At 48.9% G+C, this 115,343-nt stretch carries 79 protein-coding genes and 1 pseudogene (1 of these 80 only partly in view); 7 read left to right on the forward strand and 73 right to left on the reverse strand.

The annotated features are described in order from the left end of the window. The first annotated feature begins 497 nt into the window (after positions 1-497). Positions 498-2,048, forward strand: a complete 1,551-nt coding sequence (locus FHS16_RS20440; protein WP_183566963.1) for a GGDEF domain-containing protein — start codon at positions 498-500, stop codon at positions 2,046-2,048. A gap of 61 nt (positions 2,049-2,109) precedes the next feature. On the opposite strand, the gene FHS16_RS20445 is transcribed toward FHS16_RS20440, so the two are convergent. From FHS16_RS20445 to FHS16_RS20505, 13 genes are all read right to left on the reverse strand, one after another. Beyond that, on the reverse strand, positions 2,110-6,099 hold the full coding sequence (locus FHS16_RS20445) for a DUF5695 domain-containing protein (RefSeq protein ID WP_376769689.1): 3,990 nt from the start codon (positions 6,097-6,099) through the stop codon (positions 2,110-2,112). A gap of 318 nt (positions 6,100-6,417) precedes the next feature. Then, on the reverse strand, positions 6,418-8,388 hold the full coding sequence (locus FHS16_RS20450; protein ID WP_183566966.1) for a glycoside hydrolase family 127 protein: 1,971 nt from the start codon (positions 8,386-8,388) through the stop codon (positions 6,418-6,420). A 27-nt stretch (positions 8,389-8,415) separates the two neighbouring features. Next, complete coding sequence (locus FHS16_RS20455; protein ID WP_183566969.1) at positions 8,416-9,267, reverse strand: carbohydrate ABC transporter permease; 852 nt, start codon at positions 9,265-9,267, stop codon at positions 8,416-8,418. A gap of 4 nt (positions 9,268-9,271) precedes the next feature. Further along, a complete protein-coding gene (locus FHS16_RS20460) occupies positions 9,272-10,207 on the reverse strand; it encodes a carbohydrate ABC transporter permease (RefSeq protein ID WP_183566972.1) in 936 nt (311 codons plus the stop codon). Positions 10,208-10,317: 110 nt separating this feature from the next. Further along, a complete protein-coding gene (locus FHS16_RS20465; RefSeq protein WP_183566975.1) occupies positions 10,318-11,676 on the reverse strand; it encodes an ABC transporter substrate-binding protein in 1,359 nt (452 codons plus the stop codon). 117 nt (positions 11,677-11,793) lie between these two features. After that, positions 11,794-12,831: a LacI family DNA-binding transcriptional regulator gene (locus FHS16_RS20470; RefSeq protein WP_183566977.1), complete on the reverse strand. Its 1,038-nt coding sequence runs from the start codon at positions 12,829-12,831 to the stop codon at positions 11,794-11,796. A 141-nt stretch (positions 12,832-12,972) separates the two neighbouring features. Beyond that, on the reverse strand, positions 12,973-14,853 hold the full coding sequence (htpG, locus tag FHS16_RS20475; protein ID WP_183566980.1) for a molecular chaperone HtpG: 1,881 nt from the start codon (positions 14,851-14,853) through the stop codon (positions 12,973-12,975). A 304-nt stretch (positions 14,854-15,157) separates the two neighbouring features. Further along, positions 15,158-16,216 (reverse strand): polysaccharide pyruvyl transferase family protein, encoded by a 1,059-nt coding sequence (locus FHS16_RS20480; RefSeq protein ID WP_183566983.1) that lies wholly within the window; start codon positions 16,214-16,216, stop codon positions 15,158-15,160. A gap of 13 nt (positions 16,217-16,229) precedes the next feature. After that, positions 16,230-17,354, reverse strand: coding sequence for a glycosyltransferase (locus tag FHS16_RS20485; protein WP_183566985.1), 1,125 nt, complete (start codon positions 17,352-17,354; stop codon positions 16,230-16,232). A gap of 6 nt (positions 17,355-17,360) precedes the next feature. Then, positions 17,361-18,062, reverse strand: a complete 702-nt coding sequence (locus tag FHS16_RS20490; protein ID WP_183566988.1) for a glycosyltransferase family 2 protein — start codon at positions 18,060-18,062, stop codon at positions 17,361-17,363. After that, entirely contained in the window at positions 18,038-18,913 is an 876-nt protein-coding gene (locus tag FHS16_RS20495; protein ID WP_183566991.1) for a glycosyltransferase family 2 protein, read from the reverse strand. Before FHS16_RS20495 ends, FHS16_RS20490 begins: the two co-directional genes overlap by 25 nt. Further along, positions 18,897-19,097 carry a hypothetical protein gene (locus FHS16_RS20500; RefSeq protein ID WP_312890997.1) on the reverse strand — a complete coding sequence of 67 codons (201 nt, stop codon included), beginning with the start codon at positions 19,095-19,097 and terminating at the stop codon, positions 18,897-18,899. The genes FHS16_RS20495 and FHS16_RS20500 overlap by 17 nt, the downstream gene beginning before the upstream one ends. A 209-nt stretch (positions 19,098-19,306) precedes the next feature. Then, on the reverse strand, positions 19,307-26,818 hold the full coding sequence (locus FHS16_RS20505; protein ID WP_246431868.1) for a glycoside hydrolase family 3 N-terminal domain-containing protein: 7,512 nt from the start codon (positions 26,816-26,818) through the stop codon (positions 19,307-19,309). A 342-nt stretch (positions 26,819-27,160) separates the two neighbouring features. Here FHS16_RS20505 and FHS16_RS20510 point away from each other — a divergent pair, with 342 nt between their 5' ends. Next, complete coding sequence (locus tag FHS16_RS20510) at positions 27,161-27,607, forward strand: tellurite resistance TerB family protein (protein ID WP_183566997.1); 447 nt, start codon at positions 27,161-27,163, stop codon at positions 27,605-27,607. Positions 27,608-27,833: 226 nt separating this feature from the next. Here the strand turns inward: FHS16_RS20510 and FHS16_RS20515 are convergent, their stop codons facing one another. The 19 genes and pseudogenes from FHS16_RS20515 to FHS16_RS20600 all read right to left on the reverse strand — a co-directional run bounded on the left by FHS16_RS20515 (position 27,834) and on the right by FHS16_RS20600 (position 46,526). After that, positions 27,834-28,424: a thymidine kinase gene (locus FHS16_RS20515; RefSeq protein WP_183567231.1), complete on the reverse strand. Its 591-nt coding sequence runs from the start codon at positions 28,422-28,424 to the stop codon at positions 27,834-27,836. 53 nt (positions 28,425-28,477) lie between these two features. Further along, positions 28,478-29,047: a hypothetical protein gene (locus tag FHS16_RS20520; protein WP_183567000.1), complete on the reverse strand. Its 570-nt coding sequence runs from the start codon at positions 29,045-29,047 to the stop codon at positions 28,478-28,480. Between the two features lie 304 nt (positions 29,048-29,351). Continuing rightward, complete coding sequence (locus FHS16_RS20525) at positions 29,352-30,446, reverse strand: toxic anion resistance protein (protein WP_183567003.1); 1,095 nt, start codon at positions 30,444-30,446, stop codon at positions 29,352-29,354. 18 nt (positions 30,447-30,464) lie between these two features. Continuing rightward, the gene (locus FHS16_RS20530; RefSeq protein ID WP_183567006.1) at positions 30,465-31,157 is read right to left on the reverse strand and encodes a hypothetical protein; all 693 of its coding nucleotides are present in this window, start codon (positions 31,155-31,157) and stop codon (positions 30,465-30,467) included. A gap of 202 nt (positions 31,158-31,359) precedes the next feature. Beyond that, positions 31,360-31,827: an SRPBCC family protein gene (locus FHS16_RS20535; RefSeq protein ID WP_183567009.1), complete on the reverse strand. Its 468-nt coding sequence runs from the start codon at positions 31,825-31,827 to the stop codon at positions 31,360-31,362. 256 nt (positions 31,828-32,083) lie between these two features. Continuing rightward, on the reverse strand, positions 32,084-32,818 hold the full coding sequence (locus tag FHS16_RS20540) for a VanZ family protein (RefSeq protein ID WP_221226427.1): 735 nt from the start codon (positions 32,816-32,818) through the stop codon (positions 32,084-32,086). Further along, positions 32,815-33,141 (reverse strand): PadR family transcriptional regulator, encoded by a 327-nt coding sequence (locus tag FHS16_RS20545; RefSeq protein WP_183567015.1) that lies wholly within the window; start codon positions 33,139-33,141, stop codon positions 32,815-32,817. Before FHS16_RS20545 ends, FHS16_RS20540 begins: the two co-directional genes overlap by 4 nt. Positions 33,142-33,368: 227 nt before the next feature. Continuing rightward, entirely contained in the window at positions 33,369-35,726 is a 2,358-nt protein-coding gene (locus FHS16_RS20550) for a PAS domain-containing hybrid sensor histidine kinase/response regulator (RefSeq protein ID WP_183567018.1), read from the reverse strand. A 212-nt stretch (positions 35,727-35,938) separates the two neighbouring features. Then, positions 35,939-36,958, reverse strand: coding sequence for an ATP-grasp domain-containing protein (locus FHS16_RS20555; RefSeq protein ID WP_183567021.1), 1,020 nt, complete (start codon positions 36,956-36,958; stop codon positions 35,939-35,941). Between the two features lie 47 nt (positions 36,959-37,005). Further along, a complete protein-coding gene (locus tag FHS16_RS20560; RefSeq protein ID WP_183567024.1) occupies positions 37,006-37,803 on the reverse strand; it encodes an HAD family hydrolase in 798 nt (265 codons plus the stop codon). Then, positions 37,800-38,990, reverse strand: coding sequence for a cysteine protease StiP family protein (locus FHS16_RS31900; RefSeq protein ID WP_376769690.1), 1,191 nt, complete (start codon positions 38,988-38,990; stop codon positions 37,800-37,802). Before FHS16_RS31900 ends, FHS16_RS20560 begins: the two co-directional genes overlap by 4 nt. Then, positions 38,979-40,283, reverse strand: a pseudogene (locus tag FHS16_RS31905) (phosphoribosyltransferase family protein); the annotation flags it as partial. The gene FHS16_RS31900 and the pseudogene FHS16_RS31905, both read right to left, overlap by 12 nt. Continuing rightward, complete coding sequence (locus FHS16_RS20570) at positions 40,225-41,430, reverse strand: HpcH/HpaI aldolase/citrate lyase family protein (protein ID WP_183567030.1); 1,206 nt, start codon at positions 41,428-41,430, stop codon at positions 40,225-40,227. The gene FHS16_RS20570 and the pseudogene FHS16_RS31905, both read right to left, overlap by 59 nt. A 99-nt stretch (positions 41,431-41,529) precedes the next feature. Further along, on the reverse strand, positions 41,530-42,321 hold the full coding sequence (locus FHS16_RS20575) for a MeeY/MeeF family manganese export membrane protein (protein ID WP_183567033.1): 792 nt from the start codon (positions 42,319-42,321) through the stop codon (positions 41,530-41,532). 24 nt (positions 42,322-42,345) lie between these two features. Beyond that, positions 42,346-43,623, reverse strand: a complete 1,278-nt coding sequence (locus FHS16_RS20580) for a TerD family protein (protein WP_183567036.1) — start codon at positions 43,621-43,623, stop codon at positions 42,346-42,348. 73 nt (positions 43,624-43,696) lie between these two features. Beyond that, positions 43,697-44,275, reverse strand: a complete 579-nt coding sequence (locus tag FHS16_RS20585; RefSeq protein WP_183567039.1) for a TerD family protein — start codon at positions 44,273-44,275, stop codon at positions 43,697-43,699. Positions 44,276-44,385: 110 nt separating this feature from the next. Then, positions 44,386-44,967, reverse strand: coding sequence for a TerD family protein (locus FHS16_RS20590; RefSeq protein ID WP_183567042.1), 582 nt, complete (start codon positions 44,965-44,967; stop codon positions 44,386-44,388). Positions 44,968-44,994: 27 nt separating this feature from the next. Further along, complete coding sequence (locus FHS16_RS20595) at positions 44,995-45,588, reverse strand: TerD family protein (RefSeq protein ID WP_183567045.1); 594 nt, start codon at positions 45,586-45,588, stop codon at positions 44,995-44,997. A gap of 641 nt (positions 45,589-46,229) precedes the next feature. Further along, positions 46,230-46,526 carry a YjcN family protein gene (locus FHS16_RS20600; protein WP_183567048.1) on the reverse strand — a complete coding sequence of 99 codons (297 nt, stop codon included), beginning with the start codon at positions 46,524-46,526 and terminating at the stop codon, positions 46,230-46,232. 93 nt (positions 46,527-46,619) lie between these two features. Here FHS16_RS20600 and FHS16_RS20605 point away from each other — a divergent pair, with 93 nt between their 5' ends. Beyond that, positions 46,620-46,928 carry a thioredoxin family protein gene (locus tag FHS16_RS20605; RefSeq protein ID WP_183567051.1) on the forward strand — a complete coding sequence of 103 codons (309 nt, stop codon included), beginning with the start codon at positions 46,620-46,622 and terminating at the stop codon, positions 46,926-46,928. Positions 46,929-46,974: 46 nt separating this feature from the next. On the opposite strand, the gene FHS16_RS20610 is transcribed toward FHS16_RS20605, so the two are convergent. Then, positions 46,975-47,376 carry a DUF4362 domain-containing protein gene (locus tag FHS16_RS20610; protein ID WP_183567053.1) on the reverse strand — a complete coding sequence of 134 codons (402 nt, stop codon included), beginning with the start codon at positions 47,374-47,376 and terminating at the stop codon, positions 46,975-46,977. A 120-nt stretch (positions 47,377-47,496) separates the two neighbouring features. After that, the gene (gene abc-f, locus FHS16_RS20615) at positions 47,497-49,326 is read right to left on the reverse strand and encodes a ribosomal protection-like ABC-F family protein (protein ID WP_183567234.1); all 1,830 of its coding nucleotides are present in this window, start codon (positions 49,324-49,326) and stop codon (positions 47,497-47,499) included. A gap of 440 nt (positions 49,327-49,766) precedes the next feature. Here abc-f and FHS16_RS20620 point away from each other — a divergent pair, with 440 nt between their 5' ends. Next, positions 49,767-51,629, forward strand: a complete 1,863-nt coding sequence (locus tag FHS16_RS20620; protein ID WP_183567056.1) for a 3-oxoacyl-[acyl-carrier-protein] synthase III C-terminal domain-containing protein — start codon at positions 49,767-49,769, stop codon at positions 51,627-51,629. After that, positions 51,626-52,519 carry a DUF6999 family protein gene (locus FHS16_RS20625; protein WP_183567059.1) on the forward strand — a complete coding sequence of 298 codons (894 nt, stop codon included), beginning with the start codon at positions 51,626-51,628 and terminating at the stop codon, positions 52,517-52,519. Before FHS16_RS20620 ends, FHS16_RS20625 begins: the two co-directional genes overlap by 4 nt. 149 nt (positions 52,520-52,668) lie before the next feature. Here FHS16_RS20625 and FHS16_RS20630 read toward each other — a convergent pair whose 3' ends face one another. The 4 genes from FHS16_RS20630 to FHS16_RS20645 form a co-directional block, all read right to left on the reverse strand. Continuing rightward, complete coding sequence (locus FHS16_RS20630) at positions 52,669-53,907, reverse strand: TraB/GumN family protein (protein ID WP_183567062.1); 1,239 nt, start codon at positions 53,905-53,907, stop codon at positions 52,669-52,671. A gap of 169 nt (positions 53,908-54,076) precedes the next feature. After that, positions 54,077-55,690: an S-layer homology domain-containing protein gene (locus FHS16_RS20635; protein WP_183567065.1), complete on the reverse strand. Its 1,614-nt coding sequence runs from the start codon at positions 55,688-55,690 to the stop codon at positions 54,077-54,079. 348 nt (positions 55,691-56,038) lie between these two features. Further along, positions 56,039-57,016 carry a ring-cleaving dioxygenase gene (locus FHS16_RS20640; protein WP_183567068.1) on the reverse strand — a complete coding sequence of 326 codons (978 nt, stop codon included), beginning with the start codon at positions 57,014-57,016 and terminating at the stop codon, positions 56,039-56,041. Positions 57,017-57,069: 53 nt separating this feature from the next. After that, a complete protein-coding gene (locus FHS16_RS20645) occupies positions 57,070-57,486 on the reverse strand; it encodes a MarR family winged helix-turn-helix transcriptional regulator (RefSeq protein WP_183567237.1) in 417 nt (138 codons plus the stop codon). Between the two features lie 179 nt (positions 57,487-57,665). Between FHS16_RS20645 and FHS16_RS20650 the strand changes: the two genes are divergently transcribed. Continuing rightward, complete coding sequence (locus tag FHS16_RS20650) at positions 57,666-58,295, forward strand: M15 family metallopeptidase (protein ID WP_183567071.1); 630 nt, start codon at positions 57,666-57,668, stop codon at positions 58,293-58,295. Positions 58,296-58,405: 110 nt separating this feature from the next. Here FHS16_RS20650 and FHS16_RS20655 read toward each other — a convergent pair whose 3' ends face one another. The 7 genes from FHS16_RS20655 to FHS16_RS20685 all read right to left on the reverse strand — a co-directional run bounded on the left by FHS16_RS20655 (position 58,406) and on the right by FHS16_RS20685 (position 64,254). Next, positions 58,406-59,422, reverse strand: coding sequence for an LLM class flavin-dependent oxidoreductase (locus FHS16_RS20655; protein ID WP_246431869.1), 1,017 nt, complete (start codon positions 59,420-59,422; stop codon positions 58,406-58,408). Positions 59,423-59,595: 173 nt separating this feature from the next. Next, complete coding sequence (locus FHS16_RS20660; RefSeq protein WP_183567077.1) at positions 59,596-60,039, reverse strand: RrF2 family transcriptional regulator; 444 nt, start codon at positions 60,037-60,039, stop codon at positions 59,596-59,598. A 129-nt stretch (positions 60,040-60,168) separates the two neighbouring features. Beyond that, on the reverse strand, positions 60,169-61,077 hold the full coding sequence (locus tag FHS16_RS20665; RefSeq protein ID WP_183567081.1) for an aldo/keto reductase: 909 nt from the start codon (positions 61,075-61,077) through the stop codon (positions 60,169-60,171). A 29-nt stretch (positions 61,078-61,106) separates the two neighbouring features. Further along, positions 61,107-61,799, reverse strand: coding sequence for a type 1 glutamine amidotransferase (locus FHS16_RS20670; RefSeq protein WP_183567084.1), 693 nt, complete (start codon positions 61,797-61,799; stop codon positions 61,107-61,109). Between the two features lie 113 nt (positions 61,800-61,912). Next, the gene (locus tag FHS16_RS20675) at positions 61,913-62,683 is read right to left on the reverse strand and encodes an IclR family transcriptional regulator (protein ID WP_183567087.1); all 771 of its coding nucleotides are present in this window, start codon (positions 62,681-62,683) and stop codon (positions 61,913-61,915) included. Positions 62,684-62,791: 108 nt separating this feature from the next. Continuing rightward, a complete protein-coding gene (locus FHS16_RS20680) occupies positions 62,792-63,205 on the reverse strand; it encodes a DUF2203 domain-containing protein (RefSeq protein WP_183567090.1) in 414 nt (137 codons plus the stop codon). Between the two features lie 89 nt (positions 63,206-63,294). Further along, positions 63,295-64,254: a hypothetical protein gene (locus tag FHS16_RS20685; RefSeq protein WP_183567093.1), complete on the reverse strand. Its 960-nt coding sequence runs from the start codon at positions 64,252-64,254 to the stop codon at positions 63,295-63,297. Between the two features lie 175 nt (positions 64,255-64,429). On the opposite strand from FHS16_RS20685, the gene FHS16_RS20690 reads away from it, so the two are divergent. Beyond that, a complete protein-coding gene (locus FHS16_RS20690; RefSeq protein ID WP_183567096.1) occupies positions 64,430-65,209 on the forward strand; it encodes an RNA ligase family protein in 780 nt (259 codons plus the stop codon). Positions 65,210-65,222: 13 nt separating this feature from the next. Here FHS16_RS20690 and FHS16_RS20695 read toward each other — a convergent pair whose 3' ends face one another. From FHS16_RS20695 to FHS16_RS20830, 28 genes are all read right to left on the reverse strand, one after another. Continuing rightward, positions 65,223-65,807 (reverse strand): GNAT family N-acetyltransferase, encoded by a 585-nt coding sequence (locus tag FHS16_RS20695; RefSeq protein ID WP_246431870.1) that lies wholly within the window; start codon positions 65,805-65,807, stop codon positions 65,223-65,225. A 1-nt stretch (position 65,808) separates the two neighbouring features. After that, the gene (locus FHS16_RS20700) at positions 65,809-66,306 is read right to left on the reverse strand and encodes a GNAT family N-acetyltransferase (RefSeq protein ID WP_183567243.1); all 498 of its coding nucleotides are present in this window, start codon (positions 66,304-66,306) and stop codon (positions 65,809-65,811) included. 211 nt (positions 66,307-66,517) lie between these two features. Continuing rightward, positions 66,518-67,648 carry an efflux RND transporter periplasmic adaptor subunit gene (locus tag FHS16_RS20705; protein WP_183567099.1) on the reverse strand — a complete coding sequence of 377 codons (1,131 nt, stop codon included), beginning with the start codon at positions 67,646-67,648 and terminating at the stop codon, positions 66,518-66,520. Positions 67,649-67,669: 21 nt separating this feature from the next. Next, positions 67,670-68,539 (reverse strand): carbohydrate ABC transporter permease, encoded by an 870-nt coding sequence (locus FHS16_RS20710; RefSeq protein ID WP_376769688.1) that lies wholly within the window; start codon positions 68,537-68,539, stop codon positions 67,670-67,672. Between the two features lie 17 nt (positions 68,540-68,556). Then, the gene (locus FHS16_RS20715) at positions 68,557-69,432 is read right to left on the reverse strand and encodes a carbohydrate ABC transporter permease (RefSeq protein WP_183567105.1); all 876 of its coding nucleotides are present in this window, start codon (positions 69,430-69,432) and stop codon (positions 68,557-68,559) included. Further along, on the reverse strand, positions 69,425-70,870 hold the full coding sequence (locus tag FHS16_RS20720) for an ABC transporter substrate-binding protein (RefSeq protein ID WP_221226432.1): 1,446 nt from the start codon (positions 70,868-70,870) through the stop codon (positions 69,425-69,427). The genes FHS16_RS20715 and FHS16_RS20720 overlap by 8 nt, the downstream gene beginning before the upstream one ends. 259 nt (positions 70,871-71,129) lie before the next feature. Beyond that, the gene (locus FHS16_RS20725) at positions 71,130-71,876 is read right to left on the reverse strand and encodes a hypothetical protein (RefSeq protein ID WP_183567111.1); all 747 of its coding nucleotides are present in this window, start codon (positions 71,874-71,876) and stop codon (positions 71,130-71,132) included. Further along, complete coding sequence (locus FHS16_RS20730) at positions 71,873-73,309, reverse strand: sensor histidine kinase (RefSeq protein WP_183567114.1); 1,437 nt, start codon at positions 73,307-73,309, stop codon at positions 71,873-71,875. Before FHS16_RS20730 ends, FHS16_RS20725 begins: the two co-directional genes overlap by 4 nt. A 3-nt stretch (positions 73,310-73,312) precedes the next feature. After that, positions 73,313-73,969, reverse strand: coding sequence for a response regulator transcription factor (locus FHS16_RS20735; RefSeq protein WP_183567117.1), 657 nt, complete (start codon positions 73,967-73,969; stop codon positions 73,313-73,315). Between the two features lie 412 nt (positions 73,970-74,381). After that, on the reverse strand, positions 74,382-81,047 hold the full coding sequence (locus FHS16_RS20740; RefSeq protein WP_183567120.1) for an S-layer homology domain-containing protein: 6,666 nt from the start codon (positions 81,045-81,047) through the stop codon (positions 74,382-74,384). Between the two features lie 344 nt (positions 81,048-81,391). Beyond that, positions 81,392-82,933: a glycoside hydrolase family 32 protein gene (locus tag FHS16_RS20745; RefSeq protein ID WP_183567123.1), complete on the reverse strand. Its 1,542-nt coding sequence runs from the start codon at positions 82,931-82,933 to the stop codon at positions 81,392-81,394. Between the two features lie 17 nt (positions 82,934-82,950). Continuing rightward, positions 82,951-85,335, reverse strand: coding sequence for a GH32 C-terminal domain-containing protein (locus FHS16_RS20750; RefSeq protein WP_183567126.1), 2,385 nt, complete (start codon positions 85,333-85,335; stop codon positions 82,951-82,953). A 74-nt stretch (positions 85,336-85,409) separates the two neighbouring features. Then, positions 85,410-86,717: a hypothetical protein gene (locus FHS16_RS20755; RefSeq protein ID WP_183567129.1), complete on the reverse strand. Its 1,308-nt coding sequence runs from the start codon at positions 86,715-86,717 to the stop codon at positions 85,410-85,412. Between the two features lie 116 nt (positions 86,718-86,833). Then, positions 86,834-87,709, reverse strand: a complete 876-nt coding sequence (locus FHS16_RS20760) for a carbohydrate ABC transporter permease (protein WP_221226429.1) — start codon at positions 87,707-87,709, stop codon at positions 86,834-86,836. Between the two features lie 4 nt (positions 87,710-87,713). Further along, positions 87,714-88,682: a carbohydrate ABC transporter permease gene (locus FHS16_RS20765; protein ID WP_183567132.1), complete on the reverse strand. Its 969-nt coding sequence runs from the start codon at positions 88,680-88,682 to the stop codon at positions 87,714-87,716. A gap of 17 nt (positions 88,683-88,699) precedes the next feature. Beyond that, positions 88,700-90,037 (reverse strand): ABC transporter substrate-binding protein, encoded by a 1,338-nt coding sequence (locus FHS16_RS20770; RefSeq protein WP_183567135.1) that lies wholly within the window; start codon positions 90,035-90,037, stop codon positions 88,700-88,702. Positions 90,038-90,320: 283 nt separating this feature from the next. Then, positions 90,321-91,289 (reverse strand): LacI family DNA-binding transcriptional regulator, encoded by a 969-nt coding sequence (locus FHS16_RS20775; protein WP_183567138.1) that lies wholly within the window; start codon positions 91,287-91,289, stop codon positions 90,321-90,323. A gap of 86 nt (positions 91,290-91,375) precedes the next feature. Next, complete coding sequence (locus FHS16_RS20780) at positions 91,376-92,071, reverse strand: 4'-phosphopantetheinyl transferase family protein (protein ID WP_183567141.1); 696 nt, start codon at positions 92,069-92,071, stop codon at positions 91,376-91,378. 29 nt (positions 92,072-92,100) lie between these two features. Continuing rightward, positions 92,101-92,817, reverse strand: coding sequence for a thioesterase II family protein (locus tag FHS16_RS20785; RefSeq protein ID WP_183567144.1), 717 nt, complete (start codon positions 92,815-92,817; stop codon positions 92,101-92,103). Continuing rightward, positions 92,804-98,137, reverse strand: coding sequence for a hybrid non-ribosomal peptide synthetase/type I polyketide synthase (locus tag FHS16_RS20790; protein ID WP_246431883.1), 5,334 nt, complete (start codon positions 98,135-98,137; stop codon positions 92,804-92,806). Before FHS16_RS20790 ends, FHS16_RS20785 begins: the two co-directional genes overlap by 14 nt. Then, positions 98,127-98,948 (reverse strand): CPBP family intramembrane glutamic endopeptidase, encoded by an 822-nt coding sequence (locus FHS16_RS20795; protein WP_183567149.1) that lies wholly within the window; start codon positions 98,946-98,948, stop codon positions 98,127-98,129. The genes FHS16_RS20790 and FHS16_RS20795 overlap by 11 nt, the downstream gene beginning before the upstream one ends. Beyond that, a complete protein-coding gene (locus FHS16_RS20800) occupies positions 98,945-99,763 on the reverse strand; it encodes a CPBP family intramembrane glutamic endopeptidase (RefSeq protein ID WP_183567150.1) in 819 nt (272 codons plus the stop codon). Before FHS16_RS20800 ends, FHS16_RS20795 begins: the two co-directional genes overlap by 4 nt. A gap of 42 nt (positions 99,764-99,805) precedes the next feature. Further along, positions 99,806-108,709, reverse strand: a complete 8,904-nt coding sequence (locus tag FHS16_RS20805; protein WP_183567152.1) for a non-ribosomal peptide synthetase — start codon at positions 108,707-108,709, stop codon at positions 99,806-99,808. Next, a complete protein-coding gene (gene fabD, locus FHS16_RS20810; protein WP_312891001.1) occupies positions 108,706-109,938 on the reverse strand; it encodes an ACP S-malonyltransferase in 1,233 nt (410 codons plus the stop codon). Before fabD ends, FHS16_RS20805 begins: the two co-directional genes overlap by 4 nt. 15 nt (positions 109,939-109,953) lie before the next feature. Beyond that, positions 109,954-110,541 carry a beta-sandwich domain-containing protein gene (locus FHS16_RS20815; protein ID WP_183567156.1) on the reverse strand — a complete coding sequence of 196 codons (588 nt, stop codon included), beginning with the start codon at positions 110,539-110,541 and terminating at the stop codon, positions 109,954-109,956. Between the two features lie 11 nt (positions 110,542-110,552). Further along, the gene (locus FHS16_RS20820; RefSeq protein ID WP_183567158.1) at positions 110,553-111,524 is read right to left on the reverse strand and encodes a hypothetical protein; all 972 of its coding nucleotides are present in this window, start codon (positions 111,522-111,524) and stop codon (positions 110,553-110,555) included. Positions 111,525-111,795: 271 nt separating this feature from the next. After that, positions 111,796-114,267 (reverse strand): PfkB family carbohydrate kinase, encoded by a 2,472-nt coding sequence (locus tag FHS16_RS20825; protein WP_183567159.1) that lies wholly within the window; start codon positions 114,265-114,267, stop codon positions 111,796-111,798. A 47-nt stretch (positions 114,268-114,314) separates the two neighbouring features. Further along, positions 114,315-115,343, reverse strand: partial view of a LamG-like jellyroll fold domain-containing protein gene (locus tag FHS16_RS20830; RefSeq protein ID WP_183567162.1) — the 3' portion only. It continues 1,236 nt past the right edge of the window; only the last 1,029 of its 2,265 coding nucleotides appear in the window; its start codon lies off the right edge, out of view; its stop codon occupies positions 114,315-114,317.

Below are 115,343 nucleotides of genomic sequence, written 5' to 3' on the forward strand. Positions count from 1 at the left end.
CTCAGGGATTCCTTTGAATCAACTTGGAAAGGTTGGAATCCCTTCACAAAAACGAACGCTAACGCTTCTCCAGAATCATTTACATGCTCCGTATACTTTCATTTGCTGATGAAGCAGCAAGAAACCGAAATCAAAAATAGGGGCTGTCTCAAAAGTCGTAGATGACTGAGAGATGCCCCTTCTTCTTTTTGTAAAACGAAAATAAACCGTATCCCTCCGCCACCTCGTTCGTGTTGTCAACGAGGCGGTTATTTGAACGACCAGATTTTTAGGGATGCTTATCCTGGTAGAGAGCCGGATTTTGTACCAAACCTCCCTGCAAATGCCCCTATGCCAGCTACTATTTTCCAACATTTAATTCACTTAACGGTTAGGTTAACCGATATATAACTTAGGTAAATAGACCTAGCACCGTAGCACAGCGAAGCCCTTCAACAAGGCTGAAACGGCTGCTTCTCATGGAGACCATCCATGTACATTCTAGAGGAGGAAGACTCGTGCACCTTAGCTTCAAAGCTAAATTGATGACCATTATGGGCATTTTCAGTATTTTGCTGACTCTCAGCGTGTCTCTAGTGAACCAACATCGGTTAAAAAACAATTTGATAGCAAGCTATGCCACAGAATCAGCCCTAGTCGAAGATACCGTCGTCACCGCCGTATCGGCAGCCGATAAAGCGTTCCAGCTCTCTGACAAAGACATAGAAGCTGAAATGAGAGCCCATTCCGATAAACTGCTGCGCAAATACCGCGAGCAGCCCGACGTCTCCGCCTGGAATTACCAAGCGCTCAAAGAAGACGCAGCTGGCATGGATATTTATATGATTGACCGCACCTTGACCGTTCGCTACAGCAGCTTCCCGCTGGATGTGGGGATGAATTTCAGGGATACGGGGGGCACACAATCCTCCTTCGCGCAGCTGCTGATGGATAGGCTGAACGGCAACCACTTCTCGGCAGACGGAATCGACCAGGAATCCAATACGGGCATGCTCCGCAAGTACAGCTATATGCCTACCCCCGATCATAAATATTTAATCGAGCTGGGCCTTTATCTGGATGACAATCCTGTTTTCCAAAGCTTTAATTTCCTTGAAATCAGCAATGCCCTTATCAAAAAATACAGCTATATCAACGATATTACCGTGTATACGACAACCGGAAAATCAGTGGGCAAAAGAGGCGAGAACGGCAAATCCCTCCTAGTATCCAACCAAAATATACCTGCCTTTAATTTGGCGCTAAAAGAAAGCGCTGTACGGGACATTAAAGGGGATCGAGACGGCAATCCCGTTACCTACCGCTATGTTCCTTATACCGTTCAATTCGACACCGGGGTCAGCCGCTTCACCGATCAACGGATGATTGAAATTGTTTATAACGATTTCGAGCTCCAAAACAAACTGCAGCAAAATAATCAAATTTTTCTGCTGCAGCTGATAGCTACCATCGTCATTGCGCTTATGATTTCTTACTTTATTACCAAGTTAGTAGCCAAACCGATGTACCTCGCTTCGCATGACTTATTAACGGGCCTCTCCAACCGAGCAGCTTTCGAGAATGCGCTTGATTCAACCATCGCCAGAAGCAAGAGAAAGCAGCATAAAGCTGCCCTCCTCCATATCGATCTCGATAACTTCAAACGGGTTAATGATACGCTTGGGCATGACGCGGGCGACTCCTTCCTCATCGAGGTCGGCAGGCGGATTCGCTCGGCCGTCATCGACTCCAATCATGTTACCGCCCGACTTGGCGGTGATGAGTTTGTCGTTATTCTCAATCAGGTTGATGATAGGCAGAGCGCTTTGGATGTTGCGAGCCATATCATTCAGGAGCTCAAGCGCCCGATTGAAATTAAAGGGATTAATGTCATTAATGATTTAAGCACAACTGTTTCTATCGGCATTGCCATTGCGCCTGAGCACGCTCAGGACTCCGAAGAGCTCTATGCCTGCGCCGACAGGGCGCTTTACCATGCCAAACGCAGCGGCAAAAACACCTTCAGCGTTTACGATGAGACAACGATGCTGGAAGCTATAGCGCAGTAAATCTTCGTACATAAGAAAGCGCGGCCCTCGATCATACACCGAGGGCCGCGCTTATTTCTTTTTAGCTGCCGGTCACTTTCCAGGAAGAGATGCCCGTTGAGGCCGTCGCCTTCGCCGTGACGTTAAGCCGCAGCTTGTTGGTTGAGACTGGCGTGAACGTAGTCGTGTTGTATTGATTGGCGAGCACGCCAAGACCGGACGGACTTGCGACATTCACCCAAGCGGTGCCGTTCCAATATTGAACCGTGTAGGACGCAGGCAAATCCAGGCCTCCGCCATCCGTGAACCAATATACATCTATGCTGGAAATCGTATAGTTTTGCGCAAAGTCGTATTGCACCCATTGTGTTGTGTTTGGATTATTCCAATTCCCGTAGATGGGATGGCCGCGGTCCGTTGAGCTAGTTGGCGTGTAGCCGTCATTGAGGCCAGTCAAGCTTTCCCAAGCAGACACAAAGGAAGTGGAAGCCGTGCCGAGCGGCGCTATATTGCCAGAGCTAGTCGATCCATTGAACAGCGCTGCCAATTCCGTTACACTCAGTGCTCTGCTGTAAATCCGGAAATCATCTACCGCTCCATCCAAGTAAGGATCGGAGAATTGTGATTTGCCGATATAGTTCTGTGTTGTACTTCCTAGGCTGGACGGCTTCAGCGTCATAGCCGTATTGCTTGCTACCTGAACGCCGTCAACATATAGCCTTCCCGTCGTGCCGGAGAGCGTAACGGCAACATGCTTCCATACGCCAGTCGGCAGAACAGGCGCATTCAACTGCTGCTCCGATGCGTTCCCACCTGTCGTAATGCTGAATCGCATACCGGATCCGCCGACCTGAGGCGCCAGGAACATATAGCTGCTCGTACCTGTACCAAAGTCGAAGATGCGTCCCCAATCGCTTAACGTGTCGATCTTCACCCACGTAGCGATCGTGAAATCATTAACCCCGCTAACGATGCCCGTCGGCAGGCTTGCATACGCGTTCGTGCCATTCAAGTTCAGCGCGTTTCCTGCTTTTCCAGCCGCCCATGTCGTTCCCCCGGTAAGCGTAGCGTGCTTGCCGTTGCCTGAAGCATCGCTAGCGGACGTTCCACTCGTTTCATTAAACAAATAATTGGCAATGACCTCCGGTACCGGAGCAGCCGGATTGACCGTGTGGGTAACCGTGTCATTAGCGGTCAAGACTCCGTCGCTCGCCGTCAGACGGAATACGTAAGTACCCGAAGCAGATACGGTAGCCGTCGTATTGATAGCCCCCGCGTTAGCAAATGAAGCGGTTCCCGGACCGCTTACGAGCGTCCATGTTTGGGTAAGCGTGCCGCTCGGCAATCCGTCATCCGTTACCGTACCTGTCAGCGCTACTGCTGCAGGAAGCGTAAATGTAGCATTTGCACCCGCATCAACGACTGGCGCCGTATTCGGAAGCGGAGTGCCTTGCTGCAGGCTGATTTCATAAGTAGCAGCCGTGCCAATGCTCAAGCTGATTGTCGCAGCTCCGTTAGCCGCAACATTGACAGAACCTGCGGCAACGTTATTGACTAGAATATTATACGAGCCGGCAGCAAGTCCTCTGAACGTCGCTTTTGTCGTGTGCGCCGTTCCTGGCGTCGAGCTTTTCAATGTGAAATTCAGTGCATTTTTCGCTTTGTTAACCGAAGCAGTCGTATATTTATCCCGCTCCAGCTCCATGCCGAATTTCTCCGTAATCAGGTTCAAGCGCTGGAACACGCCATCTTTCGGTACGACTGTGTAGCTTGTGCTGCTGTCCGTAACTTCGCAGCCGTAGCAGTATACGCCGAATATGGGGTCAACGGATACGTCGGCGCTCAATATTTTGATCGCTCCGAACAAACCGAGATCAGCTTCGCCTGACATGCCTCTCCAACCATTCTGAAGCGGACCTCCGCCATGGCCAAGTGCTGGATAATTGCCTTTCTCTGCTTGATACGTCCACGCAACCGCGCCAATGTCAGCAGGATCGGAGCTGATTTGGCCGGAGTTGATTGCGCCTACGTTTGCGATCTTGGCTGCATAGGACAACCGCTGCTCGACTTCCGGATTCGTGGAATTGTTGCGAATCCAGTCATCCATCGCATAACCGGCCAAGGAAACGGTGTACTGGAAGTTCCACCAGTTCTCGCCGGTAATTGTTACCGGATCGGTATAGTAATACCAGATGGGCATATGGCCGCGCGCGGCGCGGGTTTTCGTATTGATCTTGCTTTTCATTGTATTGTTGTTGTTCATCTTAGCGAGCGTGTAAACTGCTTCCTCGCCCGTATTGTCATAGTTATATTCAGAACCGTAAGGATAGGTTGTATTCGCAAAGTTGTTGTATTTGGTCGCCATTTTGGCAATGAGATTATTGGCTTGGGTTGTATAGCCTTCGTCCTGCAGCGCTTTAATAATCTCAGGAGTCGTAAGCTCGCCCATTAGCCCTGTGTTCCAGTTGTAAGCCACGCCGGATCCGTATAGCGCATTGAAAATATTGTAGGCCCGGAGCAAGTACGTATTTTTCGGATTGTCATACGTAATCAGATTCGGGTAAAGCTTAGCAATCTTATACATGCTGAAGTAAGTATTGTAAATGTGGGGGTACGCGTAGCCACGGTATGTCGGCGTATCATTTGGAGCAGGCATCAAGAAGTCATGGATCAAGTAATCGGTCTGATGCTCGCCCATCAGATTCGTCCATATCGCAACGGTTAAATAATCGTCGACTGCCTGCACCTCGGAAGCTACGGGAGTCTGTACGTTTTTCTCCGCCAGGAACTGGCCATGCGTTAAGCCCCAATCATCTCCCCAGCCCCAGTAGCCGTTGAATACGTTCCGCTTCGAGTTGGAATCCATCATCCAATCGTCGAACACTTTGTCGCGGAGATCTCCCGGCACGTTCCACTGCGTGCTGTTCACCATGAACGTGGAATGCCGCTGCAGCGCAGCGCCGACTGGTTCTATCGCATAAAATTGCAGAACCGTTTTCTCGCCGTTGCCATAGCTCACCGTCACGTTATTCGGTCCGAGCTTGTTCATTTTAATCGAGTAAATTTTATGGTTCGTTCCCGTTGTGCCAAGCGACACGATCGTCGTATCGGACGGGAATTGCGCAAGTACGGAATTGATTGTTTTGGTCGTGTGAAGATCGAACTTCGCCGTCTGGTCCGTCGGCACGATCATGCCGGGAACGACCGTTACGTCGATATGGCCTTCGTTGTAAAGGCGATCCTTAACTTCGTTCTCGCCCGTCACCTTAAAAAACTTAAAGGCGTACGTTTTGCTTGCGCCTGGAGCAAGCGTCAAGCTCGTATTCGGCAGGTACCCGCGATTCGTGCTTTTGATGACATTGGAGTGGATGTAGAATACGTTCAAGCCTTCGATCCATCCGCCTTGATCCATTGCCCATTTGCTGCCCGGATGCTCTTCGACTCTCCAGCGATCCTGGTATTCGAAGCCTGCGCCCGTGCTCGCGTCCGGCACCATCAATAGGGAAGGGCCGATTCCGCTTGGGCGGCCAGCCGTAATATAAGAACTGTTATTGCCGACGAAGGAGTGGGTAAGCACCCGTGTCTCGTAGATTTGCTCGTTGCTCCCGCCTGACCAGAATTCATTGAAAGGAAGCGGCAAGCCGACATCCCCGAATTCAATCGTTTGGGCACTTGTGTTGGTCAGTTCGATCTGCCAGAGGAAATAATCGCTTACGAGGGAATACGTATTCACTAGCTTGAAGTTTTTCACGCCGTTCGCGTTCGTTGAGTTCTGATACGTAACCGTCACGGTATTGCCGCTTTGCGATTGCGTCCTGCCATCCGTTGAGCTCTGCGTCATCGCGGTTTGCCATGCGCCAGTGCCAAAGCGGTATTTGAACATAAGCTCCCCGAGCCACTGGTGATCGGCCGTATTTTGGTTAGGCGTTACCGTCGGATTCATGACATACTGCGTATTGAACGTGTCTCCGACCAGCCTGAGCGAGTTGATCTCGCCATTCGTACCAGTAGTAATATTGAAATTGCTGTTAGATAACGTATATGCGAAAGCCAATTGCGGGTAAAAAACCATAAATAAAGCGGTTACAAAAAAAGATGCGACAAGCATAAACATTTTTTTATTAAAAGGTATAGCTTGAATCCTCATTAATGATGCCTCCTATAATGGATTGTAAGCAGCCTTTTTGTCTACAACATGATGACCAGCCCTTTGTTTCAACTCGGCGATGCTCCGCGCATTGCCGCCCCTATCACCCTCCTTAGCGAGAATATGGCATGCAGCCTCACCTCCCCTCATTATGATCAATCAACAAAAACCCCTATCCTGCAGAGCGATGCTTTTCTAAAAGCTGCTGCTAAAATAGGGGCCTGAACATGGTGTTCTTCACGTCTAATTCATGCTGTTAATCCACACAGACATTTCGCCTGGCTCCCGATTAGCCCAAGCAAAGTAAGGAATGAACCTTAGCTCCGTTTGTTCCGTCGTCCAATCGGCATCCCGCCGGTACAGCTCATCCTGCCAATGCTTTGAATCAAAGCGTACGCCGTTACCCGTAATGACCTGCATGCCGCCAAGCAGTCCGGTATCAAAAGCGCTCGATAACTCGCTGGTCGCAGGCAGGCTGAGATGGAACAGCTGTCCTCCATTGTCTGCTTCTTCCAGGCAGTAGACGAAAGGTCCGCGCTGCAGCGCGACTTTGCCCGCGGTCTGGCGGATAAGGGGATGGCCCTGCATGCGAAGGATAGGCATCTCGAATGCAATGGACACCGTATCGCCCGTTTGCCATGCTCTCTTGAGCCGAATATAACCGTTATGGATATCCGCCTCGCTTACCTTGTATTCAGCTCCGTTTACTTGTATCGCAGCTGCGCCGCTCCAATCCGGAAGCCGCAGCGCGAGCGTGAACACCGTTTCCTGCGGAACCGAAATGCGAAAGCTTGCCTCTCCATCCCACGCATATTTCGATTGCTGTTCCAGCTTAACTGCCGTTCCGTTCAGATCGAGCTCGGCTGTACCTCCGATATACAGATGGGCATAGATTTCTTCGCCCTTGACGGTATAGATATATTGACCAAGCGAGGCGAGCAGCCTTGCAATATTCGGCGGACAGCAGGCACATCCGAACCAGCCCTGCCGCTGCGGCTTAACATGGTCGTAATTTTTGTTCTTTCCAAGTACCGGCGGGTACACCTCGAGCGGATTGACATAGAAGAACTGCTTGCCATCACGCGACATTCCGCTCACTACCGTATTGTACAGCGCCCGCTCCAGCACATTGGCATATTCGCTGTCGGGCTCGATCTGCAGCATGCGCTGCGCAAAAAAGATAAGGCCGATGGAGGCGCAGGTTTCGGCATACACCGTGTCATTTGGCAGATCGTAATCCTGTGTGAAGGATTCTCCATGCGCCATCGAGCCGATTGCACCCGTCAGATACATTCGCTTGGATACGATGCTGCCCCAAAGCCTCCTGCAAGCAGCCAGCAGCGCTTCGTCGCCTGTCTCGGCCGCAATGTCCGCCATCGCGGTGCACATATATACGACCCTCACGGCATGTCCGACTGCCTGGTCTTGCTCCCGTACGGGAAGATGTGCTTGGCTGTATTCCAAATCCGTGGCGATGGACAATTGCGGGAAATGAATGGTTTCTCCTCGTTTTTCCCATTCCTGCTCGTAGAAATTAGGTTTCGCTCCCCTTTGGTTCAAGAAATAATGGCTGAGCTCCACATACCTCCGCTCACCGGTGGCCTGATAGAGCTTCACGAGCGCAAGCTCGATTTCCTGATGGCCGTCATAGCCCTGAAGCTTGCCCGGCTCCGTTCCGAAGACACGGTCGATATAGTCCGCGAACCGGCAGGCGACGTCGAGAATCGCGTTTTTGCCCGTTGCTTTGGAATAGGCTACTGCCGCTTCTATTAGATGGCCGGCGCAGTATAGCTCATGGCACTCGGCCAGGTTCGTCCAGCGCTGATCCTTTTCTTTAATGGTGAAATAGGTGTTGACGTAGCCATCAGGCTGCTGAGCTTTAGCGATTAGGGCTACAACCTCATCCGCCACTTTCTCAAGTTCCGGATCGGGCTCCGTCTCCAGCAAATACCCTACCGCCTCCAGCCACTTTGCCACGTCGCTGTCTTGGAATACCATGCCGTAGAATGAACCCTGCTCCACGCCCGCGGCAATCTTGAAGTTCTGGATGGCGTGACTTGGCTCAGCCTCCTCGACGCGGTCATTCAGCACCTCCCATTGGTATGGCACAACAACTTCGCGAACCAATCGGATATATTCGGACCAGAAATCGTCGCTTATGCTCACCTTCCCAACGGCTGATGGCCCTGTTCGTGAATGGTTTTGTTTGATCATGCCTCTCTCTCCCTCTTCTTTCTATCGTTATCCCTTTACGCCGCCTACTGTCAGCCCTTCGATAAAGAAACGCTGGAAGAACAGGAACAGCAGCAGTATGGGCAAAATGGTCAGTATGGAGCCTGCTAGCAGCACCTCGTAATTGTTGCTGGTTGGCGAGAGCAAGCCTGCAAGGCCGATCGGCAGCGTAAACTTCTCCGTCGATCGCAATACGATGACAGGCCATAAAAAATTATTCCAGCTGAACAACGCTTGCAGGATCGTCATCGCTCCGTAAGCGGGAAGCATGAGCGGAACCATGATCCGCAGGAAAATGCCCATTTCCGTACAGCCGTCGATTCTGCCTGCATCCATAAAGTCTTTGGGCAGGCCCATGGCGAACTGGCGGAAGAAAAAGATCGGCAGCGGCGCCACGACAAAGGGCAGAATAACGCCCCAAATCGAATCAATAATGAATAAATCGATGGATAGCTTGTATAACGGCAAAATAATAATTTCAACCGGAATCATCATAACGGCCAGCACGAGCGTAAATACAAGCGTTCTTCCCTTGAAGCGATACATAGCTAATCCATATCCAACCATCGAGGACAAGAACAGGCATAAAAATGTGAATACGGCCGTAATGACCAAACTATTGCGATACCAGTCAAAAAAGTTTTGCGAGCCTCCTTTGCCGGAGAAAATCGCCTTGTAATTCGCCCAAGTCATCACATCAAAGTCGAGGCGAACATTCAGACCAAAACGGAACAGCTCCGACGCTGGCTTGACCGAAGCCAGGAATAAAGCAAATAACGGGAACAGTGCAATTACGGACAAAGCCGCAAATAAAATGATTAGCAATAAGGAGGGTAATTTCCCGGGCCGCTTCTCTACCATCTCGCTAGTCCTCCTTCTTAAAAAATCCGAGCACGTTCAGCTGCAGCATGCTGACAAGCAGCGTAATGCCGAGCAGCGTAATTCCAATCGTTGAGCCGAAGCCCAAATCGAAATATTGGAACCCTTGCTGATAAATGTAACCGACCATCGTCAAACCGATATTTTGCGGTGACCCCCTGCTCCCCCACAGCATAAAGCTCTCGGTAAACATCGCATAGCCGCCATAGATCGTAATCGTGAATACGTATATTGTGATCGGACGCAATAACGGGATCGTAATTTTCCAAAACTTCCCGATTGTGCCTGCCCCATCTATGTCTGCTGATTCATAAAGCTCGCGCGGAATGCTCTGCAGCGCTGAAAGGAAATACAGAATGTTAATGCCAGCCCATCGCCAAGTAGCGAGTACGACTAGCGCAAGCATGCTTAGAGAGGGGCTCAGCAGCCATTTCTGGCTGTCGAAGCCAAACCAGCTAATGAAGGAATTCATGATGGCGCCATCCAGCTCACTGAAGATTAAACGGAATATAATGCCCGCGACGACAATAGAGGTGAGCGCCGGGATAAAGAGACTTGCCCTGAAGAAATTCCGTGCGCGCATAAGCTTCGCATTCAGAAATACGGCAAGCAGCAGTGGCAGCGGAATAAGCACGAGCAGTGTCCAAAAGGTATATCTTGTGCTATTAAGCAAAGCCTTGTAGAAATCGGGGTTAAGCAGTCTTTTGTAATTATCGAGTCCGATAAAGGCAACATCACCGGGCAATACCCGTTGGAAGCTCATCAGGACCGCATTCACCAATGGATAAGAGAAGAATATGAGAAACGATAAAATGAAAGGCAAAATAAAGAGATATGGCGCCAGCTTTTGCCCGTTTAATGTTCTAGTCTTGACGGTGCCTCCGCCTCGCTGCCCGTTCGGGACCTGTTTACCGGCATTCATAATGACCTCACTCCTACGCGATCTCTTGCAACGGGCAGCCAGCATGGCGGCTTCTTCTCAAAGGCAAGCCATACTGGCTATCGCTGCGCGATCTGTTTAGCTGAATAAGTTTATTGACCTGTATCCTTGCGGAGCGCTTCCGCCGCTTTCTTGATAACCGTCTCTGGGTCTTCGCCGAATTGAAAGATTTTAGGTACGATTTCGTTGCGAACCGCGTCGAATACTTTTGGCGATGTTTCGCGAATGTTAACCGGATAAATCTCATCCTTGATTTCGGTCAGCGTTGCAAAGATATCCGTACCGAAATAATCCGTGAATTTATTAGACTCTGCCATTGCCGGATCGCTCCATACCTCTGTGCGGATCGGATCCATGCCAAGCTGCTTCCATACTTGAATATTGCCTTCTTTGGAGAGCTTCGCGTAGGCTAGGAATTTCTTCGAGATTTCCAACGATTTGGTTTGGTTCGTAATCGAAAGCCCTGTGCCGCCCATGCCTGCGGAACGGTTGCCGCCTGTTTCCCATGCCGGCATTGGACGAATAATCATCTTGCCCTTCAGGTCAGGCATTTCGTCCGTGAAGCGGTTCATGAACCAGAACGGCATGAATACCGCTGCGGCGCCACCTGCGTTCATAAATGCTTTGTATTCCGGTGTGTCATGGCCTACGCCTGGCGATACAGCAGCGATCTTCTCGTCAACCAGCTTCTTGAAGAAGCTCATCGCTTGAATGTTGCGTGGATCGTCCACGGTGATTTCTCCGTTTGGACCTACTTGATCGGATTTCATTTGATTGATGGCCGGCCACCATGACCAGTTGCCCGCGCCTTCGAACGTAATGAACGGTACGCCTGTTTTTTCTGCAACGGTTTTGCCTAAAGTCTCGACATCGCTCCACAGCTTGATATCATCCGGGTTAACGCCTGCTTTGTCCATCAGCTCTTTGTTGTAATACATGACCGTTGCCCCTACATGAAGGTCAACGCCGTAATATTTGCCGTCTTTGCTATAAATGTCAACGCGCGATTTCACGATGTTCGGAATTTCCGGCTCTACGATGTCATTCAGCTCAACGAGCTGTACATTGCCCTTCATATAGTTCGGGAACTTGCTTTGCTCGATATCTACCAAATCCGGTGCGCCTTCACCTGATTGGAGAGCAAGCAGCAAGCGCGTGTGCATATCATCGTATGGAATATTCTGCGCATCCAGCACGATCTGCTGGTCAGGGTTTCCCTTGTTCCATTCGGCAGCCATAAAGTTGTAGAAGTCGGCATGCTGCTGAACGAAGGTCCATAACGTGAGCTTCGTCGGCTCCGCTGCCGGCGCCTCTGACGTTGCGGCCTCCGTATCGGCAGGCGCTGCTGTTGAGCTTGCGTTCGTCCCGTTATTGTTGTTGCCCCCGCATGCTGTCAATGCCGTAGTTAGAAATAAAGTCAGTGCCGTTAATGCGATTCCTGTCTTGCGCATTCCATCATCCCCCGAATCGGTTTTATATGCTCAATCCTATTGGATTATAGCCTTGAGTAATGCAAGCGATTCCAACATAAATCTAAACGTTTAGATTCACTCTTAAAAAAAAGGTTTTCACCTTTTGGGCGGAGCCACTGAATCTCTCTCAATTAACCTGCACATCGGTTTTGGGCTAATGCCGGCTTCTTCGCCTTGCAGAATGCGAGATAAGGCTTCCATTGCTTGATAGCCAATCTCGTGAAGCGGCAAATCCATCGTCGTAATTCTCGGCATTAAATACTCACTGAATTCTCGATTGTCAAAGCCGATCAAGGACAGCTGCTCCGGAATCGATACACTCATTTCCGATGCCGCCCGCAGAACGCCTACCGCCATTACGTCATTCATGGATAGGATCGCTGTTGGCGGTTCGGGCAACGACAGTAATTCCTTCGTTAGACGATAACCGGATTCCGCCTCCCAATCGCCCATCTTAATTAACAATGGATCGAAAGGCAGTTGAAACTCCGTGACTGCTTTATAGAATCCGTTAAACCGCAGCCGTGACGGAATGGAATCCATAACTCCGCTAATGATTGCGATACGGGAATGCCCATGATCGATCAAATACCTCATAGCCTCATAAGACGCTTGCTCATCATCATATTGGATGGATGGATCATTCTCCGTGTAGCTGTACGTGTACACAATCGGCTTTCCATCCGTATCACACAGTCCCGTTAGATCACGGGGATGAACGCCGATGTAGATAATGCCCTCCACTTGCTTGCTCAGCAGCTCGGAAACCGCGTTCTCCGCATACTGCCGATAGGTGTCCATGTCGTCGAAGCTTCGCCCAATTCGCTTGTCCAGCCTCAGATTCGTAAGCAAAATATGCATATCAAGCCTGTCGGCACAATCGTTAATGCCGTCAATAATTTCCGGCACATTGAACACGGTTACGTCTTCCGCGATAACGCCAATCGTATTCGTTCGTCTGCGTTTCAAGCTTTGAGCCGCATTATTCGGCTTGTAATTCATTTCTTCAATGACCTGAAGCACTCGTTCACGTGTGACTTGCTTCACATTTCGTGTACCGTTTAATACGTAGGATACTGTCGCTGTGGATACCTGAGCCTTGGCGGCGATGTCTTTAATGCTTATGTTGGACAAGCGAGCACCCCTTTTATTTAAACGTTTAGATTTCTTATAATTTGGTTATATCACATGATGCCTATTTCTTGCAAGCGCTTTTTTTCTAACCCCTATAAATACAGAAAAACCCGGAGGATGATCCTCCGGGCCAGCTTGCAACTAAACCATTACTTTACAGATATCATTCGTGAAGGATACCGGGTCTTGGATCGGTAAGCCTTCAATGAGCAACGCTTGATTGTAAAGCAAGCTCGTATAAAGGCTAAGCTTCGCCTGATCTTTTCCTTGGGCATCCTTAAGCGCTGCGAAAATTTCATGGTTCACGTTAATTTCGAGCACCTTATCCGCTTTTACATCCTGGCTGTTCGGCATCGCCTTCAAGATTTTTTCCATCTCGATCGTAACCTCGCCCTCGGTGGAGAGGCAAACCGGATGCGATTTCAGGCGTTTTGACGCTTTTACCGCTTTTACTTTATCCTGTAGAATGTCCTTCATTTGCTCGAAGAGCTCCTTGTGCAGCTCCTGCTCTTCGGCTGTTTCCTTGTCCTTCTCGTCAGCTTCAATGCCTAGATCGCCGCTTGAAACGGACTTGAATTCTTTATCCTTGTATTTGGCGACGACCTTGATCGCGAACTCATCGATATCGTCCGTGAAATAAAGAATCTCGAAGCCTTTGTCGGAGACCATCTCCGTCTGCGGCAAACGCTCAATACGCTCGATCGACTCGCCTGACGCATAATAGATATACTTTTGATCCTCGCTCATTCTCGACACGTATTCATCAAGCGTAACAAGCTTCTTCTCTTTGGAGGAATGGAACAGCAGCAGATCCTGCAGCACGTCTTTGTTAGCGCCGTAATCATTGTACACGCCGAACTTCAGCTGTCTGCCGAAGCCTTTGTAGAACGTCTCGTATTTCTCGCGCTCATCCTTGAGAATGCCGAGCAGCGCGCTTTTGATTTTGCTGTTGATGTTTTTGGCGATAAGCTTCAGCTGGCGGTCATGCTGCAGCATCTCGCGCGAGATGTTGAGCGATAGATCCTCGGAATCTACCATCCCTTTGACGAAGCTGAAATAATCCGGGAGCAGGTCCGAGCATTTATCCATAATGAGCACGCCATTCGAATAAAGCTCCAGCCCTTTCTCATATTCCTTCGTATAATAATCGAACGGTGTATTCTCAGGGATATAGAGGATCGCGTTGTATACAACCGCTCCATCCGCGCTAATATGCAGATGCTTGACCGGTTTATCGAAGCCATAGCGCTTCTCGAAGTAGAACTGATCGTAGTCCTCCTGCGTCAGCTCGTTTTTGTTTTTGCGCCAGATCGGTACCATGCTGTTGACGGTTTGCTCTTCCTGGTACTCCTCGAACTCATTGTCAGCGCCCTCTTTTGGACGTTGGCCTTTCACATCCATTTTAATCGGATAACGGATGAAATCGGAATATTTCTTAATAATCGATCTCAGGCGGTATTCTTCCAAGTATTCGTCATATTGGTCGTCTTCGGTGTTTTCCTTGATGTTCAATACGATTTCGGTACCTGCTGTTGCTTTCTCAGCCGGCTCAATCGTATAGCCGTCTGCACCTGTCGATTCCCATTTGAACGCCTCGTCGCTTCCGAAAGCCTTTGTCGTAACGGTAACAACATCTGCTACCATGAACGCGGAGTAGAAGCCTACGCCGAACTGGCCGATAATGTTGTGGCCGTCCTTCAGTTCATTTTCCTTCTTGAATGCAAACGAGCCGCTCTTCGCGATAACGCCGAGGTTATTCTCGAGCTCCTCCTTTGACATCCCGATGCCTGTATCTGTAATCGTCAACGTCCGGCTTTCTTTGTCAGCCACCACTTTGACGTAATAGTCCTCTTTGTTGAATACTAGTTGCTCATCTGTAAGTGCTTTGTAATACAGCTTGTCGATCGCGTCGCTTGCATTCGAGATCAGCTCTCTCAGGAAGATTTCGCGCTGCGTATAAATGGAGTTAATCATCATTTCCAGCAATCGTTTCGATTCTGCTTTGAACTGTTTTTTGGACATGGATAGATCCCCTTCCCATTCGTTGGTTATGTAATCAATAAGGATACGTGACAGGCAGGCCTCATTGGCCTTCTGCTGTTAACCGTCACCCTCTATATTAGCACTCAAACTCTCTGAGTGCTAATCCCTCTTTGTATATATCACAAACTATTTTTCCATGTCAACCTGCTTGGGCAAAAATCACGATAAAAAAAGGCCGCCTGCAGGCCGTTTGAATTGTAACCCCTAAGAAGGACACTTTTAAAAAAGTGACCCTCTTAGGGGTCACAGTTCAGTTTAGCCGCAGGCAGCTCCTATTTCATGCTTAGAGCAGCCCTTCCTCGAAAGGCCTTTTCAGCTGCTCGCGATACCGGCTTTGATAGGCATAGAACCGCTCGCGGATCGTATTCCTTTCTTTCTCGATTCGACCTGCAAGGCTCATGATGCTCGCACACAGCTGCGCATCTCCTGTTGAGAGTACGTAATCGGAAAGATCAACGGATAAACCAAAATCCACGCACTTGAAGCGATAACCGAGACAGATAAACGGAACGCCCGCAGCTGCCGATATATAACTCGCGTGCAGCTTGAAGTTGATAGTGAACGCGTACCCCTTCAATTTCTCAAGCAGGTCCTCGTGATGATGCAGCTCAAGGTCAAGCTCGACGTTCTGGGGATCTCCAAGCTTCGCATACAGCCGCTTGCATGCCTCTCGATCCGGTCCCCACACCGAGAAAATGTTAACTCGGTAGCCCTGTGCTATCAACAGCCGCAAAGATTCAATCATATGCTGCTCGACCTTCACCTCGCTTCCGCCAAAAATCCGGTTATAGGCCGTTCCCCAGTTTACGCCGATCGTTCGGCTTCTCTTCGATGCGCTGAGCGGGGAAGGAGCCGGAAGCAGAAACGCCGGATCTCCGCTTATGACAGCATGTTTAGGCGAGACGCCGGAATCTTCAAGAAACTGATAGGAAAGCGGGCCGCGAACTCCAAAGAAATCGGATAATTTTGCCAGCTCCTTCAGCTTTTCATTCGTTTCGGCATGCTCAGCGGTGTAGGCTAGGTTAGCCTCTACCTTGCCGCTGGTGTCCAGCACGGGAAATTCTTGGCGGTCGTGCCCGCTGCCCCAGACGATTACTTTCTTTTTTTTCAGCGCCGCCTGGTAGGCTACATCGATATAGCCTGGAATAAGCAGCGATCCTCCGCCCAGCACGACCGTATCGTAGGGCCCGGGATTGCGTATGTCTACGCCTGGGATCGAAGGTATCACATCGTATTTCTTATCCGGCAAATACGCTCTGCACAAATCGCGGAACAAGAGCCACATCAGCTCATCACCCACGTTGTTGAATCCAATCCATCCTACATACAATATCCTTTTCATAGCGTACCGCCCTTCACTGTGTTTTGCCGATCGCCGCACGATATACGTCTGCCACTTGTTGAATATTGGAATCGATATGGAATTCCCTCTCAACCCAGCGCCGCCCTTCCGAGCCTAGGGAATGCAGCCAAGCAAGGTCCCGGCAGCCCCGCCCAATCTCGCTGGCAAACAAATAGCGGGAATAGGCTGCATTTGAACCGTGGTCTCCAAAATAATGCGCCCATGCCTGTTCGTAGCTGCCTGGCTCGACCCATCCGAAATAACCGTGGTTGCCGATAGCGAGCACCGGCTTGCCGCATGCCATCGCCTCCAGCGCGACACGCCCCGTTCCGACTACAATATCCGCTGCGTGATAATACTTGCCCATGTGTGCTTGCTTGCCAAGGACATGGATAAACTTACGGCCGCTCTCCTCCTCGATGAACGAGGCTAGCGCTTTTATCGCTTTAAGCTTGGGTCCGTCACCGACGACAACAAGCTCCAGCTGTTGCCAGCCGTAACGATGAAGATCCTTCATCGCCCGCAGAAGCGTTTCGCATGCGGTTCCTTTTCCCCATGCCAGCCTGCTTGCGTAGACAAGGACGACCGCCTCCTCTGATATGCCCAGCTCTAAGCGCAGGTTCGAGTTTTGGACGGGATAAAACTCTGACAAATCGATGCCGTTCGGCACAACTGTCGAGGGGAAGCCGAGCCGCTGCGTATAGCTTTGAACAGGCGCGCTGACGCTAATAACCGCTTGCGAGAGCTTCATCAGCAATCTTGCGCTGCTCTGCGGGTAATACGTTCCGTGCGCTGTGAACACGGTAGCGATTCCCAGCTCGCTGGCTGCTTGGGCTGCGAGCAAGCCGGAAGGTGTCTGATGGACATGCACGCAATTCACCTCGCGCACTCGCAGCACCTCCTGCAGCCCGGCTATCCGCTGTGCCTGCCCGGATATGCCAAGCGGCTCGAAGTCAAAAAGAAAGACGGGACAGCCTGCCTCCTCGAACTGAGGACGCATAAGCCCGTCTGCCGAGATCAGCGTTACGCGCTGACCCATTCGAATCAAAGCTTTGGCCAAACTTAATACATGCGTTTCTGTGCCGCCGGCATCCATACTGTCTAGAGCCATCAACACGGATAACCGCGAGCTCTCCATTTCGCTTCACTCCTTATGGGGATAATAGGCCAGCGAGCGCTGGCTCGCATGCTGCCTGTAGTAGTAGAGAATTTCAGGAATGTTCGCAATCTGATCCTTGTTATGCAGAAATTTGACGATGAATTCGTAATCCTCAGCGCCGACAATCCGGCGGCTTAACCCCCCTATCAGGTCAAAGGCAGCGCCTTTGAACATAATCGTGCCGTGGCACACGCAGTGTCCGCCATTTTGGTATACTTTGCGAATATCCTCCCCATAGCGAAGCCATTTCGCCTGCTCGAATACGCGTTTATTCTCATCTTCCGCATCCTCAAACGTCGCATAGCTCGCTCCAACCAACGCAATCTCAGGGTGATTCCTCAAATAAGAGACCTGCTTCTCCAGACGCTGCGGATGAGAGAAGTCGTCAGCATCCTGCACCGCAATAAACTCGCCTCGTGCGACGAATAGACCCGTCGTTACCGCTCCGGAGAAGCCCACGTTTCTCGGCATCCGAACGAGGACGAATGCTTCGGTACCCGCTAGTCCATTTTCCTCGCACCAAGCCTGTACGATATCTACTGACCGATCCGTCGAAGCATCGTCGACGAATACAATTTCCGTATTTACATAGGACTGCTGCTTCAGACTGTTTAAACATTCAATTAAATAGGCTGCTCGATTATAGTTGGTTATTACAATGCTCACTTTGCCTGGTTCGCGCTGCATCCTATCTCTCCTTCCACTTGCCTCCTGCTATGAATAGCATGCAGTGCCTCCAGATGATCGCCGATAATTTGCATCGCCGCATGCGACTGCTCCTCTCCTGCCTTGCTGTGCTTATGGGGACGGTAGCGATTTAGCCGATCCACCTCAACCGTATGCACCGGCTTAATGCTTAGCCCCGCAAGCATACCGAGCGCATAAGCCTTCGGCGGGCATAACAGCGTCGACCAATGAATCGCTTCAAGCGCCTTCCTGTTCATGGCGAACGGAACCGGCACCAGCGATGCATTCATCAAATCGCTTCGGCCAAGCGCTGTATTGAGCGCCGCCTTCAACGCCGTCACCGCATGCCAGGGCATCCGCATGCCGAGGTGGTGATCAAGCCGGTTCACGGCCAAATCACAAGCCTCCAGCACCGCGTCGCAAAAAGGGACGAGCTCTCTCCAAGGGATACAGAAGTCGCTGTCCAGAAACAGCAGCGTATCGCCGGCAGCCGCATTAGCCCCGATCGCACGGCCGACATCCGTACCGAGCGCCTCTTGGTAGACGATTGTCGCTGCGCCGAGCTGCTTGGCTATTACTTCCGTCTGGTCCGTGCTGCCGTTCACAATTACGATAATTTCAATCGGAGACAGCTGCTTGGCTTCCAGAATAACGCGCCCGATAGTCCTCTCCTCGTTCCGAGCCGGAATAATAACGGACAAGCGCTGCCGGCTGCCGATTCTTTTGCCGCTTTGAGAGAAATCCATACCCTGCCCGATTGCCGGCAATGCGGCCGGCGTCTTTATCAGCAGCTCGACTAGATCGCGTCTGCGGCCATCATCCGTGCACCCCTGCCTATAAAACACGCACATAAACAATAACTCTGGAACGGATTAATACGTCTTCGGTTCCGCCGTATCCCGGTACGCTTAACGCTTGAACGACAACATAGGAGAAGCCCACTGAAAGGAGAACTCCTGCAATGACTTCGCCATTTGCGAGGACAACCTCTACGTCTCTGCCTTGGTACGAGAGCAACTTAAAATAAAAGGACACATGATCAACTCCTATCATTTGATACCTCATCGTATTCGAGAGATTGATAGAGTGAACGGCTGACGACTATTTTGAAAAACTTTTCATAGAATAAGCGCGTGACAGGCCATGCATCCTCTGCTGCTGCAACGCCTGATCATACGAAAAAATAAGCTGTCACCGCCTGGCATCATGCCTGCGGGACAGCTTATTTCCGTAAGTCGCTTGCGTTATTTGTTGTAAATCGCGTACATCATGACGGCTGCTTCCGCACGTGTCGTCAAGCCCCGCGGGTTAAGCTTCGAGCCGGCGCCTTTCACGATGCCGTTCGCCGCAAGCAGCGCGGCGCTTTCTTTGGCATATGGTGCGAGCTGCTGCAAATCGGTGAAGCCGCTCAGCTCCTGCGAGCTGCCAGCTTTCAGCTTTTTGCCGGAAACCTGCAGCGCTCTCGCTGTCATCGCCATCATTTCCTGCCTTGTAATCGCCGCATTCGGATCAAACGAGCCATCCGAGCGGCCTGCTGCGATGCCGAGCTTCTTCGCGGCGGCAACCGCCTCATAGTAATAGGCGCCTTCCGCGACATCGGTAAAGCTGCCTTGAGCGGCCGCTTGCAAATTCAGCGTTCTGACAAGCAGCGTAATGAAGTCCGCGCGTTTCACCTTCTCGGAAGGCGCGTATGCTTTGGACGAAACGCCGTTTATGACGCCCTTCGAGGCCATAACCTCGATTGCTTGCTTCGCCCATGCATGCTTGCCTAAATCATCGAAGGATTGTTGTACAAATACGACACCATACGTGCTGAAATGGTTCGTCGCAAACGTTACAGCCTCCTTCGCCCTGTCATATTTGCCGCTTGGCACTGCGATAACCCGGCCGTCCGGGGCAAAATAACGCACGGTCATATGCTCGCTGCTTTGCAGCTCCTCAGCCGTTGGCGTATAGCTTACCGCCACGTTTACAGGCGCCTCCGGATTATTCCACTCCGTTTTGATACCATCTACATAAAGGTTCAGCTCAACGGCTGGCCGGTCGACAATCGCACTGCGCGCTTCCTCGCTAAGCTTGGACTTATCGACGCTTGCGATTACGATGGTTACGCTTTTGGCGTCCTCAGGCAGCGAATTCAACATATGGCTTGGGACAATGAGCGTGCCGGAGGCTGTTCTCACTTCGTATTGAACCGACAGCTTGGCCGTGCTGATCGAAGCCTTCGGCAGCCCAATCTCGTAGCCGTTTGCGCCGCTCGCGCTTGGAACCGTTATGATGATCGTTTCTACGGCATCGCTGGCGCTCTGGCCAGGCTTCCATACGCTATCGAGCATCGCTTGGCTGATTTCGGTTTTCCCTACCCGACTGCCGGCATCCACAACCGGAATCGGAGCTGTAAGGTGCTTCCCTCCCGTTCCGCTGCCCGGATTTGTCGTTCCAATAGGTCCCGGTGTCACATCAGGTCCTTGTGTCGGTGTTGGTGTTGGTGTTGGACTAGGCTGATCCTCGCCAGGCGTAATGATATACGTGAATGGCGCGATATAGCTATCCTTCATACCTTCTTTTACTGCAATAGCACGAATGACTGCTAGCTGGTTCCATTTCAGCTTTCCTGTAAAAAGCTTTCCATTCACGCTGCTTGGAACCGAACCGTCCGTGGTGTAGTATATCGCCGCTCCTTCGGTAGCCGATGTCAGCGACAGCTCCTTCGGTCCCTGATAAGCGCCCGGCTTGAGCGATGCTGTGGGAAGCGAAACAGTACCCGTAATAGGAGCAGCCTCCTCCGTCTCTTCCAGCACGATCCAATCCAAGTTCGCGCCATCGTTGTTGCTCGTGAACTGCAGGCTTTGCACGCCTTCATCCAGCTTAACAATGCCGGATGTTTCCACATAGGCATTCCAGCCCCCGCTTGCGCCCAGCGGCGTGGTCGACAGCTTGCTGCCGCTCACAGACAGCGTTCCGCTTACACCAGCCTGCGGCGTCGCATAGCGGTAGGTAACTTTATAGAAGCCCGTTCTAGCCACATTCACGTCAAAATAAAGCGAGCCTGACGCGGCGATAAAGCCTACGTTTTTGAACAGCAGCGTCTCCCCGTCCAGATTGCTTTGAACGGCTGCCGCATCCGCGCGGCTGTAGCTTTCCGCTTCGATCTTCATGGAGCCGCTCTCGTCCATCGTCTGCGCCCCATGCGGCTCGATAGCGATGCCTCGCAGCTCGTAGCCTGACGCTCCAGCCGCGATCCGCAGCTTCTGATCCCCTTCAGCCAAGTCCATAACAACCCGCATTTCCACGACTTGGTTGTAGAGATTCGGTACGGTCAGTACCTTGCGGACTGCGCCGTTCTGCGCCTCAAGCACGATGCCGTTTACGACTTGGCTGTTCGACGTCACCTTAAAGGTAACCGCATACGGACCAGCTGCCGGTACGTTGACCAAATAATCGGCATAATCGCCTGCATCGATTTGCGACAGCTTCGCTTCGCTGCCCGTTCCGGTAACTGCGAATCCTTTCAGACGATTGAATTGATCAAGCGCATGAAAGCTTAACAAACCAATCGGAGCTGTCACGTTTTCTGTTCCGAGCAGGGCTGCGTTCGCCGTGAGCGCCTTACCGCTGCTGGAATCGTTATATGCTTGGACAGGAACATTAACCTGAAGCTCCAATTCATTGTAATAAACCTTTTCGTTCCAGTTCAGTATAAGCTTCGCTTGAGACTTGTTTATCAGCTCAGCAGCGCCAAGCGACACGCCTCCTTCTGTCAGCGCTGTGCCGGACAACGTAATCGCATCAAGCTCCGATGCTATGAAATTGCCGCCGGCAAGCGTCAGAATGAGTTCCTTGCCATTTACGCCGTAAGCAACCTCATTGTCAGACAAGGATAACGATTCGTCGTCATTAATGGCCTTAAATACTGCCTGCGTACTCATCATACCGCCCATGCTGCCGGTTTCCGCCTCGTAAGCACTCGCCGTAACGGTAACGATTCGATCCGTATCATAGTCACGAACAGCTGACCCGCTTACTTTCAGGTTGACGATGTTATCGGCTGTTCGGTAAACACTGTCAGCCACAGTCCCCTCATAACCTTCAATCGACCAATTTCCCGAGGTCAGCTCTTGCTTGTAAATGTCATTAAGCAAATGTACGGTAATCGCTTGGCCATCCTCCGCTCCTTCCGTAACAGCCGATGCATCGGCTATTATAGCTGGACCTATTGCGAGCGCATTGAGATTAAAGCTCTGGCCTTGTATACGTACACGCAGCGTATGGATACCCGCAGTCAGTATGACCGAATCAGCTGCCGTCTCCCAAGCATCCCATGCTGCGGTTTGCGGAAGCTCCGTCGTCGCAAGCACTTCCGCACCAATCGCCAGCTCTGCTCGCGCTCCTACATTCATCGTCGCGTACTGATACGTGATGCCGTATCTGCCATCCGCAGGCACTTGCACCTTGTAATCCATCCAGTCGCCTGGATCGGCGTAACTTACTGCTGCACCGTCAATCAATACTTGATGAGCCGTTTCGAACCGGCTCGCCTCGATAAGGGCTGGAAGCTGAACAGCCTCCCCCGCAGCCTTCGAGAATGCGATGCTCTTGATGTTGTAGTCGTTCTTGCTGGCGGACATCGTTAATTTATGCGTGCCCGCCGGCAACTCGACTCTCACCCGCTGGCTTGCAAAATCCCCCCACTGGTTCGTCGTCTGTTTAACCGGAAGCGTCACAAACGGCACTCCATTCAGCTCAAAGCTTACCGAGCCATCCGTCTGGTAACCCGCCAGCGCCAAATCCAAATCGTACTCGCCTGCCTCCGCGACGCCAATAGCGTAATCAAACGAAGCGGTTCCGTCTGCCGCAAAGGAACCTAAGTACCCGCTCGGATCAACGGCAAAGCTGCCTTCAGCCGTTGTATAGCGAGTCGCGTCAATCACTGCCGGAACGTCCGCAATTTGTGTACGGTTCCAGCGATAGGTCGCGGTAGATTTGGCCGGAATAACCGCGTTTATCTGCAAGCCGTCGACTAGGAACTTGAACGGCTGGGCGTCATTTGTTTGGTTCGTCACAACCGCTACGATCTCCTTGCCGTCTGGGCTTGCGAACGCAACGTTCGTCACGGTCGAAGCCGAACCGTAATTACTGTCAATCCTTACGTAACCCGACTTTACGAATTTCGTGTACTGCCCCATCAGGTAATATTCAGGCAGCAGCCAATAATGGTCCGGATTCGAGGAATCCTGCACAACCGGCGTTGGATCAGGAACGCCTACCCATTGATGCGAGGAAATATCGCTGTCCAGCATCGTGACCCAGCTGTTATAGCTTTTGGCATAATTGCGGAAGTATTGCGCGATACGGTCAGCGCCTGCAGTACCCCATACGGCACGTTCCGTCAAGTAAACGCTTTTCTCCGGGAACAACTTATGCAGCTCCGTCATCATCGACAGCTCGCCGCCGTAATCATGGAACGCCGTTCCTTCGATTGCGTCATACGCGCCATCAATCGGATTGCCGAGAATTTGAGCGGGGTATGCCATCGTGTCACCTGGATTATGGTCAAACATCCACAGCTTCACGCGTTTGATCTTGGCATCGCTGTGTTGATCCAGCTTCGCGCGCAGCAGCTTGGCAAGCCTTGCTGCCTGCTGCCAGGACATTGCCGTACTCGGATAATCAATCTCGAGCAGCGGTTCATTCTGCAAGGTCATGCCTTCGAAGAAGATCCCTTGCTCCGCATACGCTTCGAGAAACTTCACGTAATAGGAAGCAAGCACCGGAAGGTACTCTTCCTTCACTTGGCCCCTGACCATGCTGTCGGTCGTTTTCATCCAGCCCGGAGGGCTCCATGGCGATGCGAAAAACTGAAGCTCCGGGTTAATCGCTTGCATTTTTTTGACCGTGCCGATAATGCCGAAATCGATATCCTTCTGAATCGAGAATTTCTTGAGCTCGACATCGGTTTCGCCTGCCGGCAAGTCGTCGTAAGAATAAAATTTTTGCGCGGTGAAATCGGAAGTACCGATCGTGAGCCGAACCAGGCTCATCCCGATGCCGTTATCCTTGTCGATAAGCTTGCGTAGCAATTCATTCTGCTTCTCCGGTGACATCTTAATCAGATTATGAATCGTTGCTTCTTCCATTGACGAGCCGATGCCGAGCATCGTTTGATATTTTTTGTCCGGATCAATCGTAATAGCAGTCGCGGTGTTGCCGCTCGGCAGCGCCAGATCGAGATTGTCCTGCTGCTCCAGCTTCTTATCCCCCGCCAAGTACCGATCCGCGTAATACCATTTGCGGTCTCCCGCGTCACGCTCGCTAGAGATCCATGCTTCGACAGCTCCATCAATAAATGCGGACTCGCTGCCGCCATTGCCTGGATCTGTTGTGCCGCCACCGCCGTTGCCAGCTGGCACATCTCCCGTCCGCGTAAATTCGACCCAATTGAAATTCATATCCCCTGCGATAAATTCCAGTCTGAGCGTTTGCAGTCCGGCTTTGGTCAATACGATGTTCTCGGCCGCAGCCGTCTGCCAGTTTTGCCATCCGCCGGTTGAGCCTGCGTTCAGCGTGCCTGCCGTCGCTCCGTCCTCCGTCTTCACCTTAATGCCTGTCGCGCCGCCGTTGCCCGCATAGCGGAATTCCGCTTTGTAAGTCCCCGGCTCGGCAATCTTGACATGATAGTCCAGCCACGCGCCAGCAGCGGTCCAGCCGATATTTTTTCCGCCTCCCGAATCTTGCGTATCCTCCGTATTCAGGCCGCTGCTCTTCGCCGTGAAAGCCTCTGCTTCAATCTTGCCCGGTACCGGCAAAGAAGGCAGCTCCGGCTGTACAGGCTTATCCGGCAATGCAGGCGTTGCTTGCCCGCTTGTCAGCCCGTAGCCGATTGCAAACAGCAGGTTCGGGCTCGAATCCGTCATAATGGGATAATTCGTCAAGTAAAAAGGCCACTTTATCGGGTTTTTCCCTTTGAATTCCTTAGCGCCAAGGAGCACGTCCGCGACCCCTTGCCCTTCTGTACCGGGCAGCCATGCCGCTATCAAGGCATCCCAATCGTCCATTTGATCCGCAATGGTCATCGGACGCCCGGATACAAGCACGACGATGATCGGAATATTCGGATCAGCCGCGCGAATGTTCGCTATTGTCGCCAAATCCTCCTCGTCCAGATTAAGGCTCGTGCGATCTCCCGTCGTTTCTGCATACGGCGTTTCTCCTACTACCGCGATAGCCGCGTCATAACCAGCCGCACCCCGTCCGTGCTTGTTGTAGGTTACCGTCTTGCTCGCTCCAGCAGCCTCCTTCAGCCCTTCATAGATCGTCGTTCCAGCCGTGATTGCTCCGGAAGCGCCTTGCCATGTTATTGACCAGCCGCCCGACTGATTGCCGATGTCATTGGCGTTTTTGCCGGCCACAAAGATTTTGTCCATATCCTTCAGCTGAGACATGATCGGCGAACCGTTTACGACATCGTTTTTGAGCAGCACAAGCGACTCCGCTGCCGCTTGTCGAGCAAGCTGCCGGTGCTCGCCCGCTCCCATGTATGTCGTCATCGCTTCGTCTGTTTTCGGAAATTCGAATAAACCGGACGACAGCTTCACTTTCAAAATTCGCAGCACGGCATCATTCAATCGCTCCTCTGTGAGGCTGCCATCCTTCACGAGACTGATCAAGTGGTTCAGACTCGCTTTCCAATCTCCCGTCAGCATGAACATATCCACGCCAGCGTTCACGGATGCAAGCAGCTGATTTTTCAAACCGCTCACGGGCGCCCCGTCTTGATCACGCGTAATTTGCTGAATGGCGTTATAATCCGAAATGACAAAGCCTTTAAATCCAAGCTCACCCTTCAGCACGTCGGTTAGAAGCCGTTTGTTCGCATGCATTTTGAGACCCTGTATGCTGTGGTAGGAAGCCATTACCGTCTGTACGCCAGCCTCTACCGCCGCGCGGTACATGTCCAAATCCGAAGCAAGCAGCTCATCCTCCGTATACTTCGTCACGTTTCCTTGGTTCGCTCCATTGTCCGTATAGCCTTCGCCAATGAAATGCTTAGCAGCGCCTACCACCCGGCTCGTCTGGCTGCGCTCAGCCGCAGTCTCGCCCTGCAAGCCTTTGATATAGGCCGCACCCAGTGCCTTTGAGATCGCTTGGCTGCCGCTGTAGCCTTCATACGTGCGGCCCCAGCGAATATCCTGCGGCGCCGCAATCGTTGGCGCGAAATCCCAGTTCGCGCCGGTCGAGCGAATTTCCTTCGCCGTTGCCGCGCCGATTCTCTTCACGAGCTCGGCATTATTCGCAGCACCTAGGCCGATATTATGGGGGAACAAAGTCGCCCCCTTCACATTGTTATGGCCATGCACGCCGTCTACGCCGTACAGCAGCGGTATACCCAGCCTCGTAGAGAGCGCTCCGTCTTGGTAGCCGTCAATCAGCGTCTGCCAATTCTCACGCGTGCTGTCCTGCTGCTTGCCATTCGGGAAGGAGCCTCCGCCGCTCAGTACCGAGCCGATAAAATATTGCTTAACCTCCTCCGGTGTAATATTTCCCTTCTCAGGCTGTATCATTTGACCCGCGCGTTCCTCAATTGTCATTCTTGCAAGCAAATCCGCCGCCCGGGCCTCTACGCTTTTGGACGGATCCAAGTAAGCTGGAAGTCCTCCCGCGGTCTGCGCCAATGGCGCCGCGCCAACCGAAAAAAGGCTAGTCATTAGCGATACGACCAATAGCATTGCCGTCATCATCGACATCTTTCTGTTCAAGCCAAACCCTCCTCGAAACTTTAATAGCCGTCTCCCGCAAGTGCTATTCCATTTTCACAGAACCGCAACAGACGAGATTACCTACAAGTATAAAATTGAAAAGGGTTTGAAAATATGGCGCATTCTTGCGATTATGTGCGTTGTTTTTCTGCATTTTGCAATCGATTTCAAAATGAACGCCATTCCCTTCAGCCACTATGCAGCGAACGTCCGTCACAGCGGATCGGCAGCTCAATAACCTGCGCAAAAACAGACTTTTTTCCTCAAAATTTGCTAATTACCCCCAAATAAAACTACAATAGAGATACAACCTAAAAAATCCGCTCAGGGAGGCTGAACAAAATGAGTTCATTTACATCTTGGCTGTCAAATACGAAACAGGGCTTGAATGACCAAGTCAAAAAGTTTAAAAACAAAGAATTTCTGGATGCAGTCGTTGCAGGCTGTGCTATCGTAGCTGGTGCAGACGGCTCCATTGATTCGAACGAGAAGCAAAAAATGACCGGCTACATCAGCCGCAGCGAAGAGCTTAAAGTGTTTAACATGACCGATGTCATCAACCGCTTCAACCATTACGTAGGCAATATTGAGTTTGACGGCATGATCGGCAAGCAGGAAGCGCTTAAAGCGATTGAGAAATTCCGCAGCAAGCCTGAAGTCGGCCGTGTAATCGTCGGTGTATGCAGTGCCATTGGGGCTGCTGACGGCGATTTCGATCCTAGCGAGCAGGCAGCTGTCCGTGATATCTGTAATACGCTGGGACTTAATCCTAGCGAATTCAGCCTGTAACAGCGCCAGTGGATTGTCCCATAAGGGCAGAACAATCCCATAAAATAAAAATAACCTTCAGCAGCACTTTAAAAGTGGAGCTGAAGGTTATTTTTTCACGCTATGCTGCGTAACAAGCGGGAACTGCATTTTCCGGAAATGATATTAAAACAGACCTTATCGTTTACTGTTTCTTTGTGTACTGTTTCTGTTTCTTTTCCAGATTTGCGCCTCGCTGCTGCTCCTGCTAAGCCTTACGGAATGCCTCATTGTAGCAGCGCCTGCACACAGGCTTGTAGTCCTCATTTCCGCCGATTAGAATCTGCTCGCCCGCATTCATCGGCTGCCCGTCATGAAAACGAATAACCATGGTAGCCTTGCGGTCGCAGAACCAGCAGATCGTCTTAATCTCCTCGATCTTGTCTGCCTGTACGAGCAGGTTATAGCTGCCCTCGAACAGCTGGTTTTGGAAATCATTTTTGAGTCCGAACGCCATAACCGGTATGTTCAGCTCATCCACGACTGCTGTCAGCTCCAGAATGTGATGCTTCTTCAGAAATTGCGCCTCGTCAATCAGCACGCAATAAATCTTGGAAGGCGCTGCGGCTGCGACAAACGCCTTCACGCTCTCATAAAGATTAGTGTCCTCCTGAACCGGGATCGCATCCCGTTCAAAGCCGACGCGGGAGCCGACGCGGTCAACGCCTCCTCTTGCACTGACGGAGGGCGAATAAATAAGCACTTGCTTGCCCTGTTCCTCATAATTATGGGCTACCTTAATGATTTCAAATGATTTGCCGCTGTTCATCGTACCGTATTTGTAATAAAGCTGTGCCAATCCAATCTCCTCCACAAACAGTCAATGCTCCTATTATACAGGAAGCGGCACCGTTATTGTATCGCGAGAAGTCTTGACTTCGCTTCACCGTAGGTTTTGACGATTTGCTGAATTTTCTGGAACTCGGGATCGGTTGGCCCTAAATCTGCCATGAACATCCGATGCAAAATTTGATTATACATATTTTGACGCGACTCTATCAGCTTGACCTCCATGCTGATCAAGTCTTCCAGATCATTGTCCTCAATTAATCGATCAATATCGATAGTTTCATTGCCGGAGGAAGAAGGCTGCTCGTCAAAAATCCGATCGGAGCCCCTGCTGATCCGGGGAAGCTGCTCGTATTCCGCTTCCGGCTCCGGCTGCTGGCCAAGCGGAATGGACGTATTCAATTCGGAGATCATAATGCCCTCTTTGGCAAGCATCACTTGGAACGGACGATGCTGAATGAGATCGGCAATCACGAGCCTGCTCATATCCTTGTTGCGGATCAGCGATGAATCGAATGGATGCAGCACCCACTGCTCGTCGCGATTGAACAGATTGAAGGTAAACCATTCTCCCCCGTATATAAATCTTAAATTGATATTCGATTCCGATATAATTTCATAGGTAAACTCCATGTGGCATACCTCCGATCCATCAGTATAATTTTTTCCATTATACCAAATCAGAGATAGGCGTAACCAGTCGTTACCGCATATCCTGCAAAATCGCTTCCGTTCTCTCCGAGCTTGCGACGACAATCAAGACGATAAGAAGCGTTGCCAAAGCAATACCGCTAATCATAACAGGATCACCTCATTTTTTCTTTAAAGCTATGCAGCCGATTTCCAATATATGCACGTACCGCGCGGGAAAAGCCCTCCAAAAACAAAATAAACGAGCCCCGTGAGGGCCCGTCCAATTTACTATCATAGGCGATGCTTATTCCAAAAAACCTTTGGCCGCATTAGTCGGAAGCTCGCGCTGACCCGCTCCTGCACCCGCTTGAATGCCTAGGCGCTGGCCAACCTTCTGATTGATTTGGGTCATCTTTTCCGTTTGCTGCGAAACGGTTTGAATAATTTGTCGGTTGGAATTTTCGTATTTGTCCATTGCGGAGAATAAATCCGTCATCGCCCGTTCCACGAGCTCCATGCTCATAGCCGGCTTGGTCAACGCTTGATTCGCTCGCTCACTCGTTTCGTTCAGCAAGCGCGCATTCTCGGCAAATTGATTGCCCAGCATCTCGTTCGTTGAATTAACCGCTTCAATCGCTTTCATTTGATCGTCAATCGCGCTGGCTATAAGCACGGATACCGACATCAAATGCTGTGTTTTATCAATCGAGCTGTCGAGCGCATCCATCAGCTTGTCATTCGTATCATTAATAATATCCGTAGCGGCAATAGCCTGCTGATAAAGCATGATCATTTCCGTATATGTCTGAAGCTTCGTTACAACCTTGCGAAGTCCGCGCTCCAGATGCGATTTCCGATGGTCATTCTCCGGCTTTGCAATTTCATCCTCGAACATTTTCTTAAGACGGTTGCCGTATTCGACCAGCAGCTGCAGGTCATACACATTGTCCAAGCTGCTGCGCTTCAAGTTGCGCATATGCACAACGTTTTCCTCCAGATTATCGCGTCCGTCCCGCAATGATTTGACGATGACCTGCACATTGGACTTCGCCGATTGATATTTATATATATAGTTTTTCATAGGTGCCTTGCGCATGAGCTTCTGTACAAGCGTTAGCTGTTTGCTGCGGCTTAAATCCTCTACTTCGCTGCGCAGCTTAAGCATATTGCTTGCAACCTCGGAGCGCTTGCCCGACATGAGGTCGGACAACGGACGCTCCAGCATCGTTAAGGTCTGTCCAGAACGCTCCAGCGTCTTCTGGCCTTTTTTCGTGATTTCATCCATGAGCGAGTCCAGATGCATCGCATCCGTAGTTGCGACCTTTTGCATCGTGACCTGAACTTCCTGTTCCAGCTTCTGGAGATCTTCATTTCTTAATTGGACGAGTTGTTGTGACATGGCTTGTTTCCCCCTTCATTAATCGGAAAGTCGATAACGTTGTTGAATCAATTCAGCCTTCGTGCGCAGCTCCATAAGATCCTTCTGCTCTATCGTTTTCGTGTAAAAGGTCAGCTTCGAATCTACATCCTTAATCCCATCGAGCAGAAGCCGCCTATTCTGGCGCTTCGCTTCGCCGCTCAGCCTAAGGAACGGATTGATCGTCGAGTTCAGATCCCTTCGAACCAGACGAACGATATTATGATTGATGCTGGCGTCCCCAAGCGCGACCAGATCCGGAATCAGGCGGTTTAAGCGCGCCAGCAGAGCGAGCGTCTTCTGTACGATTTCATCGTCCAAATTGTTCTGCTTGCCTTCGAGTAGAATCATATCTTCGATAATGCCAATGTACTCCAAGGCTGAAGCTAGCTCGGGATCAGTAATAACCGGCGCAGCGTCTACTGCTGGAGCAGCCGGTGCCGCTTGCGGAGCCGGAGCTCCCGTTCCTGCAATCGTCTGCTGCAGCGGCGGGTTCTGCTGTCCCTGCTGGAGCTCCGGCCCTTGTGTCCGCTGATCGATTTCTTTCCTGCTGCGCTGTCTCAACGACAAGGCGACAAGCAATCCGACCGCGGGTACGGCAATCGCTATATAAGGAGAAGTAACCCAATAAACAACAAGTCCCACGGCATAGCTGCCGGCTGCGATGCCTAAGGTTTTTTTCAAACCGCTCATTGCTGCACCTCCATTCAAACTTGCTTCCATTTAACTCTATACGTTCGTTATGCTTAATTATCTCGTTTTTCTATCCTAGAAGTCAATTTTCAAGAAACAAGCTCTGTTAATGAATATTCGACTAAAGAGATCTGGAGGAAGAACCGGCTAAAAATAAACGGCAGCCCCGATCCATCGGTGAACTGCCGCATAATTCCTATATTTAACGTTGAACGTTGGCATCAGGAGCTTTGTCCGATACGAGATTCAATATAATGCCATGCTCAAGCAGCGCTTTTAGCCCGCAAAGCACGATCATATATCCGCCCATGCCGTCAATGGCTTGATTAACGACATCATCCCCATCTCCCGTGAAACCCGAATTCGTAATCGTGACAAAGGCTTCGCTATCTGTCCTTCGAGTAAACTGCCACTCAGTCAACGTATGATCCGACCATTCGAGCAAAATACGTTTGTTTTGTTCGAATTCTTTTACAAAAACATTATCCGAGACCCCGTACATTTCCCAATCCCAGCGAATATGTACGCCCTTTTCCAGTCTTCCACTGCTCTTCGTAAACCAAAACTTTGTCGTGATGGCCGGATTAACAAACGCCTCGAATACTTCCTCAACTGGCTTGCGGATAAGCATGTCCGCTTTCACAATCGGTTCGTGATTTAGGATGATCATCAATGTATCTCCTTTTCGCAAAAGATTTCTTTCATTATAACATAAGCAGACAGATGCTATTCTTACTCCTTCCTGCTATACTTGCGCTGTAATCATAGCGGTCCGAATGGCCATGAATAACAGGCCGTTTCCAGCCTCTAATTTTCCTTTTGGATTTATCGTACAAGATCATCACTCCCAAACCAGCCTTTGCTTTGCATTCGAACAACATTTCCTCCGAAAATAAAAATCTTCTTTTTTGGTTTATCCGCCTCTCCTATGCTATAACCTGTCTACTCCGCTTGCTCTGCAACTTTCCAATGCAAAAGTACATGAACCATCCAAAAAAGGCACCGCTGGCGTAATAGATCATATCATTAACATTTAACATGCCTGTATGCGTTAAGTATTGAAACCATTCTACGGTCGCGCCGATTATACAAGAATAAATAACGATTCGATGCGGCGCCGAAACCTTAAATAGCAAGGGGAAGAAAAAACCCAACGGAATAAATAATAAGCCGACACCTATCGCCGTACTGAAAAATGTAATGTCAAAAGCATTCCTTGTCGCAACCCAAAATACCGATTGGTAAATTTCACGGTCCATTTGTTTAAACGGAATTAAATGATGATAAAAATGATTTCCCCAATCGAAGCTTAACGTCACGCCTTCATCGAAACCTTCATGCATGATACGACTATATTTTCCGATAAATAAAACCAAAACTCCGATCCCTATATAGCCGATGAATGAAAACCATAAAAATAATTGGTACACCTTTTTGAAAGGATGCAAGCTTTTCTCCATGCCTTTATGTATGACAACAGCATCCCCAAAATCATATACGGCACACTTTTCTGCGTCGTTTTCCTGGAGGCCCTTATCTATGTATTCCATTTTCAACGAGATTAAATGGTCTTGAAATTCCTCGAGCAGTTCCTTCTTTGTTATAGGTTCACATTCGAGCTTCAAAGAAATCTGAATTAAATATCGTTGGATAGGACTCATGTGGCACCCTCCGTAACGTTGATAATCATCCTATTGATATCCTTCCAATCCTTTAGCTTGCGCGATAATTCCGTCTTGCCGCTTTCGGTTATGCGATAATATTTGCGCCTTCCGCCATCGCTCGTTTCTCCCCAATACGATTCTACAAATGCCTTATTTTCCAAACGTTTTAGCGCAGGATACAGGGTTCCCTCACTCATATCATACAAGTCATTGCTTCTTAGCTTTAAGCTCTTCACAATCTCATAGCCGTACGAATCGCACCGTTTCAATTCGGATAACAATAATAGATCAATGCTGCCCTTCATCATTTCTTTATCCAACTAAGACACCTCCAAAATCATTCATTTAAATTGTAAAGCAATGTACATCGTAATACAAGGTATATTGAAACCATTAGCCTAACCGTATCCTCTCCATTCAAATGAAAAGAGGTTCAGCCAAGTAGCTCAGGCTGAACCTCTCTTATGAAAGGGCAGATTGTTATCGTGGTTAAACACTAGATCGTATGCAGCACATTTCCCCCCATACACTACCAAGCTTTCTTCCATCACGCCCAATGCTTTAACACACGTTTTACTTCATTCGCTCCCAATGGTTTGCAGATGTAATCGTCCATGCCGGAAGCCAGGCAAAGGTCTCGGTCTTCCTTCCGAGCCAATGCCGTTACTGCCACTATAACTGGACGCTTCGTTTTCCCTTGCAGCTGCCGAATGGTAGCCGCAGCTTCCAATCCGTTCTTTCCAGGCATTTGCAAGTCCATAAACACGATATCGAAATCCTCCAGTGTGACGGCCTTTACAGTTTCGTCACCATCCTGAGCCCACTTCGGCTCATACCCTAATTTGCGCAGCAGAGTGGTCAGCAAGAAACGGTTGACTGCATCATCATCTGCGATCAGGATGTTCAACGGCCCCTCATTCACCTTAGAAAGAATGGCCGGCTTATTGCTGGTCTCGATTCCGTTCAGAGGTGACAATGGCTCCTGAACCGTTTCTTTTTGAATTGTCCGGAATGGCAGCGTGAAGCAGAAGGTAGAACCCTCATTTTCGCGGCTTTTCACTCCGATTGCACCGCCCATCAGCTCCACCAGCTTCTTCGATATCGCAAGGCCTAGCCCGGTTCCCCCGTATTTTCGGTTCATCGCGGGATGCAGCTGAGAAAAGGACTGGAAGAGAAGGTCGAGCTTGTCATCTGGAATTCCAATGCCCGTATCCGTTACAAGGAACTGCAATAAGCACTCGTTCGGATTTCGGGTCGATAGCATCTCTACGGAGAGTGATACCTTTCCTTGATTTGTGAATTTAACCGCGTTACCGATGAGGTTCACCAGAATCTGACGCAGCCTGCTCCCATCGCCGATCAGGGTGGACGGGATATGCTCCTCCAGCCGGAATGACAGCTTAATGCCTTGACTCGATGCACGGGGCGAGAAAAGCTCTATGGCACTTTGAAGCAGCGGCGCCAATTGGATGTCCTCCTGATGTAGATCCAGCTTGCCCGCTTCAATCTGGCTGAAGTCAAGCATTTCGTTCAGTATCCGGAGCAGGGCGTAGCCGCTCTCTTTAATCGTTGCTGCATATACGCGCTGCTCTTCCAATAGCTCTGTTTCGATTAGAAGCTCCGTCATTCCGATAATTCCGTTCATCGGAGTACGTATCTCATGGCTCATCATGGCTAGAAATTCTGATTTCGCCCGATCCGCTTTTTCCGCAGACTCCTTGGCACGCAGGATTTCCTTCTCCCCCGTAATGTCGCGGAAAACAACGACCGATCCTTTCAGCTCGCCTTTGTCCCACAGCGGTGCCGCATGATATTCCGCCAAAAATGTTGAGCCATCATTGCGCCAGAATATCGCTTCCGAATTGTAATGCGGCCTCCCTTCCCGAATGGCCTGAACCAACGGATGATCATCGGTCGGCAGAGAGCGGCCTGCATGTTCGTTCTCTTCCTCCTTGAATCCCAGCATCTCTTCACCGGCGGGATTCAGAAACATCGCTTTTCCAAAAGAGTCCGTGCCGAGAATGCCTTCGGAAACGGAGTCTAATATCAGCTTGTTTTGACCGCTGAGATTCTCGATATGTTCCAGATAACGCTGACGTTCCGTAATGTCAACCGTAATGCCATACACGCCGACGATCTCACCGTTCACAATAATAGGCACATTCGTAGAATTGATTTCTACAAGGTGACCGCTTTTGTGGATGATGGTGAGATCGTAGCTTTGCGGCTCGCCCTGTTTGGCCAAATTAAAATGGTAAAGGGTCTTATGCAAATCTTTCGGATGCACGATTGGACCCCAGTACATGCCTATCAATTCCTCCAGCTTGTATCCGGTAATCTTCTCTAGATTCGCATTAGCCGTAAGGTAATCGCCGTCCAAATTCATCGAATATACGGCAGCCGGGTTGTGGTCGAACAAAGATTTGTACCGCTGCTCGCTCTCCTGAACAAGCTTATCTGCGTGGATCGTATCCGTAATGTCCCGCGAAATAGCGATTATTTCTCCCGGATTGCCTTGATCATCAAACAAATACCGGATAGAAAATTCCACCCACTTATATTGTCCGTCCTTATGGAGGCAGCGAGATTTCAAGATACGCCCTTCAGTATCCTTATCGAACAAGAATTCCCGGACGTTGTCTCGGTCTTCTGGATGCATAAGAGACATGCAGTTCATTCCGATCATCTCTTCGGGTTCATAACCCAGCAGGCTCCGACAGCTTGGAGATGAATAGTTTATAGTGGTGTTCTCACCAGGCTTGATGAGGGCAATCCAATTCGGAGATACCTCTGTCAACATACGGTGCCGTCGCTCGCTTCGCTTAAGTTCTTCTATCTGGGAACGCAAAGCGGCGATTTCATAGGCCTGTTGGGTAATGAAGGAATCGCGGGGGTCATCCGCCATGCTTTTGCAGCTCCTCGCAGCTAGGTAAGTTTCCTAAGCTATATCAATTTATATTCTATATAGTACACGTTACGGTGACGCTTTAAAACAGTTCGCAAGTATATAACCATATGAGTCCGCCTGTATTTCCTATAGTCGAATAGTCCATCCTATATACTCAACGCATACCTGTCATAAAAAAAGAAGGGACGGCTGCCCCTTCTTCTTATACGTTATTTATTTGGCATCAACAAAGGCTGCTCGACATAACCGGCCTGTATGCCGAATTGAGGCGTCGGTGGAACGATTGTTTTGCCTTGCAGCGTTTGAACCGCCAAGTATGGCATGTTTACGCCTGACAAGCAGGTGATGTACAGCCCGCCTGACATGCGCGGGTTAATCTCCAGCAGCTTTGGAACGTCGTTGTTGTATTTCACTTGAATATTGAACGCATAAGGAATGCGCAGGCTTGCCGCAATCCGATTCGCGATATCCAGCAGCTCAGGCGATTCCTCAAGCAGATAGGTACGTCCGGTCGATTTGCGGCGCGGAATCGCTGCCAGCAGCTCTCCCTCCGCAGTTGCCACGCAATCAATGCTGTATTCCGTTCCTTCCAGCAGCTCCATCACCATGATCGGCTCGAAACGGTCCGTCAACGAGAAAGTGTCATACGCTTGTTCGAAAGTCGTCGACAAGGTCACGTAGCCGTAAATATCCTGAAGGGGGTCGCGCTCATTGTCAATAATCCGAAAGCCCATTCCCCCCTCTGATTTCGTCGGCTTGAAGCATACCTTGTGGCCTGCAGCGGTAAGCTCCTCATAGGCCAGCTTAAACTCTTCCGCAGTTGTAGCTACACGGTAGTCGGGAATCGTCACCAAATCCTTGCCGTGCAGCGCCTCAAAAAACTTATCCTTCTCGATCATTGCATCCAGCAGTTCAATATCGCGGCATACCATTACCTTCGTGCCAATCTCATCAAATAGATGCGCATATCGCGATATTTCTTCCATGTGCAAGCGCGGGATAAATATATCGATTTCATTGCTTCTGCAAAAATTTACGCAAAAGTCGACATACTCTCGCCCGAAAACTTCCGGCTCTGTTCCCATGTGGTCCGAAGCTAGCAAAGACATATGATTAATATCAGGATGGGTGCCGTAAAACTCAAAAGCCTCCCCGTCCGGATTGTCCCGAATCATATTAATATAGTGGTATGCGACCGAAAACCAACGATTCATATACACGCGTGTCATCTCATCATTCCTTCTTCCGATTCATTAAGTACTTGCCGCTTCTATGTTTATGACCGTCTCGCATGCTCAAGGATCGCTGCAAGCAGCTCCTCGGAGGCAAGCGCGCCTCTCGCTTCTGTAAACCGGATATGTGGATGCTCCGAATAGAAGCGGCCGAGCTCCCCATGCACAGGAGATAGAGCGTAGTCCGCCGCAAGCAGCAAGCTTTCATCCAACAGGCTGTCTCCGGCCGCATATACGTAGGTAGCCCCCAGCTTTTCCTTTACGTACTGAATGGCTGCTCCCTTGCTCACTTTCTCGGGCACCAAATAAATTTTCCGTCCCTGGAGCGAATAACTCCAGCCGAGCGGTGCCAGCTGCCGTCTCAGAGATTCCAGCTCTTCATGCGGCAAGCGGTCCCTTTCCACCACGATAGAATAAAACAGCTCATCGCATAGATCATTTGATTTCACCCAATGAGATGAGGAGATTTTGGCAAAAAGTTCAGCTATCTCCGTATGACCTGCACAATGCTGCTTCACGGCGCCGCGTACGACGCTCTGCCATTCCTGGTCAACTTCACCGTCTTTGAGCACCGTACCGCCATTGCTCACAATCACAAAGGGAGGATTAAATGTCTCCCTGATGCCGAATATACGGTTGTATTGTTCCGGTATGCGCGTTGTCACGGGAACGAAAGCCATCATCCCCGCGAGCTCCGTGAGCTTTTGCAATGCGGGCTTTGTCATATATGAAATGTATCTGCCTTCATACAGCTCTACGGGAAGCATGTCCTCAAGCTCGATTTCACCTTTGGATCTTACCGAATAGATTAACGTTTGATCCAAGTCGCTTGCAAAGATCATTCCGCATCCCCCTTGAGCGCTTTAATAATGCCGCAGCACGAGTAGGTCATATGCGGGTATTCTTCAACCGGCACACCGCGATCCTTAGCAAGCAATAAGATATGCTCTACATTAGGGTTGTCCAGTCGGTCAACAAGAATTTTCCAAGGCACTCTGCGCAGAAGAACGCGTGTCGTCTCGCCTACGCCAGGCTTGATGAAATTAATATCGCTGACCGCAAACTCGCTCTGGATACGAGTAATATCCTGCACTCCCTGCCAATTGACTTCATGAAGCGCCGGACTTGCTTCCATTCTCAGCGCTTCGGCTTTGGATATATCAACCGTTTGATCGAAATACGCGGATACTGTATCTACGAACGCATGGGATAAATCAGCTTTGTCCCATTCCTTGTAGTACTTCGCTCCATGGAAATCATTAGCTCCGATCAGATCGCTCCGCAGGACGGTTCGACTGATTAAGCCGGATACGGTTGCGTTCAGGCATGCACTTGGGATAAGGAAATCATCCCTCGTACCGAACAGTGCTGCGCAATGCCCTGGATCCGCAAGCACGGCAAGATCAGCGCTAAGATCAATGCCATATTTGCGTTTCATTTGGCTGCAAGCTGCAATGAGTACCTTCGTAATAGCGCCCTTCCCTGTCCAGCCGTCTACGAATTGCACACGCTGACTAGGATGATTCTGATTCATGTATAGCAGCGCATTCTCGTCGATACCTTTGCCTCTTATAATCGATAGGCTGTAATGCGGAATATCTCTGCCATACACCTGCTTGATATAGCGTTTTATTAATACGCCTATCGGGGTTCCGCCTCTAGCCAAGGACGCAAGGACGACGTCGAAGCCGCGCCTTTGTATAATCCGCTCGGATACGATTCCTATCGCTTCGGCGATCCGGCTCGCAGAACCGCTCAGCGCATCGTGAAACAGCTGAATATATGCGGCACTTGGCTGATATTCGATCGGCAGGCTCTCTGAATAATGACCGCCGGACTGCATAGCGGCTTCCCGGTCCTCCGTCCGCTGCTCCAAAGCTATATCACTCAGATCCTTTAACAGAAAGGTAACGTCCTCTTTGTTATAGCTGCCAATTGGGGCAGGAGATTCTAGGCATTTCCGGCTAAAATAAACGATATGAACGCGAGGTATCCCAAGGGAGATCAGTACCTGCTGAAGCTCTGCCATTTGCTCAGACGCAATCTCTCGTTCCATGAATAGAAACATCTCATCATACGAACCATGCGGAATATTGTACATGAAATTCATGACATCAGCATGCTCAGGCGAGGCAAAACGGTATGCGGATCGAACCGCATAGCTGCTATTGGAACTCGGGTGAATTGGGCTGCGCGTACTGGATTGGTACCATGTGTTCCCGCCAAGCTCGGCAGCTATCCGCATCGGAATGTACATGAACTCACCGGTTCCCATGCAGAGCGTCTTGCCGCCAGTGTGATACTCGCGCAGGAAAGCGGCTGCTTCCTCCACCTCACGGTCAAGCAGGCAGCTCTCCTCTGATGTTAAACCGAATCTTCCCGTGTGCTGCACATAGGAAACCTCGCCATTTCTCGAAGCCAGGGCTGCGAAACGGTGATTTGCGTACAGCACGTTAATATCCGGAGCCTGAATGGATTTAAGCAGTCCTTCAGCCTCTCCCGCGCTCTCGATAGGCGTTCCGGATACAACGATTTGTCCCGTTATCAAAGAAAGGCAATGAACCTCCACGCCAAGCTCGTCCTCCAGCTCACTGAAGCGCTGAATGTCTTCATCTGAACGCCAGTCCAGCAGGCTTGCAACGATATAATCTTTTTTCCCGTATCTTGCATGCAGATCATGAATAATATTGACCGCCGTTTTGCCCGTTGTCATCTCATCATCTACTAATACAATCGTTTCGGCTTCTTGAAAGATGGCAGGATCAAGCGCATAACAACGATGGGTTGTCGCATGTGAGTGTTCTTCCTCGAAATCGATGCAGGAGTTCATATAAGCGATGCTCTCACGAGTAGTATGCAAGAATGAGGCTTCTCCTTCAAACATATCGAACATACTGTGGCCAAGCGCCGTTGCCGTTTCTGCAAAGCCGATAAACAACGTTTTCTCGTTTACCGCCATTTTGCGCTTCTTCATGCGCCCATAAATATCTCCCGCGGTCTCAGGTGCCTCGAACGCTTCCAGAAGCTCTTCAATTCGTACAGGCAGATCTCTTCCCTTAAACTGCTGATACAACAGTCCGAGCGCTGCTCCCGACAGCAGGGAGACATGAGGCCTTACCGGAATATGCTTGCCAAGCACCTTGCTTACGAACAGAAAGCTTCGTTTTTTGTTAATACGGGCTGCCATCTGGAAGAGCTGCTCCAGCGGAATATCAAAGGCGTTGCCCGTCACCTGGATCGTAACCTCTAAATCTCCAATAATATTAAACGATTGCGGTTTCCCGTTCTTCTGCGAGTAGGCAGGTGAAATTCTGGTTTTCATTTAGCACCCCATATATGTTCGATCTGATCAATATGCGCTTGGCCCATGTCATATGCGGCTTAAACTCATTCATTTTATTCGAATAGCGGCTTTTCATAACACCTAAGTCGCCTTGGCCGTTCTCCATAATATGCAGGGCGTCCATGTATTCCTCATGTGTAACGACCAACATCGATTGTACAGGCTTAATATGCGTAGGATGGATGATCGTTTTCCCAATAATGCCATTTTCCTTATCCATTGCAACTTCACGTATAAGTCCGTCTACATATTTATTAATATAATCCATGCGTAAAATGCGGCCATGCTTGCCCATGCTTTCTTCGAACGGCGTTTGCCTTAGCTGCGGTTTAAACACGCGGTCGCTCTTGAAATATTCCCATACTGGACCGGATATAACATAGTGGTTATCCATCCGACCGAACACGTTGACAATATCCGCGATGCAATCACGAATAACTGCGATGTCGTAGATGGTATGGTCGGGACTTCTGCGAAGCCCAAAAAGGCTGGAGAAATCAGTAGCTCCAATCCTAACGTTGAGCACATATTCCTTATATTCATTCAGCAGCGCCGATATCTCCATCAGCGTCTCGATCCGCTTCTCGCGGTAGATCACATCGGAACTCTCTAGAATAGGCATGCCGTACAGCGTGGAGCTAGTCATTAGATTGCGTCTATTGTACTCTGCGAGCAAGCTTAAATAACCTCTGCCTGATTCGATATTAAATTTCGGAAATACGATGCCTGTAACATGTTGAATTTCCTCGCCAAAACAAGGCAACAGGTGCTTTAGCTGGTCTACGGAGCGAACTCTGATAAAAATAAGCGGAATTTCATTTACGCGCAGCAGCCCTATCGATAGATATCTTCCGATCGTCAATAGCGTTGCTTTCAGATTCTCTTCAGCATATTCGAGTTGATTATCGCCTACTGCATCTTCAAGGTCTATCACCATAGACACGAGTCCCTCGTGTTTATCGGCTACCAAATCATCTGCTATATTAACCTTGGTCGCTGGCATATAAAGAGCCGCGCCAATCGCGTGAGCAATAATTTCTTTGTCAGCATCATTATTGAAATGAGTAGGGAGGGAATAAAAGAAACTCTGCTCTTCTTCATTGGTAAGATAGTTGAAATACCTCAAAGTGATCCCTCCTAAAATTTTGGTAAAATAAGCTGAGAGTGAAAAAATATCCCTCGCGTTCCATTGAGGGATATTTCGATAATCTGTATATTTGCTTTACTAGACGGCTTTCGAGCCTCTTTTGTTACGTACTGCGCTGAAAATAAGCGTACCGCCAAATACTGCAATAATGACACCGAAGAACAGCGCATGCGGCACATGGAAATCGTATGCTCCTGCGATCATCTTAGCAGCGATCAAAATAATCAGGATGAAGGCTGCTTTCTCCAGCTCGGGAAACTTATCGATAAGCTTGAGAAATACTTGAGCCACGCCGCGCATCATAAGTACGCCTAGAATACCTCCGAGGAACAATACCCAAACCTCTTCGCTTACGCCAAATGCAGCAAGCACGCTATCGATACTGAACGCGATGTCCATGATTTCAACGGCAAGTACGGTACGCCAGAAGCCGTACCCTTTGTTCTGAACCGTTTCTTCTTCTTCATTTCCTTTTTTGCCGATGTAGGGAATAAGTTTAATTCCGCCAACGCGAGCAAGCTTGAATTCAAGATGGAATAGGTTGCTAAGCGCAATCCACAATAAATACAATCCGCCCGCGACTTTAATCCACGTAATTTGCACGAGATAAACACCGACGCCAATCGCGATGAACCGGAAGATGTACGCTCCGATAATCCCGTAGAACAACGCACGCTTCTGCTGCTCCTTAGGCAAATGCTTAACCATAACTGCCAGCACCAATGCATTATCCGCCGAGAGCAATCCTTCTAGAAGGACCAGCGTCGCAATGATTCCCCAGTTCGTCGGGTTGGTGAATACGACCGATAAATTGTCCCAGTGAAAAAATTCACCAAAATTTTGTATGATGCTCTGAAAAAAATCAACCATTCTAAAAAACCTCCGGCATTAGCATTATTTGCTTCCTTGTACCCATCTTAGACCCCAGTTAAACGCCTCATCGAGATCCTTATGTCCCGAGAAATACTGTACGAGCCGCTGAATACTAAAGGTTTGGTCATTTACATTCTCGACCATCGCAATCGCACACATACCCTTGCGATTGTTATGCTCGTCCATTCTCACCTCGATTTCAGGACCGCCTGCTTGGCTGATGGTAACAACGCCTGCTGCTTCCGCCCAGTTGGTAGCACCTTCGTAAATATATGCGTAGATGACAATCCTTTTAATTTCTGATATTTTATTGCCATTTATTCTAAGATTTTCACCTGTTTGGATTGAGCCTGTCCGATCATCCCCATCAAGTGAAACGTATGGCGCCCTAGAAAGGTCTCCAAAACTATTGCCTAACGCCTGTACGGAGCCCTTCATGCCATTTTTCAGCTCGTACAAGCAGCCCACATCCAGATCGACGCCGCTTGATCTTCCGAAAAATCCGGTAGAGGCTTTCTTTTGATTCCAATTCAAATTAACAACGATCTCACCAAGGGAGCCGGCGCCTTTCTGTAAATTAATGACGTCGCCGCGCTTCGTTAATGAAATCTTGCTAAGGCTAATTGGAGCCGCCTTCGGCTCGGACACGATTGGCTCCGGCGGTTTAGGCGGAATAATCGGCGGCTTGACTGGCTCTGGCGATTTCACCTGCGCAGGCGAAGGCGTCTCAGCCTTCACTTCAATCCCGAAGCTGCTGCAAAGTGCAGCCAGTCCGCCGGAATATCCGGATCCAATCGCATTAAACTTCCATTCGCCATTATATCTATATAAATCTCCTACGACAATCGCAGTTTCGATAGAGAAGTTTTTTCCAAGTTCATACCGCAATATTTCGCGTCCTGTTCCTTCGTCAATTATGCGAATATACGCATCATTTATGCTAGAAAAACTTTGTTTTTTTGCTTCCCCATCGTAGAGGGTTAGCGTAAAGGAAATACGTTCAATCGCTTGAGGTACATCATTAATGCGTATCATCACTTGTTCCTGATCAATCTTCCCTGCCAAGCTGCGTTTGTTATCGCCTGCGAGTACGATTGAACCGGTTGTTTCCTTTGGGTTTCCGTAAAATATCAAATCCTGGTCTCCAGCTGCTTTTCCGTCTGCACGCAGCAAAAAAGCAGAGAAGTCAACATCCACGCCTGCCGCGCTATTCCATCCCATTCCAACGATAAGGTTTTTAAAAGATGGGTTGTTTTTGGTAATATCTGCTTTCTGGCCTTTCATTAGTGACAGCTCCATGCGCTGACCGCCTTCCAGTAATAATAGAATAGGGTGACCACTGCTCACCCTGCCACCCTAAGCTTCATTCTTATTAGACCGATAGTCCGTAATTGCGGCAAAGCGCAGCGAGTCCACCCGAGAATCCCGATCCAATCGCTTGGAATTTCCAATCCAATCCATGGCGATACAATTCGCAGAAGACGATTGCCGTCTCCACGGAGAAATCTTCTCCCAAATCATAACGCAGCACTTCTCTTCCCGTAGCCTCGTCTACTAAGCGAACAAAAGCATTCGAGATCTGACCAAAATTTTGGTGCTTGGTTTCAGCATCATGAATCGTAACCGTAATTCCGATCCGATCAATCTGAGAAGGAACTTTGGCGAAATCAATTTTAATTTGCTCGTCATCCCCGTCGCCTTCGCCGGTCCGGTTGTCGCCTGTATGCTCAACGGCACCATTATAGGCAATCAAGGCATTGTAGAAAACAAAATCCTTTTCATCCCTGGCCTTGCCATCCTGGTGCAGTAGAAATGCACTTGCATCCAGATCAATTTCACCGCCGCCAGTATACTTATTCGTATCCCAGCCGAGACCGAGAATAACCTTTGTAAGCCCTGGATTGGTTTTGGTAAGGTCAATCCGTTGTCCCTTGGAAAGATTAATGGACATCGTTTACTCCTCCTTGAATATAGCTAGGTTCGAATGGCTGATACGGACAATTGTCATTTCAAAAAAGGGCCGCCACAGGCGACCCTTTACGGGTTGTTGCTAAAAGCACATTAGTTAGTCGAAAGACCGTAGTTGCGTGCAAGGCCAGCTAGTCCATCTTGGAAGCCGCTTCCTACCGCGCTGAACTTCCACTCGCCGGAATGACGGTAAAGCTCGCCTACGATAACCGCTGTTTCAACGGAAAAATCTTCGCCCAAATCATAACGGATAAGCTCTGTTCCACTTTGCTCGTCCACGATACGAACGAATGCATTGGAAACCTGTCCGAAATTTTGGCTGCGCGCTTGTGCATCATGAATGGTGATACCAAAAGCAATTTTATCTGTCTCAGCTGGAACTGCGCCAAGTTCAACGCTTACTTGCTCATCGTCGCCATCGCCCGCTCCAGTACGGTTATCGCCAGTGTGAACGACTGAACCGTTGCTGTTTTTAGGGTTGTTGTAGAAAATGAAATCCGAATCGGATCCTACTTTGCCTTCTGCATTCAAGCAAAATACCGATGCATCAAGGTCGAAGTCTTTCCCGCCGTCATATTTATTAGTATCCCAGCCTAGACCAACCGTAATTTTCGATAGACCCGGGTTTGTTTTCGTAAGATCGATTTTTTGACCTTTGGATAAGCTGATTGCCATTTTAAATGCCCTCTTTTCTCAATATAATTATTGGTATTGACGAGCAAGAATATCAACATGAGGAGCATGAGTGCCTTCCCCAATTGCGCTAAACTTCCATTCACCGCTGTTCCGGTAAAGCTCACCCACAACCAAAGCTGTTTTGCCCGAGTAATTATCCGTCAAGTTAAAGCGAATAAGCTCTTGGTTGTTAACAGGGTTAACGATACGAATGAACGCTGATTTAATCATTCCAAAATCCTGACGTCTGGATTCGCATTCGTAGATGTTTACCACGCAAAGAATCTTGTGGATATGCGCAGGTACCTTGTCCAGCTGTACGATAATTTGCTCATCATCGCCATCGCCTTCGCCTGTGATGTTGTCGCCCGTGTGAACGACCGAGCCATCACCGCTCTGCTTGTTGTAGAAGCATACGAGATTACGCTCGCCGCTAAGCTTTCCTTTTTCGTCCAACAAAAGCGCTGAAGCGTCACAGTCAACGTTCGCAGCTTTCTTCATTCCGAAAAATCCGCCCTTTACCTCGGCAGGGTCCCAGCCTAAACCTACGATCACCTTGCTAAGTCCAGCATTTCCTTTGGTTAAATCTATCTTCTGGCCTTTTACGAGAGAGATTGCCATTGTCTTTGCACCCCCTTTCCAAATGGTTCACTACTTAATCATGATTCGATAGCATATCTAAACTCAAGTACTCTACAGTTGCTATACGCCCATTCGACAAGCAAGTTCCAAAAAAAAAAGTGTGAACGTTACATTATTCTACAAAAGCTGAATAATCCCTTTTCTTTGTGGCAACGATGCTTGAAATAAACGGAGCAGCCTTGCTGGTTGCCTGCAGGTACATGCTAATTTAATTTTATAACAATTGCCTGCCCAATTACAAATTCCTACAAATAAAGAAACAAAATGATGTGAATGCCGCGTTGTTTGTGTCTAAATCAAGTAAGCATAATGAATGATACGGTTGCAGAACACTTTTTTTACAAAAAAAAGGTGGAAAAATGAGCCCATTAACGAGATAATTAAAGAAGTAAATACGAAGACGCGGGGTGTTCGAATGGAATTCATAAAAAAGAATAAAACCAGTCTCATTTTTGCTGCCTTGCTGCTCATCAATGGCTTATTTTTATTATCGATCGTCCTATCGAAAAACTAGACTCAACGATACATAACCGCCAGCTCATTCCGAAATTTTTCCGCTGCGCCGTTTCACAGAAACAGCCTTCTCCAGCGTTTTGATTCCCCCTTCATGCATGCAGTCGTCACGGACCCGTCCCTTTGCTCGACACAACCCAGATTGCTCCTCGCTTCTTAACATAAACGACACCTAGCTCGTCTCCAGTCGCCCTATTCATATATCCCTCTACAGCATAGAGATTTCCATATTTCGCATCAACGACTTCCGTTTTCACTATGTTCGCTTTCAAGCTGTTAATCGGCTGGAGACTCTCCAGTATCGTGCGGCGAATCGTCCATTCAGCTGAAGTAAAAGTGAGGCACCACAGGCAAACGATCAGCGCTGCGATACCCCAGACAATCAATCTTCTCGCAATTTTCACTGCATTCACCTTCCATTCCGAGTATCTATTTTCCTTGTGCAGGAGACGCGAATCGAGTAAATTACTTTTATACCGTTATGAAGGAGCATTACGATGGCAATCCGTGAAATCAATGAAGCATCCTTGTTGGACCTCCTGCAATCCGATAGCCGTAGAACGGCCATTTATTTCTTCACACCGCTGTGCGGAACCTGTGCGATTGGAGAGCGCATGCTTGAAATTGCTGAATTGACTGGCATATCGGTGCCGCTATATAAGCTTAATATCAATTACGCCCCGCATCTAAGGGACAAATGGAAAATAACCAGCGTACCCTGCTTGGCATTGCTTGAGGAAGGCGAACCCATTCGCTTGGAATATGCCATGCATGCTGTCGACCATCTTTATTTCATGCTGAAGTAAAGGGGCCTTGAACCTTCTTTCCCTTTACTTCCGCATAAACCCTCAATTAATTACGGATTTCAAGGAGCGTAATTCTTTTGCCTACTCCCCCGCATCCAATCATCTCAAAAGCATAACCATTGTTCGCTTGTTTTTTCTGCAGAGAATCACAGGTATAAGTCTTTACCGTCGACGATCCAAATTTATCCTGCGAAGTGTCATAACGGACTTCAATCCCTGCCTCCAGCTTCGAGAGTGCATAGAAGAGCGGGTCGCCCTCCGTCGTGTAACGGACTACACGAACCTGAACCCTATCCCCATCTACAAAATCGTCCAGCAACTCGCCATTCCTCACATCCCCGTGCTTGTCTATTACATCCTCCGTTTCATTGACTGCAGCTTGCTGGTTTTTACCCCGCTCTTGTCCCCCGCAGCCAACCAACGTAAGCAGCAATATAAATACGACCAATGCCGTTTTTCCAGTTGTGTGTTGCAGATTACCACGTCCTTCAAAGATTCCCATAAATGTTAAAACGTTCATTTGTCTGCATTAGTTTCAATTTTCACTGTGTTATTTTTTCGTATGCAGTTAGGCCTCATTCGAAAGATTGGCTATTTGCAGGCGAATTCCGCGTAATTCTCGCAAAAGCGTCTCTTGCTCCTCCTGCCCTTCCGGCTGCGCGCTGCCCATTAGCTGCGATAATCTCAACATTAGTATCTCCTTCTCATTTTGGATCGTCTGCTCCTCCGGAGACATGATGCGGCTGCGATCCTTAGACAAATATTCCTCATAAGTTCCCGGGAAGCATCTAGGCGCTTGATCGCCGCTCAGGATCAGCAGGCGATTTGCCGCTTGCCGAATCAAGTAGCGGTCATGCGTCACGAGCAGCACGGCCCCGTGATATTGCAAAAGCGCCTCCTCTACCTGCTCTCGCGTTTCGATATCCAAATAGTTCGTGGGCTCATCGAGTACAAGCAAGTTAGCTTTGCTGAAGTACAGCTTAAGGAACGCTACTCTGCACTTCTCGCCCATGCTCAAATCTCCAATGCATTTAAATACATCATCCTTCGAGAACAAAAAACAGCCTAAGATCGTTCTTGCATAGGTTTGCGTCATATCCGGCAGCTGCAGCAAGCTCTCCAAAATCGTCATCTTGTGGTCAAGCTGCTCAAGCTCCTGCTCGAAATAACCGATCTTGGCCTGCGGGTTAAGAATGACCTCGCCCGTGTCCGGCTTCAGCTTGCCTGTCGCGAGCTTCAGCAGCGTTGATTTGCCTGCTCCGTTCGACCCTAGCACGGCTAGACGGTCGCCCTTATTGACAGAAAGGCTTAGCTGCCTGAACAAAGGATTCTGCCCTTCGTAAGCAAAGCCTACAGCATCCATTCGAAGAAGCGTCGCAGCTGAGAATTCATCCGAATCAAGCTGCATGCGAAGCTGAGTCTCCCCACGGCTTACCTGCACTTTGTTGCTGCCCAGGCGTTCGAGCGCGGATTCCTTCGCATGCAATCGAGATACGTTTTTCTTTGATTTCGACCGAAGAAAATCATTTTGCCCGGCTGCCTTATGAGCCTGCTGAAACCATTCCGCATACATCCGAATGCTCTCGACAAGCTTCTCCCGCTCCTGCTCCTGTTTCTTTTGCAGCGCTTCCTGCGTCTTCAGCTCCAATTCCTTCTGTTTCTTGTAATCGGCGTATCCTCCTGGATAACGTCTGCAGGCATGCTGCCCAAGCTCTAAGACAGACGTAGCCGTTCGGTCGATAAACGTCCGATCATGCGAAACATAGACGATCGTTCCCCCGTAGCTCATCACCCATTGTTCGAGTGCATCCAGTGCTTCTGCATCCAAATGATTCGTCGGTTCATCCAGCAGGACAAGCTTTGGCTCCCTGACCATGAGCGCTGCCAGCTGGGCTTTCGTTTTCTGGCCTCCGCTTAACTGCTGGAACGTTTGGCCCCATAACGCACGCTCGAAGCTTAAGCGGGTTAAACATCTCTCGACCTTTATCTCCCAGCTGTAACCGTCAAGCTGTACATACCTCTCGAACAACTCACTATAGCGGCCAAGCTGCAGCTCGCTGTTATCACCGCCTTGCATCTGGATCGTAAGCTCCTCCATCGCTTGCTTTAATCCGAACAGCTCATCCGATCCCGCTTGCACGAATTCCTGCAGTGTGAGCGCCGAATCGTGCTGTGCCTGCTGATCCAACCAACCCCATTCCTCTAGCGGAAGAAGCCGCTGCACTTCGCCCCCATCGAACTTAAGCCTGCCCGTCAACCCCTTCAGCAGCGTCGTCTTTCCAGCGCCGTTTCGTCCGAACAGCGCAAGCCGCTCATTCTCCTTCACTTCAAAGCTTATATTCTCGAACAACAAATGGCCGTTCCATTCTTTATTTATCTGTTTAACTTTTAATAGCATCAATTTACATTCCCCGTTTCGAAAGACATATTAAAAAACCGTGGCCAGCGGCACACGGTCGAATACGCAGGGGAATATCAGGTAAACGGAAATAAGGATGTGTCACGCCGCTTTATCACGGGTAAACATCTCTTATGTATCGCTGCTGATTGCTATATCGCAAGTCCCCAAATCGACGCACGTATCCCTGACCGGTTCTCGCTAATCGAGAACGCCGCTTGTACTTTAGACAAGTTGTTTACAGGAATCGTGTACTTACTTCATCGGCTGGGTTACCTCCGTCAGTCATCAGTTTTGATATGCGTCTATTATATCGGATGGCCGAATATCTATTCAAGTCCAACTTTTTAAGCGGTACCAAATAAAGTTAGTACTAGGCCTATATTGATGGATCAACGATCATAAGAGTTACAAATACATCTTTTTTTCGGAGGTGCCTTATGAACCCTGTTTACATGACCAGCATCGGGAAGTTCCTCCCCGGCGATCCGGTCGCCAATGATGAAATCGAAGACTATCTCGGTCAAATAAACGGCAAAAGCTCCAAGTCCATGCGCCGTATTCTCGAGCAGAACAAAATTCAGTATCGCCACTATGCATTAAACAAGGAGCAAAAAAGCCTCTATTCCAATGCGGAAATGGCGAGCCTTGCCATTAACGACGCCCTCGCGCGAAACAAGGCTGAGCTTGGCGGCAAAGTAGATTTCCTTGCAGTCGGGACGACGCAAGGCGACCTGCTGGTTCCCGGCTTTGCCAGCATGGTGCATGCTGAGCTTGGACTGCCCGTTATGGAGGTAGCCACGCATCACGGCGTATGCGCAAGCGGCATGCAGGCGATGAAAAACGCCTATCTGCATGTGCAATCTGGCGAACAGCAAACCGCGATCTCCTGCGCCAGCGAATTCCCAAGTCGCGTGTTCAAGCATACGCGGTTCGAGGCCCAGGACGGGCTTATTGACCGTCCAGTGCCGTTCGACACCGACTTCCTCCGCTTCATGCTGTCCGACGGGGCTGGAGCCGCTATTCTCCAGCATCAGCCTGCCGCGAGCGGCTTATCGCTGCGAATTGAATGGATCGATAACAAATCCTATGCGAATCTATATGATGTCTGCATGTATGCCGGCGCAAACAAAGAACATGCCGAACATGCAAGCTGGCTCGACTACCCTTCCGTTCATGATGCTGCAAGCGACGGTGCCGTCAATCTCAAGCAGGACATCCGTCTCGTGAACGAAATGCCTAAGGTCGGCGTGAACCGCTTCTTCGAGCTCGTGGATGAAGGAAAGATTGATCCTGCAGCCATCGATTGGATGGTCTGCCATTACTCCTCGCATTTCTTCCGTGAAGAGATATTCAGGCTGCTCCAACTGGGCGGGCTTACAATTCCCGAGGAGAAGTGGTTCACGAATCTGTACACGAAAGGCAACACTGGCGCGGCATCCATCTACATTATGCTGGAGGAGCTGCTGAACGAGGGACATCTGAAGCCAGGCGAGCAGGTGCTCTGCATGGTTCCAGAGAGCGGCAGGTTCCAAACCTCCTACATGCTGCTGACCGTGGTTGGCTCTTCAAGCGAAAGCGCTGCAGCGTTTGAAGAACGCGAGCCCGAGGCTCCGCATCTCGAATACAATGAAGCGGACGATGTGCAAGCCCATCTCGTAAGGCAGCTTGTGCAGATATGGATCGATTTCGAGCAGAAGCTCGCCCATGTACCAGTTATCCAGAAGCTGTATAATCAAAAATTTACGATAGACGATTATAAGGCGCTTATGGAGAACATTCGCCAGCAGGTCATCGACGGCTCCCAGTGGATAGCCCGCGCTGCCTCCTATATCGCAATCGAGCATATTGATCTTCGCTCTACGTTCATTGCCCATGCGCGCGACGAGCATCGCGACTTTCAAATTCTTGAGCGCAACTATGTAGCGGTCGGAGGCGATTTAAGCACCATTCAAGCCGGCGAGAAAAATATTGGAAGTGAAGCGCTGTCTGCCTATCTATTCCAACGCGCAAGCCGCGAGAATCCCATTGATCTCATTGGGGCGATGTGGATTATCGAGGGTCTTGGCTGCCGGATGGCCCGCTACTGGGGCGAGATGATTCGCGATCAGCTCGGTCTCGGCGATGATGAGGTCTCCTTCTTGCTCTATCATAGCGATTCCGACGAGAAGCATTTCGAGCGGCTGGAAACGGTTGTTCAGCATCCAATGCTGACAGCAGATATTGCGGCGCATATCGTGAAAACAGCCAAAACAACGGCCCGGCTGTACCTGCTGCAATTAGAGGAGCTGGGCAATGTATGAGTGACGCCGATTATTTCAAAAACATGCCGCATGACAAAAATGATCCCAATCCATTTCTCGCTATATACATGGATCAGAGCATTCCGTTCAACGAGGAGGCAAAAGCCGCTTACCTGAAGGACTGCTCCAGCAGGTCCAGACAGTTTCTGCTGCCTGTTCTGCGGCCCTTCGCTAGACTGATGATTATCGTGCTGCAGCTCTACAAAATCATCGTGCCCAAAGCGCTCACCTCATCCCGACTGCTGCACCGCGTGCTGCATTTCGGCATGAAAACGTTCGTCAGCCCGAGCGCCAATTTTATGATCCTGCGCCATTTCTATCTCGGCTCCGAGGTGCTCGGCTTCATCCGCGACAACGTGCCTGGCGTCCACATTGAGATGAATCCGCTCAAGCCAACCAAGCTGGAGCCCGTGAAGGATGATCTCTTTCTCATTCATGACCTGAATCTATACAATTTCGTCATTAACCTTAACCGAGAGCTGCGCGAGAAAGGAACGGAAGTGACGGCGCAGAAGCAGCTCAATTTCAGTTCGATTACCTCCTCGCGCATCCCCATTGAGCAAATGCCGAGGCGTTGGACGAATTTCATGGACTTAACGACCGCAATCGAATGCTTTACGCCTGTCTATCAGCTATTCCTAACGGACAATGATTTCTGGCGTGCGACCAACTCGCTCCAGCTTGACGAGACCATCGGCATACTCGCCTCCAAAATCATCGGAAGCAACGATCGGCTGGCCCTCATTAACAATAAGCATCCCATGGTGCCGCTCACGACGCTCAAGGCAGGTTTCCGGCTTGTCCTGCACGGTCTTGCAACCGAGCAGCTCCACGCGCTGCTTGTGGAGCTTAAGCTCAAACAACAGAAGGAGGCTGCGATCAGCAGTTAGTTTCGCCTGAATGAACGAACGAATGAATGAATGAATGAATGAATAAATAAATGAAAGAAAGAAAGAAAGAAAGAATGAATGAATGAATGAACGAAAGAAGGCAGCCTCCTCATTCGGAGACTGCCTTCCTCTTGTTCTCATCTTTTTTTCTATTGCCGCGTAACCGTAAACCCCTTCTTCTCCAGCAGCGGAACGATGCCGTTCTCGCCCAGCATATGGGCAGCGCCTACAACGACGAAGTAGCTTTTAGTTGCACTCTCATTCAAATAACCGGTTATTTTATCAACCATCGGCGCATTGCGGTCCGTGAGGAGCGCTTTGTTCAGCTCCTCGTTCGAGGATGTTGATTCCGTCAGCTTCAGCAGCTCCTCCTCATTGCCCGTTGCCCACATCTCTGTGAGGTCGTCTATGCCGGAATCCTCCGTGTAGTAATTCGCAATGGAGGCAACGAGCATCTCCTCCTGCAGCTTGTCGGAGAACCTATCGAACATTTGCAGCTGATATTCGATCGATTCGAGCTCCAATATCGGCTTTTTGCTTGTGATCGATTGTTCAAGGAAATGAGCGTCAATGCCGATCTCTGCATCATAGCCGGAATGGGAGGATGACAGATAATCAATCGACGAGGATACGCTCCAAGGCTTATAGGTATCGAGCGCATTCGCCTCAAGACCGTTCTCCTTCAGAATCTCGCCAAGCTTCTTGTACGCATCTGCAGAAATATGATCCTTGAGCGTCGTTTGATCCTTATAGACGCTTAGATCGAGGACTAGCTTCTGCACATCCTGATTATTCATTTGGGTAATATCAGCCTCTACCACCAAATAATCGGATAAGTCATACGCCTTCTGAATTTCTGGACGCAACGGATACATCGCTTTATTCGCAATATGTATCGAGCCTAGCAAATAAACGGTATTGCCTGCTTTCTCTACCTTCCATAGGAAGCCTTGACTCGGCTCCCTGACCTGGAGGATTATGGTCCGCTGCTCCTTATTCCATATGATCTCGTAGCCTGCGGCTTCGCTCACGGTACGAAGCGGAATATAGGCAGTACCCTTCACAAGCTTAGGCGCCGCGAGCAGCTCTTGCTCCGTATCGTTAACCGTCGCCCCTAGCTGATCGATTTGGAATAAAAGGACGAGGCCGTCCTTTTTGCCCGTAATGGTCTTGCTCTTCTGGTCCCACGCGACTTGAAAATTCAGCTTCTGCAGCACAAGCTTCGCCGGTACGAGCGTAGTCCCTTTCTCCATAATCGGCTGTAGGCTGCCGAGCTGCACCTGTTCGTCCCCTATCCAAACGGAAAGGGCTTTGCCTTCAGCTTGAGTAGGCGACACGAATGAAAATAATAATGCCAATGCTAGTAATAATGCCGAAAGCTTTCTCATAAACGGATCCTCTCCCCTTCTTGAACCGAATTAATCTATCACGCTCTCTCCCTATTTATTTTACCTATTCATGCCGCGCAATTGCCAGTTCGGAAAATACGAATCTCGTTTTCGTTGTCATTCAGCTGGTAGATCACCTATAATACCGACGCTCGCACAGCCCTGCCCGTTATTCGAATCGATAGCCCAGAAAACGGTCGGCGTTGCGCATGCTGGCCCAAATGTCCGGACTCTCCCCTCCGATGTACCAATAAGCCAGCCCCGCCAAACCCGCTTCTGCCGCTAGCTTGTATTTTGCCGTAAGGGAACGGCCCTCTTCTACCCATATTTCATGTTTTACTCCATCTTTCAAATAAGTCGCGGTATACTGGCCCGATTGCTCGTCCCATTTTGGTTTAATCGCATATTTGCTCAAAATGGCATTCTGTTCATTCAGTGTAATAAACGCGGACGATTCCACCGAGCCGTCCTTTCTCAAATCCCAATCACGGTTGTAGAACGGAAGCGCTAAGATCACCTTAGAGCTGGGAACCGCTTTAATCAGCTTGGCTATTCCTTCCTTGTCAAATCCGAGCGAAGCATTAGAACCCGCGCCAGAGCCCGCTCCCCAGTGCTCGTCATAACCCATGAGTACCATATAATCCGCCTGTTTGCCAAGCGCCGCGAAATCAAAGGCTTCCGTCCAGTCCGTCCCGCGGTCAGGGGATACATCCATGGAAAGCGTGACGTTCATCGACTTCAGCTTTTTCGCCAGCTCCGTGACGAACGCGGTTAACGCGGCACGATCCTGCGGAGCCACATTTTCAAAATCGAGGTTGAGTCCATCTATTTCATATTTCGCAGCATAGGCGGCAAGCTTTGTCACTAGACCGCTGCGTAAGCTCGTGCTCGACAGCAGCTTATGCGTTGCGGCTTGATCGGATCGATTGCCTACCATCGGCCATATTTTTTTATTGTATTTTTTAGCCCAAACAGCCAGTGACGGATCCGATACATCCGTTATCTCTCCGGATGCTTCTGCGAAAAACCATCGCGGCGACAGTGTATTCACGTTTGAAGCGAGTACATTGCTCTGGTATTGCTTCGTCGTTTGGCCGTATTGCCAGCCGAGCTTGATCGTATCTGCAGTCTTGGCTGCCAGCATGGCTGCCCACTTCTCATTCTGGAGCACGCGGTGCACCATAACAACCGTTTCCTGCCTTGTAATCGGATCGGTTGGACGGAAATAACCGTTGATATCGCCTTGCATGAGACCCAGCTTCTGCACCTCAGCCGCAGAGGAATTGGCCCATGACGCAATGCGTCCGTCGTCTGCGAAGCTTGTCCTTGCTCCCGTGCCGCCCGTTTGCTTCTTCAGTGCCCGAGCGAGCAACACGGCCGCTTCTTGACGCGTTACCGGCTTGTCCGGCGCAAAACGGCTGGCGCTCACGCCATCTGCCAAGCCCAGCTGAACCGCGGCTTGAATCCACCCGTAATGCCAAGCTTTCGCTGCGACATCCGAGAATGGCGTGACCTTGCTTGCTGCCGGCTCAAGCCCTAGCAGTCGGTCAAGCACGGTAACGAACTCCGCTCTCGTAATGGATGCAGACGGCGAGAAGCTCGTTTCGGACGTGCCCGTTATTATTTTTTTCTGATACAAATCAATGATTTCCTGCTTTGCGTAGCTCCCGGATATGTCGTTGAAAGGCAGCTTGGTTTCAGCATGAACCGTATGTATGGAAGGGGCAAGCAGTCCCAGTACAACACTAGCAGTTACATACCATCTATTAAAAAGATGCTTCATAGGTTCCCTCCTAAAGAGATTAATCCCCGAAGCATATCAAACTTTCTATCATTACTCATTGCTCAATTATTGGTAGAATGCAAGGTGAAACGGCTTCTCCGTCCTTTGGCGGCGCGGCGCGGGAGTTTCATTCCGAGAAATATAGAGAATGTATCGCCTTAGAATATACTTTCCAATATTTCAAGCGTAAACGGCTGGCACCGTCCTCTGTGGCAAAAGCAGTCGTTTCGCGGAAATAGATACGTACATTTAGATGTGAAAACATATACATTCTTATATATCTAGAAAAGACGGCCATCCCTTGTTTATTAGGAATGGCCGCCTTTATAAGAAATCGATCTGAGGGCATTACGCGTCTGCTTTGGTTTGGAGCGGTTTCAGTCTGGATTCGATTTGCGCACGCTGCGGCTCAAGGAATGGCGGAAGCGCCAGCGATTCGCCCAAATGGTTGATATCCTCATCGGTATCGAAGCCGGGACCGTCGGTAGCCAGCTCGAACAATATGCCGTTTGGCTCGCGGAAGTAGAGCGAGCGGAAGTAGAAGCGGTCGACGAAGCCGGAGTTCGGGATTCGCACGCCGCGAATATGCTCGATCCATTCACGCAGCTCCTCATCATTGTCTACACGGAAGGCTACGTGATGCACGCCGCCATATCCCTGCTGCTCGCGCGGCAGATCATGTCTTTCCTCGATATGCACCTCAGCGCCGCTGCCGCCCTCGCCCGTCTCGAATACAACGATATCCGGCTGGCCCGCGATTGTCGACGGGTAGCTGCCTTTTTCCTTGAAGCCCATAAGCTGAGTGAGGACGAGAACGGTCGGCTCCGGGTTTTTGACCGTGAGCTGTACGGGACCAAGCCCTAGAATGCCGAATTCAACTGGCACTGGGCTTTTCTCCCAAGGCACTCCGCCTTTCACGCCTTCATTATGCTCATCGGAAACGAGTACGAGCCGCTGTCCTTCAAAGTCACGGAACGCGATCGTCTGGCGGCCGGCTCTGTCCACGATGTCATCGTGATCAACGCTATGCTGTTCGAAGCGTGCTTTCCAATATGCGATCGCCGCATCGTTAGCTACACGCAGAGACAGCGACGAAATGCTGCTTGTACCTGCCCGGTTTTGCGCCGTCATCGGGAACTCGAAAAAGGTCAGCTCCGTGCCTGGGTTTCCTTTCTCGTCTCCGTAGAACAAATGGTATACCGACGTTTCGTCTTGGTTAACGGTTTTTTTGACCAAACGAAGGCCTAACAGCTGCGTATAAAATTCGAAATTTCCAGAAGCCGTGCCTGTAATGGCGGATACGTGGTGAATGCCTTTGAGTTGCATATGAACAACCTCCTAATGGTTTAATGGATCATGCGTTTCGTTTATGACGTTTATTATTCATGCTGTATTTTCTTAAGCAGCTCAAGCAGCTGCTTCTTCTCATCGCGGCTCAGCGCATTGTACTGCGAGGCTTGGAACTGCTCCTGCACCGGAACGACATCGTCAAACAGCGCTTTGCCCTTGTCGGTGAGCGACACATATTTGGTCTTCCATTCCTGCTCGCGTTCGATGAAGCCCAGCTCCTCCAGCTTGCCGAGCAGCTGCGTAATATTCCCTTTGGTGACGAACAGCTTATCCGCCAGCTGCTGCTGGGTAAGGCGGTCATGTGCGCCAACCTGGGCCAGCATATCGAACTGCGCGGCAGTAAGGCCCCATTTCTTCAAGTGATGATGCGTTTCCCGCAAGCTATGGTTATAAACCCGCGATAAGCGAAACCATATCAATAAGCCCAAGCGCTCATCGCGCTTCAATAAGAATGCTTCCGAATCCTCTTGATTCATATAACCGCCTCCTGCGCTGCTTCTTGTTATCAGTTTAGTTCTAAACTGATAATTTGTCAATACACCGCATGAATCCCCTACCTCGGACTAGGGCATCGCCATCTTCAATATGATAAGATGAACGAATATAAAGCATAAGGAGATCGTACATGCTCGAACGCAATCAGTTCTCTCATCAACCGCTGCCTGTCGGGCGTGCTCAGCTGGACCTCGCAGCCAAAAATAGACGCAAGCGAAATCGATTGCTTCTGTTCATCATTTTGGCCATTACAGCCGCATTATTGTGGAAAGCGATACTCACGTTCGAACCGGCTGCCCCTTATATCGACAACACACCCGTCCCTCCTGTAACGGAGCTGCATCCCATCGTATTCGCCAAGCAGACCGAGCTCATAGCCGAAACGAGCAAAGCCGGCATCACCATCCTCATTACGGATGGATTCCGCTCCAGCGAAGAGCAGGATGCCATATATGCAAAAGGGCGCACTACGGAAGGCAAGGTCGTCACGCAGGTCCAAGGCGGGCACTCTTACCATAATTATGGCCTCGCCATTGATTTCGCCCTGCGTACCAAACAAGGCGAGGTCGTGTGGGATATGAAATATGACGGCAACAAAAACGGGAAAGCCGACTGGATGGAGGTCGTTGCAATCGCCAAGCGTCTAGGCTTTACTTGGGGCGGGGATTGGGACAATTTCCCGGACTATCCGCATCTCCAGATGGACTTCGGCTTCTCGATACGCGAGCTGCGAAAAGGCCTTCGGCCACCGTTGGAATAGCTGCTGCTAGCGTCGTCATTTACAAACAAAGGGCAGCCTCCCAAGGTCAATTGACTTTGGGAGGCTGCCCTCTCTCATTCATTAAGCTGCATTCATCCTGCTTTTGCTTATTAAAGCCCAGCTATAATCTCATAGGAACGCAAGCGCGCCTTATGGTCGAAAATATGGGCTGCAACCATAATCTCGTCGGCTTTCGTCGCTTCAATATATTGTTTCAGCTTGCTTCGTACCGTGTCCGGACCGCCGACAATCGAGGAACCGAGCTGCTGCTGCAAAGCTATTTTCTCCTGCGGCGTCCACACCGTATCCATGTCCCGAACAGGAGCAGGCAGAGCCCCGCGCGTATTGCGGATAAAGGACAGGAACAGCTGCTGCATGGATGTAGCCAAATACGCAGCCTCCTCGTCCGTATCCGCCGCAACGACATTGACAGCAACCATGCCCTTAGGCTTATCAAGCACCTCGGACGGCTTGAAGCTGCTTCGGTAGAGATTCATTGCAGGTACGGTAAAGGTTGGGGAGAAATGGCCGGCAAAGGCAAATGGAAGGCCAAGCTCAGCGGCAAGCATCGCACTGAAATCGCTGGACCCGAGCAGCCAAATTGGAATATCCAGCCCTTCGCCCGGAATGGCGCGAACCGGCATGCCGAGCTCAGTGCGGGTTGGATCCAGGAAAGCGCGAAGCTCAGCAAGCTTCTCGGGAAAATCATGCCCATTGCCGCCTCTGTTGCCGCGAAGCGCGGTTGCAGTCAATCCGTCGGTGCCTGGTGCGCGGCCAAGCCCCAGGTCAATCCGGCCTGGAAACAAAGATTCGAGCGTACCGAATTGTTCGGCAATAACGAGCGGAGCATGGTTAGGCAGCATGATGCCCCCTGACCCTACGCGGATCTTGGAGGTCCCTGACGCGACATGCCCGATAACGATAGACGTGGCGGAGCTTGCGATGCTTGGCGCATTATGATGCTCGGCAAGCCAGTAGCGGTTGTAGCCCCACTTCTCCGCATGCTGCGCCAAGTCTAACGTGTTGCTGAGAGATTCCGATACAGAGCCTCCTTCAACGATTGGCGATACATCTAGAACCGATAGCGGGATATTAAAAGAAGAATTGGTTATGATATGATCTGACATGACATTCACCCTTTTCATTGTAGTTGCTGCTTCCATGCAGACTGACGTATATCCAATCAACTGTATAAATATTTCATACATATATCATATGAAAAAGGCCCGCCCAACAAGCGGTAACGCGCGGCATGCCGCAACGTTACCGGCGCTGTTGTAACCAGCCTCTTCATGAGTGATTACATTTGCTGATTCTTTTGCTGAAGCTGGCATTTTCGGATTTTGTCGAGCGCGGTCTGCAGCGTATTTTGCTCCAGATAAGCCACATAATGCTGTTCGGCTTCATAAAAGAAATGATCCATCACACCTTGAATATTCGCGGAAACCAAACAATCCTCATCTGGATTGCCTGAGCACCAATGCGGCTTCAGCGTTCCTCCGGAAATCGCTCTGTAGATCTGGGCAAGCGTCACTCCGCTCGGCTCGCAATTCAGAATATAGCCCCCGCCGATGCCTTCCTTCGTTGTGACGAACCCATGCTTGCGCAGCGTACTCATAATTTTCCGAATCCGCGTTGGATTCGTCGACACGTTTCTTGCTATCGTCTCGCTGCTAGCCATATGATCAGGCAAATAGGCTAACAGCACCAAGCTGTGAACCGCTACCGTAAATTCACTATTCATCGTTGCAACTCCCTCTCAAGAAGGATACTGTAATTTTATTGCATACAGTTGTTAAAGTCAAACCTTCCTCCCTTAGAATAGCATAGAGAGCTGAATCGGTATAGGCTTTGTCTGCAAGATGGAGCTGCTTTAGCGGTGCTGCTCATAGCGGTTTGCCTCGCTTAAGCTGCGAATTGCCGTCCATTCCTCCTGCGTCAGCTCTGCCGCAGCACCTGCAGCGATGTTATGAAGCAGCTGCTCGGCCGAGCTTGCGCCGGGTATCACTGTCGCAACCGCCGGATCGGCTAACGCATATCTAATCGCCGCATGCGCGATATCGCGAGAAGGATCGATAGCTTTAAGCAAGGAAGCATGCAAGGCTATCAGCTCATCCTTTCCATAGCTCAAATAACCCTTCTTTGCCTTCTCTGCACCAGCACCGGTCAGTATCCCCTTTGCAACTGGCCCCCGCGCTATTAAGCTGATCTCCTTCTCTGCAAGAAGCGGAAGCACTTGCTCCTCTGGTCTTCGATCCAGCATGCTATATTGGCTCATGACACTGACGATATTCGCGCGATCCGCATATTCTCTAATGACATTGGGACGTATGGAAGAAATGCCATAATAACGAATAAGCCCTTCCTGCTTCAGCTCCTCGAAAGCCTCGATGGTCTCAGATATCGGATCGTCCAGCGTGCCGCCGTGAAGCTGATAGAGGTCAATATATTCCGTTTGGAGTCTCCGCAGACTTGCTTTTACAGCCGACTTGATATACGACTTAGAAGGGTCCCATGACCAGCCTTCCTTTCCCGGCTCCCATCTGTTCCCTACCTTTGTCGCAATAATGACGTCTGAGCGCCTGCCCCGAACAGCTTGGCCCACGATCTCTTCGTTCAGCCCTTCATCATAGAGATCTGCCGTGTCGAGGAAGTTAACTCCGTTATCCATCGCTTTATGAATAAGCGAAATGGCTTTATTCTTCTCCTGGCCAAGGGACATACAGCCCAGGCCAATCTCGCTCACATAAAGCTCTGATGTACCAAGGCGATTGCGTTTCATATCCTATCATCCCCTTCATTTTTTCTTACTCATTTGCTGTTCAGGCTTATCTGATCCAATATGCGGTGCAGCGCTTCATGAGAGTGCTTGCTCTGCTCGTAACGCAGGCGAATCTGCTCAGCGGATTGAATATAAGGCGCCGGGACAAGCTCGGCAGACCAATTCGCGAACATGGCTTCCATACACGCCGACGTCGTTTCCAAATGAAATTGCAGTGCGAGCACATGGTCCAGGTATGCGAATGCCTGTACCTTGCAAGCAGCCGAGTAGGCAAGCAGCCGTGTATCCTTCGGAAGCTCGAACGTATCGCCATGCCACTGGAAGGAAAGGAAGGACTCTTCCAATCCAGACAGCCACGGGTGCTGCCCGCTTGTCCGATTGACAGGATGCCAGCCTATTTCCTTATGTTCGTTCCTAAACACGGGGCTTCCAAGAAGCTCAGCTATCATCTGGGCTCCAAAACAGATGCCAAGCACCTTTTTGCCTAATTGAATCGCTTGCTTTACGAACTGTTTTTCTTGAACGAGCCATGGGTAACGTTCCTCTTCGTATACGCTCATTGGGCCTCCGCATATAATCAGCAGGTCAAGCTCCTCCATCCAGTCCGCGTCGACGCCAAGGGAAGGCTCGCGCATCATTAGATGATGTCCCTTCCGATTAGCCCATGTACGAAACGCTTCCTCATCATCAAAGTCGAAATGTTTGAATGCCACGATATTCATCGGATCATGCTCCTTCAATGTGCGTCTGCAACGCTTATTGAGGTCAATTATAATTCCAATATCCGATATAGTTAAGATTCGTTTCCCGAATAGTGGGATACTTAACATAAAAACTATTTATTAGGCCTATGACGATAGCCCAGCTCATCCGATATGGCATCAGCGTATTTTTTCACGAGCAGACTGTATTTCCGTATGGTTTCCTCTGTGAAACGAAGCGTTGGTCCGGCTGCGTTCAAGGAGCCAATCACTCGATTCTCATATGAAAATATGGGAGCTGCTATGCCGGTCGTCCCTTCCGTCGCTTCGCCTTCGGTAACGGCATAGCCTTGTCTATAAATCGTTGAAATATCTTCCTCGATATAAGCTTTTGTCAACGGCTTAAGGGACTGAACGCTCCCCCAGTCCACCTCATTCAGAATGGATTCCTGCGCTTTCCTTGGCAGATAGGCAAGAATGACCCGATTTGAGGCTCCAATAAAAAGAGGGAGCTTTAGCCCAATCGGCTCGGATATTTTGAGTATTTGCGGAGAATCTACCGAATCGATATAGACCCCTTCCGCGTTTTCCCTCGTGGCCAAATAAACCGTTTCCTTCGTCTTCTGGGAAAGCTCCTCCATGAACGGCCTCGCTACCGTGCGCAGCATGAGGCTGTCCCACATGAGGAAGCCGTATTTCATGATAGACAGGCCTAGCTTGTACTTCTTCGTTCTCGCATTCTGGGCGACAAATCCATGCTCCATTAAGGAACCCAATATGCGGTGTACGCTTTGCACAGGCATTCCCAGCTCCCTGCTCATTTCGGTAACGCTTAATTCCTTCTCCTTCCCTTGCGGCAGCAGAAGGTCAAGCAGCTGTATCGCCTTTGAAATAACGCCTGACATCGTAAGCTTCCTCTCTCTTCTTCGAACGGTTTGCCCCTACAGCAAAAAGTCCCGCTCGCTATATGTTCGGGACTCTGGCTCTTCTTGCTCGATGTAGTTAATCGGCCTTTATTCCGCCGGGTATGGCTTCCTGCCGGCGAAGCCGTCATGCAGGCCATGGTAATGGCTGACCCGCTCTTCGCCCTCTTTCCAGCAGATGAGGATGTCCTCCCCGTCCAGTACCGATGGGAAATCCATCAAGCCGGGATTGATCATTTTCAGCTGTACCCCTTTGCGGGCAAAATTATCAATGAGCAGGTCTGCCTCCATTTTCATAAATTCAAGCTGGCTTTCCTGCTCAAAAAATGGATCCCTGCTGCCATGGCCGGAAGCTGAGGCATGCTCCAAAGCGGCTCTTTCCTTCTGATAGTCCACATATTTGTCCTCGAATTGCGCCGTCAGCTGCTGAAGTTGCCGCAAGGCCGCTAGAAGTTCTGGCAACAGCTCGTTAGCCTCGCTTAGTGTAAAGGTTCTGTTCCCCATCCATCACTCACTCCTCATCCGCTAACCGCTCAGTATCTTATCCATCTTAAGTATGATACTTGTTCCAGCTTATTGATTAAGTGTAACCATTATAGGCTTGTGCGTGCAAGCTCAGGCACCAGACGGTCTAAACCGATCGCGCTAATCAGCAGCCGTTCCCTGCGCCGACTGAGCAGCCGATTAGGCCAATCGACAAAGCCGCCGTCACCGATCGTATAGTTATTGCCGTTAATGACTGTTTTTATCGTGAATTGAAGCCCCTTGTAATATTCATTGTTTTCCTCAGAGGGGGACACGGATAACGTTGCCTGTATCCCATGCTCTCTGCCGTATTCCACAATCCGCTCAATGAGCCCATCGGAGTCCTTATATCCCTGCCTAGCGCAGAGCACAATCTCAATATCGGACCGGAACAGCTTGCGGAAAAGGGCTTGATACACGATTGCCTGCTCCAAGAACGCTTGTTTCTCAAAGGAATACGATCCGTTATCCTTGCCTGAGGTGACTAGACAAAAGACATGGAAATGCGGCAGCATGCCAGGAGCATTGCCGAGGCTTTGGGCTCTAATATGCCTGTGGGTCGTGCTGAATCTTAAAAAGCTGCTCTCGTTGTCCGCTTTTCCCGATTTCAGCAAATGGGCAACATGCAGCGCCAGCAGATTGGTTGCATCGGCAACGATCTCCGTGCCCCTTAATGCCGATATCACTTTATTCTGGTCAACCGTAGCGATTACCGAGCAGGAACCGAGAGGAGCGGCAGGCGATAGCTGTACGGCGGAAAAGGATTGCTCACTCGCAATTCGCAGCGTATCGAGCTCCAGCTGTTTCAGCGTCAAGGGGTCGGCCTCTGCTGGGTGAACGAATCGATTGGATTCGTATTTCTTCAACAATTCCTTTGGCGTTGTCTGCTTCGTTTTCTCCCTGAAAACCTCCATCAGCAGACCATTCAGATCCGATGCCGGTATGCGTTCCGCCAACATCTCAATCACTTTATCATGGCCCAGTTCGCGCATAATGCGGTGAAGGTTAGGCGAATCTTCCTTTTTCATACAATATCTCCTTTGGATGGCCTTCTATTTTGTTCTCTCCGCCTGCGCAGCTCATTCATTAGTTCAACTTATATAGGTTAAAGAGGACTTGTTCCGTTTATAACGAACTGTACAATAACTGTCTTTTCAAATAAAGTGTGGGTGGAATGGATAAATCACTTAGGAGCTGAACGCTATGGATATAAAAAAACTAAACTCATTAACCAAGTATCCCAGTATTCTAACCTACCATCGCCTTGGCGAGAAAGGGCGACTAACTGAGACATTAACGGAAGAAAACGGGCATCTGCATGAATCGGAACTAGTTTACTTGTATGAGAAAGTTGACGGAGAGAACGCTAGAATCATTTTTTTCAAAACGGACAAAGGGGATAGCGATTATTTAATTGGATCAAGGGAAGAGCTCTTGTATGCAAAAGGTGATCGCATCGGCAACCCGTACGGCAATATCGCAGACTTTCTCAAACCGATAGCCGAGAAGCTGCTGAACAGCATCTTCTCGGGCAATGATTGGGCGCTGACCGTCATTTATCAAGAATCGTACGGCGGGAAAACAAAGGCTGCCAAAAATTATACGGCTAGCAAAACGCAGCATTATCGATTTTTTGATGTTTTCTCCATAAACAAAGCTGAGCTGGATCATCTCCTAGCCTTGCCTCAGGAAAAAATCGCCGAATGGCGCGATCACGGCCACCAGCCCTTCTACAAGGAAGAAGAGAAAACAGCGTTTGTGCAGCGCCTGGAATTAGACGCCGCACCGTTGTTGTCAGAGAAGCCTGGCCTAGACTTTCCGCGGACGATCGCGGACACTTATGCCTATTTGAAGGAATTCGAGCATACGCGGGTCGGCATGGATGCCGCTGGCCGGTCAGAAGGCATCATCGCCCGCTCCTCCGATCGGAAGCATATTCGCAAAATTAGATTCGAAGATTATGAAAGAACGCTTAGAACATAGTAGTCGGATTGAACTAAAATTCGAATCCCCTAACCTTTGCAAAAACCATCGTGTCCCGGAGAGAGCCGTCGACAGCCGCTTTCTCCTTGCGAAGAATACCTTCGCGTGTATATCCGCTACGCTCCGCAACCTTCGCGCTTCGAATATTTCGCGCATCGCATCTAATTTCGATTCGGTTTGCTGCAAGCTCTTGAATGGCAAAGCCGGTTATCGCTTCAACCGCTTCCGATATATACCCCATCCCGCTGCATGAGGTTCGAACCCAGTAGCCGATTTCAAACTTTCGCGCCTCCCAATCTATTCGATGAAGACCGCTGCTCCCAACCAATTCGCCCGTATCCTTGAGAAACAGCAGCAGCATGAGATCCGTTCGCTCCAAGTATCTTAATCTGGCCTTTCTAATGACGAGCTCGGAATCCTCCATAGTCGGGATATGCTCTGCCCATGGCATCCAAGGCAGTAAGGCAGTCCGGCTTTCAATTACGGCATTGTTTAATGGAGCGCCGTCTCCCCATAAAGGTGCACGAATGAGCAGACGGCTGCTTTCAAAGCTCTCAGGAACCGGCAGAAGCAAAGGGTTCATGTTAATTCCGCTCATTCTACTCCTCCTTTTTAGGCTGTTGATTTAACAGCTTATAATAATAAACCGTGTCATGAAGCTCTCCATTCGCCGACATCGCATATTGAGGAATTCTTCCTGCTTCCATGTAGCCAATGGAGCGATAAAGCAGATTAGAGGGATCCTCAGCACGAGTATCCAGCACTATCAGAATGCGGCTTTCGGCTATCGCGCGCGCTTCCGCTTCCGCCATCAGCAATTGTCCAATCCCTCTCCGGCGGGCGCTCGGGTGAACCATAAGCTTGGCAATCTCAGCACGATGCATGCCATTCGGCTTTGAACATAGATGCAGCTGTATGGACCCGACAGTCTCGCCGTTCCGCTCCACAATCCACAGCACGACATCGTCATTCATCACATCCGACCAATAGGACAGCGCATCTTTATGGCTTAACGGCGGTAAAAAACCGATGGACGCACCTTCATTCACAACTGCTATCAACATTTCTGCCAGCTTCTTCAGTCCACTCTCTGTCATTTCAGATAGTTCACTTACGGTATGCTCAGTCAATGGCCCATTCCCTCCCGGAAAATATAGGATAATTGATATATGAAACGCCTGTTTTATTAATATAAACCATATAATACCACACGAATGGGTAGACCATAAACGCTTATCAAAAATGCCCTTAAGATCACATAGATCCTAAGGGCTGGTGTTTATCCATTATTGCCGCCGAGTGCAATCTTTAAGAAGGCTGCATGCGAATCTTATCCCCTTCCTGCAAAGGCTCGCTGCTCTCCATAATGATTTGCTCCTCCTCGAACATCTCTCCTGTAATGGCAGATTGCGATTCATTGCTATCCACGACTGTGATGTACATTTTCCGGACATAAAAGGCATTGCCTAAAGGCCCTGCCTTCTGCTCCAAGCCAAACACATACTTTTTGCCGTTTTCGTCGTGGATTGCGGAAGGGGAGATGAGAAGCATATCCTCCACACTTTGCGTCAAAATAACCTTTGCTTTCATGCCTTCCTTTACGCTATGATCCTCAATCGAAATCTGAAGCCTTTTCATTGGTATTCTTGCAGTCACGCCATCGCCATCCCCATTGCTCGGCACGCCTGCCTCATCATCCTGAATCGTTGCTACCCGACCTATGATTTGCCTAGCTTTCTCCTCGTCCACTAGCAGGTCCATCTCATCTCCTGCCTTCAATGAAGCAACGGCGGGATCAGGAAGATACAGCTCTAGCTCCAAACCAAGGCTTTGACTCGCTACGAGCACATCCGGCTCTCCTGTTGATGGGAAGCCTTCCATGGCGTTTACCTTTGTGACGACACCGTCAAAAGGAGCGATCAGCTTAGCGTTCTCCAGCAAGCTATCCTGCAATTTCTGGATTCTGCGCTGCTGGATATCGATATCAATCTCATAGCTCTTATAAGCATTTGTTGCGTCATTAATCGCTTTTGTATCCTCGCCTTGCTTAGCCTCTATGACGGCATACTGCAAGCTATCTTTGGTCAGCTTCAGCTTGGACAGAATGGCTTGTTCATCTAGGAGCTGCTGTTCCATTTCCTTCCCATCATAGGCGATAAGCTCCTGTCCCTTTTGGACAACATCACCTTGCTTGACGGCAACCTTCTCCACTTTCCAGCCGGATTGGCTGCTCAATGCCTTTTCTACCTTCCATTTCAATACACCGGTGCTTTCATATTCATGGTTGAGATTTCCCCGAATCACAGAGGCCAAAGTGACCTTAGGCAATGTTAATGACATTAATGTTTGACTGAATAAGGTGAAACCGATCAATATCAAGGTAAACACGCCTGAGACGACAGCGATTGTTTTCTTGCGTTTGTTAAGCTGTATTTCCACGATCATCACCCCGTGATTGGACTACCCTTTGATGCCCGACATTTGAATCCCTTCAATAAAGTAGGACTCTGCGTATAGAAACAGCAAGATCATAGGCGTCATGTACAATACCGAAGCAGCAAACGCGACGCCGCGTGCTCCCTCGTTAATTCTAGACAAATACAAGGACAAAGGCTGCTTGAAGGCATCCTCTAGAAAAATGAGCGGCTGCTCCACCATATTCCAATGGTCAACGAACAACAGTACGGTCAATGCTGCCATTCCTGGCTTAATCAGGGGAAGCATAATGGAATAAAAAATCCGCAATGGACCAGCGCCGTCAATCTTGGCAGCCTCCAAATAAGCGTAAGGAATATGAAGCATGAACTGCCGGAGCATAAACACGCCAAACGCGCCAAATATGCCGGGCAAAATAATGGCAGAAGAGCTGTTCATGAGCCCCAGCCTGCCCGCAATAATATAATTAGGCACGAGCGTCACTTGAAACGGCATCAGCATCGTCATGACATACACGATAAACAGCTTTTCCCGCCCCCAGAACTTGAGCTTCGCAAACGCAAAGGCCGCCAACGCAGCTACGGCAACTTGTCCTATAATAATCGGCAGCACGATACATACAGAATTCCAAAACATATGCAGAAACATCGGCTTATGAATCAGCACTTCGGCATATTGATCCAATGATACCCAGTCAGGAATCAGCTTCAAGTTGATAAATTCGTTTTTCTCACCCGCTGCAACGTCAACCATCTTGCCAATCAAATGATAATTATAGTCGATCTCGCTTTCTGCCATGAAAGAGTTCGAGAAGGTGATTATCATCGGAAACAACATAATCAAAGCAAAAGCTCCCATTATAACCGTTAGCATCGTCTTGCGTAACAAAGCCATTACATCCATGCTCCTCCCTATTCCATATAGCTGCGGAAGCGGCGTTCCAGCATCAGCATCGCGCTCACAAGCAGAAGAATCGCGCACACCATAAGAGCAGCGGCAGCCGTCAGCTTCTGCACATCCAGCGATAAGAACATATTGTTCATATAATGCTGAAGCATATAGATGCGGTCATGCGGGTAATCGCCTGCAATGAGATAGGTTTCGCGGAACACCTTGAAGGATTGGATAATCGACATGAGTACAACGAAAACCGTCGTCGGCGTCAAATACACCCATGTAATATGCCGCCACTTATGAAGCTCACCCGCGCCTTCAATATCCGCCGTTTCATAATAATCCTTCGGAATGCTTTGTAAACCTGCAAGAAACAAAATAATGTTGTAGCCGACGTTCTTCCATATATAGATCATGATCAACACAAGGATGGAGCCATCCGATTTCATCCAGTCGATTCGCCCCGCCTGCAAATGCTGCATCCATGCATTCAAGGTCCCGTTCCAATCGAACAGTATTTGCCACATCATCACTATCGAAGCTGCAGGCACGACAAGCGGCATAACAAATGCCGTCTGCAGCCAACCCCGAATAAACAATTTCTTATTCAGCAAATGTGCAAAGAGCAGCGACAGCATAATGATAAGCGGCACGCTCACACCTGTAAAAAGCAAAGTATTGGAGGCTGCTTTGCGGAACGAGCCGCTGGATAGGACTGCCTGATAATTGTCCAAGCCTACAAAAGAACCATCTATTGTCGTATCCTGAACGGAATACAATAAACCAGTCGCAAACGGAAAGAGATAAAAGATAGAAAATCCGATCATGCTGGGCGCGAGAAAGAGGACTGCGGCGAGCCATTCCTTGCGCAGATGCCTCGCAAAACTATTCATTTAAATAGGTTGTGACTCTATTCTGAATGAGCTTCGCTACATCTTTCGCCGATTTCTGTCCTGTGAAAAAGGCCTTCGTCTCTACCGCTATAATTTCATCGATTTGGGAGGGCTTGAACTGCAGCGGATAGGCTGCTCCGATTAGAAAATGATCCAAATCATCAATATCCTGCTGCGTAATCTCAAAGCTCTTGCCTTTCATCGGGCCAATCGGCTGATCGGACTCAACGCTCCCTTTCTCTACAATTCCTTTCGCTTGCTTCGCATAAGCGGCTTTGTTCAGCGGGAACCCTGCACCACTCTGCTTTGCCTGCATTTCTTCTGAGAGCAGAAACTTCAGAAAGTCCCACGCCTCAGGTTTAACCGCAGAGCGTTCATTCAACCCAATCGTCTGATAGGTTCTGAAGGAGCCTCCCGGATGCTGCTGATCTGTACTAGGACTCGAATAAAGCTTAGAACCGTAAGCATTGCCTCCCGAAAGAAACTCGCTTTGACGCAATTCCCGAATGTAATCGCCCGGAGAATTGATCTGCACGGTACGGAACAACGGGAACCGTGCCTCTGGGCCAACTACTTTTTCATCGAACAACACTTTGACCTGTTTGAGCAGATCGGTAAAGCTGCTTGATTCAAAGCTTGCTTTACCTTGTTCCTGATTGATAAATGTCGCAAAACGCTCATTTACAAATTGTGTGGTCATGTATTCAGGCAAGCTCCCGCCAAGCGCATACTGATGGTCCTTATCCATGCTTTTCGTCATCTCTTTGGCTGTCGCTATGAATTGAGCCCAGTTCCAGTTGCTGTCGTCGAACGGAACGCCACTCTTTGTAATTGCATCCTCATTGCCAATCATCCCATAAATAAAAAATCCGACTGGCAAGCCATACATGCCTCCATTCACCTGCATCCCATTTAATATATTTGTGAAGTAGTTATCTTTTTTGAAATCAGGATCACGATCGATGATCTCCCCAAGGTTCGCCAGCATTTTTTTCTTCACGTAACTGTCTGACGGCAGCTGGTCCATCTCGATCAGGTCGGGGCCTTTTCCCGAGAGCATTTCTGTTCCCGTTGTCTTCACGAATTTCTCAAGGTTTTCTTCCAACTGCGCATTATCCGAATCGATATATTGCAAGTCGATCGTAATATTCGGATGCTTGGCTTCGTAAAGCTTCTTGGCCTCTTTGAAGTAATTGCTTGGGAAAAAGGTAGAGAAAACGACGGTTTTCTTCTCTGTCGTGGATGGCCTTCCGAGGCCTGCTTGCTGGCCTGACGGGGAGCCGGGCTTATCGTTGCTATTCGATTGCTCCTCGCCTTTTCCGATATTGCTCATATTTCCGTTTCCGCCTGCGACACCGTTCTCGCCATGATTCCCGGTGCCAGTACTACATGCAGCGATAGCCCATGCAAATACCGTTGCAAGCACGATTAGCAGCATTTTTTTCACGATACATTCTTCCTCTCGGATTTTGATTTGATTTACGATTCATGGTACCCTGCAGTCTCCACCCGTATGCCGAATCTCTTGCTGGCACTCTCACAGTATACAAAGCGGATATATCATAAGTGAGATAGACTTATATTGAAGTTGTAAAGTTTGGATAGCAAACCATGCCACGCAAAAAAGGCTGACTCTGAGCCCTGTCAAGCGGCTTGGAATCAACCTTATAGCAGGCAATATGGAATAGGCTCTGTGCCTACAGCTTCGAATAATAGCTGAGCAAGGCCATTACATCTTTACTGAACCCCACTACCTCATGGCTGCCGAAATCAATCATGACACAATACTTCAAATCCTTGCCTTCTTTGCTAGTATAATATACCTCTACAGCTTGCCCCCATCTGGTCAAATCAACCTGACCGGTTAATTCAGACAATGGGTAACTTCCGTATTCTTCGATGAAACGATCCGCATAATCAAATACTTTTCCATCCGATTCTCCAGGCATGGCCATGCTTTCTCTATAGGAGCGAAGGATTTTCAGGATATCCCCGTCTTTGGCATTTAATACGATATCATAGACTACGGCTGGAGCATCCGAAGAAGTTAAGGTCACATTGAATAGACCGCCGGAAATACCCGAGAGTTCGCTGGTGAACGGCATCTGCTTCTGCTGAGTACGCCTCTGCATGGGCTGGGGAGCAATCGCTGCCTCATTCAACAGCTCCTTCAGTTTGTTCTGATCAATCGCCATGATTTCAAACTGTACGAGATCGATGACCAGCTTTTTTTTGAAATAAGTATTGACTGCCTGTATGCTCAGTGTCTTTACAGCATCCTGAGACAATACGCCTTCATACTCCAATTCATTGTTCTGATGCTCTTGAGGTATATTTTTGACCATTACAGTGTCCTTAGGAATACTGTTGAACCAGCCTTGGCATCCTGTCAGCATCGTTATGAACACTGTAAACAGCACGGTTATTCCAAATTTTTTCATCATCGTGACCCGCTTTCCGTATCGGTAGGCGCAAAGATAACTTCTACGATTGTTCCGTGCGGCATACGGCTGCTTATATGAATAGACGCATTGTGTATGTCTGCAACATTTTGGCAGATCGCAAGCCCGAGGCCTGCCCCGCTGCCGCTTCCCGTTCTCGATTTATCTGCCATGTAGAATGGCTCGAATATTTTGTCCTGATGCTCCTTTGCAATCCCAATGCCTTGATCCATAACAGCGAGAACGCAGCCATCCTCGCGCCAGAAATTGCGAAGCGCTACCGTCTGCCCCGCAGACGAAGCCTTCAGCGCGTTATCCACCAGATTAAAAATCAATACTTTGATCAAATCAGTCTCCAAAAGCAGATTCGCATCCTGGCAATCCAGTACCACCTGTACACCTTTATCCTTAACCATAATGTCCAGCGCCGGCTTCATCTCGGCAATAATCTTATGCAAGCTTTGCTGCTCCAGCTGAAAATGTCCCTTCTTCAGCAGAATCAAATCCATCAGCTTTAAGGAGAGCGATTCCAAACGTTTCCCTTCCGAGTAAATAACATTCAGTCCATCGACGAATAGTTCTTCCTTATATTTAGTCGTACGCAAAAAATTGGCATATCCGATAATCGAAGTCAGCGGTGTTTTAAGCTCATGTGTAAAATTATTAATGAACCGCTGCTTCTCCTCATTAATCCGCTCCAGCTCGATAATTTTATCTTCGACAACCCCAGCCATCTCATTGAAGCTGGCGCCTAGCACGCCGATCTCATCACGTGATTTCAATTGGACGCGCTCTGAAAAGTTACCTTGCGCTATCACTTTAGCTGTACGGTTCAGCCTGTCAATGGATCTCGTTAAGCTCTTGCTTACAATCAGCATGATCATCATGAATACGAGACAGGCAGCCAAATCCACTTGTGCAAAAAACTTGTACTGGTCAACGCGTTCCTGATAGACAGACGTAACATCCTTCATATACGTAAATACATAAGCTTTATGATTAATATCGGTAATGTTCGCAGTAAAAAGGATCGTCTTGGAGCCCATATCTCTAAGAATATAATGAATGCGATTATTAATCAGATTGCCCAGCTCACTTCGTTCTGCAGGCATTGGGAAACCCGAATTATTGAAAACCGTACGATTCGAATCGTCGGTAATGTCTAGATATATCTTCTGATCGCTGTTCTTATCCACGAATTCGTTGGCAATCCTCGTTAAAACCGTTTTCTCGTAATCGATCGAGTCATAGATTCGCAATATGGGTACGATTGCATCCACACTCGAATGAATGCTCATATTCTGGCTTAGAGCCACGTCAATAGCCTGCCCTAGCATTTTATTATGACTGCGTTCTATAACCATTATAGAAGCCGCGTTGAAGATAACGACAAACACTAGGATCGAGAATAGATAAATTTTCAGCCATAATTTCATCGATCACTCCTCCAGCCGGTACCCGATTTTGTAGATGGTTTTGATCTGCTCATGCAGGTTCAATTTCTTGCGGAGTGATTTAATATGCATATCTACTGTTCTAGTTTCCCCGTAGTAATCAACGCCCCATACTTTTTCTAGAAACTGTTCCCGTGTCAATGCAATGTTTTTGTTTTTGAGCAAAACGACTAACAGATTATACTCCTTGGGAGTCATATCCACAGGTTCGCCTTGGATCACGACTTCCCTTTTATCTAGATCCACTTGGACATGCTGAAAAGTTATGACCTTATCTTCCGTTCCGTATCTGCGCAGCACAGTTTCGATACGAGCCAATAGCTCAATGGCTTCGAAAGGTTTAACCATGTAATCCTCAGCGCCCAGCTTCAGTCCTTTCACTTTATCGTACACCGAGTTTTTTGCCGTTAAAAAAATAACAGGCGTGCCGTATGCCTTAATCCTCTCCATCAGCTCGAACCCGTCAAGGGAGGGAATCATGACGTCTAATAAAATGAGATTAAACTTTTCCTGTTTGAGTACGTCTAGCGCTGCCAAACCATCATAAACCTCGACCGTTTCATAGTGAACCAGGTTAAGATTCATTTTAATGATATTGGAAATGTGGATTTCATCTTCAACGATTAGTATCCGTTTGGTCATCTGTTCATTCTCCTGAGGACTCGTATTGTCAACATTCATCTTGATTATATATGCTGCGGAACGGATAGACAAAGTTACGGCTATGGTCTAGGCACTCGGAGCACCGGCGCGCTAAAACTAATTTCTATGCTTAGAAATGTGCTGGATAAAATAAAAAAGCCCACTGGAGAAGTCCCAATGAGCTTTAATATTACATTTTTGGTGCCGATAAGAGGACTTGAACCTCCACGTTTACCCCACTTTCACTAAATCAAAAATATAAGGCCATCTGTTATAAACCCCAGGGTATGCCTGAAAGCAGGCATACCCTGGGACTTAATAATTAAAATACTTCTGTCCAACCACGTTTTTGGAGAAACTACCTAGTGCTTAGAAAAAGATCGTTCTTCGCTGCGCCTATTTTATAGATGCTCTAAAATACAGCAAGCAGCTTTGACACAACCTGTACGCTTTCGGCACGGTTTGCATGCCCATTCGGTACAAACTGCTTGTTGCCTCTACCTTGGATCAGACCGAGTTCAGCCGCTGCATTTACTGCATCTTTAGCCCATGGGCTAATATTTGCGCCATCCATAAATGTAGCATCAGCCGAAGAAGCGACTTGCTTCCCTGATTTGTACTCGTACGCTCTTACAATAATCATCGCCATTTCTTGACGAGTGATGGTATTGTTCGGCGCAAATTCATCCGCGCTATGTCCGGTTACGATGCCCGCTTCGTAGGCTGCTGCTATGACTTTTGCATACCACATGGTACTGTCTACATCTTTAAAGCTGGTTTGTGAGCTTGCCTCCAGTTCGAGAGCGCGTGCGATGAATGCTGTAAATTCAGCACGGGTTACTTCTCGTTTTGGCCCAAACTCGGCTTCGCTTATACCCTGAACAATATGTTTTGCAGTCAACTTCTTAATTACATCATGGGCCCAATATTGTTCGCTTACATCCTCGAACGATTTGTCATATTCTAATGCAGCATATTTACTAAAATGCTGCACGGCTGCGGCCAACTGCCCATTCTCATATCTACCGCCAACATATTCGAGGCTGCCGTCATCCGCGATGTTATAGACCCCGGCTAAATCTAGATTCGCTTCATCGCTCGCACTCAGCTTGATTCTGATAGGCTTCGAGAACTTCGTTAGCTTTTTGGTTATTCCATCTTTCGTAACGATGGCTAAGTTGAACTCATAGACCTCACCGGCTGTTTTTACGTTCACTTTGTTTTTGGATTCCGCTTTTTCCAACAGTTCTTTTACGGTGTCAGCATTTACGACATCCATTTCAAACAAGATCTGAGCATTCTTTAGTTCAGTATCCGCTACGAGTCTCTGCAATTCCGTTAACACGTCGGCTGGGATTTCAAGTTCAACATCCTCGTCCTCGTGCATTATGACTAAATCGTTTTTACCATCGATCGCCGCCGCATCGGCGGGCAGCAACACTCTCTTTTCTCCTTTTGCGATTTTGACTATAATCTTTCCTTGTCCGTTCGATTTCGGGCCGGCACTTATGTTTCCATCCGGCGCGCTATATTGATTGATTCGAACCGGCACGTTGAAATCATCGACGTTAATATGCCCGAAACCTCCGGTTGATTGGTCGACGACCTTCATATAAAGCTCTTCGCCGATATAATCCGATGCGTCCCAAATCTTTCGTTGATACTCCTCGTAGTTCGTTGCCGTCGCTTTGAACAGCTCTGCTCCATCCGAGGCTCTAACGAGAGCAACGTATAAACGATCGATATCACGCCCCCCGCTGACGAGGAAATCAATCCTGCCGTTGCCGCCAAGAATGAAGTTTTGCGACTTAAGCGTGCCCGTTAAGCTGTCACCGCCGGCCGCTTCATTGTGTCCCCATAAATGAAAGCCGCCTGGAATTTTTCGCGAAGGATTGAAATAAATTTCATCCCAGAATTTTTCGACATTGGAAACATGAAGGTCCTGGAATGCATTTCCTTCCGTTATCCAATCTGTTAGATCGCCGGTAGCAAAATCATGGTTAGGCAATTCGGTAATATTATTGTACACGGAGTTATCCCAATTATCCGGCACGTAGACCGGGGCCGCCGGCTCACCCGTCAACGCATTCATGTCCCAAACTTCCATAGACTTTACGGTAATGTCGTCATTGGCCCAGACTTGCAAACCTAACGAGTCATATCTGCCCGCATAGACGCGCGTCGTTAATTTCTTCTTGTAGTTGGCGAACGCTTCGACAACGGATCGGTCCAGATAGATATGGAGCTTCAAGTTCTCTCCGTCCAGTTCGACGTAGCCTCCCTGGATACCGTCCACTCGTACGTCCGGGTCAATGCTGCTCTTGGTGCGGTCTACATTAAAGGTGCTCGTTGACTTGTCGTAATAAATAAGCGTTTCTTCTTCGCCATTATCTGAGCGTCGCACTTTGAGCCCGAATTTTTGGGCCTCGCCCGGATCAATTTCCATCACGATCTCCAGCATGTCTCCCTTAACATGTTTGAGATGCGCATTCGCGCTGTTCAGGTTTTTATTCGTGATATCGACCAATTTCGTTCCTCGTAGTTCATGCAATTCCTCTATCGGTTCGATTTTCAAATTGTCATTGGAGTCCAAGCTCAAAGCAACCGGCAGCGCCAAATTGTGTGCCCAACCCGATGAATATTCGGCTTGCGGCGTTCTAACGTTCTGCACCATCGAGAAAATGACCGATCTGCCGTCAGGCGTAACCAGACCGCTTTCTGCCGTTAAGTAACCATCGCCCACATCCATCTTTGAAGGCGCCTCTTGGTCAGGAATAAATCGGAAGCTATCCCGATCCCAAGTGCCGATCCAATAGAAGACCTCAACGTCTCTTTGCACATCGTTGGTCGGTAGAACATGTTCAGGCTTTTCGTGAGGGTTAATGATAAAAATGTGCTTTTTGTCCCCTTGGCTATCCGTACCTAGCGGCAGCAGCACCGGCAATTCCCACACCGTTCCAAGTTCCGGGTAAACGTTTCTGTTGCTAGTGTATAAAGGTCCTTTGTACTCCCAATTGTACATATCATCGGATACATAAATGAGAGCCGTACCGCTGCTAAAGTCATCCATCCCGGAGGTAACCAATTGATACCACTTATCGACCTCTTCGTCGTACCATACGAACGGATCCCGGAATTCATTTTTAATGCCGTTTCCGTTTTGTTCCGTTACAGGCACAGGATGTTTTACCCAATCTTCCAGATAAGGATCCGTTAAATCGGCCGGTGTTGCAATCGCTGTTCGTTGGTTGGGAGACAAGGAGTCATTGCCTGCCGTATAGAAAAGAACAGGATTACCGTCTGCATCATATGTCGCGCCGCCCGACCAAGCTCCGTCCGGATCAAGGGTGCCGGCTTCCGGCGCGAGTGCTGGCTTTACATTCTCCCAATGCACCATATCGTCGCTGACCCAGTGGCCCCAGTGAATTTGATGCCAGAAAGGTCCTTGCGGATTATGCTGATAGAACAGATGATATTTGCCGTTGTAATAAAATGGCGCATGGGCCTCGTTCATCCAGTTTTGCGGCGGCATGGCATGGTATTGAGGGCGATGCTGATCACCATCGAACACGCTTGGATCTTCATCGATGTCGGCGTCCGGAATATTCGGAACCTCGCCGCCGTGCAACACCTTCACGCTCTCATATTGCGCGAGTACCTCTTGCGCCGTCAGCGCTTTATTGCGCAGGCTCACTTCATCCATAAGACCGCTAAACATATTGAAGGAGAACAATCCAGCTAACTCAACTGGTTTACTGTTTTTCCCGATGATCAGATTTTCCGTGGACGGCGTGATCGGTATATTTATTGGCGTCACTTTAGAAGCGGCTTCCTCACCATTTAAATATACCTTAATCATTCCTACCTCTTTATCGAACGTAGCGACCACATGATTCCACTTGTATTTTTCCAACGGGCGATCGTGCACCCAAACTTCTATCCATTGGCCGCCGATGCCAACCTGCATCGACCATGAGCCATGCCGATACATGCCAAGGGCAAAGCCTTCGGCTTTATCCTGATCGGATTGATTCACAATTGCGGAAAGCTTGTTACCGTCTCCCCACTCATAACTGCGCGGGGACACCCACGCTTCGATGGTTAACGCATCATTGACGGGCACGATCTCCTCGGCATCGATCTCGATATAATTGGAGTATCCGTCAAACAGCAAGGCGCCGCCTTTTACCCCGTTCGAGCTCCACCTTGGATCCTTCGAATTCATGTATCTGGCGTCATTAAACACGTAATTCACATTATGCTCAAGATTGCGAACTTCTTCGAGCGCCGTCTTTCCGCTACCTTCATCAAGGCTCAAGTGAGCAATGGTTCCTGTCGTGTGCGCTTGGAAGCCATCGACGGCAATGCTGGCTTCATTGGAATTGTCGATTACCTTTACGTACACCTGTTTGCCGAAATGCTCCTGAACGCTCCAGGAAATTTGTTCATTGCCGCTTATATCCCCTGTCTTCTGGAGCATTGCATGGCTATCTGCATCGAATAGCGCAACAAAAGCATCTTCGGAGTTTTGAATCTCCAATATACGGAAGTTGATTACTCCAGCGCCTTGAAGCGTAAAGACATTGGATGTAATGGAGCCTTCTCCTTCATCGCTGGATGCCGCGTAGAACGTTCCTTCCTTCGCCTCAAGAGCCTCATTCATTACTTGAAATGCGCTTCCATCCCTTGTCCAGTCGGTGAAATCCCCGGTTTCAAAGCCGCGATTGGCAATCTCCTTCGGCATGATATTTACCGCGTAGATCCCTTCTGCCGGTACAATTTCATTGAAGGTGTGGAAAGCGTCCGCAAAAATCATTCCCCAATCCGATGTCCCGTTATCGACAATTTCAAAGTACAGATTTTTGCCTATATGTTTAGACAAATCGGCTCTATACTGCTCCATATTCGCCAGACGCAATCCCTGATCCGGATTCGGGAAATTTATGTCGGCGAATTCGGTATTGCCGTATCTGGCAATCAACTTGCCTGTATCCGCGTCGACGACATTAACATAAACCAGTTCCGTGTGCTTGCCGCCGCCTAGTCTAAAACTAATCCAGCCTGTGCCGCCTAACTCGAACGCCGAAGAACGAAGCTTGCCTGTTTCGGCTTCCAAGGCTCTCAAACCGTTCAAGTGATAACTGCCTTCTTGATGATACGGAATATTCTCGTTCCAGTAAGTCGTTTCATCAGAAACGCTGTCGCCGTCAAATGCTTGGCCCTCTACGATCGTCCAGCCTGTTAAATCCCCAGTTTCGAAGCTGGGATTGTCGACTTGATACCGTTCGAAATCAGGTTTGATATCAGCCGCAACAACACCTTCGGCTGGTTCTACTTCATGATGCATGAAGAACGCGTCCGCAATAATAATGCCCCAGTCATTCGTTGCGTAATCGACAATCTCTACATATAACTCCTTGCCTAAATGGTCGGACAGATCGGCTTTGTACTGCTCCATGTTCGCCAAACGCATGCCCAGCCCCGGATCCGGGAAGTTAATATCCGTAAATTCGCTATTGCCGTATCTGGCAATCACTTTCTTCGTGTCCGCCTCGACGATATTGATGAATGCTTTGCTCGAATTTTTGGCTCCACCCAGCTTGAAGCTTATCCAGCCGCTCCCTCCTAGTAGGAAGTTTGAAGAACGTACGACTCCCGTTTCAGCCTCCAGATGCTTCCAACCATTTAAGTGATATGTGCCTTCCTGATTGTAAGGAATATTTTCTGCCCACCATGTCGCATCTCCTGATACACTATCAGGACCAAATGCCCCGCCTGAAACAATTGTCCAGCCTGCCATATTACCAGTCTCGAAGCTTGGGTTCACAAGCTCGTTCGTAATCTCCGTCTGTTGCAAATTGGTTGCTAGAATCCCATCCATCGGCTCGGCTGCCAGATACATAAAGAACGCATCTGCGAACAAGACACCCCAATCGGAACTTGCGGCATCAATGATTTCCAAATACAGCTCCTTGCCCAAATGAAGCGACAAATCGGCCTTGTACTGCACCATATTGGCCAGACGCATGCCCTGATCCACATGCGGGATGTTCACGTCGGCAAACTCGGTGTTTCCGAATTTGGCCACAATGTTGCCCGTATCCGCTTCCACAACGTTCACATGCATCATCTCGGTATTTTTGCCGCCCCCCAGCTTGAAGCTGGTCCAGCCGCTGCCGCCTAACGTGAAGGTGCTGGAGCGGAGCTTTCCAGTATTGGCTTCGGATGTTTGCCAGCCATTCAGGTGATAGGAGCCCTCCTGATTGTAAGGAATGTTTTCCGCCCACCAGTAAGTTGAATCCGTTACGCTAGTAGGTCCGAACGCATCTCCTTCGATGACCGTCCAACCAGTTAAGTCTCCCGTCTCAAACCCTGCATTTTCAATCTGGGCATCGGTAAGATTCGGCGTAAGATCTGTTGCAATCACGCCTTCAGCCGGATCGGCAAGGTGATAAGTAAAGAAGGCATCTGCAAAGAGCGCCCCCCAATCGTTGCTTGCTTGATCTACGATCTCTAGAAATAGTTTCTTCCCTAGCTGAGCGGACAAGTCAGCCTTATACTGCACCATATTTGCTAGACGCATGCCTTGATCCTCATTTGGAAAATTAACATCAGCAAACTCCGTGTTTCCGTATCTGGCAACTAGCTTTCCCGATTCCGCATCCACTACGTTAACATGCACCTTGTCCGTATTCTTGCCGCCGCCCAGCTTGAAACTAATCCAGCCGCTGCCGCCTAACGTAAAGATACTGGAGCGAAGCTTGCCTGTAGCTGCCTCGGTGGTTTTCCAACCGTTCAAATGATAGGCACCTTCTTGGTTATACGGAATTTCTTCCGCCCACCAAGTAGTTTCATTCGATACGCTGTTTGAACCGAATACGCTTCCTTCAACCACAGTCCACCCTGTTAAATCGCCGGTTTCAAAGCCTGGATTCTGTATCTCAAAGACATCATCCGTTACTGGCGGATCTTCAGCAGAAACGCTTGTTACGAAATAAGCGGGAACGATCAATTGAAAAACCAACAGCAATGTAGTAACAATAGCAATTTGTTGCCTTTTAAAATGACCTATTAGCATTGAAGAACCTTCTCCTTTTTGATTCAGCTAGAACTTAAACTAGTTATAAAACATACGAAAAAAACTTTGCAACCCCATGATGAAACGTTTCCAATTTTACAAATAATGAAATCGCAGTTCCGGTAGGTTTATACTTGTGTACCGTCGCTCACCTCCCTAAAACGCCGCTTGATTGATTTCGGCCTCTTACGCAAATAAAAATGATAGCTCTTGCTACAATCGACATAATATTAGTTCGTCACAATAACGCGCAGGAATATATGCTAGCAGTAGAGCCAATCTTTCGATTGATTCTACTGCTAGCTTTCTGTTTAATGCCCAACTCTAGTGCCTGGTTATAGCGTTCAGAAAGATACACTATGGCTAATGATGTTTTCTTCCATGCGTTTAGAGTTTTCCTTATGGCACAAATTCCATCTGTCCATGGTTACTTCCACCTCGCCGTCCGAAAACAATTCGATTCCATTGCTGTCAGCCGACGGATAGATGGTCGAAGTCATAGTCTTCACCCCGTCGTTGATAAAGATCTCGACACTGGACAGGTCAAGGAAAATGCTCAGATTCAATATGCCGTCTTCTAAGCCAACCGATACCGTTCTCACACCGTTGATACCGCCCTCCGTAGGAGCCTCTTGGATCACATGACCACTTCGGGAACGGTCGAAGGAAAATGTACCATTATCGGCATCGTACAAAAGTACGGTTTCCTCTTCCTTCCCCATCCTGACCTTCAATCCAAATTTGGATGCGCCAAGCGGTTTGAACGCAACTTTTAATTCGAGCTGCGACCCTTCCATTTCAGGAAGCAGCCGCTTTCCGTTTAGCTTGGATTTGAAAGTGACATGATGGCTGCGGTAGTTTTCGATTTCCTTCACCGGTTCCTGATAGAGCAGATTCCCTCTGAGGCTCAATACTCTAGGCAGCGTCATCATGCCTGCCCATTGATGTCCAAGCTGCGCAGCCGGTATATTACGGTCCCACATCTGCATCCAACCCATGATGATTCTTCTTCCTTTGTCATCGATCAACGTTTGCGGTGCATAATAATCAAATCCATAATCCAATTCGTCGGCATATTCGTATTCATACGCCCCCGTCTCGTAATCAAGCTTGCCGATCATATAGGTTACGGAATGAACATTGCAAAATCGCTCTCCGTCTCTTTCCAAAAATTGCGGCGACAGAATCAAAACATCCCGGTCTCCCATCTCGAACAAATCGGGACATTCCCACATTTTCCCGAATTTATTGCCACTTCTGGACATAACGCCAACATACTGCCAAGACCGCAAATCGGAAGATCGATACAGCAGTATTTGACCGCTGTCATCCTCGTAGCGGCTCCCGATAACGGAGTAGTAACTGCCATTCTTGCGCCACACCTTCGGATCCCTGAAGTCTTGCAGAAGAGCACCCGCAGGCAATGCATCCGATCCAATGACCGGATTCTCATCCAACTTCGTGTAGGTAATGCCGTCGCCGATCGCAAGGCACTGCGTCTGACGGATTTTCCCTGGATCTTCGGGATCGGGATTGTGATGGCCTGTGTACATAAGCACATGCTGTCCGTCCACCTCAATCGCCGTACCCGAAAAACAACCGTCCCGATCATAAGGGGCATCCGGCGCCATCGCGACGGGAAGCGACTCCCACTGGATCAAATCTTTGCTCTTCGCATGTCCCCAATGCATTGGGCCAGGAGCCGCTTGATAAGGATGATATTGATAAAAGAGGTGATAGTCCCCGGCAAAAAACGAAAAGCCGTTCGGATCGTTAAGCCAGCCGATATCTGCGGCATAGTGAAACCCTGGCCGATAATCTTGCAGGACAAGGTGTTCATTCTTTTTGATATAATCGTTTGCTTGTTGAACCGTGAAATTCCCCATGTTTCGTCCCCTTCCAGCTATTGCTCGTCATAATACGGTTTTACATTCTCATTCGTATACACAGATCCCATTTCAAATACCGTCAAACGGTCGACAACCAGGCTGCTGTCTCCGAAAATTTCCAGTCCCATTGCCATCTCCAAAGTTGGGAATATTCTGCTGGTAATGCTTACGGCATCATTGCCATACACCTCCAGCAAGGAACGATCCAAAAAGATCTTCAGTTTGACGGTGTCATTCTCCACCGAAAGCGGCGCTTGCTGCACGCCCAAACCGGTTTTGTCCAAGCTCGAGTTCAAGCGGTCAACCTTGAGCCGATTATCAGCGGTATCATAATAGACTGAAGTGTATTCCACATCGTCAGGCGCTTGTCTTACCTTGATGCCGGCAGGCTTTTCGCCGTGGTTGTGGAATTCCAGATAAATCTCCAGCAAATCGCCTTTGATGTCTTTCAGTTTGGCATTGGTTTCATCCACTGTGGCGTTGGACAGTTCCAGCAAGGTGTTCCTTCTGGCATTCTTCACTTCTTCGATTGGAGACACCTGCAATTGTCCCAAATCATTCAAATACAGCGATACGGGCAGCCCTGTCGTATGTGCCCAGCCGGAATAATATTCTTCCCATGAGCCCCGGGATCCTTGAGCAATCGTAAAGAGAATGGATCGTCCCGTCTTGGGATCGACAAACCCGCTCGGACCGGTGAAGAAGCCGTCTCCGTAATCGATCAGACGAGGCTCTTCATGCTCGGGAACAAATCGTTTCGATGCTTCGTCAAATTGGCCCAGCCAATAATAGACTTCTACATCAGCCCCGGATCCATGGGGACTGACGATGAAAATATCCTTCTTGATTGTCCCATCGGCCGATTGCACAGGGAGCAGGATGGGCAGCTCCCAATGCTCGCCAAGAAACTTGAATTTATCGCGGCTGCTTTCAAATACATTGCCGTGATATTCCCAGTTTTCCAGATCGGATGAGGAATAAATAGAGGCCGTTCCCCCATTGTTGTTGTTCGTGCCAGTACCGACGAGCATGTACCAAACATCCTTGTCATTATCTTTCCACACGAACGGATCCCTGAATTCGCCGAAATCGCCTTGGCCTTCTTTCTGAACGACGATTGGCTGCGGATGGGATTTCCACTCCACTAAATATGGATCATGAAGATCGACCGGTCGAACCAATCCTACTCTTTGATTCGGTTTTTCGCTGTCATTGCCTGCGGTAATGAACAAGACCGGCTTCCCATCGCGGTCGAGCGTTGCGCTTCCCGTCCAGATCCCGTCTGGCGCGAGCTCACCGGCCTCCGGGGAAACCGCTTCTTTCACGTTTTCCCATCGGATCATGTCATCACTGACCCAATGTCCCCAATGGATTTGATGCCAGAAGGGGCCGAACGGATTGTGCTGATAGAACAAATGATATTTGCCGTTGTAATAAACCGGGGCATGAGGCTCGTTCATCCAAAATCCCGGCGGAATGGCATGAAACTGCGGGCGGTAACGGTCTCCGTCATAAATGGCGGGATCGATTCGGATCTCATCATAAGCGATTTGCGGAAGCGCGTTTCCGCTAATTTGGATATACTGTTCATAAGACTGTTTCACTTCTGCCTTGGTCAAGGCTTTGTCATATATTTTCAGTTCGTCCATCATGCCGTTAAACATGTTGGCGTCGAATACGCCGGCCACTTTGAAATTGTTACTGTGCTTGCCGATGGACAACTTATCGTCGCTTTTATTAATAGGCTTGCCTTTGTATTCTTCAAACACTTCTTCGTTGACTTTCTCGCCGTTCAAGTAAAGCGTCGCTTTGCCTTCCGTGGAATCAAATGTCGCGACGACATATGACCATTTGAACTTCGGCAGCGGATGTCCATTGTCCCAGATCTCCACATTGCCAGCCAACAGCGAATCTCCCAGCCCCAATTGAAGCGACCACGTCCCATGCCGGTACATTCCAAAAACGAAGCCTTCCTTTTTCTCCTTACTCCCTTGACTGACGAATGCGGAAAGAAGTTGTTGATCTCCCCATTCAAAAGCCCGCGGCGCTACCCATACGCCAATAGACAGCTGATCCTCGGGCGTATCGAACTTTTCCTTTTCAATAAAAGTGGAATATCCGTCGAAAAGCAACGAACCGCCGTTGATCCCGACCTTCTTCCATAACGGATCGGAATGTTTTTTGTAAAGCAGTGGTTGATTTCTCTCATTAAACACGTAGTTGACATGCTGCTTTTCTTCACTGACATGGTCAACAATATCCTCACCGGACTGTTCGTTAAAACTCCAGTATCCGGCCAATCCCTTATCATCTGATTCGGACGTGCACGCTGCCATTCCAAGGACTAAGATGCTTAATGCCAAAAAAACACCGTATTGCCCAAATCGTATTTTTTTCACCTACTGTCTATCCTCTCTACTTGGTTTAAATGGAGAGCCGCTTGTCGCTGGCTCTCCATTTAGATAAGCCAGATTTACTTCAATTGGTTTGTGGCTTCGATTGAATCCGCAGGAGCCGCATCAAGCTTTGTATTGAAGGAGTCGAATGTCATAAAACCCCAATCGGACGACGCCTGATCGACGATTTCAATATACAATTTCTTGCCGAGATGCTTAGAAAGATCCGCATGGTACTGAACCATGTTGGCTAGTCTCATGCCTTGGTCAACATTCGGGAAGTTAACGTCCGCAAACTCGGAGTTGCCGTACCGGGCGACCTCATTTTTGCTGTCCGCATCGACGATCGAGATATACATCGTGGAAGGGTCTTTGCCTCCGCCTAGCTTGAAGCTGATGATGCCGGTGCCGCCAAGTTCAAAGGTTGCCGACGTCAGCTTGCCTTTGCCGCCTTCATTGAACAAACCGAAAAGGTATTTTCCATCTTTGTTGTACGGAATTTTTTCGGCCCACCAGGTTTCGTCCAACGTTACGCCCGCATGTTCGAAAGCGTCTCCTTCAAAAGTCCAGCCGCAAAGGTTGCCTTCTTCAAATCCGCCGTTGGCGATTTCATTAGGGGAAGGAGCTGCTATAAGAGCGCAGTCGTACGATCTTGCCTTGTCTTTCTTCTCGCCGGCCGCCTGTGGTTCCGCTACGCCGTCCACGTAATACGTACGGATATCGTCCAGGTTGATAAATCCGAAGTCGCCGTCGTCGTCCCCATCGACCACCATCAAGTACATCTCTTTGCCCAAGTACTTGGACAGGTCCAACGTGTACTCCGCATAGTTGTTCGTAAAGCCTAGGCCGGCTTCATATTTCGATACATCCGCAATACCAGGATCGACAAACTCAGTGTTGGACTGCTTGGCAATTATTTCGTCGTTCTCAGCCAAATGGACGGCAACGAACGTGGTGTCGATGTCCCGAGCGGCGCCGATCTTCATGGAAATCTTCCCATCGCCGCATAATGTGAAGGTTGAGGACTTTAATTTACCCGTTTTCGTTTCTTTAATCGTCTCGTCGAATCCTAAACCGTACAAGTGCCAATTTCCTTCATGCTTAAAAGGTATCTTCTCTTTCCAGAAGGTCGGGGTCGTCATTACGGTATCATCGATAAAGGCATCTCCTTCCACAACTGTCCAACCGGTCAAGTCTCCCGTCTCAAAACCTCCATTAACGGGCCGCGCATTCTCTGGCGTGCAAGCCGACGTGTCTACAGGCGCAGTCGCTTCGGGATTGTTGGATGCGGTACCGCCACTTTCAGCGTTCTCCTCATTACTTTGACAAGCGGCCAACGAAACGGCCAATACAAGCACGCACAGAACAGATACAATTTTCTTCAAGGATACACACTTCCTTCGGTCGATTTTTTTCAAACAAGTTCACGAGATCGAAACACGGTCAAGGATTGGGTAGAAACCTGCCTCCCTTCGCCATGTGCTGCCCCTTTCTGTATGGATTACTTAATCCCCGCTGTACTAAACCCTTCCACGATATATTTCTGTGCCAGGGCATAAACAACGATTAGAGGAATTGTTGCTAAGGTGAGAGCGGCCATAATCTGTCCAGTTTCGATCATCGGCTGCTGCGCTAACGTATTTAATGCGGCTTGTATCGGATAAAGCGGCCAGTCGCCGTTTCCGCTCGGAGCAGGGAGTACCATAATCGGCCATATATAATCATTCCAGACGCCGATAAAGTTTAAGGTTGCAATGGTGGCAATAATCGGCTTGGAAGTGGCCAGGATAATATGGTAATAGACCTGCAACTTGCTGGCGCCATCCATAATCGCCGCCTCCTCCAGCTCTCTCGGAACGCTGACGAACGATTGCCGGAAGAGGAATATATTGAATACGCTGACCAGAGGCGGGATCAGTACCGCAAAGATCGTGCCCGTCAAGCCCAAGCGGTGCACAATCGTATAGAGTGGAATAATCGTCGTTTCAATAGGTACAACAATGAGAAAGACAATCAACCCGAGCAGAAAGGTTTTCCCTGGAAAATGGAATTTCGCAAGCGCGTACCCCGCCATGGAAGAAACGATAATGTTGCCGACCACGATGAACGCAGAATAGAAAGAGCTGTTCAACATAAAACGCCAAATCTTGTAATCAGTTAATAAAATCGCATAGTTTCGAAGAAAAACCGAGCCATCGGTTATATTGGGAATGAAGCTCGATAATTTTCCCGTCTCGCTGTAGATCAGTACATCCGGTTTGGTCGAAGCCGCCAGCATCCACACCGTCGGAAACAGGAACAGAACGGCGAGAACGGACATAAACAGATAGATAAATAACAGCCTGAAGCCTTTGTTGTTCACGGTCATTCCTTTCATCCGTCTAATCCACCTCTCTCAGTACATACCGCTGCACCAGTGTCATGGAACCGATCAGTACGGTCACGAGCAGAGCAATGGCACTGGCGTACCCGACCATTTTAAATACGTAGCCTTCGTTATAAATAAGGTAAGACAGCGTCACGGTGAATTCTTTGTAGCCGGTCAGAATCATCGGTTGTATCATCAGCCTGGACGCCGCGATGAAGGTTGTAATCAGGATAAACAGCGTAATCGGCTTCAAACCCGGCATGGTGATATTCAGGAAGCTTTTCCACCGGTTGGCGCCGTCCAATTGAGCGGCTTCGTACAAATCTCTGGAAATATTTTTGAGGCCCGCAAGAAAGATGATCATTTGCATACCCGCGCCCTGCCATGCCGAGAGGAGGATAATCAGGTTCATCGCTTGATCCGGATCGGTAAAAAAGCCTTGTACCGGAATTCCCATTTTCACCAGCAAGCCGTTTATTAAGCCCTTCTCGTCCGGCCTCAACATGTATAACCACAGGAATGACGTAACCGCCAAGGACATAACGACAGGACTGAAAAAAGCAACCTTGAAAAAACCCCCACCTTTACGCGGCTTGTTGACCAGCAAAGCCAAACCGAGTGCAACAGCAATTTGCAAAGGCACGCAAAACAGCATGAAGTATAAAGTATTCTTCAGCGCATGGTAGAAATCGCCTTGACCGCTCAAATCCTTAGTCAACGACGAGAAATTGTTAAGACCGATATAATGGATATTGTTCGGTTCGAGCAAATAATAATCGGTAAAGCCGTACCAAAGCGACAACACGATCGGTTGAATGACAAACAGGACAATTAGAACCAGCGCCGGAGCCATAAAGAGATAGCCTGCCAAGGAGTGGCTCCACTTAAATTTGAATTCGCCCGACTTTCGAATATCCCATAGGACGCATACAGCCAGGATCAGTATAAAAACCGCAATTAAACCGAGCGTGAATGTATTCATATCGAGCTCCTTTCAAGCTACCTCTTGTGTCTCTCCAACTTGACTTCCAGTTGTTTCGTAAGCTGGTCCAGCGTTTCGCCGACATCTTTGCCGTTGACGATCCGATCGATGGCCTGCTGAAAGGAGAATGTCAGCTCGGGGTACGCGAACACATTCGGTCTCGGATGCCCGCCCGCAATCAACTGGTCCATAAACAATTTGTCTGGTCCCTCTTTGTACTTCGAAACCTCAGCATAGGCCGAAGCCTTTGCCGGAAGCAGTCCCGTGGCATTTGTCACCATGATCGTCGACTCTTTGTTCGTCATCCATTCCGCAATCTTCGCCGCTTCTTCCGGATGCTTGGTCGATTCGCTTACTCCGAACGCCCAACTGCCTGTCGGTACATGCAGCTTACCGGATTCGCCGACTGGATATGGAAGCACGCCCCAATGAGGAACGGTATCGACATAGCTGTATTTCATCAGCGGGATCGTCCAAGCTGAGCTTAAGGACATCGGATATATGCCCACTTCGAACGCATTGTCTTCAGGAACGGCTGCGGAAAGTCCTTCATTGATCATTGATTGGATGAAGGCGAAGCCTTTGGCCGTGTTTTCACTATTGAAATACCCTTGGACTTCTATGCCGTCTTCGGAAATCAATTCTCCTCCGTTGGTCCAGATGAAAGGCGCAAGTCCGAATGTCACCCATTCGTCTTGCGAACCGAGGTGCAGATCGATGGCCGGTTTATTGAATTTATTTTTCAAAGTGGTTGCGATTTGTTTGAACTCATCCTGCGTCCAAGGGTCCTCAACGGTGATTCCGAGGTCCTGATCGCATGACTCGACGCTTTTGCAGAGACCTGCTTGGACAAACATGTCTTTGTTATAGAACACGGCAACCGTCGATTCCTGGATAGCCAAACTGTACAATTTCCCTTCGTACGTTCCTTGCTGCAAGGCTGTATTAAGGAAGTCATTCTTGGATTCCTCAGGCAGACGATCTGACAGATCGAGCAAGATGCCGGATTTGGCGTATGCTCCCGTATTGGGACCGTCCAGGGTTAGCACATCGGGCAATGAACTCGTCGTTAACGCTGCGTTGACTTTGTCCTCATACCCCGTACCGCCGCCTCCACGCGCAATGTATTGAACTTCAATTTCAATTTTTCCGACATTGGCGTCGTTGAACGCCTTCGCTCTCGTTTTGTAAGCTTTTCCTTCTAGCGTGTCTTCGGAGACGTGAACCCACATAGACAATTTGACGGGTCCATCGCTCTCTTGGGAACCCTCGCTATTTTCGGAAGCCTCTCCGCTGCATGCAACAAGCATCAATACCATAGAGACAAGCACTAACCCTATCCACCCTTTGTTCACTATAATCCCTCCCATAAAAAGTATTGTTCATTAATTGAAACGTTTCCAATTTATCACACTACATTCTCACAAATGAAACGTTTCCAACTTACCGCATTACATTCTCGTAAATGAAACGTTTCCAACTCACCGCAGAACATTCTCATAACTGAAACGTTTCCAACTCAGTCCGCGCTAACGCGTAGATCAATGAAACGCTTTGATATTGAAGCAAATAACTATCCTGCTGCGATGATTTCTGTTTGTGAAGCGTTTCCAATACCATTATGGAAAAGCTGACAACTCATGTTGTTTCGCCTTGCCAGTATTCGACAGCAATTATAAAATCTTCGTGTTCGACCGACTCGCCTTCAATTTTTTTGAGAAGAAGCTGGACAGCCTTTCTGGCCATTTGTTCAACCGGCTGACGAATGGTTGATAATACGGGATGGAAGTACTCATGATCCTGAATACCATCGTAACCGATGACCTTTACGTCTTCCGGGACGCGAAGTCCGCTTCTTTTCGCAATCTCTATATATTTGGCTGCAAGCATATCCGTAATGGCAAAAACGCCATTCACTTCCGGATACTTCTTCAGGAACCGCTTTATAAAAGCGATATCATCTGCGATCGGATCGGGTTCTTCGTATACGACGTACGGAATTCCCATTGCTTCTGCTTCATGTATAAATCCTTTTTTCCGATTCCTTGTTTCCGAATTGATGGAAGTCGCGCCCCCAATAAACGCAACGTTATTGGCGCCTGCTTTGACAAGCTCTTTTAATGCGATTCTACCGCCCTCAAAATTGTCGGAAGTTACGCAAGTAATTTGTTTGGAAAAGTGACGATCGATGCTGACGATTGGAATATCTGTATGGATATATTCCTCAATGTCGTTGTATGTGATGCCAATTATTCCCGCAACTTTATTTTGTTTAAGCATATCCAAATAATACAGTTCTTTTTCCGGCTTGCCTCCACTATTGCATAGCAGCAGTTGATACCCATTTCGGTCAAGCTCATCTTCAATATGATACGCAAGTTCCGAAAAGAATTGGTTGAAGATGCTGGGCAGCAACAATGAAACGAGATAGGAACGCTGCATTTTGAAATTTCTTGCAACTTGATTCGGCACATAATTGAGTTCTCGAATGGCTTCGATTACTTTGTTTCTTGTTACGGGTTTGACTGAGCCTATGTTATTGATAACTCTGGATACTGTTCCAACCCCCACCCCTGCCAAGTTTGCAACATCCTTAATGCTATGCAACTAAATACCCCCAGTTAAAACGTTTTCATCCTACAGTCTCATCATAGCAATGTTTTGGAAACGTTTCAACTATTTTTTCGTTGTTCTTACGCATTGACAATTCGTTCAAAATGGTCGGATGCTCTCGTCCACGGAAGAATATGAATCTTCTCGGGGAACAGAAGCGGATTCCCGCATACAGCCATTTTGTAGCCGGGATCCAATTCATACATTCGAAAACGCCAAGTATCCATTTCCGTTCCAGCATTAAGTTTTATATCCTTGCCCTCTAAAAGAAAAGAAAACGTATGGAGAGCTATAGAAAGTCCTTTTCCTTCAGCCTTGATATAGCTTTCTTTTAGCGTCCAAAATTCGTAAAAACATGACAATCTCTGATTCACAGGCTGATTATACATATGCACGATTTCCAACTGGGAGAAAAATCGGTTTGCGATTGCGAGATCGAATGGTCTTATTCTTTCGATGTCAATACCTACCGGAGAAATGTCGAAGCAAGCAACGACCCAATCACTGGAATGAGAGATATTGAAATGATAATTTGGATAACCTAACAAAACAGGTTTGGAATACTCGTTCCGAACGATCTTCACTTGATGATGAGAAATATTCCAATGGTCAAAGGCAACTATTCGTACAAGCACTTCGCCAAAAAATGATCGTATGAAATCATCTTTGAATCGGTACCTTTGCAGTTTATTTCGCAATTCTTCACTTACGTGCCGACTTAAATATTGGCAAAGAAGAAAATCGGCATTTTCAACATTTATCGCATAGATTTCCAAGTAATCGCCTCCTCGCTTATACCCGTGAATTACCTATCTTGCCCATCGATGATAGTCAATTGTTGACAAATCAAATCAACCACTTGCCCCACATCTGTATGTATGAAAAAGTGGTTTCCCTGAAATTCGTTTACATGACATTTCCTTTTCGTATACTGTTTCCATTCTTCCGCTTCATTGCGCGAATATCGATCTTGGGCGCCGTATAACGCGGTAATATCGCAATCCAGCTTTTCTCGCAAGGCGGATTCATAAGTTTCCACCAGCCGGTAATCCGCTCGAAGAATGGGCAGGAACAGCATCGACAATTCTTTATTTTCAAATATGTCGGGGGATGTCCCGCCTAATTGCAAGATGTGCTCTTGAAACTCCTTTTCCGGCATCAAATGAACGTTTTTGTTCTCCCTGAGATGCGGCGCTTTGCATCCGGATAAAAAAACATGAGCGGGAGATCGATTCGTTAATGAGAAGATCCGGAGGGAAGCCTCGTAGGCAAACAAGGCTCCCATGCTATGTCCGAATATGGCAAATGGCGTTTCGTCCAGATGTTCGGCAATCTGCCGAATCAAATCATCCGTCCCATCACCCCTCAAGCTTTTATAAAATGGATCAGCCAACCGAATTCCGCGGCCGGCCATTTCGATAGGGACCACTTCGATCCATGGCGGCATCCGTATTCTCCAGGAGGAGTAGTTCATGGCAGAACCGCCGGCATAAGGCAAGCAAAACAATTTAACCCGATTCATTCTGACCTCCATTTTCATCTGACCATACTTTGATTGGATTGGATTGGATGGCTGCTGCCAATCCGGCGATCGTCGTAACCGAAAGCATGTTTTCATCCTCGGGCATCAGATTTCGCTTCTCCAAAGCCACCTTCATATAGATCAGCTTCAAAGAATTGCCGCCAAGTTCAAAGAAATCATCGTACACACTTACACGCGGAAGCTCCAGTATCTCCTTCCATACCTCTTCCAACTGCGCTTCCCGTTCATTGCGAGGGGCCACATATTCGTTATCGGAGCTTCTTTGCATGGATTCCGGATGCGGAAGCGCTTTGCGGTCGATTTTCCCGTTTGCCGTAACCGGAATGTCTTCCATCTCCACGAAGTAGGACGGCACCATATAATCCGGCAAATAGCGAAGCAGTTCGCTTCTCATCTGCGCGACAGGTACATGAGCCCGACTCACAACATAGGCGCACAATGCTTTATACCCCGACTGTTCTTCGATAGGAATGACGACTGCGGATTGAATATTCGGCAGGCTCAACATGAGCGCTTCAATTTCTCCCGGTTCTACGCGATAGCCTCTGATTTTTACCTGAAAATCTGTTCTGCCGATATATTCCGCTTCGCCGTTTTCCTTCCACCTCGTCAAATCTCCGGTACGGTACATGATCGTTCCCGGAATGAACGGATTTTCGATGAACCGCTCGAGCGTTAAATCCGGACGATGCAAGTAGCCTCTTGCGAGACCTGCCCCGGAAATGTACAATTCCCCTGCGACTCCGATTGGAACAGGCATGAGCGCTTCGTTTAAAATGTAGTTTTGGTTCTTATGCATCGGTTTGCCGATCGGCACATTTTTTCCGGCAGGCTTTTGCGATCCGTATATATGCATATTCGAACAAATGGTCGTTTCCGTAGGTCCATATCCGTTGATGATTCTCATCTCGGGATTCAACTGCAAGTAACGTTCCAACGTCCAATCTTTGATCGGTTCGACGCCGACCAGCAGTTTATCTAATTTCACCTTATGGCGCTCGGGTTCAAGCAAATCGCAAATGTCATTCAACAACGTCGGCGGCAAATAAGCGAAACTGATGGATTCTTCGACCAGAAGATTTGCCAGCGCATTCATATCCGTCAGCTTCGGCATCGGATAAAGAACAAGCACAGAACCGAATATTAGCGGTAAAAACAGCTCGCAAACGCTCACATCGAATGAAATGCTCGTCAAACTGAGACAGCGGTCTTCATAGCCAAATTGGCCTCCGAAGTGTTCTCGAATCGAATATGCGAAATGGTGTAATGACTGATGTTCGACCATGACTCCCTTCGGCTGTCCGGTGGATCCGGAAGTATAAATAACGTACATCAAATCGCCCGCTTCATTGATGTTGCCTGGATTCGATATCCGCTCATTCGCCGCAACCGAACCCGTTAACAAGATTGTTTCTCCCTCAAAAGAAACCGTCTCTCTCCATTCCTCTTGCATGCACACGACCTTCGTGCCGCTATCCTTCAACATATATTGGATGCGTTCCAAGGGAAGCTGAGGATCAATCGGCAAATAAGCTCCGCCGGCCTTTAGTATCGCCATCATGCCGATGACCAGCTCGGGAGAACGTTCCGCGACAATGCCAACCACCGAATCCGGACCAACCCCTTTGGAACGAAGCAAATGCGCAAACTGATTCGATCTTTCGTTCAGTTCACGGTATGTGAATAGTTGGTCTTTCCACACGAGCGCCGTCCGATCCGGCGCATGATCCGCCTGTTCTTCGAACAGGCAATGAATGGGGCGAGGCGGGAATGTCCAGCTTTCGCTATTGTTAAATTCGTTGACGATCAGCCGTACATCGTCATCGGCAAGCATTTGAATATGGCCGATAGGCGTTTCCGGCTGGAGCGCGACCTCTTGTAAAATTTTTAAATAATGCCGCATCATTCGTTGAACCGTTTCTTCTTTGAATAGTTTGGCGCAATATTCGACGACAAACCGCAAACCGTTTTCCGTCTCGTACGTTTGAATCATCAGATCGAATTTTGCCGTATTGTTTTCAATGGGGTACGGCGCGACGGATAGCTCATCCAGAGAAATTTCCGGGATGTCGATATTTTGCAAAATTAACATCGTATCAAACAGCGGATTTCTGCTCTTGTCTTGTAAGCATAAAGAATGGACTAAATCTTCGAACGGATAGTCCTGATGGCGATAAGCAAGGATGGCATTTTCTTTCACCTCGTTCATGAAATGCAGGAAAGATTTCTCCTTCGCAGGAAAATTACGAAGCGCCAGCGTATTGACGAACATCCCGACCAACGATTCCAGGTTATGGTGCGGTCTTCCGGAAATAGGCGAGCCTACGACGATATCATCTTGTCCCGTATAACGATGAAGCAATACATTGTACGCCGCAAGAAGAACCATGAACAGCGTCGTTTCCCTTTCCTTGGCAAGCTGCTTGATCCGGGAAACGGTCTCTCCATCCAATGCGACTTCAAACGTTTTTCCTTCTGCGCTCTTAACGGGCGGTCTGGAAAAATCAGTCGGCAATTGCAGGACGGGTACTTCGCCGCGAAACGCATTCAACCAGTAGTCTCTTTGCACTTCCATGAACGGCGAACGGGCCATCTCGTGTTGCCATACCGCGTAATCTTTATACTGTAGCGCCGGAGCAGGCAACGCTTGTCCATGATACAATTGCATTAATTCCCGTATGAGAATCCCCATCGACGTACCGTCGGAAATGAGATGATGTTTATCCACAAGCAGGACATGTTTTTGTTCGGAAATGCGCAGCAGCAGCAGCCGAATGAGGGGATCCTTAGCCAAATCGAACGGACGTATAAAACGATGAATATAGTCCGGCACATCCGATTCGGCAGCTTCGACAGATTCTATGGAAAGCTCCAGGCGGTCAGCAAAGCTTTGAACCGGTTCGTCGCCATCCAGATAGAATGAGGCGCGGAATATTTCATGCCTGTCCAATAAAGCTTGAAAAGTGTTTTTCAATCGCTCCGGGTCAAGCGGGCCTTCAAGCAGCAACGCTTGAGGCAAATGATACGCCGTCGATGCCGGTTCAAATTGCTGAAGAATATACAACCGTTTTTGCGCGGACGATAAAGGGTATCGTTCCCGCTTTTTGGCTGCTTGCGGCTCCGGAAAGTGCAAGGAATCATCGGCTTTGTCTTCGGTCGCGATCGCTGCAGCGATCTCGCGGATGGTCGGAAACTGGAATATAGCCGTGGGATCCCAGCGAGTTTGAAAAGATTCATTGAGACGGTTCGTCACCCATAAAGCAAGAATCGAATCTCCGCCTAATTCAAAAAAATGGTCGTCGACGCCGATTTGGCGAACGCCAAGCACATCGCTCCAAATCGCCGCAATCGTACGATCGGCAGCGGAATAATCGACCTCGCTTTCTTTGCCTGTTAGAACGACCGCCTGCGACGCTTTTGCACCAGGCGTCGCTGGTGCAGCAGACGAATAAATGGCGCCGTGATCCATATCGACCCAACATCGCGTTCGCTTAAACGGATATGTGGGCAAGCTTGCTTTGTAGCGATTTTCGTCGCTGTAAAACGACTCCCACTCGATGTCCGCGCCTTCAACGTAAAGCCGGCATATGCCGGCCTTGTCGTCTCGCATCTGTTCCAGATCAGCAGCCCGAAGTTCACCGGCGTTGCCGGCGTTGCCGAAATAGACGTGTTCGCTTTCCGCTTCCAAGCCGATCTCGGAAATTCGCTTCAATTTCATCCATAAATCGTCCGTATCGCGAACGAGCATGGCAAGCCTATAGGATAGATGGGCCCGTCCCGTTGCCACCGTATAACATATATCCTTAATGGACAACGATTTTAAGCGGTCCGCTTGTTCCATATAGGAATCGATCCAGCCCAGCAATGTCTCATGACTCTGGGCCGACAGGACAAACAGCGCTGCTTCGTTCTCGACGCGATGCGGCGAAGCTTCGCGGAGCGGCGCTTCTTCCAGGACAACATGACAATTCGTCCCGCTCATGCCGAAAGAGCTGATTCCACATCTTCTTGGCGCGTTTCCTGCGGGTTCTAAAGGCTTATTCCGGTCGTTGACATATACCGGAGAGTCAATAAAGTCGATTTTACGATTCGGCCGTTCGAAATGAACGATCGGAGGAATCGCTTGATGCTTCATTATGAGAGCCGTTTTAATAAGTCCAGCGATTCCTGCCGCATGGTCCAGATGTCCGATATTCGTTTTTAACGTACCGACAGAGCAAAATTGCCGGCGGTCCGTGTACCTGCGAAACGCGCTCTGCAACGCTTCAATTTCGATCGGATCGCCGAGTTTGGTTCCAGTGCCGTGCGCTTCGACATATCCGACAGTTTCAGGGTTGATTCCGGCATCCTCCCAGGCCTTGCAGATGACATCGGTTTGCGCACCGGCGTCCGGCGCCGTCAAGCCGCTGGAGCGTCCGTCCTGATTGACCGCGCTACCTTTAATAACCGCATAAATATGGTCCCCGTCTCTTTTGGCGGCATAAAGTGGTTTTAATAGCACTGTGCCCCCCCCTTCCCCGGCACCGGTCCCGTCCGAACGATCATCAAACGTTCTTGCCCTTGCGTCAGACGATTCGATCCCGATACGGATATCCTTATGAAACGGCAGTATATTCACTTTCGCGCTGCCTGCAATCGCCATTTCGCATTCCCGGTTTCTTAAGGCCCGAACGGCCATATGAACAGCGACGAGCGAAGACGAGCAAGCCGTATCCACAGTCATAGCCTGGCCTTTGAGGTCGAGTAAATAGGAAAGCCGTCCCGCCATCATGGATGAAAGATTTCCCGTAATCGCCAGCGACATGACATCCGGCTCGAATCGATCGATCAACCGTTTGTAATCGTGAAAAGCATCACCGTTATAGCCGACAAATACGCCCGTGCGCGTGCCTCTGATTTTTTCGCCGCCGTATCCGGCATCCTCGATGGCCTTCCAGCTGTTCTCCAGAAACAGGCGCTGATTCGGATTCATCAAGCTTGCTTCTTTCGGTGAAATGCGAAAGAACGAATAATCGAATTTGTCGATCTCCTGAAAAAACGAGCCTTCGTGATAACGCGTCAAATCATCTTCCAGTCCAGAAATTTTCAAATACGGCTTTACATCCTCCAAGCGGCCTTCCGGAAAAGGTCCTACCTGATCGAAGCCGCGTTGCAGGTTTTCCCAGAATCGATCCATATTTTCAGCGCCAGGAGCTTGAATCGCCATACCGATAATGGCGATTTCGTTAATCGAAACATCCTCGATCGCGCAGCTTTGGCTAATTTCCTCATCGTCCAGACGCAGGTTCTTAAAATCCATCACTGATTTCCACGCTCCCGGATTCAAACTGCTTTTGAGAAGGCACCCGATCTTTCCATAATAGGTACATGAGATAAATAATCAAAACGGAACAAAGCAAAATGACGAACACGAGTGTTGCGCCAAACGACGGATCGATCCGATAGATAGCGAAATACGTTGAGAACAACACAAATTCGGAAAGGATCGTCGACCAAACCGACCCCGTCCAAATATAAATAAGGCAAAGAATGACCGCTCCGAGCATGCCATAGGCGGACAAAGCCGGATTCCAGTCGAAGAATAGCCAGCCGTAAATGATGCCGAGAACAAAAATCGATAGATAAGTCGGAAACACCTTCTGCATCTGATTAAAAATCAAACCTCGGAAAAAGATTTCCTTGTAGAACGAGTGGACAATCCAGAAAACAATAAAAAAAGCGACGTTTCGTCCGAGCAAAAATTCAAAAGCCTCGTTGAATTGCGGAAAATGTTCCTGTATATAAGGTATGCGTACAAGACACATCATCCAAATGCCCATGAGAATGGACAAAACGATGATTATGCCGGTCGTTTTGGCATTCATGGGAACCAATCGGCTCATCTTGAAAATGCTTTTTTTATAAAACAGTTTGAAAATCACTAGATAAAGAAAGAGTCCAATCAAATCGTGTGCGATAATTGCGACGCGAAAGTTGATTTGCTCAATCGCCTGCATCGATTCGCGACCGACAACCCAAAGGTCCCATAATTTAAACATCGTTTGAATGGAGATCAAATAAAGACCGATGATCCATGCCAAATTTCCAAGCATGACCGCAAGCTTTTTCATACCGGCACCTCTGTTCTTGTGATTTGTACCTGCTTGTCAGAACGATACAGGATGGCAAGTATGGAAATAATGCCCGCAATGCTAAGCAAGGCAATTGCGATCAGCGCGATATCGTTCCATTTGGCAATCATGTCGTACGCGCCAAGTTTTCGAAGGGTAAAAATGAGCGAATTCACGATCGCCGCCGTGTAGATCGTAGCCCATATAGACTGCAGCCGATTATAAATCAACGTATACATGATGGCCAGGAAGAAAGCGATGCACGAAATCGGCAGGCTGGGTTGGAAATACGCGTATACAAGCGCGTGGATGATCATCGCTGCAACCAAAGGCATTCCGGTACGCCGCAATTCGTTCAAGATTAACCCGCGGAATAAAGTTTCTTCATAAAGAACGCCAAAGACGACAGCGCCGAGCAGCGTGATGACAAAAGAGTCGCCCATAAATATTTCCACATATTCATTTAAAGCAGGGAAGTTCGATTTCAAAAACGAAATTTGGATCAGACTGACGAAGAACACCGCGCATAATATTCCGGTCACGGTGAGCCAACCGACAGCCGAACGCGATATCGGCTGGAATCGGCACATGCGGAAAAGCCCCTCGGACTTAAAAAAGAATCGTTTGAACCAAAATACGCCGAGCAGCAGCACATAAGACGTGGTCAAAACGGTAATCATCCACATTGGTCCGTTACGATCCAACATGTCTTTGTACGCGTCGAATTTGATATAAACCCGGTCATGAATGATCATTGCGGCATAAAATGTCGCTAAATATACGACAATATTCAAAACTAAACGAATCCATTTCAAGGTGAACATCCTTTCCGATATGTAGTTAGCATTTCGATGTGCTTAATCCTCTTTTGTAGCAGAAGCTTGCAACTCTCCGTATTCATCAGTCATCCATTTGCAGATAGCCGCATAGCGTCCTGCAAGCATTTTGGCCTTATCCCTCTTCAATCTGTTTCCGCTGCTTTCCCATACGATCCCGTATTGACCGTTTTCTTTGAACCCGTGAACAACGGCGTCATAAGCTGATGCAATTTCCAAACCGACGCCTCCCCCTTTATAGAAATCGAGCAAAACGAAAAGCTGATTTCCTTTATCCGAATCACCAAGCCTTTTCGCTTGAGCCAAGGGGTATACGTCTTCCCGGTCCCGACCTAAATTATGATTTGTCTCATGAAACAGGGCATCAAATCCGGAGAGCCGGCTTGGTTCCGCTACAATCTGCTTGCCGCTGTGCGGCGAAACGTCCCGAACGTGCAAAACAAGATTAGAGGCTCCCCCAGTTACATGCTGGAATAACAGGAACCATGCGGTTGCGAAGAAGGTTTCCGGGGATATTCCCCGGATCGCCATCCACTGGTCAATGGCTTGGCCGACTCGGCGGTCCAACACGATGCGATAGGAAAACGGCGGTTGCAACTCGTCTCGGCTTTTGAAGTAATCTGCTGGCATAAGTATCCCTTTTAACGCGACAGCATCATCCTTGCCCTCCCTCTCCGCCAGAAGCTCCGCCAATCCGGCGACGGTCGGTCTGGAGAACAAATCTGTAACCTTGAAAACCCCGGGGAATTGTTCCTCCAGCTTGGCATGCATGCGGATCAGCAACAGCGAATTGCCGCCGATTTCAAAGAAATGATCCTGCCTGCCGATGCGTTCAAGCTGCAGCAGTTCCCTCCAAATCGTCACGATTCCCGCTTCCATTTCATTTTTCGGAGCCGAATAGGCTGTAATGGCTTCCAAGTTCGCTGTCAATCCGGCTAACGCTTTGCGGTCAACCTTGCCGTTGGTCGTTAACGGGAAGCGCTCTACCGTTGTAAAAGACGACGGAATCATATAATCCGGCAACGTCCGGGACAAAAACGCGCGAAGCTCGGCAACGGACAGTTCGCCGCTTGCGACGAAATAAGCGCAAAGCCGTTCATCTCCCGCTTGCGTCGGATTGACCAGCACAACCGCATCGGCAATTCGCTCGTGCCGCAGCAATACTGCTTCAATTTCACCCAGTTCGATGCGAAAGCCGCGCAGCTTGACTTGATGATCCAGCCGTCCCATATATTCAAGTGATCCATCCGGCAGCCAACGAGCAAGATCGCCTGAACGATACAACCGGGTTCTCGGCACGAACGGATTCGATACAAACTTGTCTGCCGTCAATTCCGCCCGGTTCAAGTACCCGCGAGCTACGCCTTCTCCGCCCACATACAACTCGCCGGGGACGCCGACAGGAACCAACATAAAGTTGGCATCCATGATGTAACAGCTTAAGGTTGGGATCGGCCGGCCAATGTTGCTGACATTCTCCTGAATCTCTCGATCCGTTATTTCCTTGTACGTTACATGCACCGTCGTCTCCGTGATGCCGTACATGTTGACTAACTTCGTTTCTGGATATTTGTCGTGAAACGTCTTTAACATCGCCGGCTTCAACGCTTCGCCACCGAAGATCACGACCTTCAACCGCAGGTCCGCCGCGCCCTTCTCCGTGTCGAAATGAAGCAAATTGTAAAAGGCCGACGGCGTCTGGTTTAATACGGTGACGTTTTCTTCAACGAGCAGTTCCAAAAACCGCTGCGGGTTTTGCGCCGTTTGCTTGGGCACCACAACCAGCTTCCCCCCGAATAACAAGGCTCCATACATTTCCCATACCGAGAAGTCGAAGCAGTAGGAATGGAACATCGTCCATACGTCGTCTTTGGTAAAATCAATGAGCGGCTTATCGTGAACGAGCAGCCGTACGACGTTGCGATGTTCAATCATTACGCCTTTCGGTTTGCCTGTCGTTCCGGATGTATAGATGATATAGGCCAAGTCGCCTGGATTGTTCACGCAGGACAAGTTCTCGCATTGCTGCGCGGAAGATTCCGAAATGTCGATCCATTCGACATCGAACGAATTCCCATGGATGTTCGTATCAGGCGAATGTGTCAGTACAAAGCGGGCTTCACAGTCGGAAAGCATATATTGAATTCGGTCGGCCGGGTAAGCCGGATCGATCGGAACGTAACAACCTCCCGCTTTGAGAATCGCCAGCATACCCACGATCATATCGACGGAACGTTCGGTAAGAATGGCCACCCTTTCGTTCGGAACGACTCCTTTGCCGCGGAGCCGTTCCGCGACCCGATTTGCCTTGTTGTTTAGCTCGGCATAGGTGAGCCGTTCCGCTTCGCATACGACCGCCGCCCGACCAGGCGATTTTGCTGCTTGCTCTTCGAAAATTTGCTGTATCGTCAGGTGTTGCGGATAAGCGCATGCCGTATCGTTGAACTGATGAAGCGCTCCCCTTTCTTCATTCGTCAGCATTTCAATGGCGCCAATTTGAATTTGCGGGTTTTCGGCCACCGCCAACGCAATCGATCGAATATGACCGACAAACCGGTGAACGGTTTCTTCCCTGAACAACTGCGTGCTGTATTCGAGGTGGCCGTTCAATTCGTCTCCGGTTTCGGTCACCTCGAGAACAAGATCAAATTTTGCCGTCGAATGCTCGATTGCCAGCGGCTTCATCGCGCATTGGTCGAGGTTGAGTTCCGGGATCTCCATATTTTGCAGCACCAGCAGCGCTTCAAAGAGTGGATTGCGGCTGATGTCCCGAGGCAGCTGCAACTTGTTCACCAGTTCCTCGAACGGATAATCCTGATTTTCCAAAGCCTTGACGGTATTTCCACTCAATTCCTGCAAAAAAAAGCTGAACGTTTTCCCGGCGGACGGATAATTTCTGAGCGGCAGCGTGTTGACGAACATTCCGATAAGATTGTGCAAATCGGCGTGCGGTCTTCCGGAAACCGGCGAACCGACGACGATATCGTCTTGACCGGAATATCGAGACAAGAAAATTGTAAATACGGCCAACAAAACCATAAATAACGTTGCGTCGGACTCGGCCGCCAAGGATTTAAGCCGATCCGTCTCCTCCGCGCTGAAGGTAAACGCAACCCTTGCTCCTTCGTACCGTTTCAACGCAGGCCGCTTGAAATCCGTTGGCATATTCAACAAAGGAACTTCGTCCGCAAACGTTTCAAGCCAATATTTTTGCTGCTCAAGCAGAAGCTCGGAAGCCAAAAAGGAATGCTGCCACATCGTAAAGTCTTTATATTGCACCTTTAAGGCTGGAAGTTCTTTTCCCTCGTAGAGCTCGGCGAATTCCTGCACAAGAACGGCCATCGAGACCCCGTCGGAAATCATATGATGTATATTGAACATGATCAGAAACTGTTCGTCGGACAGCCTCATGATTCCCGCGCGCAACAGGGGGGCCTGCTCTAAATTAAACGTTCGCGTAAACGTTTTTATTACAGCTGAAAGAGAGGCTTCGTTGCCATTCAACCGCTCCAGCTGAAAAGGAACTTGCGGATGAATGATTTGCATGGGCATTCCGTCGACAAGCTCGAAAGAAGTACGCAAACTTTCATGTCGCCCTATAAGTGCCTGAATCGCCCGTTCCAGCCGTATCTCGTCAAGCACCCCCTCGCAAACGAAAGCGGCCGGCAAATGATAGGCCGTTCCGATGCCTTCGAAGCGATGCAGAACATAAAGCCTGTTTTGCGCTGCGGACAACGGGTACGATTTGCGGACTTCCGCGGCAGGAATCGGTACATGGACACTCTTCTGTGCAACGTTTAAGACTGCTGCGAGTTTTTCAATCGTCGGGTTGCTGAAAATATGACGCAAAGACAAATCGACTTGCATCTCTTTGTGCAGCTTATGGAGCAACTGCGTGGCTTTTAGCGAGTGTCCGCCTATTTCAAAGAAATGATCATGTCTTCCAACTTGTTCAAGACCAAGCACATCCTGCCAAATTTCCGCGAGCCCCGCCTCCCATTCGTTTTGGGGAGCGACGTATTTCGTGATGTCGTCCAATCTGACTTCCAGTTGCGCCAATGCTTTGCGATCCGCTTTCCCGCTAGAATTTATCGGGATGTTATCGACTTTCACATAAAACGAAGGGATCATGTATTCCGGCAACGATTCGGCCAAATAAGCACGAATTTCCGCATTCGAAATGTCGCGTGTCGCGGCGAAATAAGCATACAGTAAATGATCGTCCCCAGACGATCCTTTCCCCAATACGACCGCTTCCCGAATGTCATCGCGGCTCATCAGGGCGGCCTCGATCTCGCCGAGTTCAATCCGGTAGCCGCGGATTTTCACTTGATGATCGAGCCGACCGAAATATTCCAACTGCCCGTCTTCCCGCCACCTCGCTAAATCGCCCGTCCGGTACATGCGATTCCCTTCCGGTTCGAACGGACACGGCACGAACTTCTCCGCCGTTAAATCCAATTGGTTCAAATAACCGCGCGCCAGCCCGATTCCGGCGATGCACAGCTCGCCCGGCAAACCGATCGGCTGCAACAGGTCGCCCGGGCCTACAACATACATACGGATATTGTCAATCGGTTTGCCAATCGGTACGGGATCTGATTCGCCGGACCATGGACAATCGAAGGAAGTCACATCGATAGCCGCTTCTGTCGGTCCGTACAAATTAATCAGCCGAACACAAATGTGATCCGCAATTACCTGGTTAAAACGGCCCACTTCCCTTGACGGCAACGCCTCTCCGCTGGCGAACACTCGCTTCAGCGAGGCTAGCTTGTCTACATGACGGGGCCGGTTCTCCGCTTCGTCTAGAAACGCCCGCAGCATCGACGGCACAAAATGCATCGTCGTTACGCCGTAACGTTCCACCGCTTCCGCAATTGCAGCCGGGTCTTTCTCCTCCCTCGGTCCGAGCATAACAACTGCGGCTCCTGCGATTGACCACCACAGCAGTTCCCACACCGACACGTCGAACGTATACGGCGTTTTTTGCAATATGCGGTCCTTCCCCGTTAACGGGTAGCGGCGCTGCATCCAATGGAGACGATTCACTGCCGCTTCATGCTCAATCATGACGCCTTTCGGCCGACCGGTCGATCCGGACGTATAAATGACATACGCCAGATGATGTGAACTCGCGATCGGCTTCAGATTGCCGCCATCTCCAACATATAAAAGTTCATCTTCCAGACAAACTGTTTTACCGGCAAATACTAACTGGTTAGCGATATCGGCAAATCGATGCTGAGTAAGCACAATACCCGCCCCGCTGTCTTCCAGCATATAGCGAATACGTTCTTGCGGAAAGTGCGGATCAATCGGCAAATATGCGCCGCCCGCCTTGAGTACGGCCATGATAGCAACGACCAAATCGATCGAACGTTCCGCCATCAAAGCCACAATCGTATCGGCTTGGATGCCTCCAATTTCCCGAAGCCAAAAGGCTAGTCGGTTGGCTCTGGCGTTCAGTTCCCCGTAAGTCATTTGCTGACCGCCGCAATATACCGCTGGACGACTCGGATCACGCTCCGTTTGCCGTTCAAACAACTCATGCAACGTATCGCCCGCCGGATACTCGGCTTCCGTACTATTCCAATCGACGAGCAGCTGCCGCTCCCGTTCGCTCACCATCTCGATTGTGGACAGCGTTTGGTCCGGAGCGGCAATAGCTGAACGGAGCAGTTCCGTATAGTGATTTGACATCCGCTCCATTGAGCTCTTTGCGAACAGATCCGTATTGAATTCCCAGACGCCCCGAAGCAAGCCATGGCTGTTCATATAAACATCCAGTTTAAAATCAAGCTTCGCCGTTCCGGTATGGACCTCGGTCTGAATAAGCCGCAATCCCGAGATTTCAATGGCAATATCCGCATCGAACTCGTTATGCACAATGAGCATCGTATCGTATAAGCGGCTGTGCGCCGAAGTTCTGTGCATCGCGATATCCGCAACAATCCGCTCTAACGGATAGTCTTGATGTGCATAAAGATCCGTCAAATGCCGATGAACTCGGCCTGCAAACTTACGGAAAGATTCATCTGTGCACACTGCCGTTCGTACGGGGAGAAAATGATTGAACATCCCTACTATCGTCGCCATTTCTGATCGGGTACGGCCCGATGTCAACGTTCCGGACACCAAATCGATTTGTCCGGTATATCGATGGAGAAGCAGAAAGTATACGGCGAACAATACAGCATTGACCGTCATTTGATTGGATCGGGCGAATTGGTCGATTCCCGCCGCGAGATCCGCCGGCAGTTGAAATTGAACCGTGTCGCCGCAGAACGACCGTTTCTCCGCTCTTCTGCGGTCCGTCGGCATACGTAGGCCCGGCAAGTCGGCGGCCAGTTGGTTCCGCCAGAACATTTTGGAATGCTCCTCCGCTAGCGCAACCCCAGTGCCGGCCATCCATACCGCCGCATCTTTGAGCTGCAGAGGCTGCGGATGCAGCGATTGTCCGCCGTAGAGGGCAAGCCACTCTTCCAGTAGAATGCGAATTGAAATACCGTCTACGATTGCATGATGCGCGTCAAATAACAAGTACAGTCTGTTGTCGCGACATCGAACCAAACCGGCGCGAAATAACGGAGCAGAATCCAACTGAAACGGCCGCACGAATCGACGTACAATGGATTCGATGGTTTCTGCCGACTCCTCAATTTCCATCCGAACCGGGATATTCGCTTGGACGGTCTGAACCATGTCTCCGGCCTTCCAATCGATTGACGTCCGCAGCGCTTCATGGCGCAAGACAAGCTTCTGCAAAGCTTGCTCCAGCTTCTTAACATCAACGTCCCCTTCGATGAGAAAAACGACCGGGACGTTGTAGCTGATTCCAACACCCTCTTGCTGCTCTTCTAAAAAGACGTTTCGTTGGCCGCCAGTCAATGGAAAATGTTTGCCTTCGCCGATCGGCAGAAACTGTGGTACGCCGCCGGATGGCCCACCTGCCGACTGTTCAATCAAAAATGCCAATCCAGCAAAGGTTGGGTTAAGAAAGAAGTCAGAAAGCGAGACCTCTGCCTGGAACTCGTTATAAATATTCGCGAGCAGCGTCGCCGCTTTCATGGAATGGCCACCGGACTCGAAAAAGTGGCTTTCCCTGCCGTTCATCCGAACTTTAAGCGCGTCTTCCCATATCGGAATCATTCGTTTTTCGATTTCGCTGTAAGGTGACATGGAGACGAAATCCGCTACGCCCGCTTCCGCTATTTGCTGCTTTTCCAACGCTTCTTCAATTTGTGCAATACTTTTGTCAAACTCTCCTGCTGTAAATTGTTGTGCCAGCAAATACCTTTGAACTTTTCCACTGGTCGTTTTAGGTATGGTCCTGACCGGAATAACGTAAGCTATTTCCGTCCCCATCCTTACATTCATTTTTTTCTTCAACTCTCGTATAAGCGGCACGACATTCTGCCATTTACCCCGATAGGTAACAAAAAAAGCGATCTCATCCGTTTGCTTTTCTAAGTTAAATACTCCGCAAGCGGCAACCTTCCCAAGTTCGACGGCGCACTCCTCCGCAGCAATTCGTTCTAAATCATGCGGATAAATATTTTGCCCATTTATAATGATGAGATCTTTTTTTCGTCCGGTTATAATGAGACGCTCGTTGCGAAGAAATCCCAGATCGCCAGTATCGAGCCATCCTTCAGAATCTATCGTCGATTGTGTCGCTTGGATGTTATTGTAATATCCCGAGGTTACATGAGGTCCGCGGATTTGAATGCTTCCGATCACGCGTTCGGTCAGCTTCCGTCCGTCCTCGCCAATAATTCTCACTTCGCAATCGGCAACTGGAAAACCAACATCAACAAATTCGATCGCGTCCGCCGCGTCATTCACAACCGCTTCACGCATCTCCCCGCTCGAATGGAGCGAATTCCGCTCTAGTGCAATCGATTGCAGCGGTTCGTGCACCGGAGGAAACGTGACGGCCAAAGTCGCTTCTGCCATTCCATAGACCGGAAACATCGCGTTCTGATTCAGACCGTATTCTTGCATTTTCTTGCTAAATTCCCGGCAAAGTTGCACCGAAATCGGTTCGGCCCCGTTAAAGATGAGTCTTACACACGACAGATCGAGCGTTTCGGCCAAAGCTTCGTCGAAATGGCGTAACAGATGATGGTAGCCGAAATTGGGGGAAGCCAGCGTCGTAATCCGATGCTCATGCGTCTTGGCCAGCCAAAGCATCGGATTCATTATGAATAAGGAGGTACTCATGATGTATTGCTTCATGCCTGCGAGGAGCGGTGTGAGATGGAAACCGATTAATCCCATATCATGTGTAAGAGGCATCCAGCTTATCGAACTGTCGTTTGAAGAGGCGCCGCTATTGTGTACAATGGCTCTCATATTCGTCAATATATTGCGATGGGTTAAGACAACGCCTTTCGGATTGCCGGTAGATCCGGATGAGAATTGAATGAAAGCCCTATCCGTCTCACGAGCGTTCCATGGGATCCCCTCGTCTCCAGAAGCCCAATCCAGCTCTTCCGTCGTTACACTGTAACTTTTCCAGGTTTCGTATAAGCTGCTGAACTCATTCGACTTGGCATAATCCAGAAGACTGAGCAAATTTTGATTCGACGTAATGATAATAGGCGATTCCAAAATGCTCCAAATTTTAGCTGTTTTCAGCCGTTGATCCTCGCCCTGACCCGCAGAAATCGGAACAGCAATAAATCCGCCTAACAAACATGCCCAGAAACATTCAATAAATCGTTGATTATCTTCCGTTTGAATAATCACTATTTGACCCGGCTTAAAGCCTTTTCTCTGGAGCATGTACAATATAGACAACGAACGTTGGCGCAGCAGGCTATAATCTACACGATGCTCTTCATTGCGCGAAATAAAAGTGATGCCTTCGGTGGAACTCGTCTGCATCATGACATTTATCAATGTATTGCTGCAATTCATGAACGCCCTCCTACTCTCTTCAAATCCGCTAATCGATCATTTATTTCTACTGTTTCTACTTCTTTTGCGTCAAAGATGTGCAACAAATATGCTAGTGCTGTCTCGTATTCATCTTCCGATGGTTTTTCCCCGCTCCGCTCCAATCGTGCAAGGATCGTTTCAATCTCGCGATAAGGCGTAACTACGTTTTGCCGGTATGCATCGATGGTTATCTTTGAATTTCGGTTTTTCGTGCTGACTGCATAGGCCAAGCATTTCTCAAAATAGGACAAGCGGCTTCTTCGAATCAACTTCTGCAAATCTACTTCATGATCGGCACTGTAAGCTAAGACGAAAGGATGTTCTTGCCGAAAAAGCGAAGTTAGCACGCTGCTGGGACCAAGTTCGACCATCGTGCTTACAGGTAAATGAACGATAGTATTCAAGCATGCTGCCCATTGAACAGGACTTGACATTTGTTTTACTAGCTTTTCCGCAATTTCACCGGCTTGCCTATGCTGTTCGCCGTCCAAATTGGACAATACCGGGAATTGCGGATTTCGAAATGTAAAAAGAGTCAAAAATTCACGAAATTTTTCTGCTGCATCCTGCATATACGGGCTATGGAAAGGAGCGCTAACTTTTAATGGAACAATTTTCGCTCCTAAATCTGAAAGAATCTCCGATACCGCTTCTACTCCGAGGCCATGACCGGAGATGACGGCCTGTCGTCCTGAATTCACGTTGGATACAACAACCATTCCAGCCCCCAAAGACTCGTTCGACCATTTTTGACAAACCTTTTCCACCATGTCGACCGCTAATCCAATCACTGCAGCCATTTTCCCTTCAATTTTGTTCGCCACCTGCTGCATGAACTTTCCTCGCATTTGCACCATTTTAAGAGCATCGGCAAACGTAATCGATGCTGCACAAGCCAAAGCCGTAATCTCGCCCAGACTATGACCGGCTGCAACCGCTGGTTTCATTCCGACTTCTCGCACATACATGACATATGCCGCGTAACTGATGGTGAGAACAGACGGTTGCGTATTCTCAGTTAATGCAAGCTCCTCATTCGTCCCCTTTTCACATAGCTTTTTCATATCGATTCCCAGAATATCGCTTGCCTCCTCATACACCTCGTTCAGGTAAGGAAACTGCTCCGTCCACTGTTTTCCCATTCCGGTATACTGAGCTCCCTGTCCGGGAAAAAGCAAAGCCACTGGATTCACGTCATTCATCCTCATTTCTGTAAATATTAGTTATTCGTGTTCATGTATCAGTGTTATGGATGCTAGAAAGATATAAGGGTTGGGTGGCAACGTAATCGACGATATTTCTTTATGTTTGTCAATGACAATTTTTTGAATGGAAAGTCCGGCGAGATATGGAACTTTATTACCTTGAATATTCCTTCGATAAGGAAAAATGATACCGATTTCCTCGTCTGGAAATAAATCATTAGTAAAAAATAAACGCCCCCAATCGGAGATTCGAAAAAGCTGCTCATCCGTTTCCCCGTCGCTATAAGAAATCACAACAAAATCGGTGTGATCGCCGAATGTACTCATTCCCAAAAAAGCAATTTCATCGCAACGAGCGTTAATGGGAACCGTTTGTCCTTCACAGGAGACCATGTCGAAGTGATTGGTCGTATGGCGGGGCAATTGAAACTGAATTCCACGATACGTTTGAACCACCCCTGAAGGGAGCAGCTCACCAGGAATACTGTCTCCGGAATGATCCAATGAACCGTGGATTTGATGTTCCGACCACGAGATTCCTTTCACGTTGTAGAACGAATCAATAGCAACGATTGAATTCCGCTTGTTATCAATTTGGGTTGTCAAATTAATGCCTCCTACGCAAGCAGATATTTTTCAAGCATATTTGCACATTCATATTCTGCTTCGATGGCTCTCTCCAGTTGCCGGATTACCGTCACGCGGCTATACGAATTGTTGAAAACGGTTTTCGTTAGAATGTTTCGAAAAGCGGTAAAATGAGAGACGGCTTTCATGAATTGTCGGACCAATTCAGGCGGAATCGACTGATACAGCGGTGAGGTTTCATGCTGCTGCAAATAATGCAAGAACTCGATGTAGGATACTTTTAACCGAATAATATCTTTGAATTGAACGAACCAAAGCATTGCATAAGCCGATGAAGGCGTCGGAGCTTGTGCCAGATGTTCTTTGAGTGTGATGAGTCCTTTTAAACCGCTAGTGTAGTTCAGAGTCGTTGCTCCGATGATTTTGTCTAGGGTGATTTGTAACTGGCGAAGTAACACACTGTCTTGGATGGCTTTCACTGGAGGTGTAATTGCAAATGCGGATGCACCGGGTCTTTCAAACGATTGCTTAATGATCTGTACGGGAACATATCCTTGGTGATGAATGCTCCAAACGAGCATTTGTTGATTCCATTCATCATAGTTTTGAACAGCGAACATGTGATAATCATTTCGGCTCGTTTGGTAGCCATAGCACCATGGAAGGTAGAAAGATTCACCGGAAATAAGTAAGTGTTTATGCTGAGGCAGCTTTTCTAAGAGGCAATTAAAGTCTTTTTCTTGGAGTACGGTGAGGTTCATTCCAAATAACTCGTGAGCATTCCAAAGGATGGGATTATTCATATGCTTGGATTCATATGCTGATATTTGCTCTACGGAATGATAATAAAAATTCCAGTTATCGGAAAATATCCATTGAAACGGTTTATTGTACGCTTGAAGAATCGTGCATGCCAGCGCGGTGGCGCAATTCTCGCCAGCCCAAGTAGCATAATGCAATTCGGGAAGCTCACTCAATAATGGCTCTTGATTAAGTATCATTCGTCATATCCTTTCGTAATGGAATAGACGTCTGAAGGAAGTGAAGTTCGAATTAGGTTATTCTTGAAGTATTAACTCCCCACTCAGACTTGACTGATGTTGGCTCTTGTGCGCAAAGAGGAATTAGCACTCCCTATCTCCTGAAGCTCAGATTTTGCCATTGATCATTAAGGAAGAAGGGGGTACGGCAGCCAATAAAGCTCCTATCGACTATACCTTCCCCCCTGGGCTTCATTTATTTATTAGATCATACTTCCAATCTTGAATCTGTCTAAATAGATTTCAGCGGATAATAGACAAATGAGTTCAACAACACATCTCCGCCTCTGCTGTAAAGAGATACTCCATTGCTTGACGAATCTGGGAAGATAAGATCGGTAATCACAACCCGACCGTCATTCGCAAACACTTCGACAGAGCATTGGTCGACGAATATACGCAATTTCAACTGTTTTCCATCAGTCTGTACTTCAGCTCCGTGTTTGCATGGAAACATTTCATGGAAGCTTGACTCCCCTGAACGGGTGCGGTCGATGTACAGAAAGCTTGACTCCGCCTCAAATCCGATTACTGTCTCCTCGCGATCGGATTGGCAGACTTTCAGTCCGAACTCCTTCACATCTTTCCACTCAACTTCTACTTCGATTTCGTAGGCGTTTCCGCTTAAACCGGCCAGCAAGCGATCACCAGACAGCACGGTACCGGAAAGATTAGTTGCCGGCTCGCCGCGTAAACCGGTTAGTTCCTCAACCGGCTCTGAGATCAAACGAATGCCTTCCGAAGTTTGTGTCAAAGATAGGGAACGCGGAATTGTCATCGCGCTGCGCCATCCCGTGGTTGGTGTTTGGTTCGCATATTTCCAGTTGCTCATCCAGCCAATGAGAATACGACGTCCATCTTCTTCACGCACATCGGACCAAGAGACTCCAGCATAATTGTCGCGTCCATAGTCCATCCATAATATCTCTTCCTGCTCCAGATCGCTTGTGAACGTAACCCCATCGAATTGACCAATAAAATATTGAGTGCGTGATCCTTCCGGGAATTCCGAATTATCGCCAATACTTACTATCAACACCCACTTTTTATTCTCGCATTCACCGTCGACCGGCAGTTCAAACAGATCCGGGCATTCCCATACTCCCGCATGTGAACCCATTTTGGCTCCGAACTCGCTGGCAAACGTCCACTCCTTTAAGTTCGGGGATGTGTATATACGGACATGATCGTCAACTGCCAGCACCAACACCCAGCGATTTGTATCCGCATTCCAGAAAACCTTAGGATCTCGGAAATCGATTAATTCGACATCGACCAAAACCGGGTTCCCCTCGTACATCGTCCACGTCCGGCCTTTGTCCGTGCTGTATGCAAGACTTTGACGCTGTCTCGGCCTCTCGGTGATTGTTTTTCCGTCGATAACGTAAGCGCCCTTCTCGTAGATGGTATTCGGGTACGTATCTGAATGCGTAAATACGGCGACAAGACCAGCATTGCCTCCAAAGAAACCACTTGTATCGTTCCAATCGACGACAGCACTGCCTGAAAATATCATTCCGTTGTGATCCGGAGCGATCGCAATCGGCAAATGATCCCAGTTCACCAAATCCTTACTAACAGCATGTCCCCAGTGCATCGGTCCCCACTCATTTTTGTGAGGATAATATTGATAGAACAGATGATACTCACCTTCATAATAAACAAGTCCATTCGGATCATTCAGCCATCCAGACGGAGGACTATAGTGAAATAGTGGACGGTACTTTTCATGGTTAGATTCTGAATTTGCCTTCATGATGAACTCTTCTACATCCGATAATGATGGCATCGCTAGAATTGCGCCTTTTCTTGTCGTGACCAGGGCTCCAACTGCGTTTGCAAATAGAGCCATAGACTTAATATTGTCTTCATTTAAATTATTTATCTGACAGTTTCTTTCCAACAACTGATACAGGAAACCTCCCAAAAATGCGTCTCCGGCACCTGTCGTATCTACGACATTCGCTGGAAAACCGGGAACGGACACCGCAATATCTCCTTTTCTTACAAAACAGCCTTTTTCCGCTCGCGTGACGAGTATAATACTGACTCCGTATTGGAGGAATATTTGCTGAGAACCACTTTCCAGATCGTTTGTTCCAGTTATAAATTCAAGCTCTTCTTCCGAAATCTTTAGAACGTCCGCGAAAGTCAACCCGATCAGAATTTTCTCCTTGGCGTGCTCAAGGTTGTTCCATAACGGGATACGCAAATTCGGATCGAAAGAGACTATCTTTCCATTCGCCTTAGCAATCATTGCCGCCTTAATTGTCGCTACGGACGCAAGTTCGTCCGTCATGGATATGGAGCCAAAATGAAAAATTTTTGACTTCTCTACAATCGTATAATTGACTTCCGAGGCGCTAAGAAGCATATCCGCTCCCGGATTTCGAACGAAGCTGAACGTACGGTCTCCTCTTTCGTCCAAGTGAACAAAGGCCAAAGTCGTGCTCGCATCATCCGTACTGACAACGCCTTTAATATTAATGCTGCAAGACTCCAGTGTCTCTTTCAAAAAGCTGCCAAACTGATCATTGCCTACTTTTCCGATGAATGCCGTTTTTTTGTCCCATTTCGACAATGCTGCAAGCACGTTGGCTGGCGCTCCGCCTGGATTCTGCTCGAACCTTGCGATGTTATCTCCGGTTGAATCTACTGGAGTAAAATCTATTAATACTTCCCCAAGTGACGTAACATCAAACATTTCTCTCCCACCTACTCCTCTTGTTCTCTCTTGGATGACTTAATCTTTCATTGATCATGGAAAACCGGTTTCATATTCCATATTTGGAGCGATTTGATTTGAATATCCTCATCTGAAAAAAGCTGGACTCCATCGGCATCTATGCGAGACGGATAAGTCCTGGTCGTTAGGCTTTTCAATCCATTCGCATATGTTTCGATCAGTGAACGGTCGACAAAAATTCGCAGGACCAATAGCTCTCCCCGCAAATCTAGTTCGCCTTCCTGAATGCCGGTCGTCCGCTCATTAGAGTCTAGTGTAGCGCGGCCACGGTCTACACCGAGTTTCTTATTAAATTTATCGTAATATAGTTTCGTTTCCTCTTCACCCTCTGGTGATCTACGCACGGACACACCATAACAGTTTGCGAGCCCAGCATTGAAAGAAATGTCTATTTCCAGCATAGTGCCATGTATATCTTGCAAGCGACGATTTGCTTCTTCCAACGACACATCTGACAGTTGAAGCAGAAGAGAATCGCGTAATTGCTTCATTTCGCCGATTGGCTCCACTCCAAGTCGACCATCTGCCCGTAAGCTTAAAGAAACCGGCATCCCCGCGTCATGTGCCCATCCGCTGTCGTATTCTAGCTCATGCGTCCGTTCTCCCTGGGCTATCGTGAACAGTAACGATCTTCCCGTGACCGGATCGACCATGCCGCTCGGTCCTGAGAAGTGATAGTCATCAACATCAAGTTGCTGCGGCTCTTCATTGTCCGGAATGAATCGTATGTTTTCGCTATCATACGTTCCTATCCAATAGTGTACGACCATCTTCGCGCCGACTCCCCACGGACTAAATACAAAGATGTGTTTGCCCGTTTCTTGTCCGTCACGTTTCAACGGCAGCAGTACCGGCAGTTCCCACCCCGTTCCCAAATGAGGGTACTTCGTATAATCGCTTAAGAAGAATTGGCCTTTGTATTCCCATGTCTCCAAGTTTTCTGAAACATAGACAAATGCCGTTCCGCCCCGTTCGACAATACCGCCTCCGACCAGCATAATCCAGCGACCCTCTTCCTTCCATACGAACGGATC

Origin of the sequence: Paenibacillus endophyticus, from assembly GCF_014192395.1 — a bacterium.
Lineage (GTDB): Bacteria > Bacillota > Bacilli > Paenibacillales > Paenibacillaceae > Pristimantibacillus > Pristimantibacillus endophyticus.

Coding starts and splice junctions, on each gene's coding strand:
- FHS16_RS20445 (WP_376769689.1), bottom strand. CDS start 6,099: ATGGTTTTTTACCCGCAATTGGCTTTCGCATATACGTTATCTAACAGC.
- FHS16_RS20450 (WP_183566966.1), bottom strand. CDS start 8,388: ATGATCAAACAAAACCATTCACGAACAGGGCCATCAGCCGTTGGGAAG.
- FHS16_RS20455 (WP_183566969.1), bottom strand. CDS start 9,267: ATGGTAGAGAAGCGGCCCGGGAAATTACCCTCCTTATTGCTAATCATT.
- FHS16_RS20460 (WP_183566972.1), bottom strand. CDS start 10,207: ATGAATGCCGGTAAACAGGTCCCGAACGGGCAGCGAGGCGGAGGCACC.
- FHS16_RS20465 (WP_183566975.1), bottom strand. CDS start 11,676: ATGCGCAAGACAGGAATCGCATTAACGGCACTGACTTTATTTCTAACT.
- htpG (WP_183566980.1), bottom strand. CDS start 14,853: ATGTCCAAAAAACAGTTCAAAGCAGAATCGAAACGATTGCTGGAAATG.
- FHS16_RS20480 (WP_183566983.1), bottom strand. CDS start 16,216: ATGAAAAGGATATTGTATGTAGGATGGATTGGATTCAACAACGTGGGT.
- FHS16_RS20485 (WP_183566985.1), bottom strand. CDS start 17,354: ATGGAGAGCTCGCGGTTATCCGTGTTGATGGCTCTAGACAGTATGGAT.
- FHS16_RS20490 (WP_183566988.1), bottom strand. CDS start 18,062: ATGCAGCGCGAACCAGGCAAAGTGAGCATTGTAATAACCAACTATAAT.
- FHS16_RS20495 (WP_183566991.1), bottom strand. CDS start 18,913: ATGTGCGTGTTTTATAGGCAGGGGTGCACGGATGATGGCCGCAGACGC.
- FHS16_RS20510 (WP_183566997.1), top strand. CDS start 27,161: ATGAGTTCATTTACATCTTGGCTGTCAAATACGAAACAGGGCTTGAAT.
- FHS16_RS20520 (WP_183567000.1), bottom strand. CDS start 29,047: ATGGAGTTTACCTATGAAATTATATCGGAATCGAATATCAATTTAAGA.
- FHS16_RS20525 (WP_183567003.1), bottom strand. CDS start 30,446: ATGTCACAACAACTCGTCCAATTAAGAAATGAAGATCTCCAGAAGCTG.
- FHS16_RS20530 (WP_183567006.1), bottom strand. CDS start 31,157: ATGAGCGGTTTGAAAAAAACCTTAGGCATCGCAGCCGGCAGCTATGCC.
- FHS16_RS20535 (WP_183567009.1), bottom strand. CDS start 31,827: ATGATCATCCTAAATCACGAACCGATTGTGAAAGCGGACATGCTTATC.
- FHS16_RS20540 (WP_221226427.1), bottom strand. CDS start 32,818: ATGAGTCCTATCCAACGATATTTAATTCAGATTTCTTTGAAGCTCGAA.
- FHS16_RS20550 (WP_183567018.1), bottom strand. CDS start 35,726: ATGGCGGATGACCCCCGCGATTCCTTCATTACCCAACAGGCCTATGAA.
- FHS16_RS20555 (WP_183567021.1), bottom strand. CDS start 36,958: ATGACACGCGTGTATATGAATCGTTGGTTTTCGGTCGCATACCACTAT.
- FHS16_RS20560 (WP_183567024.1), bottom strand. CDS start 37,803: ATGATCTTTGCAAGCGACTTGGATCAAACGTTAATCTATTCGGTAAGA.
- FHS16_RS31900 (WP_376769690.1), bottom strand. CDS start 38,990: ATGGCAGAGCTTCAGCAGGTACTGATCTCCCTTGGGATACCTCGCGTT.
- FHS16_RS20575 (WP_183567033.1), bottom strand. CDS start 42,321: ATGGTTGATTTTTTTCAGAGCATCATACAAAATTTTGGTGAATTTTTT.
- FHS16_RS20580 (WP_183567036.1), bottom strand. CDS start 43,623: ATGGAGCTGTCACTAATGAAAGGCCAGAAAGCAGATATTACCAAAAAC.
- FHS16_RS20585 (WP_183567039.1), bottom strand. CDS start 44,275: ATGTCCATTAATCTTTCCAAGGGACAACGGATTGACCTTACCAAAACC.
- FHS16_RS20590 (WP_183567042.1), bottom strand. CDS start 44,967: ATGGCAATCAGCTTATCCAAAGGTCAAAAAATCGATCTTACGAAAACA.
- FHS16_RS20595 (WP_183567045.1), bottom strand. CDS start 45,588: ATGGCAATCTCTCTCGTAAAAGGCCAGAAGATAGATTTAACCAAAGGA.
- FHS16_RS20605 (WP_183567051.1), top strand. CDS start 46,620: ATGGCAATCCGTGAAATCAATGAAGCATCCTTGTTGGACCTCCTGCAA.
- abc-f (WP_183567234.1), bottom strand. CDS start 49,326: ATGCTATTAAAAGTTAAACAGATAAATAAAGAATGGAACGGCCATTTG.
- FHS16_RS20620 (WP_183567056.1), top strand. CDS start 49,767: ATGAACCCTGTTTACATGACCAGCATCGGGAAGTTCCTCCCCGGCGAT.
- FHS16_RS20625 (WP_183567059.1), top strand. CDS start 51,626: ATGAGTGACGCCGATTATTTCAAAAACATGCCGCATGACAAAAATGAT.
- FHS16_RS20630 (WP_183567062.1), bottom strand. CDS start 53,907: ATGAGAAAGCTTTCGGCATTATTACTAGCATTGGCATTATTATTTTCA.
- FHS16_RS20635 (WP_183567065.1), bottom strand. CDS start 55,690: ATGAAGCATCTTTTTAATAGATGGTATGTAACTGCTAGTGTTGTACTG.
- FHS16_RS20640 (WP_183567068.1), bottom strand. CDS start 57,016: ATGCAACTCAAAGGCATTCACCACGTATCCGCCATTACAGGCACGGCT.
- FHS16_RS20650 (WP_183567071.1), top strand. CDS start 57,666: ATGCTCGAACGCAATCAGTTCTCTCATCAACCGCTGCCTGTCGGGCGT.
- FHS16_RS20655 (WP_246431869.1), bottom strand. CDS start 59,422: ATGTCAGATCATATCATAACCAATTCTTCTTTTAATATCCCGCTATCG.
- FHS16_RS20660 (WP_183567077.1), bottom strand. CDS start 60,039: ATGAATAGTGAATTTACGGTAGCGGTTCACAGCTTGGTGCTGTTAGCC.
- FHS16_RS20665 (WP_183567081.1), bottom strand. CDS start 61,077: ATGAAACGCAATCGCCTTGGTACATCAGAGCTTTATGTGAGCGAGATT.
- FHS16_RS20670 (WP_183567084.1), bottom strand. CDS start 61,799: ATGAATATCGTGGCATTCAAACATTTCGACTTTGATGATGAGGAAGCG.
- FHS16_RS20675 (WP_183567087.1), bottom strand. CDS start 62,683: ATGTCAGGCGTTATTTCAAAGGCGATACAGCTGCTTGACCTTCTGCTG.
- FHS16_RS20680 (WP_183567090.1), bottom strand. CDS start 63,205: ATGGGGAACAGAACCTTTACACTAAGCGAGGCTAACGAGCTGTTGCCA.
- FHS16_RS20685 (WP_183567093.1), bottom strand. CDS start 64,254: ATGAAAAAGGAAGATTCGCCTAACCTTCACCGCATTATGCGCGAACTG.
- FHS16_RS20690 (WP_183567096.1), top strand. CDS start 64,430: ATGGATATAAAAAAACTAAACTCATTAACCAAGTATCCCAGTATTCTA.
- FHS16_RS20695 (WP_246431870.1), bottom strand. CDS start 65,807: ATGAGCGGAATTAACATGAACCCTTTGCTTCTGCCGGTTCCTGAGAGC.
- FHS16_RS20700 (WP_183567243.1), bottom strand. CDS start 66,306: ATGACAGAGAGTGGACTGAAGAAGCTGGCAGAAATGTTGATAGCAGTT.
- FHS16_RS20710 (WP_376769688.1), bottom strand. CDS start 68,539: ATGGCTTTGTTACGCAAGACGATGCTAACGGTTATAATGGGAGCTTTT.
- FHS16_RS20715 (WP_183567105.1), bottom strand. CDS start 69,432: ATGAATAGTTTTGCGAGGCATCTGCGCAAGGAATGGCTCGCCGCAGTC.
- FHS16_RS20720 (WP_221226432.1), bottom strand. CDS start 70,870: ATGCTGCTAATCGTGCTTGCAACGGTATTTGCATGGGCTATCGCTGCA.
- FHS16_RS20725 (WP_183567111.1), bottom strand. CDS start 71,876: ATGATGAAAAAATTTGGAATAACCGTGCTGTTTACAGTGTTCATAACG.
- FHS16_RS20730 (WP_183567114.1), bottom strand. CDS start 73,309: ATGAAATTATGGCTGAAAATTTATCTATTCTCGATCCTAGTGTTTGTC.
- FHS16_RS20735 (WP_183567117.1), bottom strand. CDS start 73,969: ATGACCAAACGGATACTAATCGTTGAAGATGAAATCCACATTTCCAAT.
- FHS16_RS20740 (WP_183567120.1), bottom strand. CDS start 81,047: ATGCTAATAGGTCATTTTAAAAGGCAACAAATTGCTATTGTTACTACA.
- FHS16_RS20745 (WP_183567123.1), bottom strand. CDS start 82,933: ATGGGGAATTTCACGGTTCAACAAGCAAACGATTATATCAAAAAGAAT.
- FHS16_RS20760 (WP_221226429.1), bottom strand. CDS start 87,709: ATGAAAGGAATGACCGTGAACAACAAAGGCTTCAGGCTGTTATTTATC.
- FHS16_RS20765 (WP_183567132.1), bottom strand. CDS start 88,682: ATGAATACATTCACGCTCGGTTTAATTGCGGTTTTTATACTGATCCTG.
- FHS16_RS20785 (WP_183567144.1), bottom strand. CDS start 92,817: ATGAATCGGGTTAAATTGTTTTGCTTGCCTTATGCCGGCGGTTCTGCC.
- FHS16_RS20790 (WP_246431883.1), bottom strand. CDS start 98,137: ATGGATTTTAAGAACCTGCGTCTGGACGATGAGGAAATTAGCCAAAGC.
- FHS16_RS20795 (WP_183567149.1), bottom strand. CDS start 98,948: ATGAAAAAGCTTGCGGTCATGCTTGGAAATTTGGCATGGATCATCGGT.
- FHS16_RS20805 (WP_183567152.1), bottom strand. CDS start 108,709: ATGAATTGCAGCAATACATTGATAAATGTCATGATGCAGACGAGTTCC.
- fabD (WP_312891001.1), bottom strand. CDS start 109,938: ATGAGGATGAATGACGTGAATCCAGTGGCTTTGCTTTTTCCCGGACAG.
- FHS16_RS20820 (WP_183567158.1), bottom strand. CDS start 111,524: ATGATACTTAATCAAGAGCCATTATTGAGTGAGCTTCCCGAATTGCAT.
- FHS16_RS20825 (WP_183567159.1), bottom strand. CDS start 114,267: ATGTTTGATGTTACGTCACTTGGGGAAGTATTAATAGATTTTACTCCA.